At 30.6% G+C, this 115,343-nt stretch carries 112 protein-coding genes and 1 tRNA gene (1 of these 113 running past the window's edge); 75 read left to right on the top strand and 38 right to left on the bottom strand.

Going from position 1 to position 115,343, the window contains the following annotated elements; translation table 11 throughout:
• Positions 1 to 263: 263 nt before the first annotated feature.
• From ABDX67_RS00005 to ABDX67_RS00020, 4 genes are read right to left on the bottom strand one after another with little or no spacing between them, the layout of a single operon-like run.
• Positions 264 to 629, bottom strand: coding sequence for a Na(+)-translocating NADH-quinone reductase subunit F (locus tag ABDX67_RS00005; RefSeq protein ID WP_347172558.1), 366 nt, complete (start codon positions 627 to 629; stop codon positions 264 to 266).
• 2 nt (positions 630 to 631) lie between these two features.
• Complete coding sequence (locus ABDX67_RS00010) at positions 632 to 1,990, bottom strand: DEAD/DEAH box helicase (protein WP_347172560.1); 1,359 nt, start codon at positions 1,988 to 1,990, stop codon at positions 632 to 634.
• Between the two features lie 42 nt (positions 1,991 to 2,032).
• A complete protein-coding gene (locus ABDX67_RS00015) occupies positions 2,033 to 2,830 on the bottom strand; it encodes an alpha/beta hydrolase (protein ID WP_347172561.1) in 798 nt (265 codons plus the stop codon).
• Positions 2,827 to 3,696, bottom strand: a complete 870-nt coding sequence (locus ABDX67_RS00020; RefSeq protein ID WP_347172562.1) for an alpha/beta hydrolase — start codon at positions 3,694 to 3,696, stop codon at positions 2,827 to 2,829. Before ABDX67_RS00020 ends, ABDX67_RS00015 begins: the two co-directional genes overlap by 4 nt.
• Positions 3,697 to 3,785: 89 nt before the next feature.
• Here ABDX67_RS00020 and ABDX67_RS00025 point away from each other — a divergent pair, with 89 nt between their 5' ends.
• Both ABDX67_RS00025 and ABDX67_RS00030 read left to right on the top strand, forming a co-directional pair.
• A complete protein-coding gene (locus tag ABDX67_RS00025) occupies positions 3,786 to 4,193 on the top strand; it encodes a cupin domain-containing protein (RefSeq protein ID WP_347172564.1) in 408 nt (135 codons plus the stop codon).
• 100 nt (positions 4,194 to 4,293) lie between these two features.
• Positions 4,294 to 5,904, top strand: coding sequence for a T9SS type A sorting domain-containing protein (locus tag ABDX67_RS00030; protein WP_347172565.1), 1,611 nt, complete (start codon positions 4,294 to 4,296; stop codon positions 5,902 to 5,904).
• A gap of 289 nt (positions 5,905 to 6,193) precedes the next feature.
• On the opposite strand, the gene ABDX67_RS00035 is transcribed toward ABDX67_RS00030, so the two are convergent.
• From ABDX67_RS00035 to ABDX67_RS00065, 7 genes are all read right to left on the bottom strand, one after another.
• The gene (locus ABDX67_RS00035) at positions 6,194 to 7,501 is read right to left on the bottom strand and encodes a T9SS type A sorting domain-containing protein (protein WP_347172566.1); all 1,308 of its coding nucleotides are present in this window, start codon (positions 7,499 to 7,501) and stop codon (positions 6,194 to 6,196) included.
• Positions 7,502 to 7,630: 129 nt separating this feature from the next.
• A complete protein-coding gene (gene nqrF, locus ABDX67_RS00040) occupies positions 7,631 to 8,941 on the bottom strand; it encodes an NADH:ubiquinone reductase (Na(+)-transporting) subunit F (RefSeq protein WP_347172568.1) in 1,311 nt (436 codons plus the stop codon).
• Entirely contained in the window at positions 8,941 to 9,678 is a 738-nt protein-coding gene (nqrE, locus tag ABDX67_RS00045; RefSeq protein WP_347172570.1) for an NADH:ubiquinone reductase (Na(+)-transporting) subunit E, read from the bottom strand. Before nqrE ends, nqrF begins: the two co-directional genes overlap by 1 nt.
• A 77-nt stretch (positions 9,679 to 9,755) precedes the next feature.
• Positions 9,756 to 10,403 (bottom strand): NADH:ubiquinone reductase (Na(+)-transporting) subunit D, encoded by a 648-nt coding sequence (locus tag ABDX67_RS00050; RefSeq protein ID WP_347172571.1) that lies wholly within the window; start codon positions 10,401 to 10,403, stop codon positions 9,756 to 9,758.
• A 1-nt stretch (position 10,404) separates the two neighbouring features.
• Positions 10,405 to 11,151, bottom strand: a complete 747-nt coding sequence (locus ABDX67_RS00055) for a Na(+)-translocating NADH-quinone reductase subunit C (protein WP_347172573.1) — start codon at positions 11,149 to 11,151, stop codon at positions 10,405 to 10,407.
• Positions 11,152 to 11,153: 2 nt separating this feature from the next.
• Positions 11,154 to 12,362: an NADH:ubiquinone reductase (Na(+)-transporting) subunit B gene (locus ABDX67_RS00060; protein ID WP_347172575.1), complete on the bottom strand. Its 1,209-nt coding sequence runs from the start codon at positions 12,360 to 12,362 to the stop codon at positions 11,154 to 11,156.
• Between the two features lie 4 nt (positions 12,363 to 12,366).
• Positions 12,367 to 13,719, bottom strand: a complete 1,353-nt coding sequence (locus ABDX67_RS00065; RefSeq protein WP_347172576.1) for a Na(+)-translocating NADH-quinone reductase subunit A — start codon at positions 13,717 to 13,719, stop codon at positions 12,367 to 12,369.
• A 203-nt stretch (positions 13,720 to 13,922) separates the two neighbouring features.
• Here ABDX67_RS00065 and ABDX67_RS00070 point away from each other — a divergent pair, with 203 nt between their 5' ends.
• The 3 genes from ABDX67_RS00070 to ABDX67_RS00080 all read left to right on the top strand — a co-directional run bounded on the left by ABDX67_RS00070 (position 13,923) and on the right by ABDX67_RS00080 (position 16,738).
• Positions 13,923 to 15,155, top strand: a complete 1,233-nt coding sequence (locus ABDX67_RS00070) for a type IX secretion system plug protein (protein WP_347172578.1) — start codon at positions 13,923 to 13,925, stop codon at positions 15,153 to 15,155.
• Between the two features lie 69 nt (positions 15,156 to 15,224).
• Positions 15,225 to 15,611 (top strand): Co2+/Mg2+ efflux protein ApaG, encoded by a 387-nt coding sequence (gene apaG / locus ABDX67_RS00075; protein ID WP_347172579.1) that lies wholly within the window; start codon positions 15,225 to 15,227, stop codon positions 15,609 to 15,611.
• Positions 15,611 to 16,738, top strand: a complete 1,128-nt coding sequence (locus ABDX67_RS00080) for a DUF3667 domain-containing protein (RefSeq protein WP_347172581.1) — start codon at positions 15,611 to 15,613, stop codon at positions 16,736 to 16,738. The genes apaG and ABDX67_RS00080 overlap by 1 nt, the downstream gene beginning before the upstream one ends.
• On the opposite strand, the gene ABDX67_RS00085 is transcribed toward ABDX67_RS00080, so the two are convergent.
• Positions 16,735 to 17,412, bottom strand: coding sequence for an NRDE family protein (locus tag ABDX67_RS00085; protein ID WP_347172582.1), 678 nt, complete (start codon positions 17,410 to 17,412; stop codon positions 16,735 to 16,737). The genes ABDX67_RS00080 and ABDX67_RS00085 overlap by 4 nt on opposite strands.
• Before the next feature lie 112 nt (positions 17,413 to 17,524).
• Here ABDX67_RS00085 and pruA point away from each other — a divergent pair, with 112 nt between their 5' ends.
• From pruA to ABDX67_RS00135, 10 genes are all read left to right on the top strand, one after another.
• Positions 17,525 to 19,150: an L-glutamate gamma-semialdehyde dehydrogenase gene (pruA, locus tag ABDX67_RS00090; RefSeq protein WP_347172583.1), complete on the top strand. Its 1,626-nt coding sequence runs from the start codon at positions 17,525 to 17,527 to the stop codon at positions 19,148 to 19,150.
• A 150-nt stretch (positions 19,151 to 19,300) separates the two neighbouring features.
• Complete coding sequence (locus ABDX67_RS00095; protein ID WP_347172584.1) at positions 19,301 to 22,129, top strand: M16 family metallopeptidase; 2,829 nt, start codon at positions 19,301 to 19,303, stop codon at positions 22,127 to 22,129.
• Between the two features lie 5 nt (positions 22,130 to 22,134).
• Positions 22,135 to 25,356, top strand: a complete 3,222-nt coding sequence (locus ABDX67_RS00100) for a S41 family peptidase (protein ID WP_347172585.1) — start codon at positions 22,135 to 22,137, stop codon at positions 25,354 to 25,356.
• Positions 25,357 to 25,412: 56 nt separating this feature from the next.
• Complete coding sequence (locus ABDX67_RS00105; protein WP_347172587.1) at positions 25,413 to 26,534, top strand: serine hydrolase domain-containing protein; 1,122 nt, start codon at positions 25,413 to 25,415, stop codon at positions 26,532 to 26,534.
• 14 nt (positions 26,535 to 26,548) lie between these two features.
• Positions 26,549 to 28,111 carry an N-acyl-D-amino-acid deacylase family protein gene (locus ABDX67_RS00110; protein ID WP_347172589.1) on the top strand — a complete coding sequence of 521 codons (1,563 nt, stop codon included), beginning with the start codon at positions 26,549 to 26,551 and terminating at the stop codon, positions 28,109 to 28,111.
• Positions 28,112 to 28,218: 107 nt separating this feature from the next.
• Positions 28,219 to 28,527 carry a helix-turn-helix domain-containing protein gene (locus ABDX67_RS00115; RefSeq protein ID WP_347172590.1) on the top strand — a complete coding sequence of 103 codons (309 nt, stop codon included), beginning with the start codon at positions 28,219 to 28,221 and terminating at the stop codon, positions 28,525 to 28,527.
• 2 nt (positions 28,528 to 28,529) lie between these two features.
• Positions 28,530 to 29,339 (top strand): DNA cytosine methyltransferase, encoded by an 810-nt coding sequence (locus ABDX67_RS00120; RefSeq protein WP_347172592.1) that lies wholly within the window; start codon positions 28,530 to 28,532, stop codon positions 29,337 to 29,339.
• A gap of 11 nt (positions 29,340 to 29,350) precedes the next feature.
• Positions 29,351 to 29,506: a hypothetical protein gene (locus ABDX67_RS00125; protein ID WP_347172594.1), complete on the top strand. Its 156-nt coding sequence runs from the start codon at positions 29,351 to 29,353 to the stop codon at positions 29,504 to 29,506.
• The gene (locus tag ABDX67_RS00130; protein WP_347172596.1) at positions 29,499 to 30,278 is read left to right on the top strand and encodes an HNH endonuclease; all 780 of its coding nucleotides are present in this window, start codon (positions 29,499 to 29,501) and stop codon (positions 30,276 to 30,278) included. The genes ABDX67_RS00125 and ABDX67_RS00130 overlap by 8 nt, the downstream gene beginning before the upstream one ends.
• Before the next feature lie 76 nt (positions 30,279 to 30,354).
• Positions 30,355 to 31,257: a hypothetical protein gene (locus ABDX67_RS00135; protein ID WP_347172597.1), complete on the top strand. Its 903-nt coding sequence runs from the start codon at positions 30,355 to 30,357 to the stop codon at positions 31,255 to 31,257.
• A gap of 9 nt (positions 31,258 to 31,266) precedes the next feature.
• On the opposite strand, the gene rsmG is transcribed toward ABDX67_RS00135, so the two are convergent.
• Positions 31,267 to 31,896, bottom strand: coding sequence for a 16S rRNA (guanine(527)-N(7))-methyltransferase RsmG (gene rsmG, locus ABDX67_RS00140; RefSeq protein ID WP_347172599.1), 630 nt, complete (start codon positions 31,894 to 31,896; stop codon positions 31,267 to 31,269).
• Positions 31,897 to 32,018: 122 nt separating this feature from the next.
• Here rsmG and ABDX67_RS00145 point away from each other — a divergent pair, with 122 nt between their 5' ends.
• Both ABDX67_RS00145 and ABDX67_RS00150 read left to right on the top strand, forming a co-directional pair.
• A complete protein-coding gene (locus tag ABDX67_RS00145; protein ID WP_347172601.1) occupies positions 32,019 to 33,110 on the top strand; it encodes a fatty acid desaturase family protein in 1,092 nt (363 codons plus the stop codon).
• 21 nt (positions 33,111 to 33,131) lie between these two features.
• Complete coding sequence (locus ABDX67_RS00150) at positions 33,132 to 34,319, top strand: pyridoxal phosphate-dependent aminotransferase (RefSeq protein ID WP_347172602.1); 1,188 nt, start codon at positions 33,132 to 33,134, stop codon at positions 34,317 to 34,319.
• Between the two features lie 78 nt (positions 34,320 to 34,397).
• Here the strand turns inward: ABDX67_RS00150 and ABDX67_RS00155 are convergent, their stop codons facing one another.
• On the bottom strand, positions 34,398 to 34,613 hold the full coding sequence (locus ABDX67_RS00155) for a hypothetical protein (RefSeq protein WP_347172603.1): 216 nt from the start codon (positions 34,611 to 34,613) through the stop codon (positions 34,398 to 34,400).
• Positions 34,614 to 34,841: 228 nt separating this feature from the next.
• On the opposite strand from ABDX67_RS00155, the gene ABDX67_RS00160 reads away from it, so the two are divergent.
• The 4 genes from ABDX67_RS00160 (at position 34,842) to ABDX67_RS00175 (ending at position 41,797) form a co-directional block, all read left to right on the top strand.
• Positions 34,842 to 35,915 carry a 7TM diverse intracellular signaling domain-containing protein gene (locus ABDX67_RS00160; protein ID WP_347172605.1) on the top strand — a complete coding sequence of 358 codons (1,074 nt, stop codon included), beginning with the start codon at positions 34,842 to 34,844 and terminating at the stop codon, positions 35,913 to 35,915.
• 13 nt (positions 35,916 to 35,928) lie between these two features.
• Complete coding sequence (locus ABDX67_RS00165) at positions 35,929 to 36,783, top strand: hypothetical protein (protein ID WP_347172607.1); 855 nt, start codon at positions 35,929 to 35,931, stop codon at positions 36,781 to 36,783.
• Positions 36,784 to 37,235: 452 nt separating this feature from the next.
• Positions 37,236 to 41,633, top strand: a complete 4,398-nt coding sequence (locus ABDX67_RS00170; protein ID WP_347172608.1) for a LamG-like jellyroll fold domain-containing protein — start codon at positions 37,236 to 37,238, stop codon at positions 41,631 to 41,633.
• Positions 41,633 to 41,797, top strand: coding sequence for a hypothetical protein (locus tag ABDX67_RS00175; protein ID WP_347172609.1), 165 nt, complete (start codon positions 41,633 to 41,635; stop codon positions 41,795 to 41,797). The genes ABDX67_RS00170 and ABDX67_RS00175 overlap by 1 nt, the downstream gene beginning before the upstream one ends.
• A gap of 85 nt (positions 41,798 to 41,882) precedes the next feature.
• Here the strand turns inward: ABDX67_RS00175 and ABDX67_RS00180 are convergent, their stop codons facing one another.
• Positions 41,883 to 42,380, bottom strand: coding sequence for a retropepsin-like aspartic protease (locus tag ABDX67_RS00180; RefSeq protein ID WP_347172611.1), 498 nt, complete (start codon positions 42,378 to 42,380; stop codon positions 41,883 to 41,885).
• Positions 42,381 to 42,519: 139 nt separating this feature from the next.
• Here ABDX67_RS00180 and ABDX67_RS00185 point away from each other — a divergent pair, with 139 nt between their 5' ends.
• The 7 genes from ABDX67_RS00185 to ABDX67_RS00215 all read left to right on the top strand — a co-directional run bounded on the left by ABDX67_RS00185 (position 42,520) and on the right by ABDX67_RS00215 (position 50,154).
• Complete coding sequence (locus ABDX67_RS00185) at positions 42,520 to 43,284, top strand: TatD family hydrolase (protein WP_347172613.1); 765 nt, start codon at positions 42,520 to 42,522, stop codon at positions 43,282 to 43,284.
• Positions 43,285 to 43,315: 31 nt separating this feature from the next.
• Positions 43,316 to 44,365: a DNA cytosine methyltransferase gene (locus tag ABDX67_RS00190; protein ID WP_347172615.1), complete on the top strand. Its 1,050-nt coding sequence runs from the start codon at positions 43,316 to 43,318 to the stop codon at positions 44,363 to 44,365.
• Complete coding sequence (locus tag ABDX67_RS00195; protein WP_347172617.1) at positions 44,362 to 45,207, top strand: NgoPII family restriction endonuclease; 846 nt, start codon at positions 44,362 to 44,364, stop codon at positions 45,205 to 45,207. The genes ABDX67_RS00190 and ABDX67_RS00195 overlap by 4 nt, the downstream gene beginning before the upstream one ends.
• 1 nt (position 45,208) lies before the next feature.
• On the top strand, positions 45,209 to 45,727 hold the full coding sequence (locus ABDX67_RS00200; protein ID WP_347172619.1) for a methylated-DNA--[protein]-cysteine S-methyltransferase: 519 nt from the start codon (positions 45,209 to 45,211) through the stop codon (positions 45,725 to 45,727).
• Between the two features lie 31 nt (positions 45,728 to 45,758).
• Positions 45,759 to 49,136, top strand: a complete 3,378-nt coding sequence (locus tag ABDX67_RS00205) for a hypothetical protein (protein WP_347172620.1) — start codon at positions 45,759 to 45,761, stop codon at positions 49,134 to 49,136.
• A 110-nt stretch (positions 49,137 to 49,246) separates the two neighbouring features.
• Entirely contained in the window at positions 49,247 to 49,747 is a 501-nt protein-coding gene (locus tag ABDX67_RS00210; protein ID WP_347172621.1) for a hypothetical protein, read from the top strand.
• A gap of 107 nt (positions 49,748 to 49,854) precedes the next feature.
• Positions 49,855 to 50,154, top strand: coding sequence for a hypothetical protein (locus tag ABDX67_RS00215; protein WP_347172622.1), 300 nt, complete (start codon positions 49,855 to 49,857; stop codon positions 50,152 to 50,154).
• 99 nt (positions 50,155 to 50,253) lie between these two features.
• On the opposite strand, the gene ABDX67_RS00220 is transcribed toward ABDX67_RS00215, so the two are convergent.
• The gene (locus ABDX67_RS00220; RefSeq protein WP_347172623.1) at positions 50,254 to 51,795 is read right to left on the bottom strand and encodes a glycine--tRNA ligase; all 1,542 of its coding nucleotides are present in this window, start codon (positions 51,793 to 51,795) and stop codon (positions 50,254 to 50,256) included.
• Between the two features lie 45 nt (positions 51,796 to 51,840).
• Entirely contained in the window at positions 51,841 to 52,404 is a 564-nt protein-coding gene (locus ABDX67_RS00225) for a class I SAM-dependent methyltransferase (RefSeq protein ID WP_347172625.1), read from the bottom strand.
• A gap of 41 nt (positions 52,405 to 52,445) precedes the next feature.
• Between ABDX67_RS00225 and ABDX67_RS00230 the strand changes: the two genes are divergently transcribed.
• The 3 genes from ABDX67_RS00230 to ABDX67_RS00240 all read left to right on the top strand — a co-directional run bounded on the left by ABDX67_RS00230 (position 52,446) and on the right by ABDX67_RS00240 (position 55,667).
• Entirely contained in the window at positions 52,446 to 53,132 is a 687-nt protein-coding gene (locus tag ABDX67_RS00230; RefSeq protein ID WP_347172627.1) for a ComF family protein, read from the top strand.
• A gap of 103 nt (positions 53,133 to 53,235) precedes the next feature.
• Entirely contained in the window at positions 53,236 to 54,804 is a 1,569-nt protein-coding gene (locus tag ABDX67_RS00235) for an Ig-like domain-containing protein (protein ID WP_347172629.1), read from the top strand.
• 65 nt (positions 54,805 to 54,869) lie between these two features.
• The gene (locus ABDX67_RS00240) at positions 54,870 to 55,667 is read left to right on the top strand and encodes a THC0290_0291 family protein (protein ID WP_347172630.1); all 798 of its coding nucleotides are present in this window, start codon (positions 54,870 to 54,872) and stop codon (positions 55,665 to 55,667) included.
• A gap of 30 nt (positions 55,668 to 55,697) precedes the next feature.
• On the opposite strand, the gene ABDX67_RS00245 is transcribed toward ABDX67_RS00240, so the two are convergent.
• Both ABDX67_RS00245 and ABDX67_RS00250 read right to left on the bottom strand, forming a co-directional pair.
• Entirely contained in the window at positions 55,698 to 56,849 is a 1,152-nt protein-coding gene (locus ABDX67_RS00245) for a cystathionine gamma-synthase (protein WP_347172632.1), read from the bottom strand.
• A 20-nt stretch (positions 56,850 to 56,869) separates the two neighbouring features.
• A complete protein-coding gene (locus ABDX67_RS00250; RefSeq protein ID WP_347172634.1) occupies positions 56,870 to 57,325 on the bottom strand; it encodes a DinB family protein in 456 nt (151 codons plus the stop codon).
• 37 nt (positions 57,326 to 57,362) lie between these two features.
• Here ABDX67_RS00250 and ABDX67_RS00255 point away from each other — a divergent pair, with 37 nt between their 5' ends.
• Entirely contained in the window at positions 57,363 to 57,713 is a 351-nt protein-coding gene (locus tag ABDX67_RS00255) for an arsenate reductase family protein (RefSeq protein WP_347172636.1), read from the top strand.
• Positions 57,714 to 57,810: 97 nt separating this feature from the next.
• Here the strand turns inward: ABDX67_RS00255 and ABDX67_RS00260 are convergent, their stop codons facing one another.
• Genes ABDX67_RS00260 through ABDX67_RS00275 form a run of 4 tightly spaced genes read right to left on the bottom strand, consistent with a single transcriptional unit; the run spans position 57,811 to position 60,524 of the window.
• The gene (locus ABDX67_RS00260) at positions 57,811 to 58,812 is read right to left on the bottom strand and encodes a DUF3089 domain-containing protein (protein ID WP_347172637.1); all 1,002 of its coding nucleotides are present in this window, start codon (positions 58,810 to 58,812) and stop codon (positions 57,811 to 57,813) included.
• Positions 58,813 to 58,835: 23 nt separating this feature from the next.
• Positions 58,836 to 59,309, bottom strand: coding sequence for a hypothetical protein (locus ABDX67_RS00265; RefSeq protein WP_347172638.1), 474 nt, complete (start codon positions 59,307 to 59,309; stop codon positions 58,836 to 58,838).
• A gap of 32 nt (positions 59,310 to 59,341) precedes the next feature.
• Positions 59,342 to 59,734, bottom strand: coding sequence for a DUF6165 family protein (locus ABDX67_RS00270; protein WP_347172640.1), 393 nt, complete (start codon positions 59,732 to 59,734; stop codon positions 59,342 to 59,344).
• A 10-nt stretch (positions 59,735 to 59,744) separates the two neighbouring features.
• Positions 59,745 to 60,524: a hypothetical protein gene (locus tag ABDX67_RS00275; RefSeq protein ID WP_347172641.1), complete on the bottom strand. Its 780-nt coding sequence runs from the start codon at positions 60,522 to 60,524 to the stop codon at positions 59,745 to 59,747.
• Between the two features lie 102 nt (positions 60,525 to 60,626).
• On the opposite strand from ABDX67_RS00275, the gene ABDX67_RS00280 reads away from it, so the two are divergent.
• From ABDX67_RS00280 to ABDX67_RS00300, 5 genes are all read left to right on the top strand, one after another.
• Positions 60,627 to 61,274: a thymidine kinase gene (locus tag ABDX67_RS00280; protein ID WP_347172642.1), complete on the top strand. Its 648-nt coding sequence runs from the start codon at positions 60,627 to 60,629 to the stop codon at positions 61,272 to 61,274.
• A gap of 3 nt (positions 61,275 to 61,277) precedes the next feature.
• Positions 61,278 to 62,378, top strand: coding sequence for an alanine racemase (alr, locus tag ABDX67_RS00285; RefSeq protein ID WP_347172644.1), 1,101 nt, complete (start codon positions 61,278 to 61,280; stop codon positions 62,376 to 62,378).
• Between the two features lie 49 nt (positions 62,379 to 62,427).
• A complete protein-coding gene (gene mscL / locus ABDX67_RS00290; protein WP_347173711.1) occupies positions 62,428 to 62,835 on the top strand; it encodes a large conductance mechanosensitive channel protein MscL in 408 nt (135 codons plus the stop codon).
• A gap of 65 nt (positions 62,836 to 62,900) precedes the next feature.
• Positions 62,901 to 63,641 (top strand): ion transporter, encoded by a 741-nt coding sequence (locus ABDX67_RS00295; protein ID WP_347172645.1) that lies wholly within the window; start codon positions 62,901 to 62,903, stop codon positions 63,639 to 63,641.
• Positions 63,638 to 64,675: a hypothetical protein gene (locus tag ABDX67_RS00300; RefSeq protein ID WP_347172646.1), complete on the top strand. Its 1,038-nt coding sequence runs from the start codon at positions 63,638 to 63,640 to the stop codon at positions 64,673 to 64,675. The genes ABDX67_RS00295 and ABDX67_RS00300 overlap by 4 nt, the downstream gene beginning before the upstream one ends.
• 278 nt (positions 64,676 to 64,953) lie before the next feature.
• Here the strand turns inward: ABDX67_RS00300 and ABDX67_RS00305 are convergent, their stop codons facing one another.
• The 6 genes from ABDX67_RS00305 to ABDX67_RS00330 form a co-directional block, all read right to left on the bottom strand.
• Positions 64,954 to 65,511, bottom strand: coding sequence for an MOSC domain-containing protein (locus tag ABDX67_RS00305; RefSeq protein ID WP_347172647.1), 558 nt, complete (start codon positions 65,509 to 65,511; stop codon positions 64,954 to 64,956).
• 132 nt (positions 65,512 to 65,643) lie between these two features.
• Positions 65,644 to 67,140 (bottom strand): GH3 auxin-responsive promoter family protein, encoded by a 1,497-nt coding sequence (locus ABDX67_RS00310; RefSeq protein ID WP_347172648.1) that lies wholly within the window; start codon positions 67,138 to 67,140, stop codon positions 65,644 to 65,646.
• On the bottom strand, positions 67,141 to 68,010 hold the full coding sequence (locus tag ABDX67_RS00315; protein WP_347172649.1) for a M23 family metallopeptidase: 870 nt from the start codon (positions 68,008 to 68,010) through the stop codon (positions 67,141 to 67,143).
• 47 nt (positions 68,011 to 68,057) lie between these two features.
• Positions 68,058 to 68,639 (bottom strand): nicotinate (nicotinamide) nucleotide adenylyltransferase, encoded by a 582-nt coding sequence (nadD, locus tag ABDX67_RS00320; protein WP_347172651.1) that lies wholly within the window; start codon positions 68,637 to 68,639, stop codon positions 68,058 to 68,060.
• Positions 68,640 to 68,713: 74 nt separating this feature from the next.
• The gene (gene gmk / locus ABDX67_RS00325) at positions 68,714 to 69,298 is read right to left on the bottom strand and encodes a guanylate kinase (protein WP_347172652.1); all 585 of its coding nucleotides are present in this window, start codon (positions 69,296 to 69,298) and stop codon (positions 68,714 to 68,716) included.
• A 4-nt stretch (positions 69,299 to 69,302) separates the two neighbouring features.
• Positions 69,303 to 70,169, bottom strand: coding sequence for a YicC/YloC family endoribonuclease (locus tag ABDX67_RS00330; RefSeq protein ID WP_347172654.1), 867 nt, complete (start codon positions 70,167 to 70,169; stop codon positions 69,303 to 69,305).
• Positions 70,170 to 70,378: 209 nt separating this feature from the next.
• Here ABDX67_RS00330 and ABDX67_RS00335 point away from each other — a divergent pair, with 209 nt between their 5' ends.
• Both ABDX67_RS00335 and upp read left to right on the top strand, forming a co-directional pair.
• Positions 70,379 to 71,413, top strand: a complete 1,035-nt coding sequence (locus ABDX67_RS00335) for a glycosyltransferase family 9 protein (RefSeq protein WP_347172656.1) — start codon at positions 70,379 to 70,381, stop codon at positions 71,411 to 71,413.
• A gap of 10 nt (positions 71,414 to 71,423) precedes the next feature.
• Positions 71,424 to 72,077, top strand: a complete 654-nt coding sequence (gene upp / locus ABDX67_RS00340; RefSeq protein ID WP_347172657.1) for a uracil phosphoribosyltransferase — start codon at positions 71,424 to 71,426, stop codon at positions 72,075 to 72,077.
• Here upp and ABDX67_RS00345 read toward each other — a convergent pair.
• Entirely contained in the window at positions 72,067 to 72,837 is a 771-nt protein-coding gene (locus ABDX67_RS00345) for a hypothetical protein (RefSeq protein WP_347172659.1), read from the bottom strand. The genes upp and ABDX67_RS00345 overlap by 11 nt on opposite strands.
• Before the next feature lie 197 nt (positions 72,838 to 73,034).
• Here ABDX67_RS00345 and ABDX67_RS00350 point away from each other — a divergent pair, with 197 nt between their 5' ends.
• The 19 genes from ABDX67_RS00350 (at position 73,035) to ABDX67_RS00440 (ending at position 91,116) form a co-directional block, all read left to right on the top strand.
• Positions 73,035 to 73,244 carry a DUF6341 family protein gene (locus ABDX67_RS00350; protein ID WP_347172660.1) on the top strand — a complete coding sequence of 70 codons (210 nt, stop codon included), beginning with the start codon at positions 73,035 to 73,037 and terminating at the stop codon, positions 73,242 to 73,244.
• Between the two features lie 5 nt (positions 73,245 to 73,249).
• The gene (gene trmB / locus ABDX67_RS00355) at positions 73,250 to 73,921 is read left to right on the top strand and encodes a tRNA (guanosine(46)-N7)-methyltransferase TrmB (protein ID WP_347172662.1); all 672 of its coding nucleotides are present in this window, start codon (positions 73,250 to 73,252) and stop codon (positions 73,919 to 73,921) included.
• 9 nt (positions 73,922 to 73,930) lie between these two features.
• Positions 73,931 to 74,275 (top strand): MGMT family protein, encoded by a 345-nt coding sequence (locus ABDX67_RS00360; RefSeq protein ID WP_347172664.1) that lies wholly within the window; start codon positions 73,931 to 73,933, stop codon positions 74,273 to 74,275.
• 136 nt (positions 74,276 to 74,411) lie between these two features.
• Complete coding sequence (locus tag ABDX67_RS00365; protein ID WP_347172665.1) at positions 74,412 to 75,542, top strand: Mrp/NBP35 family ATP-binding protein; 1,131 nt, start codon at positions 74,412 to 74,414, stop codon at positions 75,540 to 75,542.
• 5 nt (positions 75,543 to 75,547) lie between these two features.
• Positions 75,548 to 75,784 carry a NifU family protein gene (locus tag ABDX67_RS00370; protein WP_347172667.1) on the top strand — a complete coding sequence of 79 codons (237 nt, stop codon included), beginning with the start codon at positions 75,548 to 75,550 and terminating at the stop codon, positions 75,782 to 75,784.
• 64 nt (positions 75,785 to 75,848) lie between these two features.
• Positions 75,849 to 76,904 (top strand): NAD(P)/FAD-dependent oxidoreductase, encoded by a 1,056-nt coding sequence (locus ABDX67_RS00375; protein WP_347172668.1) that lies wholly within the window; start codon positions 75,849 to 75,851, stop codon positions 76,902 to 76,904.
• Positions 76,904 to 77,236, top strand: a complete 333-nt coding sequence (locus ABDX67_RS00380; RefSeq protein WP_347172670.1) for a 2Fe-2S iron-sulfur cluster-binding family protein — start codon at positions 76,904 to 76,906, stop codon at positions 77,234 to 77,236. The genes ABDX67_RS00375 and ABDX67_RS00380 overlap by 1 nt, the downstream gene beginning before the upstream one ends.
• A gap of 172 nt (positions 77,237 to 77,408) precedes the next feature.
• A complete protein-coding gene (locus ABDX67_RS00385) occupies positions 77,409 to 78,566 on the top strand; it encodes a homogentisate 1,2-dioxygenase (RefSeq protein ID WP_347172671.1) in 1,158 nt (385 codons plus the stop codon).
• A 175-nt stretch (positions 78,567 to 78,741) separates the two neighbouring features.
• Positions 78,742 to 78,972 (top strand): four helix bundle protein, encoded by a 231-nt coding sequence (locus ABDX67_RS00390; protein WP_347173712.1) that lies wholly within the window; start codon positions 78,742 to 78,744, stop codon positions 78,970 to 78,972.
• Between the two features lie 47 nt (positions 78,973 to 79,019).
• Positions 79,020 to 80,183, top strand: a complete 1,164-nt coding sequence (hppD, locus tag ABDX67_RS00395) for a 4-hydroxyphenylpyruvate dioxygenase (protein WP_347172673.1) — start codon at positions 79,020 to 79,022, stop codon at positions 80,181 to 80,183.
• Between the two features lie 86 nt (positions 80,184 to 80,269).
• Positions 80,270 to 81,190 carry a tryptophan 2,3-dioxygenase family protein gene (locus ABDX67_RS00400; protein WP_347172674.1) on the top strand — a complete coding sequence of 307 codons (921 nt, stop codon included), beginning with the start codon at positions 80,270 to 80,272 and terminating at the stop codon, positions 81,188 to 81,190.
• A gap of 98 nt (positions 81,191 to 81,288) precedes the next feature.
• Complete coding sequence (locus ABDX67_RS00405) at positions 81,289 to 82,065, top strand: DUF3108 domain-containing protein (RefSeq protein WP_347172676.1); 777 nt, start codon at positions 81,289 to 81,291, stop codon at positions 82,063 to 82,065.
• A gap of 42 nt (positions 82,066 to 82,107) precedes the next feature.
• Complete coding sequence (locus ABDX67_RS00410) at positions 82,108 to 83,388, top strand: peptidoglycan DD-metalloendopeptidase family protein (protein WP_347172677.1); 1,281 nt, start codon at positions 82,108 to 82,110, stop codon at positions 83,386 to 83,388.
• An 11-nt stretch (positions 83,389 to 83,399) separates the two neighbouring features.
• Positions 83,400 to 84,971 carry a glucose-6-phosphate isomerase gene (gene pgi, locus ABDX67_RS00415; RefSeq protein ID WP_347172678.1) on the top strand — a complete coding sequence of 524 codons (1,572 nt, stop codon included), beginning with the start codon at positions 83,400 to 83,402 and terminating at the stop codon, positions 84,969 to 84,971.
• Between the two features lie 216 nt (positions 84,972 to 85,187).
• Positions 85,188 to 87,710, top strand: a complete 2,523-nt coding sequence (locus ABDX67_RS00420) for a TonB-dependent receptor (RefSeq protein ID WP_347172680.1) — start codon at positions 85,188 to 85,190, stop codon at positions 87,708 to 87,710.
• Between the two features lie 11 nt (positions 87,711 to 87,721).
• Entirely contained in the window at positions 87,722 to 88,825 is a 1,104-nt protein-coding gene (locus tag ABDX67_RS00425) for a hypothetical protein (RefSeq protein WP_347172682.1), read from the top strand.
• Positions 88,826 to 88,927: 102 nt separating this feature from the next.
• On the top strand, positions 88,928 to 89,356 hold the full coding sequence (locus tag ABDX67_RS00430) for a hypothetical protein (RefSeq protein ID WP_347173713.1): 429 nt from the start codon (positions 88,928 to 88,930) through the stop codon (positions 89,354 to 89,356).
• A gap of 43 nt (positions 89,357 to 89,399) precedes the next feature.
• Positions 89,400 to 90,128 (top strand): lysophospholipid acyltransferase family protein, encoded by a 729-nt coding sequence (locus ABDX67_RS00435; RefSeq protein WP_347172684.1) that lies wholly within the window; start codon positions 89,400 to 89,402, stop codon positions 90,126 to 90,128.
• 4 nt (positions 90,129 to 90,132) lie between these two features.
• Entirely contained in the window at positions 90,133 to 91,116 is a 984-nt protein-coding gene (locus tag ABDX67_RS00440; RefSeq protein WP_347172686.1) for an acyl-ACP desaturase, read from the top strand.
• A 27-nt stretch (positions 91,117 to 91,143) separates the two neighbouring features.
• Here the strand turns inward: ABDX67_RS00440 and ABDX67_RS00445 are convergent, their stop codons facing one another.
• Positions 91,144 to 91,920, bottom strand: coding sequence for an amidohydrolase (locus ABDX67_RS00445; protein WP_347172687.1), 777 nt, complete (start codon positions 91,918 to 91,920; stop codon positions 91,144 to 91,146).
• Between the two features lie 79 nt (positions 91,921 to 91,999).
• On the opposite strand from ABDX67_RS00445, the gene ABDX67_RS00450 reads away from it, so the two are divergent.
• Entirely contained in the window at positions 92,000 to 94,738 is a 2,739-nt protein-coding gene (locus ABDX67_RS00450) for a PD-(D/E)XK nuclease family protein (RefSeq protein WP_347172688.1), read from the top strand.
• A 2-nt stretch (positions 94,739 to 94,740) separates the two neighbouring features.
• Here ABDX67_RS00450 and ABDX67_RS00455 read toward each other — a convergent pair whose 3' ends face one another.
• A complete protein-coding gene (locus ABDX67_RS00455; protein WP_347172690.1) occupies positions 94,741 to 95,535 on the bottom strand; it encodes a universal stress protein in 795 nt (264 codons plus the stop codon).
• Positions 95,536 to 95,657: 122 nt separating this feature from the next.
• Between ABDX67_RS00455 and ABDX67_RS00460 the strand changes: the two genes are divergently transcribed.
• The 3 genes from ABDX67_RS00460 to ABDX67_RS00470 all read left to right on the top strand — a co-directional run bounded on the left by ABDX67_RS00460 (position 95,658) and on the right by ABDX67_RS00470 (position 98,329).
• Complete coding sequence (locus ABDX67_RS00460) at positions 95,658 to 96,992, top strand: MATE family efflux transporter (RefSeq protein WP_347172692.1); 1,335 nt, start codon at positions 95,658 to 95,660, stop codon at positions 96,990 to 96,992.
• A gap of 24 nt (positions 96,993 to 97,016) precedes the next feature.
• On the top strand, positions 97,017 to 97,784 hold the full coding sequence (locus ABDX67_RS00465) for an enoyl-CoA hydratase/isomerase family protein (protein WP_347172693.1): 768 nt from the start codon (positions 97,017 to 97,019) through the stop codon (positions 97,782 to 97,784).
• Positions 97,785 to 97,879: 95 nt separating this feature from the next.
• Positions 97,880 to 98,329 (top strand): 6-pyruvoyl trahydropterin synthase family protein, encoded by a 450-nt coding sequence (locus ABDX67_RS00470; RefSeq protein WP_347172695.1) that lies wholly within the window; start codon positions 97,880 to 97,882, stop codon positions 98,327 to 98,329.
• Between the two features lie 77 nt (positions 98,330 to 98,406).
• Here the strand turns inward: ABDX67_RS00470 and pth are convergent, their stop codons facing one another.
• The 3 genes from pth to ABDX67_RS00485 all read right to left on the bottom strand — a co-directional run bounded on the left by pth (position 98,407) and on the right by ABDX67_RS00485 (position 100,617).
• Positions 98,407 to 98,973, bottom strand: coding sequence for an aminoacyl-tRNA hydrolase (pth, locus tag ABDX67_RS00475; RefSeq protein ID WP_347172696.1), 567 nt, complete (start codon positions 98,971 to 98,973; stop codon positions 98,407 to 98,409).
• A 66-nt stretch (positions 98,974 to 99,039) separates the two neighbouring features.
• Positions 99,040 to 99,651 carry a 50S ribosomal protein L25/general stress protein Ctc gene (locus ABDX67_RS00480; protein ID WP_347172697.1) on the bottom strand — a complete coding sequence of 204 codons (612 nt, stop codon included), beginning with the start codon at positions 99,649 to 99,651 and terminating at the stop codon, positions 99,040 to 99,042.
• A gap of 24 nt (positions 99,652 to 99,675) precedes the next feature.
• Positions 99,676 to 100,617, bottom strand: coding sequence for a ribose-phosphate pyrophosphokinase (locus ABDX67_RS00485; protein WP_347172699.1), 942 nt, complete (start codon positions 100,615 to 100,617; stop codon positions 99,676 to 99,678).
• 122 nt (positions 100,618 to 100,739) lie between these two features.
• Between ABDX67_RS00485 and ABDX67_RS00490 the strand changes: the two genes are divergently transcribed.
• A tRNA-Leu gene (locus ABDX67_RS00490) sits at positions 100,740 to 100,821 on the top strand.
• Between the two features lie 130 nt (positions 100,822 to 100,951).
• Positions 100,952 to 102,406: a cardiolipin synthase gene (cls, locus tag ABDX67_RS00495; protein WP_347172701.1), complete on the top strand. Its 1,455-nt coding sequence runs from the start codon at positions 100,952 to 100,954 to the stop codon at positions 102,404 to 102,406.
• Between the two features lie 4 nt (positions 102,407 to 102,410).
• Here the strand turns inward: cls and galK are convergent, their stop codons facing one another.
• Together galK and ABDX67_RS00505 are read right to left on the bottom strand one after the other, a co-directional pair.
• Positions 102,411 to 103,559, bottom strand: a complete 1,149-nt coding sequence (galK, locus tag ABDX67_RS00500) for a galactokinase (protein WP_347172703.1) — start codon at positions 103,557 to 103,559, stop codon at positions 102,411 to 102,413.
• A gap of 50 nt (positions 103,560 to 103,609) precedes the next feature.
• Complete coding sequence (locus tag ABDX67_RS00505; RefSeq protein ID WP_347172705.1) at positions 103,610 to 104,968, bottom strand: Gfo/Idh/MocA family protein; 1,359 nt, start codon at positions 104,966 to 104,968, stop codon at positions 103,610 to 103,612.
• Between the two features lie 127 nt (positions 104,969 to 105,095).
• Here ABDX67_RS00505 and ABDX67_RS00510 point away from each other — a divergent pair, with 127 nt between their 5' ends.
• From ABDX67_RS00510 to ABDX67_RS00525, 4 genes are read left to right on the top strand one after another with little or no spacing between them, the layout of a single operon-like run.
• Positions 105,096 to 105,677, top strand: coding sequence for a HupE/UreJ family protein (locus ABDX67_RS00510; RefSeq protein WP_347172707.1), 582 nt, complete (start codon positions 105,096 to 105,098; stop codon positions 105,675 to 105,677).
• Positions 105,678 to 105,720: 43 nt separating this feature from the next.
• The gene (locus ABDX67_RS00515; RefSeq protein WP_347172708.1) at positions 105,721 to 106,146 is read left to right on the top strand and encodes a deoxycytidylate deaminase; all 426 of its coding nucleotides are present in this window, start codon (positions 105,721 to 105,723) and stop codon (positions 106,144 to 106,146) included.
• On the top strand, positions 106,136 to 107,737 hold the full coding sequence (locus ABDX67_RS00520; protein ID WP_347172710.1) for a S41 family peptidase: 1,602 nt from the start codon (positions 106,136 to 106,138) through the stop codon (positions 107,735 to 107,737). Before ABDX67_RS00515 ends, ABDX67_RS00520 begins: the two co-directional genes overlap by 11 nt.
• 18 nt (positions 107,738 to 107,755) lie before the next feature.
• The gene (locus ABDX67_RS00525; RefSeq protein ID WP_347172711.1) at positions 107,756 to 108,538 is read left to right on the top strand and encodes a UDP-2,3-diacylglucosamine diphosphatase; all 783 of its coding nucleotides are present in this window, start codon (positions 107,756 to 107,758) and stop codon (positions 108,536 to 108,538) included.
• Here ABDX67_RS00525 and ABDX67_RS00530 read toward each other — a convergent pair.
• Positions 108,510 to 108,734 (bottom strand): helix-turn-helix domain-containing protein, encoded by a 225-nt coding sequence (locus tag ABDX67_RS00530; RefSeq protein ID WP_347172713.1) that lies wholly within the window; start codon positions 108,732 to 108,734, stop codon positions 108,510 to 108,512. The two genes, ABDX67_RS00525 and ABDX67_RS00530, sit on opposite strands and share 29 nt — an antisense overlap.
• Positions 108,735 to 109,150: 416 nt before the next feature.
• Here ABDX67_RS00530 and ABDX67_RS00535 point away from each other — a divergent pair, with 416 nt between their 5' ends.
• The 7 genes from ABDX67_RS00535 to ABDX67_RS00565 all read left to right on the top strand — a co-directional run.
• A complete protein-coding gene (locus ABDX67_RS00535; RefSeq protein WP_347172715.1) occupies positions 109,151 to 109,936 on the top strand; it encodes a hypothetical protein in 786 nt (261 codons plus the stop codon).
• 215 nt (positions 109,937 to 110,151) lie between these two features.
• Positions 110,152 to 110,679, top strand: a complete 528-nt coding sequence (locus tag ABDX67_RS00540; RefSeq protein WP_347172717.1) for a TlpA family protein disulfide reductase — start codon at positions 110,152 to 110,154, stop codon at positions 110,677 to 110,679.
• A 436-nt stretch (positions 110,680 to 111,115) separates the two neighbouring features.
• The gene (locus ABDX67_RS00545; protein WP_430438060.1) at positions 111,116 to 112,105 is read left to right on the top strand and encodes an AAA family ATPase; all 990 of its coding nucleotides are present in this window, start codon (positions 111,116 to 111,118) and stop codon (positions 112,103 to 112,105) included.
• Positions 112,106 to 112,242: 137 nt separating this feature from the next.
• Positions 112,243 to 113,109: a DUF58 domain-containing protein gene (locus tag ABDX67_RS00550; protein WP_347172719.1), complete on the top strand. Its 867-nt coding sequence runs from the start codon at positions 112,243 to 112,245 to the stop codon at positions 113,107 to 113,109.
• Between the two features lie 77 nt (positions 113,110 to 113,186).
• Positions 113,187 to 114,122, top strand: coding sequence for a hypothetical protein (locus ABDX67_RS00555; RefSeq protein ID WP_347172721.1), 936 nt, complete (start codon positions 113,187 to 113,189; stop codon positions 114,120 to 114,122).
• Complete coding sequence (locus tag ABDX67_RS00560; protein ID WP_347172723.1) at positions 114,109 to 115,116, top strand: vWA domain-containing protein; 1,008 nt, start codon at positions 114,109 to 114,111, stop codon at positions 115,114 to 115,116. Before ABDX67_RS00555 ends, ABDX67_RS00560 begins: the two co-directional genes overlap by 14 nt.
• A 2-nt stretch (positions 115,117 to 115,118) precedes the next feature.
• Positions 115,119 to 115,343, top strand: partial view of a VWA domain-containing protein gene (locus ABDX67_RS00565; protein WP_347172724.1) — the start only. The gene runs 807 nt beyond the window's last position; the window shows 225 of its 1,032 coding nt (coding positions 1-225); the start codon lies at positions 115,119 to 115,121; its stop codon lies off the right edge, out of view.

The following is a 115,343-nucleotide window of genomic DNA, read 5'->3' on the forward strand; positions in this document are numbered from 1 at the left end:
ACGTGAAAGTTTCTATTTCAAGTTTTGAAATTAATGCAGAAAAGAGAATTCCTCAAAATATAACTCCCAATATTCAAGGAAATATATTAATTGATATTGGATATAAATATGAATACAACAACATTGGTTAACAACGTGTATAATTAATTGCAATATTTAAACAAAAATTGAAAACTTAGTTACGCTTTCAATCGGTTGATTTTCTATCGAAAATCCACACTCACGAAATCGCAACTAACCATACACAAACACGTTAGCGAAACCTACTCCAAAATCTTAATGAAATCTTCAAAAGCTACATAATACGGTTGATCTTTAAAAACAGGATTTTCTGTGCTTTCTGCATTGGCAATTCCTACACCAGCAAACCAAACTTTGGCATTTTGTTTTTTGGCGTGTTCTTTAAAAGTTTCCATCCAAAGCACATCATAATCTTCTGGAGTTTGAATATTATTGGTTGTTTTTACCAATACAAAAATGGTAGGTTCTCCTTTTTTAAACAATACAAATTGCGGATGTTTTTTTAATTCGCTATTCACTGCAACAAATTCATAACCCATTTCTTGGAGTTTTTTTCCAACGATGTTCATTCCTAAATTATGCAATTCTTGCGCTGTTAAAACTTGCATTCTTATTTCTTTTTATTGTGCTTGTTGTAATTTTTATCGCCACGAGTTTTTGGCTTTTTATATTTCTTAGCAATTTCTCTTCGGTAAGAACCACCTTGATTGGTTTTACTGTTCTTTTCGCTTTTTTCGTGAAAAGCTTCACCAGGAATATATTCTTTCTTTGTTCTGTTTTTAGAACGCTCCATATCTTCTCTTGGGCGTTCATCTTCTGTTAACATTTCAGAAATTGCTACTTCAACAGGAAAATCTACTTTAGGAATTTCATAATTCATTAATTCCTCAATAGCAGTTTTATCTTCTTGTTCTTTTGACGTAGAAAATAAAATGGTTTTACCTTCTTTTTCTGCTCTACCAGTTCTACCAATTCTATGCATATAATTTTCAGGAAAATTAGGCGTATCAAAATTGATAACGTGGCTAATTTCTTCTAAATCTAATCCACGCGCCATAACATCGGTTGCCACCATAATTCGGTTCATTCCTTCATCAAACTGACGAATAGAACGAATTCTATAATTTTGTGTTTTATTAGAATGAATTACACAAATTTCATCAGCAAAAGATTCGTCTAACGATTCAAATAATCTATCAGCGCCACGCTTATTTGCAACAAAAATCAATACTTTGGTAAAGGTTTCTTTGTCTTTTATTAGGTGATTTAATAAATTAACTTTCGTATAAAAGTTAGGAACATCATAACATTCTTGTGCAATATTATCTAACGGAGTTCCACTTACCGCGATAGAAACTTTTTCTGGCGATTTAAAAAAGTCTGTAATTAATTTGTCAACATCTTCCGTCATCGTTGCAGAAAACATAATGTTTTGCCTGCGTTCTGGCAAAATGTCAAAAATATTTAAGAGTTGAAAACGAAAACCTAAATCTAACATTACATCAACCTCATCAATCACTAATTTCTGGATAGATTTCATGTTTAATGCTTTGCTTAACGCTAAATCGTAAAGTCTTCCTGGAGTTGCAACAACAATATCTTGTCCTTGCATAATGGCTCTTTTTTGCACATTAATATTTGCGCCACCATAAACTCCCAACACACGTAGTGTAATATATTTTGCTAGTTTTTCTATTTCCTCAACAACTTGCAATACCAGTTCTCTAGTTGGAACTAATACTAAAACTCGTGGATGAGTTTGATTAGAATATTTTAAATCTCTTAAAATTGGCATCATGTACGCAAAAGTTTTTCCGGTTCCGGTTTGCGCAATTCCAACTACATCTTTTCCTGATCTTACTACAGAAAATGCTTGTTCTTGAACTGGAGTTGGATGTGTAAATCCTAAGTCTTCAACGGCATTTAAAAGCTGTGTAGATAAATTTAAATCTTGAAAAGTAGTTTGCATAAAAAAATTAATTATGCGGCAAAGATAAGCTTTCTTAAAATGTTAGTTCTCTAAAATTGTTTTTAAAGTAGCTGTATATTTTTCAAAACTTCTTACGTTGTGATGTGTTCCGTTTTTAAGCGGAATAAATTCTTTTTTAGTGGTTATAATTAGCTTAAATAAATCTTGGCTTCCTTCAATTGGAGTTGTTTTGTCTTCCGTTCCGTGAAAAATGGTAATCGGACTTTTAACTTTTGAAATGTATTCGTTTGATTTGAATTTAAAGTTCAATAAAAATTTCGGAATTACTTTGTATTTAAAGTTTGCCGCGTGATGTAAATTATAAAAAGGTGCTTCTAATATTACATATTTCGGTTTGTTTTCTGAAGCAACTTTTGTGGCAAATGTGGTTCCTAAAGAACGTCCGTACACAACAATTTTATCTTCAGAAAATTGCTTTTTTACATAATCATAACTAAGTAAAGCATCATTATACATTTGGGTTTCATTAAAATCTCCAGTACTTTTTCCATAACCGCGATAATCAATTACAAAAACATCATAATTAAACTGTGTGAAATACGAAGTAATTTCTCCCCAACGAATTAAATTTCCTTGATTTCCATGAAAATACAAGATAATTCCTTTTGGATTTTTCGCTTTAATATGCAGCGCATTTATGGTTTGTTTGTCTTTTGTTTTTAGGTTTACTTCTTCAAAATCGAAAGGAAATTGATACATATATTCTGTCTCAATTGCTTCTGGCAAAAAGATTATTTTCTCTTGAAATAAATGTAATAAACCCATAATTAGTATCGGTAAAGCGAGTAAAAATACGACTACTTTTCTTGCCTTTTTCATTTTTTTGATGTTCGTTTAGATCGTATAAAATCTATGCTTGTATTTTCTCTATCAACTTTAGAAACACGTTCTTCATTTAAAACTTCATCTAGCGCTCTATGATAACTTTCAAAGTTATGTAAGTTTTTATGTCCGCCATCAATAATTGGATACAAACGCGTTAAACTCGGTTTCATTTTAGACAGTTTTAAACTCGATTTAAATTTAATCACTTTATCATTTGTACCATGAATAATTTTAATCGGACAATCTACATGTTTAATCCATTTATAGGTTGGCATTTGATAACGCATTACCAAACCTAACGGAATAAAAGGTAGATAGCGCTTTACATTTTTAGACATGCTAAAATACGGACACGCCAAAACCAACATTTTAGGATTGTTCATCGATGCAACTTTGGTTGCCAAACCTGTTCCTAAAGAACGTCCATAAACAATAATTTTATCTTCGTTGATGATTTCTTTTAGTTTTGCGTACACCAACAAGGCATCATCTTTCATAGATTGTTGACTCATTTTTCCGGTACTTTTTCCAAAACCACGATAATCAATCATAATAACATCGTAGCCATGAATGGTAAAATCTACCGCAAATTTTCCCCAACCTTTTATGCTTTTAGAATTGCCTTTTAGATAGTACACAACGCCTTTTGAGTTTTCTGCTTGAAAATGCAATCCGTTAATAACAACGCCTTTTTTAATTTCGAGATTGTATTCTTTTACTTTTTGATTTTCGTACTGAAATATAAAATCTTCTGGCAACTTTTCTGGGTGAAATAAAAAACGTTCTTGAAAAAAATATAAGACGATACTAACAACCGCAATTACAGCAAGAATGATTAAAATGATGTTTGTATAATTCATCTACAAATATATTTGCACTAAACTACTGATTTTTAATTCAATAAAAAACAGTAAATTTAACAACTACTAATTATATCAACCAACCAAAAATGATTCAATTACTCAGTAACTTCAGTAAAAACCTATTTCATAAAGACACTATTTTTATTATTTTTTTATTCCTTTTTTTTATTTCCTGTAAACCAGAAACAAATCTTCCAGACCCTTATGAAGCAGGTTGGAAAGGCAAAAAAGTTTGTGAAATATTGCAAGACAATGCTAAATTAAGAGTACTAAAATGCACGTTTCCTCCTGGAGTTGGCCACGAGAAACATCATCACAAAACACATTTTGGTTACACTATTACTGGAAGTAAATTTAGAATTACAAATTCTGATGGAATAAAAGAAGTTGATGTACCAACTGGAAGTGATTTTTCAAATGAAGGAATTACCACGCATGAAGTTTTAAACATTGGCAATAAAACCGCTGTTTTTTTAATTATTGAACCTAAATAAGTTTAAATGACTATTTATACTTAATTTACTACCAATCATACATCTTTCATTAAAATTATATGACATTTATCTAATTTTAATATTATAAAATTATAAAGCCATGAAAAAACTACTACTCAACACATTTTTATTTTTATTAATTTACAATGTAAATTCTCAGAACTGGGGAGAAACAATTTTAAGACAACCTAACACTGGCGCTGGTTATGCTTTTGGTTATAGCGTTGCTATACATGGCAATTATGCCGTTATTGGTGCTCATGGAGACACGGAAAGAACCGGCTCTGCTCATATTTACAAAAGAAATGCTAACAATGAATGGGTTTATCATCAGAAACTTGAAGCGTATATTGGGAAACATGATGATGAATACTTTGGATATTCAGTTGCTATTTATGGCGATTATATTTTTGTGAGCGCACTTACAGATAGACTTGACGAAGTCAAATTTGAAAAAATAGCTGGCTCAGTTATGATTTATAAAAAAGATGAAAATGACCAATGGAATGGTGTTCAAAGAATACGATCTTCTGATATTGCTATTGGTGATTATTTTGGTTCATCTATTGCTGCTGATGGCGATTATATTGTTGTTGGTGCAAGAGATGAAGATCATGACACGGCTGGAGGCAATCAAATTTCAAGCGCTGGAGCTGCTTATGTTTTTAAAATTGATGCAAATGGAGTTTGGAACGAAACGCAAAAATTAATTCCTTCGCATAGAGCTTCTTCAAATAACATCGGGCATTCTTTAGATATTAGTGGAGATTATATAGTTCTTGGTAGTGAAAACAAAACTGATGCAGATGGTTTAAATCCTTTAGGAGGAAATGGTTCTGCATTTGTTTTTAAAAAAGGAGCAAATGATGTTTGGACAGAAGTACAAAAATTAAAACCATCTAACGGAAAATCCTCATCTCATTTTGGTTTTGATGCAGTTTCTATTTCTGGTAATTATATTGCTGTTGGCGCAAAAAACATTGATCTTTTTGAAAATAATACTTGGTATGGAGGCTTAGTATATGTGTTTAAAGTTGATGGAGATGGTGTGTGGAACGAAACTCAAATTGTGAAAGCAGAAAACACCAGTAATTTTGGATTAGGAATTTCTTTAGACAATAATTTAATGCTAATTTCTGATCCTTCTGGTAGAGTTCATAACGGACAATCAAATATTTTAAATGTTGGTAGATCTTTTTTATTCACAAAAAACAATCAAAATAATTGGGTAATGGCAGAAGTAATTGAAGCATCTCAAATAGAAACCACAAGTTATATTGGTGGTGGCGATTATAACGGAATTGACAGCCCGTTTGCAGTTAGTTTAAGCGGCGATTATTTTATTCTTGGAGCACCAAGAACAACAAGAGTTGTTGGAGGAAACACCTATGGAACTGCTGGAACTGCTTATATTTCTGGTAATATACAAGCACTTGGCTTATTAAATGTTTTAAGCGTTAAAAACAATTTATTAACTTCTGTAAAAGCCTATCCAAATCCAACATCAGAAAGATTACAGATTAATTTTGGCGAAAACTTTAATAAAATTGATGTAGAAATTACAAACGTTTTAGGAAAAACAATTAAAAAGCAAAGATTTACTTCGAGTAAATTAGTGAACATTGATTTAAAAAATATTTCTAAAGGGCTCTACCTGATAAAAGTTACTGCTGACGAAAAATCTGCAATAATTAAGGTACTAAAGAAATAAATTCTATTTCTTTAAAAGTAAAGTTGTATGCAATAAAAAGTTCTTGTTTAGAAAAGTAATCCAAGTAAGTTTTTTCTTGCAATTAAAACATTTTACATGTTTAATTATAGGAAATAAAGAATTAAATGTAAAATTGCTTTTCTTTTCGTTATAACAAAATAAACACCTGGCCATTAATAACTAATTTGAAAAACAATATTAAAACAATATTGCTTAAAATGAATTTTAATGTTCTAAACGTACCTATTTTTGATGTAGAAATTTAAAAAATTAAAATCTTAAGAAAAAATTATTGAATTACAAAAAGCTTGTTTTTAAAATCTGATGTATTATTTACGTTTGTAATTCTCAATAAATACAAACCAGTATTTAAAATAGAAACATCTAATTGGTGGTTTTTATTTACAGGTTTTATACCTTCAAATAATAATCTTCCTTCAATTGAAAACACATTAATTTTCACTTCTGTATTTGGTAAATTTATGTATAAATATTCTTTAGTAGGATTTGGATAAATATTAATTATTCCTTTGTTTATACTTTGAGTAGAAAGTGTCTTTAAAGTAATTGTTTGATTTTTTATAACAGTTTTATCACATCTATTTACAGTTAATGTAATTATATAACTTCCATCTGTAGAATAAGTATGTTTTGGGTTTTTATCTGTTGATGTTTTTCCATCTCCAAAATCCCATACATAACTATCGGCAAATTCTGTTGTATTTGAAAAAGTAACTTCTAAATTAGATGTAATTTGATAATTAAACTTTACATCTGCATCTAAAATTATATTTCTCCAAACAGATAAGTTGTCAAAGCCAACTTCTTTTACAACATCTTTAATTTTTGTTACTTCTAGATTAGGAATTCCTGGATTATAGGTTGATGAACTTGCGTCTTTTTCAAAAATAATAGTATAGAAAGTTAATGCTCCAGTAAAACTTCCTTTTAAGGAAGGGTGCGTGTTGTCTGGGTCAAACAATTCAATATCAGGAAAAGAGTTTCTTATATTTCTCCAAACAGGGCCAACGGGAGAAATTATTGCATTAAACTTGGTTTGCATCTCTTTAAATCGTTTTTGCAATTCATCATCCATTCCATTGTAATCACATAAATTAGGGTAAGTAGAACAGTAATTTTGATAACCCTGTTTATAACCCCAAGTGTGATATAATACAATTTTAGCACACGGATTATGTTCTAAAATAAAATCCTTCATTTGCTGTAAATATGGATATACATTTTCTTCTACAAAACTATCCCATAAAGCCGGCAAAGAACTTCTTTCTTGTAAGATTACATATTCCCATCCACCTTTTCTAATTTTATTCATGGTTTCGGGTTTATTTAAATGTTGCTTTAAACTAAAACTTGGTATAGTAGATTCTTCGTAATTTAACACATCACCTAAAGAAGCAGCAATATTACTTGTTAATGCTGGCAAATCATTATAAAAAGTTTGACTATTTCCAATAAACAAAACATTTTTTGTTTTTTGAGAATAACCAACATAGTTACAAATAACAAAAAAACTAATTAGAAAAAAACTAGCTCGTAAGCTTAAAGAATAATTTTTATAAATAATACTTTTTAACATTTTTAAAAAAATTAACGTTTCTAAAGATACTAATTAAGTAACAAAACAAAAAAACCGACACATTTCTGTATCGGTTTTTGTCATTCATGCTTAAGCAGGAATGATATTTTTATCAATGGCGATTACCGCTTATCCTCCAAAGTCATCAAATCGGATGTTTTCATCTGCAATTCCAAAATCTTCTCCCATTTTCTGAACAGCATTGTTCATTAATGGTGGTCCACAGAAATACAATTCTAAATCTTCTGGTGCTTCATGATGATTTAAATAGTTTTCGATTACACAGTTATGTATAAATCCTAAAAATCCATCACCTTCAACATCATTAATATCTTTCTTCACTTTCCAATTATCAGATTCTAACGGATCAGATAATGCGATAAAGAATTTAAAGTTTGGAAAATCTCTTTCTAAAGCTCTAAAATGTTCAATATAAAATAATTCTGCTTTAGAACGTCCTCCGTACCAATACGTAACTTTTCTTCCCGTTTTTAATGTTCTGAACAAGTGATATAAATGCGATCGCATTGGCGCCATTCCTGCTCCACCACCAACATATAACATTTCTGCTTCAGATTCGTTGATAAAGAATTCTCCGTAAGGTCCAGAAATTGTACACTTATCGCCTTTCTTTAAGTTAAAGATATACGAAGAAGCAATTCCAGGATTTACATCCATCCATCCGCCTTTTTCTCTATCAAAAGGAGGTGTTGCAATACGTACATTTAACATAATTTCACGTCCTTCTGCAGGATAAGAAGCCATCGAATAAGCTCTTTCTACAGTTTCAGTATTTTTCATCACCAATGGTCTTAAACCAAACTTATTCCATTCAGCTTCAAATTTATCTGCCACATCATGTTCTTCTGGATGCGCAGTAATATCCATATCGGCGTATTTTATTTCACATTCTGGAATTTCAATTTGAATATATCCACCAGCTTTGTAACCCATATCTTCTGGAATTTCTACTACAAATTCCTTAATAAAAGTTGCAACATTGTAATTTCTTACAACTACAGCTTCCCATTTCTTAATTCCAAAAATTTCTTCTGGAATAGAAATATCCATGTCTTGTTTTACTTTTACTTGACAAGATAAACGAGCTCCCGCCGCTAATTCTTTTCTAGTAAAATGCGGAGTTTCTGTTGGTAAAGCTTCGCCTCCACCAGCATTTACGTGGCATTCACATTGAATACACGTTCCACCACCACCACAAGCCGATGGTAAAAATATTTTTTCTGCTCCTAAAGTTGATAATAAAGTTCCTCCAGAACCAACTTCTATTGTTCTTTCTCCATTAATGGTAATTTTTACAGGACCAGACGGAGATAATTTTTGTTTTACAAATAATAACAATGCAACTAATAACAAAGTTATTACTAAGAATGCAGCTACTGTAGCTACGATAGTTCCTAATGTACTTGCCGCTAAAATCATTATTCTTTAATTTCTTTAGTGTTACTAGCTAATTCTTCTTTTTTCACTTCTTTAGCTTTTACTTCTTTAATTACCTTAACAGCTTTTTCTGTTTTTGGTGCTTCTTTAGTTTCTTCATCACCACCAGTTAACATTCCGCCAAAACTCATAAAACCAATTGCCATTAAACCCGTTACAATAAATGTAATTCCTAATCCTCTTAATGGAGCAGGAATACTTGAGTACCTAATTTTTTCGCGAATTGCAGCAATCGCTAAAATAGCTAAAAACCATCCGATACCAGATCCAATTCCGTATGTTGTTGCTAATCCTAATGTAGCAATTTCACGAGATTGCATAAATAAAGATCCTCCTAAAATTGCACAGTTTACAGCAATTAATGGTAAGAAAATCCCTAATGAATTGTATAATGATGGTGAAAATTTCTCAACAATAATTTCTACCAATTGTACCATAGTTGCAATGGTTGCAATAAATAAAATAAATGATAAGAAACTTAAATCGTATGCTGCATATTCTGGACCTAACCAAACTAATGCTCCTTCTTTTAATATATATTGATCTAACAACCAGTTTAAAGGAACCGTTACGGCTAATACAAAGATTACCGCAGCTCCTAAACCAACTGCTGTAGTTACTTTTTTAGATACAGCAAGGTAAGAACACATTCCTAAGAAAGTGGCAAATACCATGTTGTCTATAAAAATCGACTTGAAAAATAATTCTAAATGTTCCATATTTTTTTCAATTATCAGTTATCAGTAATCAGCAATCAATGTTTTTATTTATTGATAATTGTTTACTGTTAATTGTTTTAATTTTCTTCAATTAATGCTTCGTTTCTACTACGTTGAATCCAAATGATAATTCCAACAACAATTAACGCCATTGGTGCTAATAACATAAATCCATTATTTTCATATCCAATTGAATATAATCCTGTTTTTTCTATTGGATCTCCTAAAACTTTATATCCTAATAAAGTTCCTGATCCTAATAATTCTCTAAAGAATCCAACAACGATTAAAATAACTCCATAACCAACTGCATTTCCAATTCCGTCTAAGAAAGAACGCCAAGGACCATTTGCTAAAGCGAAAGCTTCAAAACGTCCCATAATAATACAGTTTGTAATAATTAATCCAATAAAAGCTCCCAACGTTTTACTTAATTCATAAGCAAAAGCTTTTAACACTTGATCTACTATAATTACCAATGTTGCTACAACAATTAATTGTGCAATAATTCTAATTTTTGACGGAATGATATTTCTCATTAAAGAAATAACAACGTTTCCTGCTCCCATTACAAACAATACAGAAATTGCCATTACAATAGATGCTTTTAACTCTGCAGTAATTGCCAAAGCAGAACAAATACCTAATACTTGAATTGTAATTGGATTGTTATCTGCAAACGGATCTGTGATTAATGCTGCGTCTTTTTTTGATAAAAGTCCCATATTAATTTGTTTTTAAAGTGTTAAAGAATGATACATATTTTTTCAACTCTGACTTAATCATTGCCGAAACTCCATCACCAGTAATTGTTGCGCCGGCAATTGCATCTACTTCGTTATCTGTTTTATCTTCGTTCTTTGGGTCGTTGTTTGATTTTGAAATGGTAATTCCTTTAAAATTTCCATCTTTTAACAAATGTTCTCCAATAAAATCATCCATAAAAAAACGTAGTTTAATGTTTGCACCTAAACCAGCAGTTTCTCCTTTGTGATCAAAATATGCGCCTTGAACAACCATGTTCTCGTCCATACCAACATATCCCCAAACAGCGTCCCAAAGACCTTTTCCTCTAATTGGAGCAATGTAAAATGTTTTACCATCTTTTTCTCCAACAAACAAAGGCAATCTTCTTGCTTTTCCTTCTTTTTCTGCTGTTTGTTCTTTTTTTACATCAATTAAATATGCATTAGTATCTTCAGTAATTTTACCTCCTTGAATTACTAATTGCTTAGTGATGTATTTAGAAAATTCTTCGCCAACTTTATCTTTAGCAACAAAGATTGCATTGGTTTCATCATTTTCATTTACGCCCATTGCGTATAAAATATTCTGTTGTTTTTCTATACGTTTATTTTCGTTAATAGTTGGCTTTAATGATGATGCCAAAAATGCTAATAACGCTCCTACTACTAATACCATTCCTGTGGCAAAAAGTAGTGTATATAAATTACTATCTGTTCTCTTACTCATAACTAGGCAGTTTTAACTTTAGCACGTTTTAATCTTCTTTTTACATTTCCTTGAACCACATAATGGTCAATTGTTGGAGCAAAAACGTTCATTAATAAAATCGCTAACATTACTCCTTCTGGATATGCTGGATTGAATACACGAATCATAATCGATAAAAACCCGATTAAGAAACCATAAATCCATTTTCCTTTGTTTGTTTGTGATGCTGTTACCGGATCTGTTGCCATGTAAACTGCACCAAATGCAAAACCTCCAATTAATAAATGATGCCAAAAAGGTGTATTCATTAAACTAAAAAACTTGCTACTTTCTCCTATAATTCCTGCTGCTGCAACTTGATTAAAAATTAATCCCATTACTAAAGCACCAATAGAAGCACTTAACATAATTCTCCAACTTCCAATCTTTGTAAAGATTAAGAACAACGCACCAATTGCAATTAGTAATGTTGATGTTTCTCCAACAGAACCTGGAACAAATCCAAAGAACATATCAGAAACACTGTAAGCAAATTCTTTTCCTTGCGCTAAACTTCCTAAAATAGTTTCACCAGAAATTGCATCTGCAGTTCCTGTTAATTCTCTTGCTTCTGCAACCCAAACTTTATCTCCAGACATCCAAGTTGGATATGCAAAGAATAAAAATGCTCTAATTGTTAAAGCTGGATTTAAGATGTTCATTCCTGTTCCACCAAAAACTTCTTTTCCGATAACAACACCAAAAATTACTGCAACTGCTAACATCCAAAGTGGAATATCTACAGGAACAATTAAAGGCACTAACATTCCTGTTACTAAATATCCTTCTTCTACTTCGTGTCCTTTAATTACTGCAAAAATAAATTCAACAATTAAACCAATAACGTAAGAAACAATTACCAAAGGTAAAATTTTAGCTGCTCCAATAAATAAATTATCTAAGTTCCAGAATTCTCCACTAAAGAAAGACATTCCAGAAGTAAAATTACCATTTACTGCAATATTGTGTTGAAATCCTGCATTAAACATTCCAAAAATTAAACATGGCACTAACGCCATAATTACAATATTCATGGTACGTTTTAAATCATCTGCCGCTTTAATATGAGTTCCTCCGTGAGTTGTCTCATTTGGCAAGTATAAAAAGGTATGGATTGCGTTAAACGCAGGTGCCATTTTTGTTCCTTTATATTTCTCTTTTAAATTATGTAAATTTTGTTTTAAGCCCATAACCTTATCCTAATTCTTCTCTCATTAAATCCAACCCTTCTCTGATTATTTTCTGATGAGGTTGTTTAGATACACAAATAAATTCTGTTAAAGCAAAATCTTCTGGCGCAACTTCGTAAGCACCTAAAGCTTCCATTTCGTCTAAATCTTTATACATACATGCTTTTAATAATTGCATCGGATAAATATCTAAAGGAAATACTTCTTCGTAAGAACCTGTAACAACAAATGCTCTGTGTTCTCCGTTTGTATTGGTATTTAAATCGTATTTTTTCTTTGGATTTAACCAAGAAAAAGTAAACGCTCTAGAAGTAGAAACTTTATCAAAAACTGGCTTGTTCCATCCAAATAATTCATAATCGTTTCCTTCTGGAATTGCTGTAATTTGATTGTCGTAATATCCTAAAGCGCCGTCTAAAGCAACTTGAGAACCAGACAATACATTACCACTAATTATTCTTGAATTTTCTACGTTTAAATTATCTGTTACAACGTTAGAAATTGTTGCTCCAGGATATGCCGTTACATACTTTGGTGAAGTAAATTGAGATCCTGTTAATGCAATTGTTCTTTTTGCATTGAATTTTCCTGTTAACAACAATTCTCCAATTACAACTAAATCTTGCGCAGTAACTGTCCAAATCACTTCTCCCTTATTAATAGGATTTACTTGTGCAATTTGTGTACTTACATTACCAACTGGATGTGGCCCAACTAAACCATGAATTTGTGCATCTTTAATTCCATTAAAAGGAGATAAATTAGCTCCTTTAGAAATTGAAACATGTACTTTTCCTTCGGTTAGTTTGCTTAAAGCGGTAACAGCTGTTTGCAATTCTGCTTCTTTACCTTTTAACGCATAATCTAAATCTGCAGCTAAAGGCGCACTGTTGTAACCTGAAATAAAAATTGCTTTTGGTGCTTGATTTGGATTTGCAACCACATCGTACGGACGTTGTTTTACAAATGGCCAACAACCTGAAGATAGTAAGTGAGTTTTCACTTCTTCTCCAGACATTTTAGCTGCCTCTTTTTTACCAAAATCTGCAAACTGCTGTGACGTATCTGCTAAGATTTTAATTTCTAATACTTTTCTTCTTTCTCCTCGAATAATATCTGTCACTTTACCACTAACTGGCGAAGAAAATAAAATACGTTCATCACTTTTTGAATGAAATAGTGAATCTCCAGCTTTTAATTCTGCTCCAATTTTAACGGTAAGTTTAGGTATTATTCCGTGAAAGTTTTCTGGCTTTATTGCATAAACACCACTAACATTAGTGTTTGCTGTGGTTTGTTCTGCTTCGCCAACAAGTTTGATGTCCAAACCTTTTTTTATACGGATGTCTTTTGACATAGTAAATATGACTTTTAATTATCTTAAAAAAACATGCAAATTTAAAAAATTTAAAACCCTTTATCTAATAATTACAGTTAATCTTAAAAAGTTTTATTTATTTGTAACCATTCTAAATAACGTTCCTTTATGTTTTTTTAAAATTTAGTACGTTTGTACAATGACAAAGGCTAAACAGCTTTGTTTTAATAATCTATTTAATCATGAAAAGAAGTTTAGCTACTTTATGTATTATTATTTTGTTTAGCGCAAATTCTGTTGCACAACAAACTACATCTAGCAATATAAAATCTATTGTTTTAAAACCTTTAGATGCCACAGATTTTTCTACAATTGTTCCTTTAGGAAAAACAGTGTTGCTTTCTTTTGATGATTTAGACGCAGATCAAAAAGAATATTCATATAAAATAGAACACATGGATTCTGATTGGAAACCAAGTAGAATTTCTACCAATGAATATATTATTGGATTTAATCAAAACAATATTTTAGAATACGAAAATTCTTTTAACACCTTGCAAGATTACACTAATTACCGAGTTCAATTTCCGAATGAAAACACAAAAATAACGAAAAGTGGAAATTACCTTGTTTCTGTTTTAGACGAAGTACAAAACATTGTTTTTACCAGAAGATTTACTTATTACGAAAGCAAAGCATTGGTTGGAGTTTCTGTTGTAAGAAGCAGAAATACATCAACCGAAAACCAACAACAAACTGTACAGTTTACAATTAATTATAATGCGAACGAAATTAGAAATCCATCGCAAGAAATTACAACAGTTGTTTTGCAAAATAACATTTGGGAAACTGCAATTTCTAATTTAAAACCACAATTTTTCAAAAACAATCAATTGGTTTATAAATACTACAATAAACCAAATTTTTATAGCGGAAATGAATATTTGAACTTTGACAATAAACAAATAAGAAATAGCACGATTCAAATTGCTCGTGTAGAAAAAAAAGACATTTATCACGCATATTTATATCCGCAAGAAGTCAGGAAATTAAAACCATACACGTATTTTCCAGATATAAACGGACAGTTTGTTGTTAGAACTACAGAAGGAAATAATCCGTTTACAGAAGCAGATTACGCAATGGTTCATTTTTATTTAGATGCTGATGAGATTTTAAACAAAGAAATTTATGTTTATGGTGCTTTTAACGATTTTAATACAACTTCAGAAAACAAAATGACTTTTAATTCTGACACTAAAAAATATGAAACCTCTATCTTAATAAAACAAGGTTTTTACAATTATACTTTTGCTATAAAAGACAAGAACAACAACATAAATACTCACGAAATAAACGGTTCTTTTTATCAAACAGAAAACAAATACACAGTGCTTGTTTATTATAAAGCTTTTGGAGAAAACTACCAACGTGTTATCGGAATTGGCAGTGCAGTTATACATCCGCAAGAATAAAATGTACTAATATTTCTCTATTTACTCAAAGTTCTTATATTTGAAAAGCTAACTTTTCTAAAAATAGTTATGGTACAGCAAATTACAAATGGCATAAAAATATCTGTTCAAACTAAATTTAATGGTGCAATAGAACGGAATCTAAACACTTTTAATGCGTTTAGTTATTTTATTACTATCAAAAATGAATCTAGTGATGTTGTACAATTATTAGAACGTTTTTGGGAAATTTCTGATGCATTAAATGATAAGGAATTTATTGTTGGCGAAGGCGTTGTTGGTCAAAAACCAATACTAAACCCAAACGAACAATATACGTATAGTTCTAATTGTTTTTTATTGGGCGATTCTGGCTCAATGAAAGGAACTTTTAAAATGATTAATAAAAAAACAAATACGCTTTTTCAAGTAATCATTCCAACTTTTCAACTGTCAACTTTACCGTTTCTTAACTAATGAAGTTTAAAATTAGAAAACAACGCATTAAACCAGTAAAAGTTTTAGATGCTGAATGTTTTAATTGCGGACATCCGTTTTCTGGTCATGAAAAATTTTGCCCAGAATGTGGACAAACAAATAAAGACAAGCGCATTACATTTGGCAATTTTTTACACGAAGTTTTTAACGGATTTATTTCTTGGGATTCGAAATTTTGGACAACTATTATTCCGCTTTTAACTAAGCCAGGCAAAGTTTCTAGAGATTATATTGATGGCAAAAGACAGCGTTATGCAAATCCGTTTCGGTTTTATTTATCTGTTTCTGTGCTCTTCTTTTTAATTTTGGGAGCCACAGAGAGTTATGAGGCATTTAATGAACTTAGAACAGGAAAAACAACAAAAAAGAAAAGTATAAACGAACAATTTAATGCTGCAACAAAAGAGTTAGATTCTGTTAAAATAAACTCAAGTATAAACGATGCATTAAAAAATATTGATTCAACTGATAGGGAAGAAATTTTAAAAGTAATTCCAAAATTAAACCCAGACTCTCTAAAAATAAAATCTAACAACTCAGGGAACTTTAATTTAAGCTTCTTTCCTGATGCAAACAAGTATTATTCTTTTCAAAAAAAATATCCAAATATAGAAACAGATAGTGCTTTAGATAGCTTAAACGCAGAGCATACTTTTTTTAATCGTTTTATGTATACCAGACTTAAAGCCGTCAACAAAATATTAGAAAGCAGTGAAAATCAAAAAGAATTCTCAAAACAATTAATCTCGTACATTTCAATTTCATTATTTATTTTACTGCCTTTATTCACATTGTTTTTAAAATTCTTTTATGTAAGAAGAAAATTTACCTATGTAGAACATTTAATATTTGTTTTCCATACACAAACCGTTTTCTTTTTATTACTAATTCTTTTTTATATTGTTGATTACGCAAAGCATCCAAAATACATTAAAGGAATATTTATACTGCTATTCTTAATTTATTTATACATAGCAATGAAACGTTTTTACCAACAAGGACACTTTAAAACGTTTATAAAATTTATATTGGTAAACTGGGTTTTCTTTTTTATTACTTCTATCGGGTTTATATTCGTAACCCTTATTGCATTTTCATTTTATTAAGTGATTTTTTCGTAATTCAACCTAATGCTGTCAGTACTTTTTTTCACTGATGTAATGCTTACCGTTTCTACATAACTGCGTTTCATTTTTGGTGAGTTTTCTGGTGTTCCGATTTCAGAATTATGATGAAATTTTAAGATTTCTTCTTGGGTAAATTTCTTTTGATTTTTCGACCAATCAGCAAACCATTTTTTTCTTAATTCCTTTTCTGCTTTTGTGTATAACGTTGATGAAGACCAGATTTTAGGTTCCTTTTTTAATTTAGAAAAATGTTGTTGTGTTCCGTCCCAAACCAATTCGTAAGCTTTTAAATTCGTGTTCCAGTCTAACAATACAATTGTAAAAGGTTCTATTCCAATAAAGTCGAAAGTAGTAATGTAGTTTTCAAAATCATCCGATTTTAAAATGGCTTTTACAATAATTCCTCTGCTCATTTTATAGAGCGCTTCACGTTCATGAATTTCAAATCCACCATTTAACAAACAAACCAATCTATTTTTATCACTTAAACCAATCCATGTTCCGCCAGCTAATTCATCTTTCGGATAGGTTAATTTTACACCATCTTCAACATATTCTTTTGGTGCAATTGTTTTTCTTGATGGTTGCTCATCTCTGTTAGAAGTTAATATAAAATCAGAATCGCCAATTGGCAAATACGTAACCGTACACATAAATAGTATTTGTTTTTGTTAATTTACAACAGACCATCGAGTTCTTAAAACTAAAAATAAGTTGTAACTTTGCACTTCAAAATTAGTCGATTAAAACTTAAAATCACACAAAATGGGTAAAGGATTTTTTAATGTACCAGTTGCTGTTAACGAACCTGTTAATAGTTTTGCTCCAGGATCTCCTGAAAGAGAAGCTGTATTAAAAGCATATAAAGAAATGTATAATAGTCAGGTTGATGTACCAATGTATATCAACGGAAAAGACGTAACTACGGGTAACACCAGAACAATGTCTCCTCCACATGATCATAAACATATTGTTGGAACGTATCATCTTGCTGAAAAAAAGCATGTTGAAGAAGCGATTGCAACTGCTTTAGAAGCTAGAAAATCTTGGTCACAAATGCCATGGGAACAACGTGCTGGTATCTTTTTAAAAGCTGCTGAATTAATCGCTGGTCCTTATAGAGCAAAAATAAACGCTGCAACTATGATGGCGCAATCTAAAACGGTACATCAAGCTGAAATTGATGCTGCATGTGAGTTGATTGATTTCTTACGTTTTAATGTACAGTTTATGACTGACATCTACATGGAACAACCAGAAAGCACAAGTGATGCATGGAACAGAGTAGAATACAGACCTTTAGAAGGATTTACCTACGCTGTAACTCCGTTTAACTTTACGGCAATTGCAGGAAACTTACCTTCTTGTATGGCTTTAATGGGGAACGTTGTTGTTTGGAAACCAAGTAATAATCAAGTGTATTCTGCAAAAATTATCATGGATGTTTTTAAAGAAGCAGGAGTTCCTGATGGTGTTATTAATGTTGTTTTTGGTAATGCAGGAATGATTACTGATACAGTAATGGCAAATCCTCATTTTTCAGGGTTGCATTATACTGGTTCTACACCAGTTTTTCAAAGCTTATGGAAACAAATTGCAAACAATATCGAAAACTACAGAACCTATCCAAGAATTGTTGGAGAAACAGGAGGAAAAGACTTTATTATTGCTCATAAATCTGCGGTTGCAAAACAAGTAGCTACTGCTATTTCTAGAGGAGCTTTTGAGTTTCAAGGACAAAAATGTTCTGCTGCTTCAAGAGGTTATGTTCCTTCAAATCTTTGGGAAGAGGTTAAGAAATATGTAATTGAAGATGTTAACTCTTTTAAAATGGGTTCACCAGAAGATTTAAACAACTTTATAACAGCAGTAATTAACGAAGGATCTTTTGATAAACTAGCTTCTTATATTGATGCTGCTAAAAAAGATGCTGATGCAGAAATTATTGTTGGTGGAGGTTATGATAAATCTAAAGGATATTTTATTGAACCAACTGTAATTGTTACTAGCAATCCAAAGTACAGTACTATGTGTACTGAATTATTCGGTCCTGTGATGACAATTTTTGTTTATGATGAAGACAAGTTTTCTGAAACCTTAAAATTAGTTGATGAAACTAGTGAATATGCATTAACTGGAGCTGTTTTATCTACTTGTCGTTATGCAATTGAAGAAGCAACAAAAGCTTTAGAGAATGCTGCTGGAAACTTCTACGTTAACGACAAACCAACTGGAGCAGTTGTTGGTCAGCAACCATTTGGTGGAGCAAGAGCTTCTGGAACAAATGACAAAGCTGGTTCTGCACAAAACTTAATGCGTTGGGTTTCTCCAAGAATGATTAAAGAAACATTTGTAACACCTGTAGATTACAGATATCCATTCTTAGGATAAAAGAACATAAATTTCTATTTAAAACCTCATCAATTATTGATGAGGTTTTTTTGTTGCCGTAAAATCCTACCATTTCTTTAACATTATTGAAAGTCAAGATTTTGTATATTTAGCGTCATCAAAAAAGAATAAACATAAACAACCAAAAAAATGATTAAAAAAATTCTATTTGTTGCTTTTGCAATAGTATTAGTTGCCTGTAACACAGACAAAAAAGAAACTTCCTTAAATGTGCCTTTCGAAAAATTTGAATTAGAAAACGGACTACAAGTTGTAATGCATATCGATAAGTCAGACCCTATAGTAGCAGTTGAATTAATGGTACATGTTGGTTCGGCTAGAGAGATTGAAGGAAGAACTGGTTTTGCACATTTATTTGAACACTTATTATTCTTAGAATCAGAAAATTTAGGAAAAGGCGGATTGGATAAAATGAGTGCAAGAATTGGTGGTTCTGGTGCAAATGGTTCAACATCTAGAGATCGAACAAATTATCTTCAAACCATTCCAAATGATGCATTAGAAAAAATGATTTGGGCTGAAGCAGACAAATTGGGTTGGTTTATCAATACAGTAACAGATCCTGTTTTGGCAAAAGAAAAGCAAGTTGTAAAAAACGAAAAAAGACAAGGTGTAGATAATCGTCCTTATGGTTTCAATCAACAAATTATTGACAGAAATTTATACCCAAAAGACCATCCTTACAATTGGCAAGTAATTGGTTCTTTAGATGATTTACAAAACGCAACCTTAGACGATGTAAAAACATTTTTTAGAAAATGGTACGTTCCTAATAACGCAACATTAGTGTTGTCTGGCGATTTTGATCCTGAACAAGCTAAAAAATGGGTAAAAAAATATTTTGATGAAATTCCGAGAGGAGACGAAATTACTCCTTTAGTAAAAAAACCAGGCGTAGTAAAAGAATCAAAGTTTTTATACTACGAAGATAACTTTGCAAGATTACCAATGTTAACTTTTGCTTGGCCAACGGTAGAATTGTATCATAAAGATTCGTATGCTTTAGATATTTTAACGCAGTATTTATCACAAGGAAAAAAAGCACCATTAAATCAAGTTTTAGTGGATGATTTAAAACTAACTTCATTTACTTCTATGTACAATAGAAGTTCTGAATTAGCAGGTCAAACTCAATTAGGAATTCGTGGATTTGCAAATGTAGATTTGAATGAAATCAATAACGGAATCAAAAAAGCTTTTGAAACGTTTGAAAATGAAGGTATTTCTAACAAAGATTTAAACAGAATTAAAGCAGGATTAGAGACTCGTTTTTACAATAGTTTATCGAGTGTTTTAGGAAAAGGAACCAACTTGGCTTCTTTTAATACCTATGCTGGCGATCCTGGCTATATCAATAAAGAAATCAATTCTACATTAGATGTTACTAAAGATGATGTGATGCGTGTTTACAATACATACATCAAAAATAAAAACTTTATTGCAACTAGTTTTGTACCAAAAGGAATGGCAAAATTAGCGCTTAAAGATTCTAAAGAAGCCATTATAAAAGAAGAAAAAATTATACAAGGCGCAGAAGAAAAGTTTGATCCAAAAATTGCTGCGAAATACACAAAAACACCTTCTTCTTTTGATAGATCAACAGAACCGCCTTACGGAAAATCTCCAGAATTATCAGTTCCAAAAGTTTGGAAAGATCAATTATCAAACGGAATAAAAGTATTCGGAATTGAAAATAGCGAAGTTCCTTTAGTCCGATTTAATTTAGTAATTGATGGTGGTCAGTTATTAGAAAAAATGAACAAATTAGGCGTAGCAAACCTAACTGCTAGTTTAATGAACAGAGGAACAAAAAACAAAACAGTTGCTCAACTTGAAGAAGCAATTCAAGAATTAGGAGCTTCAATTAGAGTTTCTGCTTCTAAAGAAAATATTACAATTAGTGGAACAACGTTGGCTAAAAACTACAACAAAACACTAACTTTAGTTGAAGAAATGTTATTAGAACCTCGTTGGGATGCAACAGAATTTGAGTTGATAAAAAAATCTGTAGTTGGTAATTTACGTCAGCAAAAAGCGAGTCCAACAACAATTGCAAGTAATGTGTATAGCGAATTGATTTACGGAAAAGATAATATTCGTTCTAAAAATACTTTAGGAACTATAGAATCTGTTGGCACTATTACATTAGATGATTTAAAATCATTTTACACAAATTATATTTCTCCGTCGGTTGCTAGAATGCATGTTGTTGGTGATATCAATCAAGAAAAAGTAATCGCATCTTTATCTAATTTAGATACAAAATGGCAATCAAAGAAAGTGGTAATTCCAGATTACAAAACACCAGAAGCACCAAATAAGCCAACTGTATATTTTTACGATGTTCCGAATGCAAAACAATCTGTAATTAATTTTGGAGCACCTGCTTTGGCTGCAACAGATAAAGACTTTTATCCGGCAACGGTGATGAATTACATTCTTGGTGGCGGTGGATTTGCTTCTCAATTAACACAAGAATTAAGAGAAGGTAAAGGATATACCTACGGAATTGGTTCTGGTTTTTCTGGAACAAAAGCTACTGGAGCATTTACAATTTCTAGTAGAGTAAGAACAAATGTTACCTTAGAATCTGCTCAATTAGTAAAGAAAATCATTACTGATTATCCTAAAAACTATTCTGAGAAAGATTTGATGACAACAAAAGGTTTTTTAATTAAAAGTAACGCACGTAGATTTGAAACTATGGGTGCAAAATTAAACATGCTTCAAGACATGAGTGCTTACGGATTTAACTCTGATTATATAAAAGACAGAGAAAAAATTGTGAACGAAATGACCATTGACAGAATACAAGAATTATCTAAAAAATATGTAAATCCAAACAAAATGATTTGGCTTTTTGTGGGTGATGCAGAAACACAATTAGACAGATTAAACGAATTAGGTTTTGGTGCTCCAATTTTATTAAACAAAACCAAAGAAAAAATTAAACAATAAAAGACATGAAATTACTTAACAAAAGTATTATTGCTTTTGCATTGTTGTTTTCAACAATTGTGTTAGCGCAAGAAACAAGATTACTTCGTCAACCAACAATGCATGCAAATCAAGTTGCATTTGCATATGGTGGAGATATTTGGACAACCAATTTATCAACCAACATTACTACAAGATTAACAAGTACTCCAGCGCAAGAAAGTGTTCCACATTTTTCTCCTGACGGAAAATGGATTGCGTTTACATCAAACAGATCTGGTTCTCAATCAGTATATATTGTTTCTGTAAATGGCGGAGAAGCAAAAAGATTAACTTGGCACACAAGTGCTGATGTTGTAAAAGGTTGGACAAATGATGGGAAAAATGTACTCTTTGCATCAACTAGAGATACGGCTCCTTCTTCTTTTGATCGCTTATATACCATTTCTATAAATGGCGGACCAGCAACTAAATTAATGGAACAATGGGCAACTTCAGGTTCCTATTCTCCTAACGGAAAACAATTGGTTATTGATAAGATGAGACGTTGGGATGTTGAGTGGAGAGATTATCGTGGTGGTCAAAACACGCCACTTATTATTGTTGATTTAAAAACCTTAAACGAAACTTTATTACCAAATAATAAAACAACAGACAGGCATCCAGTTTGGTTAAAAGATGTTGTTTATTTTCTTTCAGATAGAACGCATACTTCAAATGTTTGGTCGTACAATACCAAAACAAAAGCAGTAACTCAAATTACAAAATTTAAAGGAACTGCAGTAAAATCATTAAGCGGTTATAAAAACACATTGATTTTTGAACAAGATGGTTATTTACACACGTTAGACTTAAAAAATAATCGTTCTAAACAATTAAAAATTTCTGTAAAAGGAGATTTTCCTTGGACAGCAACAAAATGGGAAAACGTAAATGATCGCGTAGATTTTGCGAGCATTTCTCCGAACGGAAAAAGAGTTGTGATGGCTTCTCGCGGAGATATTTTTACCACACCAGTTGAATTTGGTGATTCTAGAAACATTACACAAACTTCTGGAATTGCAGACAGAGCACCAATTTGGTCTCCAAAAGGAGATAAAATTGCTTGGTTTTCTGATGCAAACGGAAAAAATTACGCATTACACATTACCAATCAAGACGGAACAGCAAAAACAGAAATTATTTCTATCGGAATTTCTAAAATGGCTTGGGAACCAACTTGGTCTCCAAATGGAAAATACATTGCTTTTGTAGATGATGATACACGTATTAGAGTTATCAACTTAGAAAAAAAATCTATCAAAACTATTGATAATGCTGGTACTAATTTAGAACGTGGAAGAATGGGAATTACGTGGTCTCCAGATTCAAATTGGCTTGCGTATTCAAAAGCCGGAGATAATGGTATGAAACAAATTAAAGTTTGGTCATTAGAAACTAATAATGTTACAGCAATAACAGATCCGTTTGCAGATTCGTTTTCTCCTGCTTGGGATTTAGATCACAAACATTTGTATTTTTTAGCAAGTACAGATGTTGCATTACGTTCAGGTTGGGCAAACACTAGCTCAATGACCGCTAGACCAAATTATGCAGCGTATGTTATCAATCTTGCAAAAAAAGACGATTCTCCTTTTAAATTAAAAAGTGATGAAGAAAAAGTAAAAGAAGAAAAATCAGAAGACAAAAAAGATGATAAAAAGAAAGACGCGAAGAAAAAACCTGCAGATAAAAAAGTTGTGATAGATTTTGATGGAATTGCTCGTAGAATTATGGCGCTTCCTTTACGTGGAAACTACAACAGTATTATTGCTGGGCAAAGTGGATTTGCTTTTATCAATGAAGGTGCAACTGTACATAAATTTGATTTAAAAAAGTTAAAAGCAAAAGAATTCGGAAAAGGATTAAGAATTTATGCAATTTCTGCGGATGGAAAACACATGGTTGTTAAAGCTGGAAGAAGCTGGAAAGTTACGAGCACTTCTGCTCCAAATGCAAAAGCAGCAAAAACATTAAAGCTAGATTTAAATATGAAGCTAAACAGAATTAGCGAATGGAAACAAATGTTTGAAGAAGCTTGGCGTTACGAACGTGATTATTTTTACGATCCAGGAATGCACGGAAGAGATTGGAACAAAGTTTATAAACGTTACGCTCCATTAATTCCGTTTGTAAAACACAGAGCAGATTTAAACTATATTTTAGACCAAGTTAACGGAGAATTGTCTGTTGGACATAGTTTTGTTGGCGGAGGAGATTTTCCAACTATTGATAGAGCAAAAGGCGGATTATTAGGTGCAGATTTTATGTCTAGACTAGGCAAATGGCAAATCAAAAGAATTTATACTTCAGAAAGTTGGAATCCAGGATTAAATGGACCTTTAGATCAACCTGGAATGAATATCAAAGCTGGACATTATTTAGTTGGAATTAACAATCAAGAAATTACTGACAAAGACAACATCTACAAATATTTAGATGGAACTTCTGGAAAACAAACTACGTTACACATCAACACAAAACCATCTTTTGAAGGTTCTTGGAAAGAAATTGTAGAACCAATTAGAAGCGAAAACTCTTTACGCCAAAGAACTTGGGTTGAAGACAACCGAAGAATGGTTGATAAATTATCTGGCGGAAGATTAGGATATATTTGGGTACCAAATACTGGCGGACCAGGATTTGTATCGTTCAACAGATATTATTTTGCGCAACAAGATAAAGAAGGTGCTGTAATTGACGAGCGTTTTAATGGCGGTGGATTGTTAGACGATTATATGGTAGATTTAATGACTCGTAAACCAAGAGCAGCACTCACAAATGAAGTTCCGAATGGAAAACCAATGCGTTTACCAGCCGGAATTATGGGACCAAAAGTATTATTGATTAATGAACTTGCAGGTTCTGGTGGAGATTTTTTCCCGTGGGTTTTTAGACAACAAAAAGCAGGATTGCTAATTGGAGCTACAACTTGGGGCGGATTGGTAAAATCATCTACACATTATCGATTAATTGATGGTGGTTCTTTAACGGCGCCAGACAATGCAGTTTTTGATCCTGCAACAAACACTTGGGTTGCAGAAAACAAAGGAGTTGCTCCAGATATTGCAGTTAGACAAGATGCAAAATCATTAGAAAAAGGAATAGATCCTCAGTTAGAAAGAGCGGTAAAAGAGTTGTTATCTCAACTAAAAGGAAAAAAGGAAATAACACCTCCAAAATTTCCTAGACCAACGAAAGGAAACTAAAAAGTCAGAATCCTCGAAACAAAATTGTTTCGGGGATTTTTTTATATCTTAGAATCATGAAAAACAAACTATTCCAACTTGTTATTTTATTACTTGTTGTTCAACTTACAAGCTGTAAATCTGAACCAAAAAAATCAACATTAAACACACAACAATTAAACGATTACTTTAAAAAAGAAATGCCCGAAAATGAACCTGGTGGAGCTATTTTAATCATGAAGAATGATAGTGTTATTTTTAGTCAAGGTTATGGTATTGCTGATTTAAATATGAAATCTAAAATAGATCAAAACACATTATTTAATGTGGGTTCTATTTCAAAAACATTTGTATCGAATGCTATTTTAATGTTGCAAGCAGAAAACAAACTTTCTGTTGAAGATAACATGGCAAAATACTTTCCTAATTTTAAAAATAAGGAAATAGCGAGCAAAGTAAAAATCAAACATTTACTAACACATACATCAGGTTTAAAAGACAACAGGCAAACAAAAACAGATTCCATTTTTTATTTAACTGCTAAAGATTTAGAAAATTGGTATCCAACAACACAAGCTGAAAACTTAAATTTTGAACCTGGAACACGATTTGAATATTCAAATCCGGCATTCAACGCATTGGCTTTAATTGTAGAAGATGTTTCTGGAATGAAATGGCAAAAATATATTGCTGATAATATTTTTAAACCTTCCGTAATGCAAACAAGTACAATTACAGATGGAGCGCATCCTCAATCTGGAGTTTCTCATGGCTATATTTATAGAAATGGTAATTGGATTGAAAGAGATTATGGAGAAGAACCAACATTTGCTGCTTCAGGAAATGGTGGCGTTTGGAGTTCTGTAAACGAATTGGCAAAATATCAATTGGCTTTAGAACAACATGTATTTATTTCAGATTCCCTTTTTAAAGATTCTAAATCAATAAAACCTTGGTCTAATTGGCAAGATGCTACGTCGCCTTATATCGGTTGGTCTTGGTTTATTGCAAAAACTTCTGATAATTTAAAAACTGTTGGTCATACAGGAAGTCAAGGTGGATTTTTATCCAATTATGTAACCATTCCTGAAAAAGGAATCACTTTTATTATTTTATGTAACACGCCAAGAAACGTAGATGGTTTTACAGAATTTATTACAGAGTGGCTGCAAAAAAATAACTGGCTAGAAAATAATTAAAAGCAATACAACACATGAGTTTATTTTATAAAAAATCGAGTTTCTTAATTAAAAGTACTTCTATTGCAGTTCTCTTATTTCTTGTTTTTTCTTGTAAAGAGAATTCAACAGGAATTGAATCTACAATTACATCTGTAGATGTTGCTGTTGTTAATGGTAAAATTATTGATGGAACTGGTGAAAAAGCATACGATGCTACTATTTATATTAATGGTGACAGCATTGTTTATATCGGTAACATAACAAATCCGGATTTGAAAATTGGCAAAACAATTGATGCAAAAGGCAAGTTTGTGAGCCCTGGTTTTATCGATTTACACGCACATGGAAATCCGTTAAGAACTCCAGATTTTGAAAACTTTTTAGCAATGGGTGTTACTAGTATTGTTTTAGGACAAGATGGTTCTAGCCCAAATGTGAAAGATTTAAAAGCGTATTTGAATTCTGTAAATCAACAAAATTTAGGTGTAAATATTATGGAGTTTGTTGGTCATGGAACTTTACGAAATCTTGCCGGAATTGGCGTTAAAAGTAAAATTTCAGCAACCGAATTAGAAACTCTAAAAAGCATTTTACAAGAACAATTAAAATTCAGTTTTGGTTTATCAACAGGATTAGAATATGCTCCAGGATTGTATGCAGAAGAAAGTGAATTGATTGAATTAGCAAAAATTGTTGGCGAGCAAGATAAAATTATCATGAGCCATATGCGAAATGAAGATGATGATGAACTGATTAAATCTATCAACGAATTAGCTAAGCAAGGAAAATATGCTCGCGTACATATTTCGCATTTAAAATCGGTATTTGGAAAAGGAGCAAAACGCGCAGAAAACATTTTAGACACGATTAAAAAGATTAGAAAATCTGGAATAGAACTTACAGCGGATGTGTATCCGTACATGGCAAGTTATACAGGGATTTCAATTGTTTTTCCAGATTGGTCTAAAACGGCAAAACAATTTGCCATTGCCAAACGAGATAGAAAAAAAGAGCTAGAAACCTTTATTAGAAATAGAGTAAATCTACGAAATGGACCAGAAGCAACATTATTAGGTTCAGCTCCATATACAGGAAAAACTTTAGCAGAAGCTGCTGCATCAAAAAATAAACCTTTCGAAAAATTTTTAGTAGAAGATTTGGGACCTCAAGGTTCTTCTGCTGCTTATTTTGTAATGAATAAAGAACTACAAGAAACACTGATAAAAGATGCATTAATTGGTGTTTGTTCTGATGGAAGCAAAACAGGATTTCATCCTCGTGGACATGGAACTTTCGCGAAAATTATTGAAAACTATGTAGTAAATGATAAGATATTAAGTATTGAAGAAGCTGTGCGAAAAATGACTTCTTATGCAGCAGAAATTTTACAATTAAAAGACAGAGGCGTTTTAAAAGTGGGTAAAAAAGCGGACATCATCATTTTTGACCCAAAGAATGTAAAAGCAACTGCAAATTATGTGAACCCACATCAACTAGCAAGAGGTTTTGACATGGTTTTGGTAAACGGAAAATTAGTTAGAGAAAACGAACAATTAAAAACACAGTTAAGCGGAAAAGTGTTGTTGCCAGAATAGTTTTTGGTTTAATTTTTATTCTATTTTTATACAAATGTTTAGAGTTTCTTGTATTCTTAAAATCAACTAGCTATATTTGACACTTATTGTCAAGTAATAATTTTCAAATGGAAACAATCGGACAAATTTTACGAAATAAAAGACAAGCTCTCGGTCTTCTCTTAAGACAAGTTTCTGCTTATGTCGATATCGACCAAGCTATTTTGAGCAAAATCGAAAGAAACGAGCGAAAACCGACAAAAGAAATGTTAGAAAAACTTGCGGAAATCCTAAAACTTGATAAAGACGAGCTTTTAGTGCAATTTATAAGCGACAAAATTGCTTATGAAATAGTAGACGAAGATTGTGCAAGTAAAGTGCTAAAAGTTGCAGAGAGAAAAATCAAATATTTAAAATCACACCCAATTCAAAACTAACTATGCGAACATTAACAACTGATAAAGAAAATACTAGTGTAGTTGAAGAACCTCAATTGGCAGTAAAATTTTATTCTAAAACAAAAACTGAAAAGAAAGAACAAAAAGGGAAATCGACCTTAAATATGCTTTCGTTATTTTCTGGTTGTGGAGGAATGGATTTAGGGTTTGAAGGGGATTTTTCCGTTTTAAAATCTTCGGTAAACGAGGTTTTAAATCCAAACTTTATTTCTCAAGAACTTGACAATAACTTTGTAAAACTATCGAAAACACGTTTTAAAACAGTTTTTGCAAACGATATTTTAAAGGACGCAAGAAATGCTTGGGTAAACTACTTTTCAAAAAGAGGACATAACGCAGAAGATTACCAAACAAACAGTATAGTCGATTTAGTAAAACTACACCAAAACGGAACAAAGGTTTTCCCAAAAAATATAGACATTGTAACTGGTGGATTTCCTTGTCAAGATTTTAGTGTTGCAGGAAAAAGAAACGGACTTAATTCACATAAAAACCACAAAGGAGAACTAAATACAGAAACTTGTGCAACAGAAGAAACTCGTGGTCAGCTTTATATGTGGATGAAACAAGTCATTGAAATTACACAACCGAAAATTTTTATTGCAGAAAATGTAAAAGGTTTAGTAAACCTTGCAAACGTAAAAGACATTATCCAAAATGATTTTTCTTCTGCTGGAGATAATGGGTATTTGGGCGTTACCCGCCAAAAAAAGGCGGGTCGGGCTATCCGTTACAAGTCCTCGATCGTACCTCTCTGTGGGCTTTCCACTTCTATCCCTAACGCAGCTTAACGACTAATATTATGGAATTAAAAAAAATTAAAGATGCTTTGGAAAGCAGTTTATCTCTTCTAAACGAAGAATTTGAAAGTTTAACTTTAGATGAATTAAAAGAAGAATACTTGTCAGTAATTCAAAAGATTGAAAACGCATTAAACTCATTAGATAAAAATGGGTAGAACACTTTGGACAAGAGAAGAGTTTATGCTAGTAATGAATTTATACACCAAAATTCGTTATGGACAATTCAATAATAGAAATTCAGATGTTATTAAACTGGCAAAATTAATAAATAAAACACCTGGAGCAGTTGCATATAAATTGGTACATCTTTCAAGTCAAGACCCTTATCATCAAAATCGAGGAATAAAAGGATTAGCAAACCCTGGAAAAAATGCTATCGAAATTTATAAGGAATTTCAAGAAAACTGGGATGAAATGCTTTACCAAAGTGAAGTGCTCCTAGCTAAATATAAGAATAAAACTATTGAGCAAGAATACTCGGAGTGGGAAGATGCGGATTTAGAAGTTCTAAAAAATAAAAAAGGCTTAGATAAAGAAAGGTTAGTTAAAACAAGAGTAAATCAATCTCTTTTCAGAAGAATTATAACAAATAACTATTCTAATTCCTGTGCGGTTTGCAATTTAAACATAGATAAACTTTTAGTTGCAAGTCACATTTTAAAATGGTCAGAGAATCAAAAAGAAAGACTAAACCCAGAAAATGGTTTATGTCTTTGCAATATTCACGATAAAGCATTCGAACTTGGTTATTTAGGTATCACGGGAGATTATATATTAAATATCTCTGAAGAATTAGCTTCAATTTCTGAAGACACATATTTTGCTATGTTCAAAAGACATCAAAATCAAAAAATAATAATGCCTGATAAGTTTTATCCAAACCCATCTTTTTTGGATAATCATTATCAATCTACTTTCCGTAAGTAAACCTCACGCTAAGAAATCACCTAAAAAGATTGAACAATTAAGAGGGAACAAACTTGAACCTTATGTTAGAGATGTAATGACTGATTTAGCTGTTGGCTCGCAATTTGAAAATTCAATTGAATTAATTGGAGGTCAAAAGTTTCCAGACATTGTTGCGAAAAAATTTTATGGAATAGAAGTTAAAACTACAACTCAAAACCATTGGAAAACAACAGGAAATAGTGTTTTAGAATCTACAAGAGTAGATGATGTCGAGCGAATTTTTATGCTTTTCGGTAAACTTGGAAAACCAATTGAATTTAGGTGTCGTGCTTACGAAGAATGTCTATCAGAGGTGGTTGTTACACATTCGCCAAGGTATTTAATCGATATGAACTTGGAAGAGGGAAAAACCATTTTTGACAAAATCAATACACCTTACGATAGATTACGTCAAAAGAAAAATCCGATTAAACCAATTACGGACTACTACAAAAGCAAGTTGAAACCTGGTCAAGATTTATGGTGGATTCAAGACACAGAACAAGCAAGTAATCTTGTTATAAATATTTGGAACAATTTAAGCTTAAAAGAAAAGCAAGAGATTAAAAACAGAGCAATGGTTTATTTTCCAGAGGTTTTTAGTAATCGTGGAGATAAATTTGCTCGACTTGCAATTTGGCTTGTAACACGAGAAGCTGTTGTTTGTCCGAATGTAAGAGATTTATTTACTGCTGGCGGAAAAGCAGATTATTTAATTAAAAACAAAACGTATAAAAACATTCCAAGAGTATTTATAAAATTGTTTGATAATATAGATTCTGTTTTGGAAATTTTGATTAATACTTCAGCAATTGAACTAACAGAATATTGGAATGAAAAAACGACCGATAAGAAAAAAATTATGGATTGGATTGAGTTGGTTGGAATAAACTCAAAGTCAGTTCAAGGAGCAAAACATTTAGATATAAAACAAATGTTGACGGAATTAATACTCTGAAGAGTTTATCTACCCTTTAAACTTCATTGCCAAATGCACTACTTTTTTAGTTTCAAAAAAGTCTTCTTCAAAATAGTTTGGTAAATCGTAAATAGTTGCAGATGTATATTTTGCTAGCTCTTCAGATAAATCGCCACCTTTTAAGTATAAGATTCCGTTTTTGAGTTCGTGGTTTTGTTTTTTAAGCGTTTTCCCTTTTGTCCAACCTACAAAAGTTTCCATTTGTGCTACAGCTCTACTTACAATAAAATCGTATTGTTCTTTAACTTCTTCTACTCTTCCATGTGTAGTTTTTACATTTTCTAAACCCAAACCTGCAACAACTTCATTGACTACTTTTATCTTTTTACCGATAGAATCTACTAAATGAAATTGTGTTTCTGGAAATAAAATTGCCAACGGAATTCCAGGAAATCCGCCACCAGTTCCAACATCCAACACTTTAGAACCTGGTTTAAAAGAAATTACTTTTGCTATTCCTAACGAATGTAAAACATGACGCAAATACAATTCGTCAATATCTTTACGAGAAACCACATTGATTTTTAAATTCCAATCTTTGTATAATTCTTGCAATTTTGTAAATTGCTCTAATTGAATTTCAGTTAAATCTGTAAAGTATTTTTGTATAATTTCCATAAAAAAGTAATAAAAGCACAAAAATAGTGATTGTTAACAAACAATTAGTAACAAAAACTGACGTTTATCATACAAACAAAAAACAAAAAGCATAAATTTGTTGCTTATATAGAAACACATACATGAAAACCATAAATTTTTCAAGATTAGATAAAGCAAAATTTTTTAGAACATTAAACAAGCGTGTCAATTCTTATTTTAAAGACAACAATATAAAACGTACAGGAAACTGGAAATTATATACAAAAGCAATTATTATGTTTTCGTTATTTTTAGTTCCATTTATTTTAATCTTAACCGTTTCTATGCCGCAATGGTTAATGGCTGTTTTAATGGTGGTTACTGGAATTGGAATGGCTGGTGTTGGGATGAATGTGATGCACGATAGTAATCACGAATCTTTTTCTAGCAAAAAATGGGTAAATAAATTAATGGGAAGTAGCATTTATATACTTGCCGGAAATGTATATAATTGGAAAGTACAACACAATGTGTTACATCATACATTTACCAATGTAAAAGATCATGATGAAGATATTGATGCTGGTAGAATAATTCGATTTTCTCAACATTCTAAATGGTTCCCTATTCACAAGTTTCAAAAATACTATTCCATTTTTTTATACGGATTGTTAACTATCAATTGGGCAATAACTACGGATATTAAACAAATGCGCAGTTATTTAAAACGTAAATTATCTTATGGTAAGTTTCCAAACCCAAGAGTAGAATGGACAAAATTAATTATCTCTAAAGTGGTATATTATGCACTTTGGATTGTATTACCATTATTGGTTTTAGATATTGCATGGTGGAAAGTTTTAATCGGATTTTTTGTAATGCATTATACAGCAGGAATGATTTTAAGTTTGGTATTTCAATTGGCGCATATTGTTCCAAAAACTACAATGCCAATTCCTGATAAAGACGGAAATTTAGAACATACTTGGGCAGTGCATCAATTGTATACAACATCTAATTTTGCACCTAGCAATTGGATTGTTAATTTTTATACTGGTGGATTAAATCATCAAGTAGAACATCATATTTTTCCGCATATTTCTCATGTACATTACAATAAATTGGCGAAAATTGTAAAAGACACAGCCAAAGAATTTAATTTACCGTACAACGAATATCTAACAACAAGAAGAGCTATTATTGAGCATTTTAAACACTTAGGAAGCTTAGGAAAACAACCAGAATTAGCATAAACTTACTATTATCAACTAAAAATGTCGCACCCTTTATCGGACAGAATCAACAGTTTGCCAATTTCTCAGACATTGGCAATGGCTGCAAAAGCTAGAGAATTAAAAACAGCTGGAAAAGATATTATCAGTTTAAGTTTGGGAGAACCAGATTTTAACACACCAGATTTTATTAAAGACGCTGCAATTGAAGCAATCAATCAGAACTACAACACCTATACTCCGGTTGATGGATATGTAGAATTAAAAGAAGCTATTTGTGTAAAATTTAAACGCGATAATGATTTAGAATACAATCCAAATCAAATTGTAGTTTCTACAGGCGCAAAACAATCTATTGCAAATGTTGCACAAGTATTGTTAAATCCTGGTGATGAAATTTTATTACCTGCACCTTATTGGGTAAGTTATTCTGCAATTGCAATTTTATGCGAAGCAACTTTTGTTGAAATTCCTTCTACAATTGACACTGATTTTAAAATTACGCCAGCGCAATTAGAAGCAGCGATTACGCCAAAAACAAAAATGATTTTCTTTAACTCGCCAAATAATCCTAGCGGAACAATTTATACCGAGCAAGAATACAGAGCTTTGGCAAAAGTATTGGAAAAACATCCGCAGATATTTATTTTATCGGATGAAATTTATGAACACATTAATTACGGAACAAAACCATTTAGTTTTGCTGCAATTGAAAGTATGTATAATAGAACAATTACCGTAAACGGATTGGCAAAAGCGTTTGCTATGACAGGCTGGAGAGTTGGTTATATTGGTGCACCAGAATGGATTGCAAAAGCGTGTACAAAAATGCAAGGACAAATTACATCTGGTACAAATTGTATTGCACAAAGAGCTGCAATTACAGCTGTATTAGCTCCGGTTTCTAAAATTCAGTTTATGGTAGATGAATTTAAAAACCGTAGAGATATGGTGCTGGAATTACTTGGAGAAATTGAAGGATTCAAATTAAATATTCCTGACGGAGCATTTTATGTTTTTCCAGATATTTCTGCATTTTTTGGAAAAACAATCAAAGGAAAAACAATTGCTAATGCCAATGATTTTTCTATGTTATTACTAGAAGAAGCAAACGTTGCAACAGTAACTGGCGAAGCTTTTGGCGCACCAAATTGTGTGCGTTTATCGTATGCTGCATCTGTAGAACAACTACAAGAAGCAATTAAAAGAATTAAAGAAGTTTTAAGTTAATTCTTAAGAATTATAAAGAATTAAAATCTCATTTTTTGCTGAATTCATTTCAGTTTCTAAATGAGATTTTTTTGTGTACTAAAAAAGAATAACTACCAAGACAATGGCAAAAAGTGATACTTGTAAAACAGTTCCGGCCTGACTTTGAAGTTTGTCGTGGCTGTTTAAAATTGAAGTCTTAATGCGAGACAAAGATTTTCTCTTCATTTCTCTAATATTTTGTCTGATTGCTTGTTTATAAGCAGATGTTAAAATTCCTCTTTCAACGACTCGTGGATGCGATGCTAATTTCATGATTTCAAGTTTTAATGTTATACTCTAAAGACGAGGATTTAAAATATTTGTTACAATTCAATTATTTTTTAAAGAGTCTTAAATTTAGAAAACAAACATGTAATTGAATGATTATCAGGTGTAAAAATCACTTTACATATCGTTTATAAAATAAGCAGATCATATTTTTAATCTCTAAAATTTTTATTATTTTTAGCTTTCAGAACCTCATGTCGATAAGGCTATTTTATGCATTTATTATTCTCTTACAGTTTAAACCTTATAACTTTTTCTTTTGATTATTTAAGTTTAAAAATTATATCATTTCAAGATATAGATACTTTAAACAGAATTAGTAACGTAACAGATTCTCGGAGTTTACTTTTAGGAATCTTCTTTGGTTTTATGTTAGTAATGGCTATTTATAATTTATTACTGTATTTCTCTTTAAAAGACAAAGCATATATGCTCTATGTTGGTACGGTTATTTTTAACATACTAACTACTTTAGCAACTAACAAAATTAGCGGGCAATACTTTTGGCCTAACCAACCCGAATTAGATGGAATTATATACATTTCGTTTGCAGGTTTAAGCATGTTTTGTTCTAGTAGATTTACTTCCGAATTTTTGCAGTTAAAAGAACACCATAAATTATTAGATAAATTTATGTGGGGTATTGCTTACCTAAGTTTATTACTAACTGTGCTAAGTCTTTTTCTAACAATTGAACAAATTACACCATTTGGAAGGTGGTTGGTATTACTTTCTTTTCCTTCTTATATTTTTGTAGCAATTGTTGCCTTTAGAAAAGGGTTTAGACCAGCTATGTTTTATCTAATCGCTTGGATTCCTTATGTTCTTGGTTTAATCATAAGAGTAATGCATGGTGCTGGTTGGCTACCAGGTAATGCGTTTGTAATGTCTTCTTTAGAACTTGGTGGAGCGCTTGAAATTGTCTTACTATCATTTGCGTTAGCAGATCGTATTAAAAATTTACAAGAAGAAAATAATCAAATAAGAACACAACTTCAAAACTATATTTCTCAAGTTGTTAGTTTAGAACAAAAAATTCAAAACTCAAACTCAAATAACGAAAACATACAGGATAAAAGAATTGAAGAAATTGTTAAAGAACATCATTTAACCGATAGAGAAGCAGATGTTTTATTACAAATTACAAACGGGCTAACCAACCAACAAATAGCTGATGAATTGTTTATTTCTGTTAACACTGTAAAATATCATACAAGAAATATTTACGAGAAATTAGACATCAAAAAACGTACAGAAATCACTTCCAAATTATTATTTGACAAGTAACCAAATACACCTAATGAAAAAATTAAAAGAATCAGATTTACAAATTGGTGATATCTTAATTTTTGAAGATTTTCATTTCAATCCTTTAACTTTTCTTGAAAAATGTAGAGATGGCAAAAAAGAAGCTTTCTATTATCTGTTACATTATTTAATTGCGTGGTTTGATCCAGGGAAAGAAGGTGAAAATTATCGGAATATTTATCATGCTGGTATATGGGGAAATGTAGACATACATCTTCATAACAAAGAAGCACATTCTTCATTTCAAGATTGTGTAGTACAAGCGGGAGGAAACGGAATCGGAATCGCTACATTAAATGACACTTTAGCGCACGAAGCTGTTATGAATGTGTATGTATGCAGATTAAAAAACAGGCCTGTTAATTTTCATCAAGAAATTAATCAATCTATCAGAAATTTTTATAAAACCAAAGGTCATTATTCTTTTGAAACTGCTTGGTTATTGGCTGCAATTTGCTCTTTGCGATATACAAAAGGCACATTACATAAATTGATTGCAGATTATTTTGGAAATGATCAAGCCAATTACATTGTTGAACAAATTTTATATCATATAAATGAATTTAACAACCTCAACCAAAAAGATATGGTTGCTTGTAGTCCTTTAGTAGCCATGATGTACAAAAATGCAGGGTATGAATTGGCAGTAAATGTATTTGAAGTCTTTAAAAATGATGAATTGACTCTGCCTAATTTCTCTTTAAACGAATTACACAAAAACTTTATTACAAATATGTCTTCTATTTCTGAAAATTGGCCTCCAATAAAAGAAACAGTTGTAACTCCAAGGCAATTATTAGAATCTCCTGATGTAGAATTAATAGGATACTTACCGCACACCAAATAAGCTTTTATGTAAAATTCACAAACTACCTTACTTAATATTTAAAAATATTGTTTTTTAAATAGTTTTTAAGCCTCTTTTCACAAAACCTAGTAAAAATAAGGGCCTAAAACTAAAAACTACCCAAAAGGATGGGATAAAAAACAGAATTCTTATTTAAAATTGCATCAAAATATCACAAGATGCATGCACACATACATAAAAAATCACTGTATTATTCTTTACAAGAAAACAAAGGAAAAATTAGACAAACTACCAAGTGGTTAATCTTTTTTTCTACGGTAATAAGTGTTGTTCTATTGACTCTTGCATTCTTATTTTTTGACGAAAAATACACATACATAATAGCACTAATTTCTGGGTATGTAATTTACTTAGGTTGTACCATTTTTAGTCTTTGGCATACTCATAAAAAAATTAAACAAAAAATAAAAAAGTTATAAAAATCCTACATTATGAAAAAAATAATACTCTTTGTTGTACTATTTTGCACGATAAGCTACTCTTTTTCACAAATCTCTGAAACAGAGCCTAATAATACTATTGACGCTTCTGGTGTGATTACCATAACTGAAGACGGTACATTTATTGGTTCTTTTAATCAATACGATATAGAATATTTTAAAATTAAAAGTCATGCTGTAGGAAACGTTACTTTTGATTGGATTTCAGCACCAGCAGGAAATGGACTTTATATTTATGAAGATGACGCTAATTATGGTTCTACTTATCTAACTAGAGCATTAAACCCAGGGCAAGTAACTGTAACATTAAATCCTAATAAGTATTATACTGTCCGACTTCATACTGGAACTGCAGCTGGCTCATGGAGCTTTTCTGTAAGTGGTTTAAAATTTGCACCTGTTATTTCAACTTCAACTGCAACAGCAATAACCAAAACTTCTACTATCATAGGTGGTAATATAACTTCTGATAATGGAAATGCAGTAACTGAACGAGGAATTATCTATTCAAATTCAGATAGTACTCCAGAAATAGGAGAGGCTGGAGTAACAAAAGAGGATGAAGGAGGTTTAGGTACAGGAGTATTTTCAGAAACTATTTCTGGATTAACAAAAAACACGCTCTATTACTACAGAGCCTATGCCATAAATGATAACGGCACAAGTTATGGAAACATAGAAAGTTTTATTACTTTAAACCCAATACCAATATTAACTACATCAGACGCAACATCTATTACCAAAACTACTGCAACTTTAGAAGGTAATATTACTTCAAACAATGGCAATGCAATTACAGAAAGAGGTATTATATATTCAACAACTGATACAACTCCAGAAATAGGAGAAACTGGCGTTATAAAAGAAACCATTGGCACAGGAACTGGTGTTTATTCAGAAAACATTACAGGTTTAACTGGAGAAACAACCTATTATTACAGAGCTTACGCTATTAATAGTGAAGGTACAGGTTATGGAGCCATTAAAAGTTTTACAACTCTAGGCGTTTCTGTTACTTCTATAGAAAGAGAAAATCCTTCTTTAGAAAATTTATATGAAAATACAGTAACTTATAAAGTTACGTTTAGCAAACCTGTTAAAGATGTAGATGTTTCAGACTTTACAACAAACTCTCTTGGAGCAACAATTAATACTATAAACCAAATATCAACTACAGTTTATGAAGTAACGCTAAATAATATTACTGCTATTGGAGATGTTTTTTTACAAATAAAAGGCATTGATGGTATTTCTGGTAGTAACAATATTAGTACACTAGCAGCCATAGCTACTCCAAATATTACTGTAAACCAAACTGCTACCAATGATTATTTGAATCAAGCTAAAATTGGGCAAACGTATACAGCTGGTATAAATGGTGTGCTAAAGAAAGTTACCTTTTATCCAAAGGATGGAAATCATACTTTTTCTGGCACAGCAGATTTAAAAATTTATTCAGGTAATGAAACCAATGGAGGTATAGAAATACATTCAGAATCTATAAACATCACAAACAGTACAGTTGCTACTGGTCAAGAATTTACATTGTCATCCACAGTAAATGTTTCGCAAGGCAGTATATATAGTGTAGTATTAACTAATTTTAGTGGCTCTGGAAGTCATGCTTTAAATTCAATTACTACTGATGTGTATGCAAATGGTCATGTAATTTTTACAGGAATGAACAATTCTTCTCATTTAAACTTTGATTTAAAAATTAAAATTGAAGAAGAAACAAACGCATTAGCTGGAGATATAACACTTTCTACTACTGCTCCAACTACGAATGAAAAATATAAAAAAACTGATTTACCTGCTATAGAAACTACCAATGCAACTAATGTAGCAAGTACTTCGGTAACATTAGCAGGTAACATTATTCATCAAGGAGAAAGTGCAGTTATAGAAAGAGGTGTTTTGTATTCTGCTACAGACACCAACCCAAAAATTGGGGACACAAATGTAACCAAAGATACTAATGGAGCAGGAACTGGAGTTTTTTCAGAAAACATTACTGGTTTAACTGCAACTACTGGTTATTTTTTTAGAGCTTATGCCACCAATAGCCAAGGAACTGCCTATGGAAATGTTAAAAGGTTTAACTTTAATCATTCTTTAAATTTTGATGGAATTAACGATAGGGTTGTAATCGAAGATAATACTGCTTTTAATTTTTCTTCAGGTTTTACTGCAGAAGCTTGGATAAACCCAGATGAATTAAGTACACAAACAATTATAAGTCAATATAGTGATAATCAAAAAGCTTTCGCTTGTATTTTATTAGCCTCTGGTAAAATAGAATTCTCAATAAGTCTTGGTGGAAGTTCAGAATATTATTTTGAATCTACAGATGCTATTTCAGCTGGACAGTGGTCTCATATAGCAGTCACATTCGATGGAGCGACTATGAAAACTTACATAAATGGTGTTGCTGCAGGTACAAAAACGGTTGGAGGAACTATGCATAATAGTACTGCAAATATAGAAATTGGAGCAAGAAATAATGCGTATTTTTTTAATGGAAACATAGACGAAGTTAGAATTTGGAATATCGCTTTATTAGAACATCATATAAATAGTAATAAAGATACTTCAATGCCTACTACCAATGTACTTATTGCCTCTTATAACATGAATCAAGGCATTGCATTTGGAGATAATACATCCATAACAACCTTAAAAAACAATGGTTCTAATATTCTAAATGGAACTCTAGAAAATTTTACAAAAACTGGTGAAACATCAAATTTTATTACAGGAGTTACAGGTGCATTTGGAAATGCAATCAGCAACAACACATTCTCAACTACTGGTAGTTGGTCTACAGCTAGCAATTGGAGTTTAGGAATTGTACCAACACAAATAGACAAAGCAATTATAGGTTCAGGGAAAACTGTAACCTTAGATGTTGATGATTTAAAAATTGATGATTTTGAATTAGAAAATGGAGCAGTACTTAATATCCCAAAAGACAAAGAAATCACCATACAAAACTCTTTTAATAGCAGTGGGACTTTAGAATTGTCATCCGATAAAACAAACAGTGGTGTTTTATTAGTAGAAGGCACAAGTACAGGAACTGTTACTTACAAACGTGGTGGTTTATTGGCTAATAAATGGAGTATTGTTACTCCGCCAGTTGCAGGGCAAAAGATAAAAGCATTTGCTGAAAATGTTGCCAATAACATTAGAAAAAGAACCGATGTTACGCCTAACAAGTACGCGATAAGTTATTATGATGATTCGCAACCTAGCGGACAAAAATGGGTGTATTATTTTGCAGATATGGATGAAAATTTAGAGTTTGAAGTTGGTAAAAGCTACGCCATTTCTAGAGCAACAGATGGTGAAATATCATTTACTGGAACTTTAACAACCGATACAACAACTAAAACTGTTACAACTAACCAATGGAATGCTATTGGAAATCCGTTTACAACATATTTCCCAGCAAATAAAAACGGTTCAAATAGTTTTTTAAATGACAATTTAACCGCTTTAGATGACACGTATCAAAGTATCTACGTGTGGGATAATGCACAAAATAAATATGTAGTTGTTTCTGAAGTTGATGACGCCAATCGTACTCTAACTCCGGGACAAGGTTTCTTTGTAAAACTTAAAAACGGGCAAACAAATATAACGTTTAACGAAGAAAAAAGAAGTATTAAACCGGTCGCAGGAAATAACCTTTTTGAGAAGACAAAAAACACAACACCAACTATAAATTTAAAATTAAGTGATGGAAATCACACTGTAAATACTGCTATCAAATACTTTGACAATACAACAACTGGTTTTGACAAAGGATATGATATTGGTAACTTTAATAGTGATGGTTTAGATGTTTTTACTCGTTTGGTTGATGGTAGTCATAATACAAACTTTACCATTCAATCGTTACCAAAAGATGATTATGAAAACATGGTTATCCCAATCGGAATTAATGCAAAAGCAAATAGCGAAATAACTTTTTCATTAACGAAAGAAAACATTCCAGATATGTATCATGTGTTTTTAGAAGACAACGTCTTAAAAACATTTCATCAATTAGATAAAGAAAATGCCACTTACAAAATATCAATCTCAGAAGACACAAATACTGCTGAACGTTTTTCTGTTCATATAACAACTCAAGTTTTATCTTTAGAAAAACTACACCAAAATAATCTTAACGTTTATTTATCCAACAAAAGAACGTTATCTATTACAGGATTAAACAACCAAAAAGCAACTATAAAAATAATTTCAATATTAGGAAAAGAGTTGCTAAACAAAACCATACATAATACTACTTTACAAATTCCGGATGCTTTAAAAGCAGGGATTTATATTGTAAAAATCGCATCTAATAAAGGAAATATTACTAAAAAAATAATTTTAGAATAATGGAAAATAAAAAACAACAATCAGAAAACATTACTCGCAAAGAAGCTATTCAAAAAATTGGTTACTACGGAAAATATGCCGCTTTAACTGCTATAGGAACTTATATATTATTAAATCCTAAAACCGCTCAAGCTAGAAGTCCTGAAGTTCCTGATGGGTTTTAATAAAAAAAACAAATAATGAGATTTCTTTTTGGGGAAAGGGAGTCTATTTAAAAGGCTTACAAATTTTTGTGAGCCTTTTTTTATTTTAAAACGGAAGTGCTGTTTTATCTTCTGTAAACACTGTTTTATTTTTAAAAATAGGATCTTTTTTTAAATATAAATCCAAGGTTTTATAATCAATAATTGCCTTGCCCATTTCTAAAATATCAGCACCAATAATTCCATGAACTTCTTTTGCGTGATGCTGCGTTAAAGCGGTATTTACATGAGTCATATCAAACAGTACTAAATGGCTTTCATTGGTTTTCCATTTTCCAATTTGCAAGGTATTATCGGTAGATTTTTGAGTTTCCATATCGGTTGCTCCTGCTCCAGCTGCTTTTGTTTCTGACTCTTCTGCATGCAACTTAAAATATTCTATTAAATCTACTCCAACACAAGAGTTTGATGCGCCAGTATCAAGAATAAACCGTCCTTTAACTCCGTTTATTTTGGCTTTTAATTCTAAGTGATTTGTCGCAATTCTTATCAACTTCACTTTTATATATTTCTTTTTTTGCAATACTTTTTTAAGACTTGGCATTTAACAGTACTTTTGTTTTTGCTAAAATACATTTTTACAAAAGAAACTCATCTTTTTTTGATATGAGTTGTCAGGTTGAGCGGAGTCGAGACCTATTTAATAAATAAAACCTCTCGAATCCGCTCGAGGAGACAAAATTATGATAACCGATACACACACACATTTATACTCAACGCAATTTGATGAAGACAGAAATGAAATGATGCAACGAGCAAAAGACGCTGGAGTTTCTCGTTTTTTTATTCCTGCAATTGATTCTTCTAACATAGAAAGCATGTTTAAATTAGAAGCTGAATATCCTAATGATGTTTTTTTGATGATGGGTTTGCATCCAACTTCTGTAAAAGAAAATTACAAAGAAGAATTAGCGCACGTAAAAAAATGGATTGATCAACGTAATTTTTATGCCATTGGAGAAATCGGAATAGATTTGTATTGGGATAAGAGCTATTTAGCACAACAACAAGAAGCTTTTAGAACACAAATTCAGTGGGCTAAAGAGAAAAAACTACCCATTGTAATTCATTGTAGAGATGCTTTTGATGAAATATTTGAAGTGTTAGAAATGGAAAAAAGTGATGATTTATTCGGAATTTTTCATTGTTTTACTGGAACTTTAGAACAAGCAAAAAAAGCCATTTCTTACAATATGAAATTAGGAATTGGCGGTGTTGCAACGTTTAAAAATGGGAAAATAGATCAGTTTCTACATCAAATTGACATCAAACATATTGTACTAGAAACAGACTCGCCTTATTTAGCACCAACGCCTTTTAGAGGAAAACGAAATGAAAGTAGTTACATAACACAAGTTGTAGAAAAATTAGTGGCTATTTATGAAATCTCTTTCGAAGAAATTGCCGAAATTACAACTGAAAATTCAAAAGACATTTTTGGAATATAATTAGTAAATTTAAACATTAAAAATTTCTTTTATGAAAATAGTATCTTTTTTCGCAGGAGCTGGTGGACTTGATTTAGGTTTCCAGAAAGCAGGTTTCAATGTTGTTTGGGCAAATGAATATGACAAAGAAATTTGGGAAACCTATGAAAAAAATCATCCAAATACGATTCTTGACAAAAGAAGTATCGTTAATATTCCTGCTGATGAAGTACCAGAATGTGATGGAATAATTGGTGGACCACCTTGTCAAAGTTGGAGTGAAGCTGGAGCTGCAAGAGGAATAAAGGACAAAAGAGGTCAATTATTTTATGATTTTATCAGAATATTAGAAGCAAAACAACCAAAATTCTTTTTAGCAGAAAATGTTAGTGGAATGCTAATTAATAAACATAGTGAAGCTTTAGAAGGAATAAAAGAACTTTTTAGAAACGCAGGAATTGGATACGAACTTTCTTTTCAAATGCTAAATGCATCAGATTATAATGTTCCTCAAGACAGAAAAAGAGTGTTCTTTATTGGAATTAGAAAAGACTTAAATTTTAAATATCAGTTCCCAACAGAAACTTTTCCTAAAATAACATTGGAAACTGCAATCTCTGATTTGAAAGAAGGTGTTTTACCCGCACTTGAATACAACAATACAAATGGAGATAATTGTGTTGTTCCAAATCATGAATATATGATTGGGAGTTTTTCATCGATATTTATGTCAAGAAATCGTGTAAGAAGTTGGGATGAGCAATCTTATACAATTCAAGCTGGCGGAAGACATGCACCAATTCATCCACAAGCGCCAAAAATGAAATTCATTGAGCAAAACATTCGTGTTTTCGTTCCTGGAAAAGAACATTTATATAGACGATTAAGCATTAGAGAATGTGCAAGAATTCAAACATTTCCAAATGACTTTATTTTTCATTATAAAAAAGTCGCAGCAGGTTATAAAATGATTGGAAATGCTGTTCCTGTTAATTTAGCAAAATTTTTAGCTAAAAGTATTATGCAACAGGTAAAGGCAAACGAAATTTCAATAAAGAAAGTTAAACAAGCTGAAAATGTAAAAGAAATAATTGCAGTATGACAAATATTTTAGAAGCGATAATTAATATCTCACAATTAGAAGAATTAACAGTTAAAGATATAGCTTTTGGCAATAATAGAGCCACAAGTGTTGGTGATGGTTTAGAATCATTTGTAAAAGATGCATTTACAAATACCTTTAATGAGCTTGATAAAAAAATAAAACTTGATAAATATAAAAACGCTTTTTCCTATCAAGGTAGCTCTCGAACTCCACCAGATTTAATGCTTAAAAATGGTGACGCTATTGAAGTTAAAAAAACAGAGTCTTTAACTTCTGAATTACAACTTAATAGTTCACATCCAAAATCCAAATTATTATCAACAAGTTCTCTTATCAATAAACATTGTAAAACTTGTGAGGTTTGGACTGAAAAGGACTTTATTTACACAATTGGTCACGTACCAAAAGGTTCTAAAATATTATCCTCACTTTGGTTTATTGATGGTTCAATTTATGCAGCAGACGAAGATGTTTATCTTTCTTTAAAAAAAACATTAACTAATAATATTGAAGCAGCTCCTAATATTGATTTTTCACCAACAAAAGAAATTGGTAGAGTAAATTCTGTTGATCCATTAAAAATAACAAACTTAAGAATTAGAGGAATGTGGTTATTACTACCACCTTATAAAGTTTTTGATTATGTTCATGGTTATGATTCAAATAAAAAATTTCAATGTATTACTATTCTTCCTATACTTAAATACAACTCTTTCCCTGAAAAAAGTAAAAATAAGTTAGAAGCTATAAAAACTATTTCTACAACAAATATTGAGGTTCAAGACCCAAATAATCCAGTAAATATGATCGATTGTAAATTGATTAAATTTACCCTATAGTTTGAACTTACAAACAACATATTATAAAACTCCCATCGGAACTGCAAAAATTGTTGGAGACAAAAACGGAATTCAATCTATTTCTGTTTTAGATGACAACTTCTCGACAGAGCTTGTCTTGAGCGAAGTCGAAAGGCTCGAAGTGACAAAGACAAAGATTCCTATTTGCTTAAAAGAATGTATTTCTCAATTAGAGGAATATTTTGCAGGAACAAGAACTGAATTCAATTTAAAGTTAAATCCAAAAGGAACTGAATTTCAACAAAAAGTTTGGAAAGAACTTTTAAATATTCCTTACAATTCTACAAGAACCTATTTAGAACAAACCAAAGCAATTGGCGATGTAAAAGCTATCAGAGCTGTTGCATCAGCAAATGGTAAAAACCCAATTTGGATTGTAATTCCGTGTCATAGAGTTATTGGATCTGACGGTTCTTTAACTGGTTATGCTGGCGGAATCTGGCGTAAAAAATGGTTATTAGCTCACGAAAATCCTGTAAAGCAACAGTCGTTGTTTTAAACTATTTTTACATTTAGAACGTTAATCTATTATGATTAAAAAAATCTTTTTTATCATTTTTGTTTGTATAGGTTTTTCAATCTATGCGCAAACTGGTTCTACAGATTTTAGAACTAAGAATTTTACGTTGGTAAAAGATACTGTTCAAATAGATTCTGTGAGTATTAATTCGCAATTATTTAAAGTGTTTTCTCAAAATAAAAAACTAATTTTTCCTTTAGAATATCAAGTAGATTTTATAAAAGCACAGCTAATAATTGATGCAAAAAAGTATCCTTTTATTACTGTAGAATATTTCCGATTTCCAGATTTTATCACCAAAACCTATCAAAAATATAATGACAACATAATTGTTCCAAATACCAACAATACACAACAATTATACAGTTTAACAACCAATAAAAATCAGCAAAGAAAAGAGCTTTTTAATAATCTAGAAACTTCTGGAAACATTACACGAGGTTTAACAATTGGCAACAATCAAAACTCGGTTGTGAACTCCTCTTTAGATTTAACGATTAAAGGAAATTTATCAAAAGACGTTACTATAAAAGCCAATATTTTTGATACTAATATTCCGTTACAAAACAACGGATATTCTCAAAACATCACCGATTTCGATCGTATTTTTATTGAGTTTGAACACAAAAATTGGCGTGTAAAAGCAGGAGATTTAGATTTAACAAATTCCGACAGTTACTTTATGCCTTTTTCTAAAAAAGTTGCAGGTTTAGAAGTGGAGGCAAAACTAAATGACAATCTAAATGTACTTGCTTCAGGAGCAGTTGTAAGAGGTAAGTTTACCAGTTTTAAATTTGTTGGTAAAGAAGGAAATCAAGGTCCGTATAAAATTATTGGCCCAAACAACGAAGCGTTTATTATAATCGTTGCCGGAAGCGATGCTTTGTATGCAAACGGCGTTTTGTTAAACAGAGGAGAAAACAAAGATTACACCATCGATTATAACAATTCAGAAATACGCTTTAACACTACTTTTCCGGTTACAAATGACATTCGTTTTCATTTAGATTATCAGTATTCTAACAGAAATTATACACGTTTTGTAACCTATGAAAAAGCAAAATATGTTGGAGAAAAATTTACTATAAACGGAATCTTTTATAACGAAAATGATGCAAAAAATCAGCCAATACAGCAAAACTTATCGGAAGCACAAAAGCAGATTTTAGCAAATGCTGGTAATGATGAATCTAAAATGTTTGCAAATAGCGCTTATGAAGATGTGTATTCTGAAAACAGAATTTTGTACAAAAAAGTAACAAACGGATTTACTGAAAACTTTGAATATTCAACAAATGCGACAGATCAATTATACAATGTTACTTTTACGTTTGTTGGCGCAAATAAAGGAGATTACACGTTAGATAAAACTATCGCAATTGGAAATATTTACAAATATGTTGGAATCAATTTAGGGAATTATCAACCAATTATAAGATTAGCTGCGCCATCAAAATCGCAAGTTGCAGTTGTAAACACAACCTTAAATCCGACTAAGAAAACAAGTTTCTTTGGCGAAATTGCTTTGAGTAATAATGATGCAAATTTATTTTCTACAATCGATGATTCTGAAAATAAAGGGTTGGCTGCAAAACTAAAATGGCAACAACTCTTTGTTGATAAAAAATGGAAATTTTCAACTGCTATTGATTACAGTTTTATTCATCAAAATTTTGCGACCGAACAACGTTTTGATGCTGTTGAATTTTTACGTGATTGGAATATTGTAAATCCGTTAGGAAATAGAAATCAAATTAGCACACAACTTATTTTAGACAACAAACAGAACTCTAAATACGTGTATGGATTTAACCTGATTAATTTTACTGAAAATTACAACGGAATTAAACACGATTTTAACAGCCAAACAAACATAAAAAACACAAAATTTAGTTCGTTTGTTAGTTTATTAAACAGTTCTTCAATCATAGAAAAAAATAAGTTTTTAAGAGCAAAAGGAAAAATAGAACATTCTTTTTCGAGTTCTTGGCTTGGTGGTTTTATAAATCTTGAAACCAATAAAACCGAATCAAAAAGCAATCAACAAGCAAGCAAATTAAGTCATCAATTTAAAGAATACGAGACCTTTATTGGTTTAGGAGATTCTGCAAAAGTGTACACCAAAATTGGTTTTAATTTTAGGCAAAATGATAGTATTAAAAACAACGTTTTTACAGAAGTAAATTCACGAAAAACATATTATATAAATAGTAGAGTTTTACAAAATAATATTAGTAATTTATCGATTTTTGCTAATTATAGAATTACAAATAATGCTTTTGCTGCTGATGAAAAAGCACTGAATTCTAAAATAGTTTACGGACAAAAACTCTTTAACAATTTTATCAATTTTAATACTGTTTACGAAACTTCTTCGGGCAATATACCGCAACAAGAATATGTATATATTAAAACTGAACCCGGACAAGGCTATTATACTTGGATTGATTATAACAACAACGGAATTAAAGAGTTTAACGAGTTTGAAATTGCTATTTATAAAGATCAAGCAGCATATTTGCGTGTTGCTTTGCCAAACATCACTTTTATAAATACACAACGTGCAAAATGGCAACAAGTTTTTACGATTAATCCATCTCAATGGGCAAATAAAAGCGGCGTTAAAAAAGTACTTTCTCACTTTTACAATCAAACCAATTTTTTGATTGATAACGAACAAAAAAGAACTGATAATTCTTTTAATTTGAATCCGTTTGATTTGGATGAATCAAAATTATTAGGATTGAATTTTAGTTTTAGAAACAGTTTGTATTTAAACAAAAATCTACAGAAATATAGTCTTATTTTTACCTACGGAACTTCTAAAAATAAACATTTATACAACATTGGTAATCAAGAAAACAACACCAAATTGCATCAATTAGAATTTACACATAAATTAGCTGCTTTTTGGCTTTTTGATTTAAAAACAAACACATCAAAAGACGAAGTTATTACAGAAAATTTTACCAATCAAAATTACAGAATCAACGCTTACGAAATCGCTCCAAAATTTACTTTTGAATATAATAAAAATCATCAATTCTCGTTCTTTTACAATTATAAGAACAAAGAAAATAACGTTGGTAGTTTAGAAACTTTACAGCAACAAAAATTAGGAAGTTCATACTATTACAAATCAACAAAAAATGTATTGATTAGAGCAGAAATCAATTTGTTCCATAATAATTTTATGGGAAATCAAAACAGTCCAGTTGCATATCAAATGTTAGAAGGTTTACAAGCTGGCAGAAATTACACATGGTCGTTAATTTATCAACAAAAAATAAATTCTTTTATTAATTTAAACTTTAATTATTTAGGAAGAAAAGGAGAAAATTCGACCACTTTGCACAACGGATCAATTCAGTTACGAGCCGATTTTTAAGCTTTAGAAGGTTCTAATTATTAAAAAATAACATTAGATTTGTAGTAGCATATAATTGTAACAACTTATTTGCGTTATATTACAAACAATACTAATATTAAAACCAAAAGATGAAAAAGCTTTTTATCGTTATTGCCATTTTATCGGCATCTTTTACACAAGCACAACAAGAAATTAAATTAGACATTTTTGATGCATTAGTTTTAAAAACTATCGAAGTTTCTTACGAGAAATACATAGATGAAACTTCATCATTTGGAGTTTCTGCCTTAATTAATTTTGAGAAAAATAGCGCAGATTTTAAATACAACGAACAAAGATCGTTAACTCCATATTTTCGTCATTATTTTACTTCTGATAGCAATTGGAATTTCTTCGGAGAAGGTTTTTTTAGCTTAAATTTTGGAGAAAAAGAAAACTTAATGATTGGTGGCCCAGCAACGTATGAAGATTATACCGATGGTGCTTTAGGTGTAGCTGTTGGATTAAAATATGTTTCTGAAGGCGGATTTACAGTTGATGTTTATGGTGGAGCTGGACGAAATTTATTTAGCGAAAACTCACCAATAGTTGTTCCTAGAACTGGCGTAAATATTGGTTGGAGATTTTAAAAAATCATATTTAAAAACAATGAAAGAGCCTAAAATTATAATTTTAGGCTCTTTTTTTTTTATCTTTAAAGAATATAACTTGTATAATAAACTAAACGTGCTTTTTAATGTTAGGAGTTGGATCTGCTGTTCAATCAATGAAAAATTCCTTGAAAAATAATTCAAGAAAAAAAGAGCGCATAAAATTTTTTAATAGGAACAGAAAAATTTTCAATAAGAAAAGAGTTAGTAAAAATATAATTATTGATAAAGAAGCATCTCCTGAATTAATTAAAAGTATTAAATTAAAAATCAAAACTGATAGAAAAAGAGAAAGAATAATTAATATTATTATAGCTTTTTTTTCATTTATTATAGCAATGTTAATTTTAAGATATTTTATTATTTCAATTAAAGAAATACTATAGAATTAAAAAACCACATCATTTACTGAAATAAATTCAGCATATAGATGTGGTTTTTTGTTTATTATTGAGATACTGAAACAAGTTCAGCATAATTAGTGTTTACATTTTTTGCAACCAAGTTTTTACGTCAACTTCTGCTTTAATAATCTCTTTTAAATCAGCAATTGCTACACGCTTTTGTTCCATCGTATCTCTATGTCTAATGGTTACACAATTATCTTCTAAGGTATCGTGATCTACCGTAATACAAAATGGCGTACCGTTTGCATCTTGTCTTCTATAACGTTTTCCAACAGCATCTTTTTCATCATAAAAAACATTGAAATCCCACTTTAAGTCGTTCATGATTTCTTTTGCTACTTCTGGTAAACCATCTTTTTTAACCAACGGTAAAACCGCTGCTTTAAAAGGCGCTAAAACTGCTGGTAATTTCAACACAGTTCTTGTGGTTCCGTTTTCTAATTCTTCTTCCTGTAACGCATTAGAAAACACTGCTAAAAACATTCTATCTAATCCAATAGAAGTTTCTACAACATAAGGTACATAGCTTTTATTTTCTTCGTGATCAAAATATTGTAATTTCTTTCCAGAAAATTCTTCGTGTGCTTTTAAATCGAAATCTGTTCTAGAATGAATTCCTTCTAATTCTTTAAATCCGAACGGAAATTTAAACTCAATATCTGCCGCTGCATCTGCATAATGCGCTAATTTATCATGATCGTGAAAACGGTAATTTTCTGCGCCCATTCCTAAAGATAAATGCCATTTCATTCTGGTTTCTTTCCAGTTTTCGTACCATTCTTTTTGAGTTCCTGGCTTTACAAAAAATTGCATTTCCATTTGTTCAAATTCCCGCATTCTAAAAATAAACTGTCTTGCAACAATTTCGTTTCTAAATGCTTTTCCGGTTTGTGCAATTCCAAACGGAATCTTCATTCGACCTGTTTTTTGCACATTTAAGAAGTTTACAAAAATTCCTTGAGCTGTTTCTGGACGTAAATAAACTTGTGTAGAGCTTTCTGCCGAAGCACCAATTTGAGTTCCAAACATTAAATTAAACTGCTTTACTTCTGTCCAATTTTTAGAACCAGAAGCTGGACAAGCAATTCCTAAATCGATAATCAATTGTCTAAAACCAACTAAATCACTTTCTTCTTGAACGCGAGTCAATTCAACCGTAATTTCATCCATTTGTTTCTGACGACGCAACACATTTGCATTGGTAGCTCTAAACTCAACTTCATCAAAAGCATCTCCAAAACGTTTTTTTGCTTTGGCAATGTCTTTATCAATTTTCTCGTTGATTTTTTCTCTAAAATCTTCTACTAGAACATCAGCTCTATAACGTTTTTTAGAATCTTTATTATCAATTAATGGATCGTTAAAAGCATCTACATGTCCTGAAGCTTTCCAAGTTGTTGGATGCATTAAAATTGCGGCATCAATACCCACAATATTTTCGTGCATTTGCACCATTGCTTTCCACCAATAATCTCTAATATTTTTCTTTAACTCAACTCCGTTTTGAGCGTAATCATACACAGCGCTTAATCCGTCATAAATTTCTGAGGATTGAAATACGTAACCGTATTCTTTAGCGTGCGATAATACTTTTTTAAATTGATCTTCTTGTTTTGCCATAATGAGTGCAAAGATACAGTAATCTAAAAAGTTAACAAGAAAAAATTAATGCTCTTTTTTGCATCGATATACAAATGCTGGCGGGAAATTTAACAGTTCAAAATCTAAAGATATTTTTTCTTTAAAAACAGTTTTTAGCTTTTTATAATAGGTTAAACTATATTGATATTGAATAAAAGTTCCGTCTTTATGCAAGGTGTTTAAAGCGTTTTCTAAAATAGCGCTAGAAATTGTATTCGGAATAATTGTAAGCGGTAAACTTGAAACAATATGACAGGCTTTTGAAAAACCTAATTTTTCCATTTCTGGTTGAATTTCTTCTGCAGATGCTTTTAAAACTGTTAACTGTGGATGGTTTATTTTTTTTAAATTTTCGTAAAAAACATCATTTACTTCAAAGCAAATTAAATGTGAATTTGGTTGTAAATTTTTTAATATTTGATTTGTAATAACGCCGTTTCCAGGACCTAACTCTACCAACACTTTACAAGAAGAAAAATCGATTTCTTTTAACATTTTTTGAGCTAAAAAACGAGAACTTGGAGTTACAGTTCCAGAAGTTTTTAAGTTCTTAACCGCTACTTTAAAAAAGTCAATTTTTTTTCCCACTAATTTGTTTTTTAGTATCTTAACTTTAAAAAGCTAAGAAAATGAAATGGTTACATGATATTTTACATTTATTTTTTCCGAAGATATGTATTACTTGCGAATCTAAGTTGTTACAATCCGAAAAAATAATCTGTACACTTTGTAGACATGATTTACCAATAATTTGTTACAAAGATTATAAAGATAATAAAATTACGAAAGCTTTTTACGGAAGAATTCCGATAGAAAAAGCAAACTCATTTTTATTTTACAGAAAAGACGGAAAAACAAAAGATTTAATTCATGCATTAAAGTACAAAGGCAATCAAGAAGTTGGTACTTTTATTGGCGATTGGCTTGGAAACATCATAAAAAACTCTAATGAATTTACAGATATTGATTGTATTATTCCTGTGCCGTTACATCCAAAAAAACAAAAAAAACGCGGATATAATCAGTTAACAACTTTTGGGTTAACTTTATCAAAACATATAGAAAAACCATATGTAGAAGATGTTTTAATTAGAACTTCAACATCAAAAACGCAAACTTTTAAACAGCGTTTCGAAAGATTTAGCAATAATGACACAAAGTTTAGTGTACCCAATTTATCAACCTTAAAAAACAAACACGTCTTATTAATTGACGACGTTATTACAACCGGCGCAACATTAGAATCTTGTTGTAAAGAATTATTAAATGCAGAAAACATTAAAATTAGTATTGTAACAATGGCATACACAGAATAATTTAACTAAAAAATGAATCATTTTACAGTAAAAAAATTGTTATTTTGCGGTAAAATTAAAGCAACTGAAATCTTTTTTAAAACATATTATTTTTGTTTTTGCTGTGGTACTTTTAACAAGTAATTGCGCAAAAAAAGGAAGACCAAATGGCGGACTAAAAGATAGTTTAGCTCCAGTTATGGTAACTGCAAATCCGCCTTATAAAAGCGTACAATTTAACAGTAAAAAAATTAAACTTTCGTTTGATGAATATATTACGTTAAAAAACATCAATCAGCAATTGGTAATTTCTCCGCCGTTAAAATATTTTCCAACTATTAGCCCACAAGGATCGCCAAGTAAAGAAATCACGATTAAATTAACAGATACTTTAAAAGAAAACACAACCTATATTTTTAATTTCGGAAATAGTATTGAAGATAATAATGAAGGCAATATTTTAAAGAGTTTTAACTACATTTTTTCTACTGGTAATTATGTAGATTCTTTAAAAACAAAAGGGCTTATTAAAGACGCATTTAATAATAAATTTGATAAAGATATTAGTGTTTTATTGTTTAAAGTTGATACTTCATTTACAGATTCTATTATCTACAAACAAAAACCAAACTACATTACAAACGCAATAGACTCTTTGTTTAAAATTACAAATATTAAAGAAGGAAAATATCTTTTGGTTGCGTTAAAAGATGTATCTAACAACTATACTTTTAACCCTAAAGAAGATAAAATTGGTTTTTATAATCGATTTATAGAATTACCTAAAGATAGTATTATTGATGAACCTTTATCGCTTTTTAAAGAAATTCCATCTTTCAAAATAATCTCTGCAAAAGAAACATCAAAAGGGAAAATTATTTTTGATTTTGAAGGCGAAAGAGAAAACATTAACATTGATGTTTTAACTAAAGTTTCGGCAAACTTTAGAAGTAAATCTAGATTAGACAATGTAAATGATAGTCTTTATTTTTGGCACTCAAAAATTGAAAAAGATTCACTAGTTTTTAAAGTTAAAAAAGATGATTATATTGATACGTTAACTGTTTTTCTAAGAAAAAAAGTATTGGATTCTTTAAAAATCAATTCTAATATTACAAGAACTTTAGATTTAAAAGATACGTTAACCTTAACAAGTAATAATCCTGTTATAAAAATAGACACAACTAAAATTATCTTTTTTGACAAGGATTCTCTAGCTGTTTCCTATCAACATGTTTTGAAAAAATCCACAAATAAAATACAGTTTTTATTTGATAAAAAATTCAACACAAATTACAAATTAATGCTTTTACCTAAGGCATTGACAGATATTTTTGAAACTCAAAACGATACTTTAAACTATAATTTTAGTACAAAAGAGCCTGAAGATTACGGAAGCATTTCTTTACTAATTAACAAGAATTCATCATCGCCAGTAATTGTTGAATTGTTGACTGAAAAAGACAAAAAGGTGATTCAACAAAATTACGTTACAAATAATAAAAATGTCAAATTTGAACTGCTTCCGCCAGGAAATTATATAGTACGAGCAATTCTAGATACAAACAAAAATAAAAAGTGGGATACTGGGAATTATTTGAATAAAGAACTTCCAGAAAAAGTATTATATTTGCCAATAACATTTAATGTGAAGTCTAATTGGAATTTTTCTGAAGTTTTCACAATAAATTAATAACATTTGAGTTATTGTTTATTCCCTCGATTTGATATATTTGTAAACTTATAAAACTATTTCTTTTGAGGAAACCCCTAAAAATAATATTTTTTCTCTCAATAGCTTTATCTGCAAATGCCCAACATCTCACACACGACGTTGGTTTCTTTGTTGGTACCGCTACTGTACAAACTGACTATGGCCAAAGAGGAGACTTTTTAAGCAGTTATGGTAATAGCTCTTTATCTATAAGCTTTATTCATTATCTACATTTCTTTAATACAAATACACGTTGGAATGCTGAAAATGATATTACCAACCATTTGATGGTAAAAACAGAATTCAACATCATGGCTAAAGAAGATTTTCAACACCATGGCATTTATGCCCAAGGAAATTCAATCTCAGCTATACAATTAAGAGCCATGAAAGGGTCAATTTCTATGCTAAATTTTGGTGTTCAAGCTGAATATTATTTTAAAGATTTAAGAGAATTTATGTTTCCTTATTCTGAAATGAAATGGAACCCATATGTAAGTCTTGGTTTTAAATATTCTACTTATAAAAACACATTAACTTCTGACTTAGGAGATTGGAGAACAGATATTACTGTTTTACCTACAAAGTATAGAGTTCCAGGTAATATAGCTGTTGGAAATGGAGGTACTTTTTCCTTTATATTAGGAGCAGGGACTCGTTACAAATTATCTGAAAAATTTGATTTAGCTGCCAACTTTAATTGGCAATATTTTTTCTCTGATGCTGTAGATGGCTTACAAGCAGATGTAATAGAAAACAAAAATAATGAATGGCTAATTCATGTTCAAGTTGGAATTATATATCACTTAAATTTTGCTGGAGGAATCTTTTGTAAAAGATAAAAGAATCGAATAAAATTTATCCGATTCTTTTTATGATTGACCTAAAGCCTGTTCTAAATCTTCTAACAAATCGTCAATATCTTCAATCCCTACACTTAAACGAATTAACGAATCTGTAATTCCGATTTTTAAACGTTCTTCTTCAGGAATACTTCCGTGTGTCATTGTTGTTGGATGATTTACCAAACTTTCTACTCCACCTAAAGACTCTGCTAACGTAAATATTTTTGTGTTTTCTAAAAATGTAAATGTAGCTTTCTGAGTTTCATCTTTTAACTTAAAAGAAACCATTCCGCCAAAATCTTTCATTTGTTTTTTTGCAATTTTATAACTCGGATGATTTTTTAAACCAGGAAAATATACTTCCTTAACCTTTGGATGCTTTACTAAATAAGCTGCAACTGCTCTTCCGTTTTCACAATGACGTTGCATTCTAATGTGTAAAGTTTTAATTCCTCGAAGTGCTAAAAAAGAATCCATTGGGCCAGCTATTGCACCAGCCGCAAACTGAATAAAATGTAATTCTTCTGCTAATTTTTCATCGTTAACCATTAAAGCACCCATTACCAAATCTGAATGTCCGCCTAAATATTTTGTTGCAGAATGCATTACAATATCTACACCTAAATTTAGTGGTTGTTGTAAATACGGAGTTGCAAAAGTATTATCAACTCCAATTAAAATATTGGAATTTACTGCCTTAACTGCTTTTGTAATTTCTTCTATATCTGCAATCTTCATTAACGGATTTGTAGGTGTTTCAATCCAAATTAGTTTTGTGTTTTCTGTAATTGCATTTGTAACATTCTCAACAGAATTCATATCAACATAAGAAAATTTCAATCCTTGTTTTTCAAACATTCTTGTAAATATTCTATACGTTCCACCGTACAAATCATCGCCTGCAATAACTTCATCGCCAGAATTGAAAGTTCTTAAAACACAATCAATTGCAGCTAATCCAGAAGAAAAAGCCAAACCGTGTGTTCCGTTTTCTAATGCCGCAAAACTATTTTCTAAGGCTGTTCTTGTTGGGTTTGCAGTTCTAGAATATGCATAACCTTTGTGTTTTCCAGGACTTGATTGCGCATACGTTGAAGTTTGATAAATTGGCGGCATTACTGCTCCTGTTGAAGGATCGTTTTGTTGACCGCCATGAATTGTTTTTGTGTTAAATTTCATCTGTAAAATATCTGAATTATTTACACTAATTTTTTTATTGATCTAATGACTCCTAAATGCATTCCTTCGTGAAAATTATTAAAAGCAATGGCAGTTTCTAAAGAATCTAACACAAAACCTGTACTTGTTTCATAAACTTCATAATCTTCAAAAATCCCTGCTTCGTAATCTTCTATCAAAGTTTCTGGCAAAGCAATTAACAACTCTTTAACCTCATCAAATTCTTCGTTATTAAATTCTCTTTCAGGAAAAGTTCCTTTTCTAAAACTTGCTATTAAATCATCCGGAACTAAACAATTAACACCAGATAATTTATAATGCAACAATTGCTGTGTAACAACCAAATGTGCTACATTCCAAGCAATATTATTTTTAAACCCTTTTGGAATTACATGTAATTGTTCAATCGTTAAATCGTCAATTAATTTTATTACAAGTTCTCTAGATTTGATTAATATTTCGAATTGTGTTTTCATTTTTTATCCTAATTTAGCATCAAATATAACGTATAAAATGAAAAAAGTCTACTTTTTACAAACTTGTGATACTTGCCGAAGAATTTTAAAGGAAGTAAACCTTGATGGATTTGAAAAACAAGAAATTAAAAGCAATCCTATTACAGTAAAACAACTTGAAGAAATGCACCAATTTTCTAAAAGTTACGAAGCCTTGTTTAACAAACGTGCTAAGCTATACAAAGCAATGGGTTTAAAAAACCAAACCATTTCTGAAGCTGATTACAGACAATATATTTTAGATGAATATACGTTTTTAAAACGCCCAGTTTTTATTGTTGATGATGAAATTTTTATTGGAAATAGTAAAAAAGAAGTTGAACGGTTGAAAGAATATTTAACCAATTAATTGTCAGGTTGAGCGGAGTCGAAACCCAATAAACATCTATAGTTCTCGACTCCGCTCGAACAGACATTTTTTCAGCTTTTTCAAATCACTAAAAGTTTTAATTATTCTCCAACCAGGTTTTAGTCCGTAACTCAACATTCTCTTTAATATCTTGCCAAAACAAGTTGATGTCGCCAACATGGTAATTTTTCATAAACGACATAAAAAATCGCATTGGAAACTTCGGATTTGTAGACCAAACCATTCCGTCTGTAATTTCAATTTTTAATGCTTTTGTGTATAATTTTCCGTTTGAATATAAAAATCCTTTGTGCTGATTTAAAGTTGTTGTTTTAGAAGCATCCCAAGTAATTGGATTTGTAGTAACAGCACCTTTATACACATTTTTATTGACTGGATATGTTCCTTTTTTACGTGTATTCCAAGAAACAAAACCACTAGTTTCAGTTGGTTTTGTCATTGGTTTAATGGTTTTAAATTCGTTTGGTTTAATTCCCATTCCAACCAAATACGCTGCAACTAATTGTTTTTGTAACGGTTTTGCATCAAAAAAATCCTTTAATAATTGTGTGGTATGATTTGTTCCTTGACTATGACTCACAATAATAATTGGCCTGCCGTTATTATATTTTTTTAAATAATATTCAAAGGCATTTTTTACATCAGCATAGGCAATTTCAAAAGCTTCTTTTCCACCTTTTTTATATAAATTGTACGATTTTATATGTGCTTGTCTGTAAATTGGAACGTAAATTCTTCCTGATGTTGCAAATGGAGATGCTTGATTTTTTACCGCAGTATGTATAATTTTATCATTCTGAATTTCATCATCAATTGCTGCGTTCCAAATCGCATTTTTTTTATCCATTAACAAAGTTGGATACACATAAAAAACATCTGCTTTTAAATCTTGAAGATTTGTTGTTGCATATTTCTTTAAACTTTCTGGATATTTTGTTGGTAAAACTGCCCAAGAAATTGCATCAGCATAATTTGGAGCATCTGGAATGTTTTGTTTTTCAAAACTAATGGTTTCATACGAACTTTTACATCCAACCAAAAAAACCACAAGCAATAATAGAACGCTTATGGTTTTCAAATATATTTTTAAACTAATTATCATTAAAACGACATCGCTATTCCAATACTATTTCCTTTCATATTCAAATTAAATGAAGGTTTAAATCTATACGAGGTTGATGAAAAGCCAGAATTGTATAAATCTACTGCTGTTTTAGATTTTTTATTGTAATTGTTATTTATTGGTATTGCAACTAATATCAAAGCTGCACCAACACCGGCAAGTTCCCATTTTGCATCTCCGCCACCAATTGCTGTTCCAATTGGAAAACCGATGAGAGCGCCACCTGCTCCACCCAAAATTGTTGCCCAAGTTTTACTTTTGTTTGCAGATTTCATTAATTGTGATGCCTCATGATTACTACTCATTAACTTAACTAATTGTTTACCAGATAAATAGTTGTCATCTTGCTTATATATATAACTTCCTAGAACTTTTTTTGATTCAATTTTTTGTGCATTAACGGTACTAAATCCTGTTGCTAAAATTAAACCAAGTAATATTATTTTTTTCATTTATTTTTCTTGTATAAAGGTTTTAACTCTTTTTATTTATAATCTTCATAAGATTTTTCTTCCACCAAATCAGAACCAGTATATGTGTTTATTTCTTTTTTAACATCAGATCTGTCATCATTTACATAATACACAGCACGTGCTAAATCTATAAAAGTCTGGCTAAAGTCTTTTGCACGTTCGCATTCTCTAATATCGTCTTCTATTTTCCACAATTTCTTGTTGACTTCTAACAAATCATTCTGTAATTTTTTAAGATGCGATTCATCTTTTGCATCTGCATAAATATTCTTGACATCTGGCGTTAACGTATTGTATTCATGCTGAATATTTGCTAACTTTTTTGTGTCTTTAATTTTAGAAAGTTTAATTTCTAAAATGGTGTATTTGTCTAAAATTTCTCCGTTTGATACTTCTATTTTCATCCTCTATATTTTATGCGAATTTACGTTCTATAATTGCAAAAAAGCGTTCTTCATATGTTTCTTGGTTAGACCAATCGTACTCTGGTTTTACCATTTTATTGATAAACTTTTTTGCTTCTTTTTCTGTTTTAATTGTGTTTAATTGAGAAACAACTCTGTTAAATTCTTCTTGACTTCCGTTAAAAAGATTTTTTACAAAAGCAATTCTGTCATTTAAACCAATATTTATATTTTTTTGTAATTGATCGTTTAATGATTTTTTAATTGTTGGTTTTTCAAATAAATCTGCCGCAACTTCAATTGAAATTGTGTCGTTTAATTCTTCTTCTAGAGTGATTGTTTTTTTATCTTTAATCTCTTCTTCAACATTTTCAGCAGAAAACAATGTTTGCTCTAATTCATCAAATGGTTGTTCTATAATTTCTTCAGCAACTTTTATGGTTGACTCTTTATTTTCTTCATTGTCTATTGTAAATTCTTCAACAATTTTTTCAACTTTTTTTGTAATTATTTCTACTTCTGTAAACTCATCTTCTTGTTTTTCTTCTACAACTTCTAATGTAGGTTCTTCAACTTTTTTAACTACGTTTTCTATCTTTTTAAGAATTTCTTCTTTTGTTTCTGTAGCATTTGGAGTTGTTTTTAAATATTCATCAACATAAGCCAATACGGTTAGTTTTTCATAAACTTCGTAGGCTTTTTCTTTCAACACCAAAACATCTTCTTTGTTTTTTAATTGCAAAATACTATGTGCAATGCTAGTTAAGTCGGCTGCTAATTTTTTGTGCATAAGTTGATAAATTAATTGATGCTTGGCATCTTTATTTTTATAAATTTGTAAGACTTGAAGTAAAATACAATTATAATCATATTTCAAGCATAAAATTACAAAATGTTTCTCGAAAATACGGTAAATCATACAGAACAATTTGGTTGGATTGAAGTAATTTGTGGCTCAATGTTTTCTGGTAAAACAGAAGAATTGATTCGCAGATTAAAGCGAGCGCAATTTGCAAAACAACGTGTAGAAATTTTTAAACCTGCGGTTGATACGCGTTACGACGATGAAGAAGTGGTTTCTCATAACGATAATCGTATTCGTTCTACGCCGGTTCCTTCATCAGCAAATATTAGATTGTTAGCAAATGATGTTGATGTGGTTGGCATTGATGAAGCGCAGTTTTTTGATGATGAAATTGTTGCGGTTTGTAACGATTTAGCAAACAGAGGAATTCGTGTAATTGTTGCTGGTTTAGATATGGATTTTAAAGGAAATCCGTTTGGACCAATGCCAGCTTTAATGGCAACTGCAGAATATGTAACTAAAGTACATGCAGTTTGTACACATACCGGAAATTTAGCGCATTATAGTTTTAGAAAAGCACAAAATGATAACTTAGTTTTATTGGGTGAAGTAAACGAATACGAACCTTTAAGTAGAGCTGCATATTACAAAGCGTTGCAAAAACAAAAAGCCGAAAAACTTGCTTCAGAAAAATTGGAATCTAATTTAAAAGATTCTGAAACAAGTTCAGAATAAAGTATGGAGAATCACGTAACTGTTCTAGAAATTGATGGAAATGCTGTACAGCACAACCTTCAATATTTTAAAGAAAAACTAGCATCTGATACCAAAATTTTAGTCGTTGTAAAAGCGTTTGGTTACGGAAGTGAAGCTAAGAAAATTGCGAAACTCTTAGAAAACAAGGTGGATTATTTTGCAGTTGCTTATACAGATGAGGGAATTGCTTTGCGAAAAGCAGGGATTGAAAAACCTATTTTGGTTTTGCATCCTCAAATTCCAAATTTAGAGTTGCTTATTCAACATCAACTAGAACCAAATTTATATAATTTTAAAATATTTAATGCTTTTTTAGAATTGGCAAATGCTAATGTTTTATTGAATTATCCTATTCATTTAAAATTTAATACAGGCTTAAATAGAATTGGTTTTTGTGACACAGATATTCCGTTAATTTTATCTAGAATTGCAGCAACAAGTCATGTAAAAATTGCTTCACTTTTTTCGCATTTAGCAGCAAGTGAAGATGCTAATGAAAAAGAATTTACAACCAATCAAATCAACAATTTTAAATTGATTGCAAAAGAGTTTCATCAACATTTAAATTACAAACCAATGGTACATTTGTTAAATACTTCTGGGATTATCAATTATCCGCAAGCGCAATTTGACATGGTTCGTTTGGGAATTGGATTGTATGGTTTTGCGAATGATGAAAACGAAACAAAACAACTTAAAAATGTGCTTTCATTAAAATCTATAATTTCTCAAATTCATACTATTAAACCTGGAGAATCTATTGGATATAACAGAGCTTATACCGCAAATGAAACCATGAAAACTGCCACAATTCCTGTTGGTCATGCAGACGGAATTTCAAGAAAACTAGGGAATAAAAAATATTCGGTTTTAATCAACAATCAAAAAGCACCAATTATTGGAAATGTGTGTATGGACATGATTATGGTTGATGTTTCTAACATCGATTGTAAAGAAGGAGATGAAGTAATTGTTTTTAATTCTCAAGAAATGCTACTAAAAATTGCCAATATTACAAATACAATTTCTTACGAAATCTTAACAGCAATCTCTCAGCGTGTAAAAAGATTGTTGAAATGTTAAAATTTTCTTAATTTAGCCGAGATTAACTATTAAAACAAATAATATGGGAATGCTTAAAGAATTTAAAGAATTTGCTGTAAAAGGTAATTTGGTAGATATTGCAGTTGGTTTTGTAATGGGTGCGGCTTTTAAACAAGTAGTAACTTCATTTACAGGCGGAATTGTTTCTCCGTTAATTGGCTTAGTATTTAAAGCTGATTTTAGAGATTTAAAATATGTAATTACTGAAGGAGTTGCTGATGCATCTGGAAAAGTAACTGGAGAAGTTGCTGTTTTGTACGGAGATTTTTTAACCAATTTAATTGATTTTATTATCGTAGCGTTTGTAATGTTTATGATTATAAAAGGAATTAACGCAACTAAGAAGAAAGAAGAAGCTGCAGCTCCTGCTCCACCAGCTGGACCAAGCCAAGAAGATTTATTAGCTGAAATTAGAGATTTATTAGCTAAGAAATAAGATTCTTATTTTTATAAAATTAAAACCGAAGTACTTTGTGCTTCGGTTTTTTTTATATTTATAGAATGAAAGAAGAACTTAGAAAAATAATTGAAGAAAACACTAATAAAAAAGGAAGAATCTTTGATTATATTATTCAAGTTCTAATCTTAATTTCATTAATATCATTCTCTATTGAAACTCTTCCAAACAATTCCGAATATGTAAAAAGGATTATTAAAATTGTAGAAACACTTTGTGTTATTATTTTTTCTATTGAATATTTGTTACGAATTTATGTTTCAAAAAAACCTTTAAAATATATTTTTAGCTTTTATGGAATTGTAGATCTTCTAGCAATAATTCCTTTTTACCTCAGACTATCTATAGATTTAAGATCATTAAGAGCGTTTAGAGTATTCAGAGTATTCAGAGTATTCAGAGCATTAAAGCTAGTTCGATATAATAAAGCTTTACTCCGATTTAGGTTAGCAGCAAAAATTGTAAAAGAAGAAGTTGTTTTATTTCTAATGGTAACTGGAATATTGATTTTTATTACAGCTGCTGGAATTTATTTCTTTGAAAACGAATCACAGCCCGAAACATTTTCATCAATTTTTCATAGTTTGTGGTGGTCAGTTGTAACACTAACAACTGTTGGTTATGGGGATGTTTATCCAATCACTATTGGAGGTAAGGTTTTTACCTTTTTTGTGTTAATTATTGGAATCGGAATTGTAACTGTTCCTGCTGGGCTAGTTGCAACAGCATTATCAAAAGCAAGAGAAATAGAAGAAAATGAGAAAAACAATAAACATACAACATGAACAAAATCATAAACTTTCCGAAAAACCTAATCATATTTGGAACACCAATTCTAATTATTGGATTGATGGTTTTACTTTCTAAAACAACAATCTTTACAAATAATTCAAATAGTTTAGCAATAGGAATTACTTTCGATTTATTAATTACTGTTCCGTTTGTTTATTTTTTATTAATCAGAAAAACAAGCATTCCAAAAACAACGATTTTTCCTTTTTTAATACTCGGAATTGTCGTTTGCTCATTTATTTTACCAACAGAAAATCAATATTATTTAGATCTTTTTAAAGTTTGGATACTTCCAATTGTAGAATTTTCAATTCTATCTTATGTAGTCTATAATGTTAGAAAAGGCATTAAAAAATTTAAGGCACGCAAAACCGAATCTTTTGATTTTTTTACTACTTTAAAAAACACGTGTTATGAAATACTTCCAAAAAGAGTTGTAATTCCTGTTGTTACCGAAATTGCTGTTTTTTATTATGGATTTATCTATTGGAGAAAAAGAAAATTGAAAGATAATGAGTTCTCTTATCACAAAGAAAGCGGAACAATTACTTTACTAATTGCCATTGTATGTATTGTTGCAATAGAAACATTTGTATTGCATAATTTACTCGAAAAATGGAGTACAATTGCTGCTTGGATTTTAACTTTTTTAAGCATTTATTCTGGTATTCAAATTTTTGGTTTCTTAAAATCAATCTATAAAAGACCCATTATAATTGAAAACAATCAGCTATATCTTAGATATGGAATTATGTGCGAAACGACTATCAACATTAATGATATTGAAGCCGTAGAATTTTCATCAAAAGATATTGAACCAAATAAAGAAACTAGAAGATTGTCTTTTTTAGGTGAATTAGAAAGTCACAATACTATTATCCGATTAAAAAGAGAAAACATATTGATTGGCTTGTATGAAATACAAAGAAAATACAAAAATATTGTGTTACATATTGACAATAAAACTGAATTTAAAAATCTACTATTAAACGCTATACAAGAAAATGAAAAAACTACTAACAAATAAAAATTTGACAATTATAAATTTTGTAATTGTGTTGTTTTTTGCTCTAATCTACTTGCTTAATTACTATGAAATAAACGTTGTTTTAATTGGCGTTTTTAGAGAATTGTTGACAATTCCGTTTCTAATTGCACAATTGGTGTTTTTAGTTCTAGGAATACAGTTTATACTAAAAAACAAAATACATTTCTTAACGCTATTCAGTATTTTATTATTAGCTAGTTGTTCTGTTGTGACAATTGGGAGTTTCTTTTAAAAAAACAAACAGAATAATTCTCTATTTACATTCCTTTATCAACTCTCTTAGCTTCATAAAGCTCATCAATAGTTGGGTTTTCTGGGCAAGATTTAATTTGTTCAAAAACATCGCCAGCTTTTACAAAACCAGTTTGTAATACTTTAAAATACACACCACAAAAAGTAGTATTCCAAAATTGTTTTACAATTTTCATATCGTTAAAACGAATTCCTAATTTATAACACGGAGTTCTTATGGTAGTTACTTCTAAGATCGTTTCGCCAACTTTAAAGGTATCGCCAACATGAGTTTTGGTTTCGTCTAAATCATCTACCGTTAAGTTTTCGCCAAACATTCCTAATTGCCAATCTAAATTTGGATGCAATTTTTTAAAATAATCGTAATGTTTTAAAGAATATCCATACACCGCTTGGTCAATTCCACCATGATGTTTTCTATCAGAAATTTCATCATTTAAAACATTTTCTGTTCCTAAAAAAATGGCTTCTTTTATTGGATACTTAAAAATTCCTGTAATTATGTTTTTTCCTTTCCAATCAATTGCTGTTTTCTCTCCGATGTTTGTTGAAATGATTTTCATGTGATTTATTTTTTTGTCAGGTTGAGCAATTTTCTGTCATATCGAGCAGGGTCGAGATAAAAGAAAATTGTATCGAGTAGTTATTTGTTATCGATACAAAATTCTTAAAAAAGAATTTCACTCGAAGAGACATTAGTCTATTATAAAATCTTGTAAAACATCAGCAATTTTACGATTATCAGACAACTGCGGAATCTTATTTTGTCCGCCAAATTTCCCAATCGATTTCATATATTCATGAAAACCACCTTTTTTTACTTTTCTAATCACCAGCGTTCTCAATACTTTACCAACAATTAAATCTTGATAATAAATGTTTTGTGCTTGCATAGAAGCATCTACTTTTGCTATAAAATCTTCTAATTTTTTTGGCTCGTTTTCAAATTCTATAAACCACTCGTGATACGGCAAACCGCTTTCTGGATTTACTTGCGGAGCAACTGTAAACTCACTAATATTTATTTCGGTTCCTTTGATAGAATCTTTCAACGCCTTTTCTACTTCTTTACCAATAACGTGTTCGCCAAAAGCAGAAATAAAATGTTTGATTCTTCCTGTAACTTTAATTCTGTAAGGTTTTGTTGATGTAAACTCAACAGTATCGCCAATATTATAACCCCAAAGTCCGGCGTTTGTATTTAAAATGATAACATAATTCACGCCCATTTCCACCTCTTTTAATGAAATTCTTGTCGGGTTTTCATCGTAAAATTCTGTTGCAGGAATAAATTCATAAAAGATTCCTGAATCTAATTGCAACAACATTCCTGGTTCTGTTTGCGAATCTTGATATGCGATAAATCCTTCTGAAGCTGGATACAATTCTACATAATCAATTTTTTTACCAATCAAACTTTCGAACTTGTTTTTATACGGTTCAAAATTTACACCGCCATACACAAAGAAGTTAAAATTTGGAAAAATCTCTGCAATTGGTTTCCCTGTTTTTTCGATGAGTTTTTCAAAATACATTTGTACCCAAGACGGAATTCCACTAATAACCGTCATGTTTTCATCAACCGTTTCTTCTACAATGGCGTTTACTTTTGTTTCCCAATCTTCAATGCAATTGGTTTCCCAACTTGGCAATCTGTTTTTTAATAAATATTGCGGAATATAATGCGCTACGATTCCACTTAATCTTCCTAATTGAATTCCGTTTTTAGTTTCTAACACCGGACTTCCTTGTAAGAAAATCATTTTTCCATTTACAAAACTTGCGTCGTTTTTTTCTGCGATATAAAACAGCAATGCATTTTTTGCAGCTTTGATATGTGTTGGCATTGATTCTTTGGTAATCGGAATGTATTTTGCACCAGAAGTTGTGCCAGAAGTTTTGGCAAAATAAATTGGTTTTCCTTTCCAAAGCACATCTTTTTCTCCAGCAACAATTCTATCAACATACGCTCTTAAACCTTCGTAATCTTGAACTTTTACTCGGTTTTTAAAATCCTCATAATTTTTTATTGAAGAGAAATCATGATCTTTCCCAAAAGCAGTATTTTTTGCTGATGAAATTAATTTTTTAAATACTTTTTCTTGAGTTTTATGTGGATTGTTTGCCCATTTATAAACTTGCTTTGTAGCTTGTTTGGCAAACGGAATAGCAAAAAAAGATTTGATGCTCATTTATTTAAAATCTATATAATTCAACGGATTTACTGGATATCCATTATACCATAATTCGAAATGTAAATGCGGTCCGGTTGTTAGTTCTCCGGTAGAACCAACTGTTGCAATTGCTTCTCCAGATTTTACAAAATCGCCTTGTTGTTTTAACAGAGTTCCGTTGTGTTTGTACACAGAAATAAATCCTGTTCCGTGTTCAATTATAAGAACATAACCTGTTTCTGCAGTCCATTCAGAAAAGATAACTCTACCATTTTCAACAGCTTTTACTGGTGTGCCAGTTGCTGCAACAATATCCATTGCAAAATGTTTATCAGTAATATTAAAATCTTGAGTAACATTTCCTTTTAAAGGCGCAAAAAACACCATATCAATTTTATTTTCTGCTTTATCAAACAACGGAAAACGATCTTTACTTTCTATCTTTTCTCTAAACAAAGAATCTGTTTTAGAAGCGTCTAATTTTTTTTCATCAATTGTAGAAATACTTGTCTTTTTTAAAGAATCAAAATCTATTTCCGAAATTGGTTCATCACCAGATAAAATTGGAAGTAAAACTTTGGTATAATTTTCTATTAATCGCAATCTATTTTTTAAAGAATCCGTTTCGTATAATAATTTTGAAGCGTCTCTTTTTAGTTGTGTAGAAGCGTAACCAGGAATGTATTCTCTTATTGGTGTATATGCAATTAACACAGTGGTTAAAGCAATTAAAACTATTGAAAAAAAACCGCTTAAAACAAAGATGTTTAAAATAGTTAGCTTAAAAGATAAGCGTTCTTCAAAAGTGTCTTCGTTTAAAACAACCAATCTAAATTTATTGGTTATTCGTTGTCTAAACTTGCCTTTCTTTTTGTTATTTTTTGCCACAGATTTATTTCTTTGAATTACAAATATACAACGAAAAAATAGGGAAACTATTTTCTGTAAAAATTCATCTCATCAATATACTTCCAAACAGCTTCGGTTAACATAGGTTGTATATTCTTTTTCTCTTTGATTCCATTTCTAATATGTGTTGATGAAATTTCGATTATTGGAGAATCAATTTTATGAATTTTTGGGTGATTATCAAATTGTGTTTCTACAGTTCCATCAGAAATTCTTGGATACACATAAATATGATGATGCTCTAAAATGATTTCATAATTTTTCCATTTATGAAAACTTTTTAAATTGTCTTCGCCCATAATTAAACTAAAATTATGTTGCGGATATGTATCTGAAATATGAGCTAAGGTATGTACTGTATAATTGGGTTGCGGTAAATTAAACTCTATGTTTGACGGTTTAATTTTATCGTAGTTTTTTGTTGCTAAATGCGCCAATTCTAATCGATGATGGTTGTCTAACAACGTCCTTTTTTTCTTAAATGGATTGTGTGGCGTAACCACCAACCAAATTTCGTCTAAATCAGAATTTTCTACCAAATGATTGGCAATAATTAAATGCCCAACATGAATTGGATTGAATGTTCCGAAGTATAAACCTATGTTCATTTTTAAAATGATTTGTCACCTTGAGCGGAAGCCGAAAGGTCTCGACTCCACTCGATCTGACATTAAATTTTATTTTATTCTTGTATTCCTAAATACTCACTCATTAAATCTTCTGCTTCTTTAAAAGCAACATCTAAGTCGTAGTTTTTAATAACTTTATCAAATTGTGGAGCTGTTGCCAATTCTATGGATGCTTTTGCAATTCGCATATTAATTTTATCGTCGCTTTCTGTTTTACGTTTTTTTAAGCGAATTTTCAACTCATCAATACTTGGTGGTTTTACAAAAACAGCTAAAGTTTTATTTGGAAATTTCTTTTTAATTCGCAATCCGCCAGCAACATCAATATCAAAAATTACGTGTTTCCCTTTTGCCCAAATTCGTTCTACTTCGCTTTTTAATGTTCCATAAAAATTATCTCTATATACTTCTTCCCATTCTAGAAAATCTTCATTTTTTATATGTTGTTTAAAGTCTTTTAAAGACATAAAATAATAATCTTTTTCATGTACTTCTTCTCCTCTTGGTTCTCTAGAAGTTGCCGAAATTGAAAACTCTAAATTGAATTTTTCTTGTGCTAATAAATGACGAACAATAGTTGTTTTACCAGAACCTGATGGTGCAGAAAAAACAAATAATTTACCTTCAAATTTGTTCATAAAACTACAATACGTTTAAGATTTGCTCTTTAATTTTTTCCAATTCGTTTTTCATTTGAATCACAGATTTTTGCATCGAAGCAAAATTTGCTTTAGATCCTGTGGTATTGATTTCTCTTCCAATTTCTTGAATGATAAATCCTAATTTTTTACCGTTAGAATCTTCGCTATCTAGCTCTTGTAAAAAGTACTCTAAATGATTTCCTAAACGAACTTTTTCTTCATTAATATCTAACTTTTCTAGATAATAAATCAATTCTTGTTCAAAACGATTTTCGTCGATTTCTACTTTTAAATCTGCAATCGATTTTTGTAATTTTTCTCTTACATTTTTAATGCGTTCTTCATCTAAAGCGTGTACTTCATCTAAATATTTTTTGATATTTAAAATTCGTAATTTAAAATCGTCTTCTAAAGAAGCAGCTTCGTCTATTCTATATTGAATCGTTTCTTTTAACGCTTCATCAATACTTGTATTGATTAATTCCCATTCATTTTCGTCCAACTCTTCGCGCTCTGTTTTTAAAGCATCTGGCATTCTTACTGCCATTTTTAATAGCTCAACATCATTTTCATCATTTGTAAAAAGCACGTTTTTTAATTGCTGAATATAATCTGAAACTACATTTTTATTGATGACAGTTGTGGTTTCATCCGAAGTCATTTCTACATAAATAGAAAAGTCTATTTTACCTCTTACCAAACCAGAAGCTAATTTTTTTCTAACTGCTAATTCTTTTTCTTTATAATACGACGGAACTCTAACGTTTAAATCTAAATTCTTACTGTTTAGCGTTTTAATTTCTATCGTAACTTTTTTTGTTGGCAATTGTAATACGGATTTCCCGTAACCTGTCATAGATTGAATCATTCAATGCTTTTTTAAAATATAGCAGCAAAGGTACATAATTATTTGAGGAATTTTTCTTGCTGAAAATGTAAATAAGTAGCGTAAATTCATACTTTCATTTTTGCCATAGATTTGCGTATTTTTAGTTTAATTTATGAATTCGCTGCTAAAACAAGAAAACTTATTTTGTTTTCATTATTTTTACAATTCAATATTTATAGCAAGAAAATTTGCAAACAAAAGCACATATTTTAGTTATCAGGTTATCTGCAATGGGCGATGTTGCTATGACAATTCCTGTAATTAGAGCTTTGGTTGCACAACATCCAAAAGTTAAAATTACATTTTTATCAAAAGCATTTCTAAAACCATTGTTTGATGATATTCCTAATGTAAACTTTTACGCTGCTGATGTAACAAATACACACAAAGGCGTTTTTGGTTTGCACAAACTTTCTAAAGAGTTAAAACAATTAAAAATTACTCATATTGCCGATTTACACAATGTTTTACGCTCAAAGATTTTGCGTAGCTTTTTTAAATTTTCTTCAAAAAACAGTGCTGTAATTGACAAAGGAAGAAGCGAAAAAAAAGCCTTAACAAGAACTACAAATAAAGTTTTTAAACAGTTAAAAACATCGCATGAACGCTATGCTGATGTTTTTAGAAAACTCGGTTTTTCGGTTGATATTTCAAGTCCAGCCAAACTTGAAAAACCGAAATTAAAGAGTTCTGTTCTTAATTTAATCGGAGAAAAAAAAACCAATTGGATTGGAATTGCACCTTTTGCGGCGTATGATTCTAAAATGTATCCGCTAGATTTAATGAAAAAAGTAATTGCTGAATTATCTAAAAATAACACCATTTTACTTTTTGGTGGCGGAGCAAAAGAAGTAGAAATATTATTAAAAATTGAAGAAAAAAATAAAAAAATTATTTCTGTTGCAGGTAAATTAAATTTAACAGAAGAATTAAATGCAATTGCACATTTAGATTGTATGTTGGCAATGGATTCTGGAAATGCACATTTTGCCGCAATGTTACAAATTCCGACGATTACACTTTGGGGAGCAACGCATCCGTTTGCGGGTTTTGCTCCTTTTAATCAACCAAAAGAAAATTGTGTATTGCCAAATTTAGAGAAACACCCGAACATTCCGTGTTCTATTTATGGAAATAAAATTTGCGACGGATACGAAGATGTTATGAGAACCATTTTACCGGAAAACGTTATTGAAAAAGTTGAAAAAATATTAAATTCCTAAAACAAAACTTATGATCATTCATCACTTAGAAGAAACCAACTCTATTTTAAATAAATTTATTGCAGAAATTAGAGATGTTACTATTCAAAAAGATTCGCTACGTTTTAGAAGAAATATAGAAAGAATTGGAGAAATTTTAGGCTATGAATTAAGTAAGAATTTAAAGTTTTCATCAAAAAACATTACAACTCCGTTAGGCATAAAAGAAAGTTTTTTACCAACTAAAGATATTGTTTTAGGTTCTATTTTACGAGCTGGTTTGCCTTTACATCAAGGATTGTTAAATTATTTTGATGATGCAGAAAATGCGTTTATTTCTGCGTATAGAAATCATCCAAATAACGATGCAGAATTTGAAATTGTTGTAGAATATTTCGCCGCTCCGTCAATAGATAATAAAACCTTGATTTTAGCAGATCCAATGTTAGCAACCGGTCAATCTTTAGTATCTGTTTTTGAAGCAATTAAGAAATATGGAAATCCGAAAGAATTGCATATCGTTTGCGTAATTGGTGCTACAGCAGGAATTGAATTTATCAAAAATCATTTTCCAGAAAACACGCATTTATGGATTGCTGCAATTGATAATGAATTAAACGAAAAAGGGTATATCGTTCCTGGTTTAGGCGACGCTGGCGATTTAGCTTTTGGCTCTAAACTATAAAGTGTATTGCAAAAGAAAGCAATAAAAACAACGCTAAAATAATATTTACTATTAACTTCTTTTTAATTGATTGCACCCAATTTGCAATGATAATTGTAGACGGAATTAAAAAAGCAATTAATTCTGTTCCGTTCTTTTTTTCTACGAAAGAAACAAATACTATTGCAACAATTAAATGAATTAACAACAACACCCAAATTATTTTAAATCTGTTGCTTACAGAAAGTATTTTTTTTGTTCTTAATAGTATTGCAACTCCTGTGAAAACTACAAACAAAATTAAAAATAACTCATAATAACCGGTCTGATAAAAACTAAAATCAATTGTAAAAACAACATCAAACAATTGATAAAATGATGTTAAATCATCCATCCAAAAAAGATATGTAAAATATAAAAAAAGCGGTGTAATTAATCCTAAAATAGGAATTACAACAGTTCTAACAGTAATTTTAGAAAAAAAGAAAATTGCTGCATAAAGTAAAATCAGGTAAAGAAGATAAGAAGGTGAAATTAAAAATAAGACACCTAGCCAAAATCCGCTATCAAACAATTTTTGATATACAAACTTTAGCGTTCTTAAACTATATACTTTTCTGAAAAATAAAAACAGCAGTAAATAAGTAATAACTGTAGCATATTCTAAAATAAGAGATTCTAAAAAACCTAAGCCAATTATAAAAAACAAAAAAGCAAACGAGTTATCTTTTGTTAATTTGTTTTTAGAAACCACAAAATTAAACAAGAAGAATAATCCCAAATACAAAGGAAAATTTAATAAAAAATTGAAAAAATTAGTTAGATTTAATTCAATATTTTTAATCAAAATGAAATCCAAAATATAGTAAATTAAAAAAAGTACTATAATTAAGATAAAATTTACTGGTTTTGATTTGCCGAAAAAATTGGCTAACATAATTAGTTTTTATATTTTTGCAGTGTAAAGATACTTAAGTTATGATAGCAAGCAATATTTTCAGATTAATTGGTGATTTTTTTACTTGGGCTTTTGCTCCTTTCGAAGCATTACGCTTAAGCGATTTAAGTTGGTGGGCTTCAAATGCAGTAAGCTGGTTATTTATAGCCATTTTATTTGTGTTATTTGGATATTGGATGAAAGAATCTGCTCGCTTTAAAAGAGAAGGAATCGAAGATTCTGCAGAATAACTACTTTGGGAAGCAAAAACAAACTAAAGCGTTTTCATGAAAATGAAACGTTTACTAATGTTGTTCAGCCAAAAAGAGAAGAAATCTTAAATGGTTTTTCTCTGAAAGGGAAATGGAATACATTTTTTAAAAACGATAACCCTATTGTTTTAGAGCTTGGTTGTGGCAAAGGAGAATATACAATTGCTTTAGCTCAAAAAGATTCAACTAAAAATTTTATTGGAATTGACATAAAAGGTGCACGTTTTTGGCGTGGCGCTAAAACTGCTTTAGAAGAAAACTTAACCAATGTTGCTTTTATTAGAACACAAATAGAATTGATAAATGAACTATTTGCAGAAAATGAAGTTGATGAAATTTGGATTACTTTTCCAGACCCTCAGATTAAATACAAACGCACAAAACACCGGTTAACTAACTCAGAATTCTTAAAGAAATACCATTATATTTTAAAAGAAAATGGTGTGGTAAATTTAAAAACCGATAGTGAATTTATGCACGGTTATACGTTAGGTTTATTACATGGCGAAGGGCATGAAATTTTACATTCAAATCATGATGTGTATAAAAACACCTATTCTCCAGAAGAAGTAATTGGCACACAAACTTTTTACGAAAAACAATATTTAGAAAAAGGAAAACCAATAACTTTTATTAAATTTAGAATTAATTACTAATAATTCTAAATGAGTTCGTCAGATAATTTTTTTGAAAAAGTTTACAAAATCGCTCGGTTAATTCCGTACGGAAGAGTTACAAGTTACGGCGCAATTGCAACGTATTTAGGCGCAGCAAGATCAGCGAGAATGGTAGGTTGGGCAATGAATAATTCTCACAATCAAAAAGAAGAAGTTCCTGCTCACAGAGTTGTAAATAGAAAAGGTTTATTAACAGGAAAGCATCATTTTGATGGCACCAACTTAATGCAGCAATTACTAGAAAATGAAGGAATTGTTGTTGTTGATAATCAAATTCAAGATTTTACAAAAGTGTTTTGGAATCCGAATGAGGAATTGACAACTATTTCCTAATTCTTTAAAAATTAGGAAATACTTACAAATAAATTTCTTTGATTCTTCCATCAATAAACACATTACAACTTCTTTATTATCTGAACTCTAAACACTATATTTGTAGTTTAGAATTAATCCTAATTAAAATTTCAAAATGAGCTTTAAAAAGCAAGATATATACAAGGCATTAGAAACAATAACTGCTCCTGGAGAAGGAAAAAGTTTAGTAGAAAATGAAAACATTACAAATGTTGTAACTTTTGGTAACGAAGTACTTATTGATGTTACAATCAGCAATCCTTCTTTACAAGCTAAAAAAAGAGTAGAAAGCGAAATTATAAACGCATTACGCTCAAAAGTTAGCGAAGATATTGTTGTAAAAGTAACCGTAAAAGCAGTAGTTCCTAAGAAAGAAAATCCGAATCAAATCAAAGGAAAAGAAATTCCGAATATTAAAAACATTATTGCAATTGCATCTGGAAAAGGTGGTGTTGGAAAATCAACAATTACTGCAAACACAGCAATCACATTAGCAAAAATGGGATTTAGTGTTGGTGTTTTAGATGCTGATGTGTACGGACCATCAATGCATTTAATGTTTAATGTAGAAAATGAAAAACCATTATCGGTAAACGTAAATGGTAGATCTAAAATGAAACCAGTTGAGAATTATGGTGTAAAATTATTGTCTTTAGGATTTTTTACAAATCCAGATCAAGCAGTAATATGGCGTGGACCAATGGCTTCAAAAGCATTAAACCAATTAATTTTTGATGCAGATTGGGGAGAATTAGATTTTTTATTGATTGATTTACCTCCAGGAACTGGAGATGTGCATTTATCAATTGTACAAGCATTGCCTATAAACGGAGCAATGATTGTAAGTACTCCGCAAAATATTGCTTTAGCTGATGCAAAAAAAGGAGTGGCAATGTTTCAACAAGAAAGCATTAATGTTCCTGTTTTAGGAATTATAGAAAACATGGCCTATTTTACTCCAGAAGAATTGCCAAATAATAAATATTATATTTTTGGAAATGGTGGAGCAAAAAATTTAGCTGAAGATGTTAAAACACAATTTTTAGGTGAAATTCCTTTGGTTCAAAGTATTAGAGAAGCTGGTGATGTTGGACATCCAGTTGCATTGCAAACAAATACACCTTTAGAAAAAGCTTTTTCTGACACAACAAAAGAAATGTTATCTCAGTTAGTAAAACGAAACGAAAATTTACCTCCAACAGAAATTGTAAGAATTACAACGATGAGTGGTTGTAGCACAAAATAAAAGTTATGACAGCACAAGAAACGCTTATAAATGTTGAAAAAGCTTTAGAAGAAATTCGCCCTTTTTTATTAAGTGATGGCGGAAACATAAAGCTTTTATCTATTGAAAACAAAGTGGTTACCGTACAATTAGAAGGCGCTTGTATTGGTTGTTCAGTCAATCAAATGACATTGAAAAATGGTGTTGAAGCAACCATCAAAAAATATGCTCCACAAATAATAGAAGTTGTGAATGTAAGCTAACTGATAAAAATCAGCTTTTAAAATTTTTACAAGCATTATTTTTACACGATTTTTTTTAAAATAAATGATTACAACAGATATATTAATTATTGGTGCTGGACCAACAGGTTTATTTACAGTTTTTGAAGCTGGATTATTAAAACTAAGATGTCATTTAATTGATGCATTGCCACAACCTGGCGGACAATGTTCTGAGATTTATCCAAAGAAACCAATTTATGATATTCCGGCTTATCCAGAAATTTTAGCTGGTGATTTAACAGATAAGTTACTAGAACAATGTAAACAGTTTGAACCTGGTTTTACACTAGGAGAGCGTGCTGAAACTATTGACAAACAAGAAGATGGCTCTTTTATTGTTACTACAAATAAAGGAACAAAGCACAAAGCTCCAATAGTAGCAATCGCTGGTGGTTTAGGAAGCTTTGAACCAAGAAAACCTCCAATTCCAAATATTGCAAACTTCGAAGATAAAGGTGTTGAATATATGGTTCGTGAACCAGAATTATACAGAGATAAAAATGTGGTAATTGCTGGTGGTGGAGATTCTGCTTTAGATTGGAGTATCTTTTTAACAGATGTTGCAAAATCTGTAACTTTAGTGCATAGAAGAAACGAATTTAGGGGCGCATTAGACTCTGTTGACAAAGTACAAGAATTAAAAGATGATGGAAAAATTAATTTAATTACTCCAGCAGAAATAACAGGAATTACAGGAGAAAACCATGTAACTGGAGTTGTTATTTCTAAAAAAGGCGAAGAAGATACTATTTTAGAAGTAGATCATTTTATTCCTCTTTTTGGATTAGCTCCAAAATTAGGTCCAATTGCAAATTGGGGATTAGAAATAGAAAAAAATGCGATTAAAGTAAATAACGCATTGGATTATCAAACAAATATTCCGGGAATTTATGCTATTGGAGATATTAACACTTATCCAGGGAAATTAAAGTTGATTTTGTGTGGTTTTCACGAAGCTACTTTAATGTGCCAAAGTGCATATCAACGTATTTTTCCAAATAAAAAATATGTGATGAAATATACAACTGTTGGCGGTGTTGATGGTTTTGATGGAACACGAAAAGAAGCTCCAAAAGCTGTTGTAAAGAAAATTGAATAATGGAACAAGACATTACTATAAAAATTACAGACAGAGATGGGGTACAACACGAGATTGAAGCTCCAACTGACATGGCAATGAATTTAATGGAAGTAGTTCGTTCTTACGAATTGGCTCCAGAAGGAACCATAGGTGTTTGTGGCGGAATGGCGATGTGTGCTTCTTGCCAGTGTTATGTAAAATCTGATCATGAATTACCAGAAATGGGAGTTGACGAAGACATGATGTTAGCAGAGGCTTTTCATGTTCAAGAAAACAGCCGCTTGGGTTGTCAAATTCAAATCACTCCAAAGATGGATGGACTAGAAGTAGAATTAGCTCCAGAATCTTAAAAATCTTTTATTAGTTTTTGTATATTTGGTGTGCACACTTAAAGCACATTAAAAATGTATTGGTTAGAACTCTTAATTCTTTTAAAGTTTTTGATAAAAAGAAATCCTGAATAAACAATAATAATTAATCGTGTAATTAAACTAATTTATTAATTATCAAAATCCAATTATTATGTCACGTTATCATTCATTAGGAAAAATTCCAAAAAAAAGACATACTACTTTTAAAAAGCCAAATGGCGATTTATACCAAGAAGAATTATTTGGCACCGCTGGTTTTGTTGGCATGTCATCATTATTATATCATATTCATCCACCAACTGTAGTTACAGAAATAACAAACAAAGGTTCTGTAATGCCCAAAATAGCTGTTGAAAAAAACATGAAAGCCATTAGTTTTAAAGGTTTTACTTTGGCTACAGAAAAAGATTTCTTAGACAGTAGAAAAACTTTATTTGTAAACAGAGATTTACATATTGGTTTGGCAGCACCAAAATCGTTCTCTAAAGATTATTTTTATAAAAATGGCGATGCAGACGAAATGCTTTTTATCCATGTTGGTTCTGGAACACTAAGAACAAACTATGGAAACATTCCTTTTAAATATGGTGATTATTTAATCATCCCAAAAGGAGTTATTTATCAAATTGATTTTGACACCGAAGACAATCGTATCTTATATATAGAATCTTTCGAGCCAATTTTTACTCCAAAAAGATATCGTAATAATTTTGGTCAATTATTAGAACATTCTCCTTTTTGTGAACGAGATATGCGTTTACCACAAGACTTAGAAACGCACGATGAAAAAGGTGAATTTTTAGTGAAAATTAAAAAGCAAGGAAATATGTGGGAATATGTGTACGGAAATCATCCATTTGACGTTGTTGGTTGGGACGGATTTCATTATCCATATGCCTTTTCAATCCATGATTTTGAACCGATAACAGGAAGAATTCATTTACCTCCTCCAATTCATCAAACTTGGGAATCTGCTGGCTTTGTTGTCTGTAGTTTTGTACCGCGTTTGTACGATTATCATCCAGAAAGTATTCCTGCTCCATATCACCATAGCAATATAGATTCTGAAGAAATATTGTATTATGTTGATGGTGATTTTATGAGTAGAAATAACATAGAAAAAGGACAAATTACTTTGCATCCAGGCGGCGTTCCTCACGGACCACATCCAGGAGCAATTGAAAGAAGTGTTGGGAAAAAAGAAACTGAAGAATTAGCAGTAATGATAGACCCTTTTAAACCAATGTCTATTACAGAAGAAGCTTTAAAATTACAAGTAGAAGATTATCACAAATCTTGGATTTTATAATTAAAAAAGAAAAGAGAGAATTAGAAAAGAGAGAAGAGTAAGAGGTAATGACAATTAAAAAAAGACATAATTACAAAAATTTAAAGATTTGGAGTTTAGGAATCGAAATTGTAGATGATGTTTTAAAATTACCTATGAATTTCCAAATGATGAAAAATTTGGATTAACTTCTCAAATAAATAGATGTTCCATTTCAACACCAAGAAATATTGCTGAAGGCTCATCTAGAACAGATAAATCTTTTTATCACTTTATTGATATCGCTTTAGGTTCTTCATTTGAACTCGAAACACAATTAATAATAGCATTTAAAAGAAAGTATATAACACAAGAACAATTAACAAAGATTGAAGAAAAAATTCAAGAATTTCAAAAAATGACAATGGGCTTTCAAAACAAGCTCTAAAAGTCTTTTTTCTTGTCTCTTTTTTCTATCTTCAATAAAACATACAGATGAGTAAAAAAGAAGTAAAATCAGTAGACTACGGTTTAGAAAAAATATTTCAAGGAGCACAAGATTTCCTTCCGTTATTAGGAACAGATTATGTTGAATTTTATGTTGGAAATGCAAAACAAGCAGCACATTTTTATAAAACTGCATTTGGATTTCAATCATTAGCCTATAAAGGACTAGAAACCGGATCAAAAGATTCTGTAAGTTATGTGCTAGTGCAAGATAAAATTCGCTTGGTTTTAACAACTCCATTAAATAGCAAATCAATTATTAACGATCATATTGTAAAACATGGTGACGGTGTAAAAGTAATTGCGCTTTGGGTTGATGATGCAAGATCTGCCTACGAAGAAACGACAAAACGTGGAGCAAAATCGTATTTAGAGCCAACAGTAGAAACAGATGAACACGGAGAAATTATAAAGGCAGGTATTTACACGTACGGCGAAACAGTGCACATGTTTGTAGAGCGAAAAAACTACAAAGGAACTTTTATGCCAGGGTTTAGAAAGTGGGAATCTGACTACAATCCAACACCAGTTGGATTAAAATACATTGATCACATGGTTGGAAATGTAGGTTGGAATCAAATGGATGTTTGGGTAAAATGGTACGAGGATGTGATGGGATTTGAAAACTTTTTATCATTTGATGACAAACAAATTCATACAGAATATTCTGCATTGATGAGTAAAGTAATGTCTAACGGAAATGGAAGAATAAAATTCCCAATTAACGAACCAGCAAAAGCGGCTAAAAAATCTCAAATTGAAGAATATTTAGATTTTTATGAAGGTGCTGGTGTACAACATATTGCAGTAGCAACAGACGACATCATTAAAACTGTTAGTCAGTTAAAAGCACGCGGAATTGAATTTTTACCGCCACCTCCACAATCATATTACGATATGATTCCAGAAAGATTAGGTGAACACAGAGAAATGATGAAAGAAGACATCGGTGAATTGCAAAAATTATCGATTATGATTGATGCCGATGAAGAAGGGTATTTATTGCAAATATTTACCAAACCTATAGAAGACAGACCAACCCTGTTTTTTGAAATTATTCAAAGAATGGGAGCTCGTGGATTTGGAGCTGGAAACTTCAAAGCATTGTTCGAATCTATTGAAAGAGAACAGGCAAACAGAGGAACCTTATAAAATAGAAATTAGAAGAGAGAGCATAGAAGAGAGAAAGTTCAATCTTTCATTTTTCTATATTCTCTTCTCTCTATTCTCAAAAGAACATGAAAAAAGACGATTTATTAAAAGCCATAGAACAGAAATACAAAAAACTTGGTGTTCCACTAGAAACCATGCTCGAAGGATTATTGCACAGCACGCCAATTACGTATTGGGATTATATTCAAACTGATGCTCTATTAGGATTGCAAATTCCGAGAACCACAGAAAAAGATGAAATGGTTTTTATCATGTATCATCAAGTAAACGAATTGTTGTTTAAAATGATTTTGTGGGAAATTGACCAAATATCCTTATCAGAAGAACAAATTACTGCAGAAAAATTTTCGAAACATTTAATGAGAATTAGCAGGTATTTTGACATGTTGTGTAGTTCGTTTAGTGTAATGGGAGAAGGAATGGATGTTGAGCAATATTTAAAGTTTAGAAATACATTGGCGCCAGCAAGCGGATTTCAAAGTGCACAATACAGAAAAATTGAGTTTGCTTCAACAGAACTAATCAACTTAATTGATGTGCGTTACAGAGACACCATTGATAGAAATTCATCTTTTAGAAATGCTTTTGAACATTTGTATTGGCAAGCTGCTGGCAAAAACCATCAAACCGGAGAAAAATCTATTTTGATAAAATTGTTTGAGAAAAAATATATGGGAGATTTTATCGATTTTATGGAAGATTACAACGAATGTAACCTCTCTAAAAAATTCAAACAACTTCCAGATGATGTTCAGCAAAACCCAGAATTGATAAAAGCAATGCGTCATTACGATTATACTGTAAATATTAAATGGGTTTTAGCTCATTACGATGCAGCAGGAAAATATTTGGGCGGTGGCGATAAAGATTTAGAAGCAACTGGCGGAAGCAATTGGAGAAAATACATGCATCCAAAATATCAGCGAAGAATCTTTTTCCCTTATTTATGGTCTGAGGAAGAGCTTAAAAATTGGGGAACTTTTTAAAAATTATGAACTATTTAACACAAGCTGCAAGAGAAATCAAGCAGCTTTTTTTGTTTTTGGAATAGATATTGTCATTCCTTTTTTATATGTTTGAGAATATGAAAAAAATTACTTTTCTTTTTATTACATTTTTTATTGTATTTAATTCTACTTCCCAAGAAAAACCAGCAGTTTTTAAAAAAGGAGAATGGCTACGATATAAAATGAGTTATAGCGGTTTTTTAAAAGCTGGTAATGCAACATTAACAGTAGATACAGATACAATTAAAGGTAAAGAAGTTTTTCATGTTACCGGAAAGGGTTGGACAACTGGAGTAATAAAATGGTTTTTTAATGTTGATGATACGTATCAATCTTATTTTGATAAAGAAACTATAAAACCTTATGTTTTTAAACGTAATATTAACGAAGGTGGTTATGTAATAAACAGAGAAATTAAATTTAATTATGAAACTAAAAAAGCTACCGTTTTAGATTTTAAATTACAAACCACAGAAACTTTTGACATTACTAACATACAAGACATGATGTCTTCTTTTTATTATTTAAGAAGTCAAGATGTTAGCAACTTAAAAGTTGGAGATGAAATTGCTTTAGATATGTTTATGGATTCTCAAATTTACCCTTTTAAATTACTCTATTTAGGTGAAGAATTATTAAAAACGAGATTTGGTAAAATTAAAAGTTTAAAGTTTAGACCAATGGTACAAGCTGGTAGAGTTTTTAAAGAAAACGAAAGCGTAACCATTTGGATTACGGCAGATGAAAACAAAATCCCAATAAAGCTAAGAGCTTCTTTAGCTGTCGGTTCTTTAAGAGCAGAATTAGACGCATATAAAGGTCTTGCAAATTCTTTTAAAATTATATACGATTAAATTGTATTTTTGCGTTTAAGTCTCGTATAAAATTTACTTCTTTTGAAAAAAATACTATTTCTTTTAATAACACTAATCGTCTTTAATTCTTGTAAAGAAGATAAAATAGAAAGTATTGAGGAAATCAAAACAATACTTGAGCCAAAAATAGTTTACGAATTTGGTTATAAGCTAAACGACTACAAAGTAATTAACGATACCATTAAAAAAGGTGAAAGTTTTGGAGTTATTTTAGACAGACATCATGTAGATTATCCAATCATAAATAAAATAGCTTCAAAAATTAAAGATACTTTTGATGTTAGACGCGTTAGAGCAGGAAAACCTTATACAATTTTAGCTTCAAAAGATTCAACAGAAAGAGCGCAAGTTTTTATCTACAAAAACAATAAGTCTGTAGCTACAATTGTAGAGTTTAACGATTCTATCATCCATAGTTACAAGTACAGAAAAGAAATAAAAACGATTGAAAAAGAAGTACATGGCACAATTTACTCAAGTTTTTCTCAGTCGATGGATAGCTTACATTTAAATCCTAATTTAACAAATAGAGTTGCAGATATTTATGCTTGGACATTAGATTTTTTTAAACTTCAAAGAGGTGATACATTTAAGCTTATTTATGAAGAAAAATTTATCGACGATTCTACTTTTGTGGGTTACGGTGAAGTAAAAGCAGCTTTATTTAATCATAATGGTAAAGATTTATATGCATATAGGTTTGTTCCAGACACAAAAAAAGGTATTGTAGAATATTATGATGAAGAAGGAAATATGTTGAGAAGACAGTTTTTAAAAGCACCAATAAAATTTCAGTACAGAATTTCATCTAGATATAACCTAAAAAGAAAGATAGCTTTATACGGAAGAGTAAAAGCACATAAAGGAACTGACTTTGCTGCAAATTATGGCACACCAATTATGGCAACTGCAAGCGGAACTGTAACTGAATCTGCTTATCGAAAAAGCGGAAACGGACATTACGTAAAAGTAAAACATAACAACACATATACAACTCAATATTTACACATGAGTCGTAGAAATGTAAAAAGAGGGCAATTTGTAAAACAAGGAGATATTATTGGTTTTGTTGGTTCTACAGGAAGCAGTAGCGGAAACCATGTGTGTTATCGCTTTTGGAAAAATGGCAGACAAGTAGATCCTTTTAAACAAAAACTACCAGCAGCAGCACCTCTAAAAGAGAGTCTAAAACCAACCTTTTTAGCACATATTTCTCCATTAAAAGAACAATTAGAAAGCATTAATAATTATAATTCTTTGGATTTAAAAATGGATTCTAATAACATTACTTTTAAAGACTAATAATTTATCAAATGGCATTAAAAAATACGAATCCAACTAAAACCAATGCTTGGCAGAAGTTAACTTCGCATTTTTCTGAGATAAAAGACATTCACCTAAAAGAATTCTTTAAAAATAACGCTAACAGAACTTCTGAACTTTCACTTTCTGTGGATGATTTTAACGTTGATTATTCTAAAAACAGAATAACAAAAGAAACTCTAGAGTTATTAATTGAATTGGCAAATGAAGTTGATTTAAAAGATGCCATAGAGAAATATTTTTCTGGAGCTATTATAAATACAACCGAAAAAAGAGCCGTTTTACATACAGCTTTAAGAGATAGTAAATCCAACGAGATTCTAGTAAAAAATGAAAACGTTAAACCAGAAGTTGATGCTGTTCTTAATCAAATAGCAACATTTTCAGAAAAAATAATTTCTGGTAACTGGAAAGGTTTTACAGGTAAATCAATTACAGATGTTGTTAATATTGGAATTGGAGGATCAGATTTAGGCCCAAATATGGTTGTTGAAGCTTTACAGTTTTACAAAAACCATCTGAATATGCATTTTGTTTCTAATGTAGATGGAGATCATATTTCTGAAATCATCAAAAAATTAAATCCAGAAACAACATTATTTGTAATTGTTTCTAAAACATTTACAACACAAGAAACCATTTCAAATGCAACAACCTTAAAAGAGTGGTTTTTAACATCGACTACAAATAATGATATTGCTAAACATTTTGTAGCAGTTTCATCAAACATTAAAAAGGCAACTGAATTTGGAATTGACCCCAAAAATATTTTCCCGATGTGGAATTGGGTTGGTGGTAGATTTTCTTTGTGGAGCGCAGTTGGCTTATCAATAAGTTTATCTGTAGGGTTTCAAAATTTTAAAACGCTACTTGCTGGAGCATCAGAAATGGATGAACATTTTAGAAACAATGATTTTGAGCAAAACATTCCAATAATCTCTTCTTTAATTAGCATTTGGTACAACAATTTCTTTGGATGCGAAACAGAAGCAATCTTACCATATTCTCATTACTTAAAAAAATTTCCAGAATACTTACAACAAACAAGTATGGAAAGTAATGGTAAAAGTGTAGACAGAAATGGAGAAAAAATAAAGTACCAAACTGGCACCATTGTTTGGGGAAATGTTGGCACAAATATGCAACACGCTTTTATGCAATTATTGCACCAAGGAACAAAATTAATTCCGGCAGAATTTATTGGTTTTAAAGAATCATTATCTGGTTTAACAGAGCATCACAAAAAATTAATGGCAAACTTTTATGCCCAAACAGAAGCATTAGCTTTTGGAAAAACAGCAGAAGAAGTTCATTTAGATTTAAAATTTAATAATCAAAGAAAAGAGTTATCAACATTACTTCCTTTTAAAATTTTTGAAGGCAACAATCCAAGCACTATTATTTTAGTTGATAAATTAACGCCAAACTCTTTAGGAAAACTCATTGCTTTATACGAGCATAAAGTTTTTGTACAAGGTGTTATTTGGAACATCTTTAGCTTTGATCAATTTGGAGTAGAATTAGGCAAAGAATTAGCCAGCAAACACCTAAATAAGACATAATCTTCTTATTGAATAAATAGTTTACTTAAATTTTAAGATTTAATCACTCTTTGTTAACAACCTGTTAATATTTAAAGTCTTGTTTTTTAAGGCATACGGCAATATTTTATTATTTTTGATTATCTTAAATTTTTGTTAATACTTAACATTAAATTAACATTACAACTGTAAAAAATGAGGATTTTTGCAGAACATTTAATAACTTAAAATTTCAAAATGAAAAATTTTAAAAATTTATTATTAGTAGCGTTGTTTTTTGCAACTGCTGCTGTTTTTGGTCAAACCAAAATAACTGGTAAAGTGGTTGATGAAACTAACCAACCCTTACCTAGTGCAAGTGTTATGGTAAAAGGAACAACAAACGGTACTTCTACCGATTTTGATGGAAACTTTACTTTAAATGCAGATTCAAATTCTGGAGTAATTGTAATTTCTTTTGTTGGTTATAACAGCAGAGAAGTATCTTTCTCTTCAGCTAAATCTAATTTAGGTAGAATCCAATTAACTGAAGACAGTTCTGTATTAGACGAGATTGTTGTTACTGCAACATCTTTCGCTATTGATAGAAAAACTCCAGTTGCGGTTTCTACAGTTAAAGCTGCAGATATTGAAAGAAAATTAGGAACTCAAGAATTTCCTGAGATCTTAAAATCTACTCCAGGAGTATATGCTACAAAAAGTGGTGGTGGTTTTGGAGATTCAAGAATTTCTTTAAGAGGGTTTAACTCAGAAAACGTAGCTGTATTGATTAACGGTGTACCTGTTAACGATATGGAAAACGGTAGAGTTTATTGGTCTAACTGGGCTGGACTTTCTGATGTAACTTCTGCGATGCAAGTTCAAAGAGGTTTAGGAGCTTCTAAAGTTGCTGTACCTTCTATTGGTGGAACAATTAACATTGTTTCTAAAACAACTGACATTAACAAAGGAGGAAGTATTTCTATGACTCATGGTAACGATGGTTACTTAAAAGTTGGTGGTACTGTTTCTACTGGATTAATGGATAATGGTTTGGCTGCTACAGTCTCTTTATCTAAAACTTCTGGTGAAGGATACGTTGACGGAACACAATTTGACGGATACAATTACTTTGTAAACTTTTCTAAGCAATTTAATGATAATCATAAATTAGCTTTTACAACTTTTGGATCTCCGCAAAGACACGGACAAAGACAAAACAGAAGCACAATTTCTACTTATAGAAATGCTCAAAGTGGAACTAAATTTAACCCAGATTGGGGATATAAAAACGGTCAAGTAACACATATTGAAGATAACTTTTACAACAAGTCTCAAACATCTTTAAACCATTACTGGACAATTAGTGATGACACAAGTTTATCTACTGCAATGTACGTATCATTTGGTACTGGTGGTGGTGGTGGAACTGCAGGAACAAACACAAATTTATTTAATGTGCGTTTAGGTGGTAGTGATCAACCAGTTAATTTAGATAATATTGTAAACATAAATAAAGGTAACGGAGCATTAGGTTCTGAAGCAATTTTAAGAGCTTCTAGAAACGACCATAACTGGTATGGTATATTATCTACATTTAAAACAAAATTATCTTCTAATTTAGATTTTGTAGCTGGTGTAGATTTAAGATCTTATACTGGAAAACACTTTAGAGAAGTTACTGACTTATTAGGTGGTCAATATTTCTTTGATAACAGTAATATAAATAACCCAAATGCCGCATTAAAAGTTGGAGATAAATACTCTTACTTTAATGATGGTGAAGTAGGATGGCAAGGATTCTTTACTCAACTTGAGTACGACAAAGACAAAATCTCTGCATTTGTTTCTGTTTCTGGATCTAATACGTCTTACAGAAGAGTTGATTATTTTCAATATACACCTGCAAACAACACAACAGCAAAGTATAACTTTTTTGGATATGGTGTAAAAGGTGGTGTAAACTACAGATTAAACGATACACATAACGTATTTGCAAACATTGGTTATTTTGAAAAAGCTGCTGGTTTTGATGCTGTATTCCAAGGATTTGATAATGATCATATTAACGCAGACGCTGAAAATCAAAAAATCTTTAGTGTTGAGTTAGGATACGGAATTAGAACTGAAAAATTAAGAGCCAACGTAAACGTTTATAGAACTGAGTGGAACGATAGAACTTTTACAAGAACTGTTCAAGGAATTGGAACAAGCCCAGATTTTATTGCAAACTTATTAGGAGTTAATGCATTACACCAAGGATTAGAAATTGATTATACATACAGATATTCTGATAATTTAACATTCACTGGAATGGCATCTTTAGGTAACTGGAAATGGAATAATGATTTAACGAATGTTCCTATTTTTGATGACAATCAAAACCAAGTAGATACTGTTAATTTACCAATTAAAGGATTGCGTGTTTCTGATGCTGCTCAAACAACTGCTGCATTAGGTTTAAACTACAAATTCTGGGACAAAACAAGTTTCACTTTTGATTACAACTATTTTGGAGACATGTATGCTCAAGTAAACGTTTTAAATTACATAGGAGCAACAACAACTCCTTCTGACACTTGGAAAGCACCAAACTACCACTTGTTTGATGCTAGTTTACGCCACGGTATTAAAATTGGAGATTTTGATACAACTTTTACAGCTCGTGTAAACAACTTATTCAATACAGAATATATTTCTGATGCTTTAGATGCTACTGACCCATTAGTATGGTATGGAGCTGGTAGAACTTTTAGCCTTAGTGCAAAAATTAAATTTTAAAAAACAGAATCATGAAAAAAATATTTTTATTACTAACAGTGTTCTCAATGGTGTTTACTTCTTGTAACCCATTAGAAGATCTATATGAAGAATTAGACGCTAAAGAAAATGTTATTTCTGGTGAAGCGACTTTTACATTAACAGATTCAGATTATGATGATTTAGGTTTAAATTTTGGAAACTTTAGTTCTTTAGACGATGCAAAAACTAAATTACCTTCTTTCTTATCAAAAAAATATCCTGTTTGGGGTAAGTCTTCTTTAGCTGCTGTAACTTTTAAGTTATACAACCCAAAAAGAACTGAAAAAAGTTTAAAAATATATGAAGTTACTCCTGCAGATTATGCAGCTAACGGTCATACTTATGGAAACTTTGACAGTTTTTCTGATATTTCAGATTTTTTAGATGTAAAATATCCTGCCGCTCCAGACAGAATGTTAGTTAATCTAACTTATAAATATTATGCTGGAACTACAAAAACCTTAGAAAATGGGTTTATAATAGTAAATGGAAAATGGGAAATGGCAACTGGAATTACCGATGCTGAATATACTGCAATGGGAGAAGCTAGAGCTCAGTTTGATAGCGAAACTGAAGCATTACAAAAAATTCCAACATATGCAGCTACTAGATTTCAATATGAAAACAAAAAAGCTGGAGATATTGAAGGTATTATGTACAAATTATATGTAACAGATACACAAGATGTTGATGAGGATGGTAGAACAGATGACAGAACTGTTTATAGTTTTGTAACTTATGTAATTTTTGACGGTACTAACTGGTCTAATTATAATAATATTATTAACGAAACTATTAAGTTTGGTCACGATGGCACAAAATGGGTTCCAGATAATACTATTAAATATACTTTAACAAATGCAGATTACAACTTAGTTGGTAATGGGCGTTACGGTAACTTTGATGTTAGAGCAGGTAAAGATGAAGAATTAGAAAGTGTACGTATTAGTAAAATAAATACTATTTTATTAAACAACTTCCCTAATGATGCTGAAGGTCAAAAATACCTTGTTTCTTATAAAATTTATAATGGTGCAAATGGTATTTGGCAATTAGCCGTTATCAAAACTAACGGTGCTTATGTTAAGCAATAAGTTTAAATAGTTTTTACAATTTTAAAAACCACCTCAATCGAGGTGGTTTTTTTTTGAATATAATTAGTACATTTACACAAACTAAAAAACGAAGAAATCATGATGAAAGAAATTCACTCGTATTGGGCATATTTAGCGGTTTTAATATTGCTATTTGCTGTTGTAAATGCATTTATGGGATTATCAAAAAAGAGAAGCTTTACCGATAAAGATGTTCGCATTGGATTGTTTACATTAATTATATCTCATATTCAATTATTAATTGGATTAGGTTGGTATTTTATGAGTCCTGTTTATAAAGCACTCAAGGTGGATAGCTCTGCAGTAATGGGAAACTCAGCTTCTAGATTATTAGCTGTAGAACATCCTTTAATGATGCTAATTGCTATTGTTTTAATCACAATTGGTTGGTCTAAACATAAAAAGAAAACAGAAGATGCAGCAAAATTTAAAACTTTTGCAATCTATTACGGAATTGCATTAGTGTTAATTTTAGCAAGAATTCCTTGGAATCAATGGTTTCAATTTTAAAAATATAATATCTTAATTTACATCTAGTAAAAGAAACGATTTAATGAAAGTATTAAGCTACATATTATCGCCAATTTTTATTTTTACTTTTGTCTTATTACTAGTTATTTTTCATCCTTTACAATGGATTGGATTAAAACTTTTTGGGCATAAAGGGCATCAACCAGTAGTAGATGTTTTAAATTTGTTTCTTGTTAAATCGTTACTTTTAATTGGCGTTACCGTTCGTTTAAAAAACGAACATGAACTACCAAAAGATTGTACGCTAGTCTTTGTTGCAAATCATCAAAGTATTTCTGACATACCTCCAATTGGCTGGTATTTTAGGAAATATAAACCAAAGTTTGTTGCAAAAAAAGAATTAGGAAAAGGAGTGCCAAGTGTCTCTTTTAATTTACGTCATGGTGGCGCAGCTTTAATCAACAGGAAAGATGCAAAACAGGCATTAAGTGAATTAGCAAAATTCTCAAAAAAAATTCATGAAAATAAATGGGGCGCAATTATTTTTCCTGAAGGAACAAGAAGTAGAACAGGAGAGCCAAAACCATTCTCTTCAAACGGTTTAAAAATGATTACTAAATACAATCAAGATGGTTATATTGTTCCTATAACAATAAACAATTCTTGGAAATTATTTAAATATGGAAAATACCCTTTAGGTTTGGGAAGTCCTATAACGCTAACAACACACAAACCTATAAAAATTGATTCTATGCCTTTTGAAGAGCTAGTAAAAGAAACAGAATCGCAAATAATTTCACACATAAAATAACAATATGTCAATACACAATATCAGAAGAGAAGTAATGCTTACTCTAGAAAAAAGCATTGATGCTTTTGTAGATAAATTTTTAATAACACCAGAAAAAATTTGGCAACCAACAGATTTTTTACCGAACTCTCAGAAAGATACTTTTATTGATGAAGTTAAAGAAATTCAAGAAATCTCTAAAGAATTAGATGATGATTTTTGGGTGGTTTTAGTTGGCGATACCATAACAGAGGAAGCTTTACCAACATACGAGTCATGGTTATTAGATTTAGAAGGTGTTTCTCAACAACCAGACAATGGTTGGGCAAAATGGGTTAGAGCTTGGACTGCAGAAGAAAATAGACACGGAGATGTGTTGAATAAATACTTGTATTTATCAGGAAGAGTTAATATGCGCGAAGTAGAAATTACCACGCAACATTTAATTGCTGATGGATTTGATATTGGTACAGCAACCGATCCGTATAAAAACTTTGTCTATACAAGTTTTCAGGAATTAGCTACGTATATTTCGCACAATAATGTTGCAAAAATTGCACGTAAAAAAGGACATAAAGCATTGGCTAAAATGTCTAAAATTATTGCAGGTGATGAAATGCGTCATCATATTGCGTATGCAGAGTTTGTTAAGGAAATATTCAAAATAGATCCAAGTGAAATGATGTTGGCTTTTCAGCACATGATGAAACATAAAATTGTGATGCCAGCAATGCATTTAAGAGAATCTTTTGAAGCAAAAGGAAGTTTATTTGATCAATTCTCTAATGTTGCTCAAAGAGTTGGTGTGTACACAGGTTTTGATTATGTAGATATTTTAAAGAAACTAAATACAACTTGGGAAATTGATAAAATAACAAACTTAACTCCAGAAGCAGAAAAAGCAAGAGATTGGTTACTGAAGTTACCAGACAGAATGTATCGAATTACAGAAAGAATTGTTGTCCCAGACACAAAATACAACTTTAAATGGATGAATCCAGTAGTATAAAAAAAGAGCCTTTTAAAGGCTCTTTTTTTAGTTGATAGTAAACTGATCTTTATCCTCTAAGAAAGGTAATTTTGCTCTTAAATCTATCAACTCATTTTTACTTAAAGTTGCGTAGATAATTTTCTCTTTATTTTCTACAACTTCCGTAATTTCATTTCCTAAGAAGTCTATTGCAATAGAACTGCCATTGTATTCATATTTGTTTGCATCTACTCCAACTCTATTTACACCAACACAATAACTCATGTTTTCTATTGCCCGTGCTTTTAAAAGTGTTTTCCAAGCGTTAATTCTTGGTTTTGGCCAACTTGCTACATAAATTAATAAATCATAATTTTCTGTATTTCTAGACCAAACCGGAAAACGTAAATCATAACAAATTAAGGGACAAATTTTCCAATCTTTATAGGTTACAATCAATTTAGAGTATCCTGAAGTATATGCTTTATGCTCTCCTGCCAATGTAAACGTATGACGTTTATCATAATGTTCAATGTTACCATTTGGATGTACAAATAACATTCTATTATAATATTTATCGTTTTCTTTTATAATGATACTTCCAACAATTGCTGCATCAAAAAATTTAGCTTTTTGTTTCATCCAACCAACTGTTTCACCGTTCATTTTTTCTGCCAAAGGTTTTGGCTTCATTGAAAAACCAGTTGTAAACATTTCTGGTAAAAAAATTACATCAACATTCTGAATATCTTCTAATAAAATATCTAGTTTAGCCTTGTTTTCTTTAGCATTTTCCCAAACTAAATCTATTTGAATAATGGCTATTTGTAAATCGGTTTGCATAAAAATAATTTTCTAACAATATAATAAAATAAATAGGTTCTTTTTGTACATTGTTTGTTCTAAAAATTGACTTTCATAAATGCAGACTTTTATCACAGAAACCTTACAAACAATTTTAACGAAACAACAATCGTTTGAAAACACTGTTTTTGTGTTGCCATCGCAAAGAGCTGGTGTATTTGTAAAACAAGCTTTAAAAGAAACTATTGATGTTGGTTTTTTGCCAACAATCTTTAATATAGAACAATTTATTGAAGAAATTTCTGGGTTGCATAAAATAGATTCAATTCAGTTGTTATTTCATTTTTATGCAGTTTATAAAAAGGTAGAAACAGAGCCAGAAGATTTTGAGAACTTTATTTCCTGGGCTTTTACAGTTGTACAAGATTTTAACGAAGTAGATAAGCATTTAATTAATCCTAAAGAGATTTTTCCTTATCTAAGAGATATTCAGCGGCTAAAAAATTGGTCGGTTAAAAAACCTCTTGAAGAAACTAAAATGATAAAAAATCATTTTTCTTTCTTAGAAAAATTAGAAGTTTATTATACTGAATTTTATAAGTTCTTACTTGAAAAACAAATTGGTTACCAGGGTTTAATTTACAGAGAAGCTACTAAAAACATTGAAATTTATATTGAAAAAAATAAACTTAAAAAATTTGTTTTTATGGGGTTTAATGCGCTAAACAAATCCGAAGAATATTTATTTCAAGAACTTTTATCTGCTGGAAATACAGATGTATATTGGGATATTGACAGTGCTTTTTTAAAAAATAATCATCAAGCAGGAACATTCATCAGAAAATATAAATCTGAATGGAAATACTATATAAAAAACCCGATTGCTACAGTTTCATCTAATTTTGAATTAGAAAAAAATATTGAAGTTATTGGCGCTTCAAAAAATACCACTCAAATTAAATATGCTGGAGAACTTATCAATAAACTCCCAAACCACAACAAAACTGCTTATGTTTTGGCTGACGAGAGTTTGTTGCCAATTACGTTAAATTCGTTGCCAAAAAAGGTTGAAGCTGTAAATATTACGATGGGTTATCCGTTAAAGGATGTTCCAACTACTTCGTTATTTTTTGCTGTTTTCCAGTTGTTTTTAACGCAAGAAAAACTGAACAGAACGCAAGCAGAACAATTTTACTACAAAGATGTTTTACAGTTTTTTAAGCATGCTTCAATTCAGCCTTTATTAATTGAAAACGGAACGAATGTATTAGACAAAATTTCTCTAAAAATAGCAGAAGACAATGATGCTTTTATCGATAAAAGTCAGATAGAATCATTTTTATCATCTTTAGAAAAATCGACAAAAGAAGTTGTGATTGAAATTTTTAATCCGATCAAAAATAGTCAAGGTTTCATCAGTCGAATTTTAAATTTAATTGTTGTTCTAAAAGAAAAAGCAGCGCCTTTAGAAAAAGAATATTTATTTCGATTTTACACTATTTTTTCACAATTACAAACCTTCCAAAACGAATATAATTTTCTAAAAACATTTAAAACGATTCATCAATTATTCAATCAATTATTAAACACAGAATCTATCTCTTTTAAAGGCGAACCGCTACAAGGATTGCAGTTAATGGGAATGTTAGAAACGCGTGTTTTAGATTTTGAAAATGTAATTATAACGTCTGTAAACGAAAATATATTACCAAAAAATAGCGCTCAAAATACTTTTATTCCATTTGATGTAAAAATCGAATTTGGATTGCCAACTTACAGAGAAAAAGATGCTATTTTTTCCTATCATTTTTTTAGATTATTGCAACGTGCAAAAAACATTTACTTATTATACAATTCTGAAAGCGACACTTTTGGCGGTGGAGAAAAAAGTAGGTTTATTACACAATTATTGCATCTAAAAGACGGAATTAAAGAACATCAAATAAGTCCGAAAGTAACAACAGAAAAAACCGAACTCAAAGAAATAGAAAAAACTCCAGAAATAATTTCTTTACTAAAAGAAGTTGCAAAAGGTGGATTTTCTCCATCAACATTGGCAAATTATTTATACAATCCGTATCAGTTTTATACACAGAAAATATTAAAACTAAAAGAATATAACGAAGTCGAAGAAACAGTTGCTTCTAACACAATGGGAACAATTATTCACGATACGCTAGACGCTTTGTATCAACCGTATATCAACAAATATGTATTACCAGAAAATTTTAAAAATATGTTTGCTAAAGTAGATGATTTGGTTTCGTTTTACTTTAAAAAACATTTTCATAATTCTGATATTTTTACCGGAAAAAACAGATTAATTTTTGAAGTTTCTAAAGATTATGTAAATCGATTTTTAGAAAATGAAAAACAATTGGTTTCAGAAAAAAATCAATTAAAAATTATTGCAACAGAAGAAAATTTAGAAACTACCATAGAAATAGAAGGTTTTAACTTTCCAATTATAATTAAAGGACAAGTTGATAGAATTGATGAATTAAATGGTATTACAAGAATTATTGATTACAAAACGGGTAAAGTAGAAGCTAAAAACCTAAAAATATCAGATGTTTCTGATATTGCTGATGAAAAATACAACAAGGCAATTCAGGTTTTATTATACGGTTATATGTATGCTAAAAGTAAAACAACTCAAACAAAAATTGAAAGTGGAATTATTTCTTTTAAAAATCTTAATAGCGGATTTCTTAAAGTAGATTTCGGCAAAAAAGATTATGAAATTACGGAAGATAGAATTGAGGAATTTATGAATTCAATTAAAGATATCATCAAAGAAATTTTTGATATATCAATTCCGTTTACAGAAAAAATTCACGAAAAACACAATAATTAAAGCTATTGCTTTCCTCCTAAAACCAATAACGGAACATTACAATAAAACTCTTCTTTTAGAATTGTATTCTTTTCCCAAAGCTTGTTAAAAAATCCTCTTTTACGTCTAAAAACACACAACATATCTGGTTGATTAGATTGAAAATGTTCTAAAACTCCTTGAAAAGTAGTTGCATTTTCTGTAATTGTTAACGAAGATTTTAAGCTCTCTAATTCTGTGTCTAAAACTAAATCCTCATCTGTATAAGTTGGTGTTTTAACCAACAACATATTAATTACAGGATTAAATTTATTCTTTATAAACTTTAAAGGATCTAATGCCTTCTTTTTATTTACGATTCCGGTTTTAAAGGCTGTTAAAACAGAATTAAACGGTTTAAAAATATACGATTCTGGCACAATTAAAACAGGAATATTAGATTTTTTTACAACGCTACCAGAAGTGCTTCCTAAGAAAACTTCTTCTTTTATAGAGTTACTTTTTGGGCCCATTACTATTAAATCGATTCCTATTTCTTCTTCTACAGTTTCTATTGAATCCAACACATTTCCTTTCGCAGTAATTAATTGAATGTCTTTTCCTTTTCTGTTTGCAGAATTAATTATAGATCTTAAGTATAAATTAGATTCACGCTCTAAAATTCCGTCAATATTAATAATCGTTCCTGCTTTTGGCTGCACATTATATGCTCTAAGCACAAAGATTTTTGCATCAATTTCGTTAGCAAAATCAATTGCATATTGTAATGTATTTATTGAGTTTTCTGAAGAACCAATCGGAACAAGTATATTTTTCATGTGATGTTTTTTTTTAGAATTTGAGAAAATTACACAAAATATTTGAACTGCAAAAATACACTTTTTAAAACTATCTTTTTTATCATTTATAAGAACAATAATAGTAGTATTTTTGAAACGTTTTGAAAACAGATATAAGCTTTAAAAAAATAAACAAACTGGCTTTTCCTGCTTTGGTAGCCGGAATTGCAGAACCACTACTTTCTATTACCGATACTGCAATTATTGGTAATATAGAAGATAATGCCATAGAATCTTTGGCAGCAGTTGGAATAGTAGGCGCGTTTATTTCTATGTTAGTTTGGGTTTTTGGTCAAATTAGAAGCGCTATTTCTTCCATCATTTCTCAATATTTAGGCGCAAATAAATTAGATGAAATTAAATCCTTACCAGCACAAGCAATTACAATTGTTGTTGTTCTTAGTTTATTGGTGATAGCCATTTCATATCCGTTCTCAGAAGTTATTTTTAAGTTTTATAATGCTTCTGGTGTTATCTTAGAATATTGTGTAGAATATTTTAATATCAGGATTTTAGGTTTTCCTTTTACACTTTTTACATTTGCAGTTTTTGGTGTTTTTAGAGGTTTACAAAACACGTATTATCCGATGTTAATTGCCATAACTGGCGCAGTTTTAAACATTATTTTAGATTATCTTTTAGTATATGGCTTTGCTGATATTATTCCGGCAATGTATATTGAAGGCGCAGCGTATGCGAGTGTAATTGCCCAAGTTACAATGGCAATTTTATCTGCAATTTTATTGTTAAAAAAAACAACAATTCCATTAAAAATCATCTTACCAATACATCCAGAAATCAAGCGATTATTAGGCATGATTTTAAATCTATTTGTAAGAACATTAGCTTTAAACTTGGCGTTGTATTTCGGAACAGCTTATGCAACTTCTTACGGCAAAGAATATATCGCAGCTTATATTATCGGTTTAAATTTATGGTTATTGGGCGCTTTTATGATAGATGGTTATTCTAGCGTTGGTAATATTTTATCTGGTAAACTATTAGGTCAAAAAGACTATAAAACGCTGATTGCATTAAATAGAAAGCTATTAAAATATGCCTTTGTTTTAGGTAGTTTTTTTATTGTTTTAGGTGTTATTTTCTACAAACCAATCGGAACAATATTTACCAAAGAAACCACAGTTTTAGAACAATTTTATTTAGTTTTTTGGGTTATTTTAGCAATGCAACCTTTGTGCGCGATGACATTTATTTTTGATGGGATTTTTAAAGGTTTGGGAGAAATGAAATACTTAAGAAATGTATTAATTTTTGCAACATTAGTTGGTTTTATTCCCACATTATTTCTTTTCGATTCTTTAGACTTTAAATTGTATGCAATTTGGATTGCTTTTACCGTTTGGATGTTTTTTAGAGGCATCTTTTTATTTTTTAAATTTAACAGAAAGTTTTCTCCACTAGCACAAAAGCAGTAAATTTGAATACTAATACTCAATATTATGACAACGAAATCTACTGAAGGAAGTTTATACACCAATATTGTAAACAGAATTGCTACAATAGAATTTGGTCATCCTGCAAGTAATTCGTTTCCAAGTACTTTATTAGATCGATTAACAAAAGAGTTACATCGTGTTTCTTCATTGGATAATGTAAGTGTTATCATCTTAAAATCTGAAGGAGAAAAAGCATTTTGCGCTGGTGCATCTTTTGATGAATTAGTTGCTATTGATAATTTTGAAGATGGGAAAAAATTCTTTTCTGGATTTGCAAATGTTATCAACGCAATGAGAACTTGTTCTAAATTGATTATTGGAAGCATTCAAGGAAAAGCAGTTGGTGGTGGCGTTGGATTAATTGCTGCTTGCGATTATGTATTGGCAACCGAAGCAGCTTCTATAAAATTATCAGAATTAACCATCGGAATTGGACCTTTTGTGATTGCTCCTGCAATTGAAAGGAAAATTGGTGTTGCTGGTTTAGCAGAATTAACGTTGGCGGCAACCGAATGGAAAAACGCATATTGGGCAAAAGAAAAAGGATTGTTTGCTAAAGTTTTTGAAACCAAAAACGAACTGACAAAAGAAACTGAAATTTTAGCAGAAAAATTAGCTTCTTGTAATCCTGATGCAATATCAGAGATGAAAAAAATTCTTTGGGAAGGAACCCAAAACTGGAATAACTTATTACTTGAAAGAGCAGAAATTACAGGAAAATTAGTGCTTTCTGAATTCACAAAAAAAGCGTTATCAAAATTTAAAAAGTAAAATTATGGGCGGAGATTATTTATTTTTAGGATTGGCAATTGTATTAGCAATCATGTACTTTTACAATAAGTTTAAAGCTAAAAAAAGATAAAAGCATGAGCACAATAAGAATTACAAAACAATTTAATTTTGAAACCGGTCATGCATTATATGGTTATGATGGAAAATGTAAAAACGTTCACGGACATTCTTACAAACTTTCTGTAACCGTAATTGGCAAACCAATTACAGATAATTCTAAAGTTAAATACGGAATGGTTATCGACTTTTCTGATTTAAAAAAGATTGTAAAAGAAGAAATTGTAGATGTCTTTGATCATGCAACAGTTTTTAATCAAAATACACCACATATTGAGTTGGCAAAAGAATTAAAACAACGCGATCATCATGTTATTTTGGTAGATTATCAACCAACAAGCGAAATGATGGTTATTGATTTTGCTTCAAAAATCAAAAAAAGATTGCCAGAAAATATCGACTTATTCTCGTTGCGATTGCAAGAAACAGAAACTTCTTTTGCAGAGTGGTTTGCTAGTGATAACTAGTCAATGTGATAATTAAACAATAAAATTTAATATAACAATTATTTAAATACTTCGCCTTAAGACTTTAGACAAAAACATCACTTTCCATTAAAAGTATTCATAGTATTTGCCATTCCTGCAGTTCCAAAAGATGTAATTACATTACAAGAAACAGGTAATCTTTCTATCAATTCACTTTCTTCTTCTTTACTCCATTTGCTCAGAACAAAATCTACCTGTCTTCCTTTAGAGTAATTTGATCCAACACCAAATCGAAATCTCGGATATGTAGTTGTGTTTAATTTTTCTTGAATGTCTTTCAACCCGTTATGTCCTCCTGCAGAACCTTTTCCTTTTAATCTGATGGTTCCAAAATCAATATTTAAATCGTCTGTAACAATTAATGTATTTTCTATGGATACCTTTTCTTTCTCCATCCAATATTTTACTGCTTTTCCGCTTAAATTCATAAACGTACTTGGTTTTAGCAATATAAAAATTCTTCCTTTAAAACGAAAGTTAGCTACATCTCCTAGTTTATCCGTTTCAAAAGTTACTTTATTGTCTTTTGCTAAAGCGTCTACTATTTTGAAACCAATATTATGACGCGTATTGTCGTATTGTTCTCCAATATTTCCTAAACCAACGATTAAAAATTTCTTCATAGTATACAAAAATAAAAAAAGCGTTACAATAAGTAACGCTTTTTTAATATTTAGAATATTTTATATTTATTCTGATGCTGCTGGAGCTTCTGTTGCTGCTTCTTCAACTTCTTCTTCTTCCTCTTCAGCTGTTGCATTACGAGACATTCTTACTTGTGCAACTACTGTGTTTGCTGGATGTAAAAACGTACAGTTTTTGTTATCAATATCGGTAACAAATAATTTACTTCCGATTTTTAATTTAGAAATATCTGCATTAAAAAAATCTGGCAAATCACCTGGTAATGCTTTTACTCTTAATTTACGCTTTGGAAAACGTAAAGATCCTCCATTTAAAACACCTGGAGCTTTTCCTACTAAATGTACAGGAATATCCATAGTAACTTCTTTATCATCAAATAATTGATAAAAATCTATATGTAAGATTTTATCTGTAACAGGATGAAACTGAATGTCTTGTAAAATAGCAGCTATTTTTTTGCCACCTAATTCAATCGTTGCTGTATAAACGTTTGGAGTATACACAAGATTTTTAAATGCAATTTCTTCTGCTGAAAAATGCAATGGTTTGTCTCCTCCGTATATAACGCAAGGAACCTGACCAGCATTACGTAAGGCTTTCGTTGCTACTTTACCTACGCTTTCTCTTTGAGATCCTTTGATTGTAATTGATTTCATTACTTTTATTTAATTATTATTTGTTTACATTAAAAATTGTCCGCTAATGCTAGTATTGTCTTGAACTTTGTGCATAACATCTGCGAATAAAGGGGCGCAAGATACAACTTTTATTTTAGAACTTGCTCTTTTTAAAGGAATTGTATCAGACACTATTAATTCAATTAAACTAGAACTTTCTATACGTTCAATTGCAGTTCCAGAAAGCAACGGATGTGTACAAATTGCTCTTACACTTTTTGCTCCTCTTTCCATCATTAAATCTGCTGCTTTTGCTAGTGTTCCTCCAGTATCTATCATGTCATCAACCAAAATAACATTCTTACCTGTTACTTCACCAATCAATTCCATATGAGAAATTACATTGGCTTTTTTACGTTGTTTATAACAAATTACAACATCAGAATCTAAGTATTTAGAATACGCATACGCTCTTTTTGATCCGCCCATATCTGGAGACGCAATAGTTAAATCATCTAATTCTAATGATTTTACGTAAGGTAAAAAGATGGTTGAAGCAAATAAATGATCTACAGGTTTTTCAAAAAACCCTTGAATTTGATCTGCATGTAAATCCATCGTCATAATTCTTGTTGCTCCTGCTGCTTGAATTAAATTGGCTACTAATTTTGCGCCAATAGCAACTCTTGGTTTGTCTTTTCTGTCCTGTCTTGCCCAACCAAAATAAGGCATTACTGCGGTTACATGTCTTGCTGATGCTCTTTTTGCAGCATCAATCATTAATAACATTTCCATTAAATTATCTGCTGATGGAAATGTAGAGCCAATAATAAAAACGCGCCTACCTCGAATAGATTCTTCAAAAGCTGGCTGAAATTCGCCATCACTAAAATGAGTTACTGTTACTTTACCTAATTCTGTGCCGTATTCTTTGGCAATTTTTTCTGCTAATTCTATACTTTGAGAACAGGCAAAAATCTTTGGACTTAATTGACTTGAAGGCATTTAGTTGTGTTTTGTTATGAGTTAGTGTGTTGTGTGATGCAAAAATAAAAATATTTACTGAGTTGAGTTGATTTTTTTGCTTTAATACTGATTTTATTTTTTAGATTTGCAGTCTAATTATTGCTCGAGTGGCGGAATTGGTAGACGCGCTGGATTCAAAATCCAGTTTTTTCGGAAGTGTGGGTTCGATTCCCACCTCGAGTACAAGAAAACCTCAACTTTTAAAGTTGAGGTTTTTTATTTTAATCTTAAATAAAACTTTCTTTAAGCTTTAAACAATCAATGTTTTTAAAAAAATGTATTAATTTAACAGCACAATAAAATACAACATTACATGAATTGGATTCTTATCGGAGAAACCGCTTATATACTTTTAGTAATTTTTGTCATCTTTAGAGTGTTGTACGATACACGAAGCAGCACAAAAGCATTGGCATATATCTTGTTTATTGTACTTGTGCCAATTATTGGAATGATTTTCTATTTTTCAGTCGGAATAAATTACAGAAAACGAAAGCTGTATTCTAAAAAAATTGTGGAAGATGATTCGCTTCGTAAACACATCATAAATAAAATGAATGCTTATTCTGATGCAATAAGTAATTCAGGATTAATTCTGCAAAAAAGTAAAACTTTAACTGAGTTTATTCGCAATGCGGGCAATAGTCCATTAACGGCAAACAACCAAGTAAAACTCTTAATAAATGGCGATGATAAATTTCCAGAATTATTAAAAGAACTCGAAAAAGCAACGTCTCATATTCATATTGAATATTATATTTATGAAGACGATATTACAGGAAATCAAGTTGCAGACATTCTAATAAAGAAAGCAAAATCTGGTGTAGAAGTCCGTTTTTTATACGACGATTTTGGAAGCCATAGTTTAGGGGAATCATTCGTTAAAAAATTACAAGATGCTGGCGTACAAACTGCGCCTTTCTACAAAATAAGATGGTATGCTTTTGCCAACAGATTAAATTACAGAAATCATAGAAAGATTATTATTATTGATGGAATAGTTGGTTTTGTTGGTGGTATAAATATGAGTGACAAATACCGAAACGATTTTAAGAAAGAAAATCATTTGTTTTGGCGAGACACGCATTTAATGATTAAAGGGCAAGCTACAGCTTATTTACAATATTTATTTATGGGCGATTGGAATTTTTGTAGCGCAACACCTTTTGAATATTCCGAGACCTATTTTATTGACAGTACAAATCAAGAAGACATTAAAAATGAAGTTGTTCAAATTGCAGCTTCTGGTCCAGATAGCAATCAACCAGTTATATTTTATTCCCTTTTAGAGGCAATTAATTCTGCCCAAAAAAGCATTTATATAACTAGTCCATATTTTATACCAGACGAAAGTTTGATGGACGCTTTAATTATTGCCATTCAAGGCGGATTAGATGTTAAGATTATTATTCCTGGTATTTCAGATTCTAAAATGGTAAATGCTGCAGCAAGTGCATATTATACAGAATTGCTTCAATTTGGAGCAAAAATTTACAAGTATAATAAAGGATTTGTTCACGCAAAAACGATGGTTATAGATGATGATATTGCAATTGTAGGTTCTGCAAATATGGATTACAGAAGTTTTGATCTAAATTTTGAAGTAAATGCAATAGTGTATAGCAAAAAAATAGCAGCACAACTTATTGAAGCTTTTGAAAACGATTTAAAAGCATCTGATCAAATTGATGCAAAAACATGGATAAATAGACCAAAATATGTTCATTTATGGGAAAAGTTAGTCCGTTTATTATCTCCCTTTTTGTAGTTCTTTAAATTTCATAAACTCCTTTAGAAAGTTGAACACTGTAGAAAGAACATTGATTAGAAAATTGATTGTTATATGTAAATTCAATCTCTTTTTTAAAGGAATATATTTCACTTTTTTTAACGATGTTAATTGTACATCCACCAAAACCTCCACCCATCATTCTTGCGCCAATAACAGCAGGATTTTCTTTTGCTTTTTCTACCAAAAAATCCAATTCAATACAACTTACTTTGTATTGATTTTGTAAACCATTATGAGATTCAAATAACAATTGCCCAAATGCTTTTAGCTGATTTCCTTTCAATGCTTTTGATGCATCTAACACTCTTTTATTTTCTTGAATTACATACAATCCTTTTTCAAAATCTTCTTTAGAAATTTGACTTTTTAGCTGATTCAACTCTTCTTCTTTAACTTCTCTTAATGAAGAAATACCAAGGATTGATGCGATTTTTTCGCAAACAGTTCTTCTATCATTATAAGCACTTTCTGCCAAACTGTGTTTTACGTTTGTGTTTATTAGAAGGATTTCATAGTCTTTAAAATCAATTTCAAAAACAGTAGCTTCTAAACTTTTACAATCTAATAATAACGCTGAATTTTCTTGACCAAACATACTTGCATATTGATCCATAATTCCGCATTTAACATTGGCGAAATTATGTTCTGCTTTTTGCGAAATAAAAATCATTTCTTGTTTTGAAATCCCTAAATTAAAAAGGGAATTCAACCCAAAAACAATGCTGTTTTCTAATGCTGCAGAAGAAGACAATCCTGCTCCGGCAGGAATATTTCCTCCAAAAACAATATTAAAATTACTTCCAATTTTATGTTTCTTAAGAATTTCAGCAATAACTCCCAATACATAATTTTTCCAACCACCATTTTTTAACGGAGAAATATTTTCTAGAGAAAACTCAAATGATTCATGAACATCAACTGCAAAAACAGCGCACATTTTGTTATTGCTTTTCTGAATTGCAGAAACAATTCCTTTATCAATTGCCGCAGGAAAAACAAAACCTTTATTATAATCGGTATGTTCTCCAATCAAATTTATTCTACCTGGAGCAAAAGTTAAAACAGGATTTGAAGTGTGTTTTTCTTGAAATTTTGTTAAAACAAATTGTATCAATTCTTTGTTGGTCATATAAAAACTAACTTAAAAAAACCTCAACTAGAAAGTTGAGGCTTTTAGTATTAATAAGTGTCTTTTATCCAATTATAAGGCTTGCGTTTTACCCACATTCCACGTGTAAAATCTGGAAAATCTTGTGGCGCTCCGTTGTTTTCTATTGACGCTTCAGAAAGCGGTGTAATTGCGCTCCAAGCAGCTGCATCATAAGCATCTAAAGGTGGCGCAATATTACGTTTTGCCGATTCTACAAAAGCATTAATTACAAAGAAATCCATTCCGCCATGACCAGCGCCTTGTGCGTGTTCTCCAAATTTTTTCCAAAGTGGATGATCGTATTTTTCTAACCATTCTTTAGATTCGTCCCAACGATGAGGTTTCGATTTTCCTTCAATATACATTCTATCACCATCTTTTTCCCAAAGTCCTTCTGTTCCTTGAACTCTAAATCCTAAAGAATACGGTCTTGGCGAATTACAATCGTGAGTTACAATAATAGTTTCGCCATTTGTTGTTTCTATGGTTGATGTAATAATATCACCTTGCTTCCATTTTAATTTTGCATTTGGATGTTCTTTTCCTCCATTATCAACAATATATTTGTTTAATCCTCTTGCTTTTGTTGCGTGAGATGTTAGCGACATAAATCTGTTTCCTCTGTTTACATCACACATTATTGCCATTGGTCCAACTCCGTGCGTTGGATACACATCTGCATTTCTTAATAAAGAATGTTGTGTTCTCCAAGCAGATTCTGAAATTCCTTTTTCTCCAAACTCCACTCCTTTTCCGTAAGCAGACTTTCCGTCATTAAATTTAACAAAACGCAAATCGTGTTGATATCCACATCTAAAATGTAATAATTCTCCAAATAGATTTTGTTTTACCATGTTTAAAACAGCCAAAACATCTCTACGGTAATTTACATTTTCAAGAATCATCATATGCGTTCCTGTTTCTTCGTGAGTATTTACCAAATCCCAACATTCTTCCATTGTATTTGCCGCAGAAACTTCTAAACCAGCGTAAACCCCAGCCAACATTGCGTCTTTTGCCATGCGAGTATGCCACAACCAAGGCGTAGAAATAATTACAGCATCAACATCATCTAAGGCTAATAAATTTTTATAATCTAGATCGTTTTTACCAAAAATTTTAGGCTTCTTTTCTCCCGCTTTATCAATTCTATCTAAAGCTATTTTAATTCTTCTAGAATCGGTATCACAAATTGCAGTAACCAAAACATCGTCTCTTAATAACACATTATTTAAGTGGTTGGTTCCTCGTAAACCAACACCAATTAATCCTACTTTTAATTTTTCATCTTTATAAGGATTATTTGATGCAAATGATAAACTTGGAGACATTGCTATTCCTGTGCCAATAATCGCTGATTTTTTTATAAAATCTCTTCTAGAACTCATATTATTTTGATTAGTTAATAATTGTGTGATATATTTTCAAACTCTTCCAAATTTATAAATATTATTTAGGTTTAAGAATACTGAGCATAACTTTTTTAATATATTTGATTTTCTAAAAACATTTTTAATGGACGAATTTCTTTTATATGTAAAAATGGGACTAAATCATGTGCTAGATTTTTCTGCATACGATCATATTCTTTTTTTAATTGCCCTGGCTGTTATTTTTGAATTTCATCAACTTAAAAAAGTACTGTGGTTGATTACATTATTTACAATTGGGCACAGTTTAACATTGGCTTTATCTGCGTATGGAGTTTTAAAAGTTGATGTTGCCATTGTAGAGTTTTTAATCCCGTTAACTATTTTTATTACTGGAATTGCAAATATTTACAACTTAGGAAAATTAGCAAATAGCAAAGGTACTATCAACTTAGTTTTTGCGTTATTTTTTGGATTAATTCACGGTTTAGGATTCTCTAATTACTTTAGAATGATGATTGGTAGAGAGGAAGATAAATTAATGCCGTTGATAGAATTTGCATTAGGAATTGAATTATCGCAAGTAATTATTGTTTTAGGAATTTTAATTGTTGGTTCTTTAATGCAATCTATTCTTAAGGTTACAAAAAGAGATTGGATTATGGTTACCTCGTCTATTGTAATTGGTTTTGTAATACCAATGATGATAGAACGCGTTTTTTGGTAAAAAATTAACGCTTCAACTTTATAAAAGAAACTACATTAGCTGCATGAATAAAAAGCAACATAAATACGATACTGCTTATTTGAAGATGGCTCAAGAATGGGCAAAATTATCGCATTGCGAACGCAAACAAGTTGGCGCTTTAATTGTAAAAGACCGTATGATTATTTCTGACGGATTTAACGGAACTCCAACCGGTTTCGAAAATTTTTGTGAGGACGAAGATAATTACACCAAATGGTATGTATTACACGCAGAAGCAAATGCTATTTTAAAAGTAGCTTCTTCTACACAATCTTGTAACGGCGCAACGTTATACATAACGATGTCGCCCTGCAAAGAGTGTAGCAAACTTATACATCAAGCTGGTATAAAAAGGGTTGTGTACGCAAACTCTTACAAAGACGAAACAGGTTTACAATTCTTAAAAAAAGCTGGCGTAGAACTAATGCAGTTAACAAATGAAAGATAAAAATTATTTACCACTTTACTTTGCTTTTGCAGTTGTAATAGGCGTTTTAATAGGTACTTTCTTTAACGGAAATAATTCCTATAACAACTTCTTTGCAAAAAAATCTTCGAACGAAGTAAAAATAAAACGCTTAATAGATTACATCCAAAGAGATTATGTAGATAGCGTAGATACTGATAATTTATTAGATGGTGCTATTACACAAGTCTTAGGTAAATTAGATCCACATTCTGTTTACATTCCAAAAGAAAACTTGCAAGAAATTACAGAAAATATGCAAGGTAATTTTGTAGGAATTGGTGTTCAGTTTAGAATGATAAAAGATTCTATTACGGTAATTCAACCCATAAAAGGTGGACCAAGTATTAAAGCAGGAATTAAAGCAGGAGACAGAATTTTAATGGCAAATACTGATACTTTATTTGGCAAAAAATACAATACAAATGCCATTCCTAAATTTTTAAAAGGAAAAACAAATACAGCTATTGATTTACAAGTTTATAGAAAATCGAATGATTCTTTGTTTACAATTTCTATAAAAAGAGGAAAAGTTGCCATTAAAAGTGTCGATGTTTCTTATATGATAAATGAGTCTATTGGTTATATTAAATTAGAGCGTTTTGCAAGAACATCATACGAAGAATTTAAAACTGCCTTAACAACACTTCAAAAAAGAGGAATGACAGATTTAGTGTTAGACCTCAGAGGAAATGGTGGCGGATATGTAGATATTGCAACTAGTATTGTTGATGAATTTTTAGAAGATGGAAAACTAATTGTTTTTACAAAAGATAATAAAGGTAATGTAGATGAATCGTATGCAACAAATCGTGGCACTTTTCAAAATGGCGGATTGTATATTTTGATCGACCAAAATTCTGCTTCGGCTTCAGAAATTGTTGCGGGTGCTCTACAAGATAATGATCGCGGAACAACAATCGGAAGACGTTCTTTTGGCAAAGGGTTAGTACAAGAAGAATTAGATTTAGGTGATGGTTCTGCTGTCCGTTTAACAATTGCACGTTATTATACGCCAACTGGTAGATCCATTCAAAAACCATACGAAAAAGGTAAAAAAAGAAACTATTCTAGAGATTTAAATAATAGAATTGAAAACGGAGAATTACTTAATAAAGATAGTATAAAAGTGGTTGATTCTTTAAAGTTTACAACGCCAAAAGGAAAGATTGTTTATGGCGGTGGTGGAATTATTCCCGACGTTTTTGTTGCTGTTGATACAACATCCTATTTAAACACTTTCTATTTTAATACCATTCAGAACTTTGCTTTTGATTTGGTGGATGTTAACAGAAAAGAATTGTCAAAAAACAGTTTAGATAGTTTTATCAAAAATTATGACATCAACAAACCGTATAACGAGTATTTAGAAAGCATCAACACCACTCTAAAAGATTCTAGAAGACGTTATGCAAAGCGATTTAAACCTTCAAAAAAAATTGAACAAACCATAAAAGAATATTTAAAAGCAACAATTGCAAGTCAAATTTATGGCGACGATGGTTTTTATAGAGTGATACAATCTGATGATAAAATGCTGCAAAAAGTGTTAGAGTTGGAAAGTAACAATTAATGCCGTTTCTTTGTGACAATGAATCTTGAAATTCCAAAAAACAAAAAAGTATACTTTGCTTCCGATCAGCATTTAGGAGCGCCAACTTCAGAAGCAAGTTTTCCAAGAGAACAAAAATTTGTTGCTTGGTTAAACGAAATAAAAGAAGATGCAGCTGCAATTTTTTTATTGGGCGATTTATTTGATTTTTGGTTTGAATATAAAACTGTTGTTCCGAAAGGATTTGTAAGAGTTTTAGGAAAATTAGCAGAAATAAAAGACAGCGGAATTCCGATTTATTTTTTTGTAGGAAATCATGATTTATGGATGAAAGATTACTTTGAAAAAGAATTGAACATCCCTGTATATCACAAACCTCAAGAATTTACATTTAACAACACTACTTTATTTATTGGTCATGGCGATGGTTTAGGTCCTGGAGACAAAGGCTACAAACGCATGAAAAAAGTATTTACTTTTCCTTTATTTCAATGGCTATTTAAATGGCTGCATCCAGACTTAGGAATGCGATTAGGACAATATATGTCGGTTAAAAACAAATTGATTTCTGGCGAAGAAGATGCTGTATTTTTAGGCGAAGAAAATGAATGGTTAGCACAATATTGCAAACGCAAACTAGAAACCAAACACTACGATTATTTTGTATTTGGGCACAGACATTTACCTTTAGATATTCAGTTAACAGAAAACTGCAAATACATTAATTTAGGCGATTGGATTGGTCATTTTACGTATGGCGTTTTTGAAGAAAACAAACTTTCTCTAAAGAAATTTAATCTTCAAGAAAGCAACAAGGATTAACATTTAAAACCTCTGCTATTTCTAACAAACGTTTAATATCTAGCTTTGTTTTGCCCGTTTCAATTTTAAAATACCCGTTAAAAGACAAATGTAATTTAAGAGCTAAATCCTTTTGAGAAATTCCTAACTCTTGTCTTTTTTGTACTATCCGTTCTAAAACTTTAGTAGTTTCTGTTTCTATTTTTTCCTTTCCCATATTCTTATATATATATATATATATATATTGCTTTTTTTCTTTCTACCAAAATTACTGAAAAAATGTGAATAAAATTTTTCCAATTTGGAATACCCATTTTCCGTGAGAAGAATTCTACCCCATAAATGGGTATTCCAAAAAGGGAATTAAAAGATTAGGTTATAAAAAAAACAATTACAAACTTTACAATGTAAAAAATTGCAAAAACCTTACTTAAGATTGCTATGGAAAAGAAAAAAACCTCTGCTTATAAAACTTTAAGAACAAAAATATCTTACATAAATGTTTCACCTTAAAACGCAACTATTATGACATAGCTACACAATACAAACAGAGGGAAGTGTTACAAAAGTAATACACTTCGTAGAATTTAAAAAATATATAATAATAAATCAATAGCCTAAAAAAGGTGAAAATTGATTTCTAATACACATTTAAAAATGAAAAAATTTTATAAATTAAGCATACTGTGCTTTTTAACAATTGGAATTATGTTTTTCTCTTGTACTAAAGAAAACACAACAAATATCTTAGAGGAAACCTCTATTGCACCAGAAATGATGGCATTTTATCAGTCAGATGATTATAAAAATTCATTATATGTGAGTTATGAGATAAATCATGATTTATCTCGAATTACTACGTATGAAGATAAAAAGAATAACCTAAAAGTGCCAATTTTAAATATTGTTTTTGAAAAAAATGGAAAAAAAATAGGAGTATTGCATGCTGTATTAATGACAGATTTTACTACAAACAAGGTTTTGCCTAATAATAATAATTATGCCATGATTTTGAAAGATTTATCTAAGTATGATTTTGAAAAAAATGAAGGAGTAATTTCCATGAGAGATGTTAATTATGATAATGAAATATTTTACAATTACAATATTAAGGATAAGAAAATTATTGAAGTAGAAAAAAGAAAAATCCCTAGGGAAACTTTAGCTAAATACGGGTATATTTCAAAAGAAAAATTATTAGCTAAATTTCCAGAAGAGTGCTCTGGTGGAGATGACGGAAATGTGAGCTGGGGAGAATGTTATACCTGTCTGAGAACAGTTTGTACAAGTGATTCTCAAAGCGGCGGATGTTTAGAAGCATTGTTACTTACTAATTTTTCAGGAGCAATAGCAGGTTTGGGACCAATTGGAGATGCTAGTTTTGCTGTTTCATGTGTCATTATTGCTTCTATTTATTAGCTATGGAATTATTTTATAAAATATTAAGTATTCTATTTGTTCTTTTTATTATTATTGCTACTGTTTATATTAGATTTGTGTTTTTAAATAAAATCAGAAAAGATAAAATAAAAGACAAATCCCTATATATATGGGTTCCCTTTGGGTATTTATATTATTTTTTTAAAAAGCTTATCAATAAGTAAATAATACTGACTCTTTAAATCTTATTACTCATGAATACTAATAGAAAATTTACTTGGGTTTTATTTTTATCTGTTACGGTAATTTTTGTTTTTTTCGGAACCTTGGTTGTAAACAACATTCTGAAATTTGATAAAATTTGGAAACAGAGTAAAAATAATAAAATTGTTATTACAGCAAAAAATCAAAAAGTACTTAATTTGAAAACGAATAACAATGAGTATATTAATTTGTCTGAAAAGAATAAATTTATTCATTATTGGGCAACCTGGTGCAAACCTTGTGTTAGAGAATTAAAACAGTTTGATAGTTTACTGCTAAATAAGCGAAATTATAGTTTTTATTTTATCTCTGATGAGGAAAAAGATGTTGTACAGAAATTTCTTAAAAAAAATAATTTCACTAACGTACCTTTTTATTTGGTTAATCCAAAAGATAATGTTTTTGAAGTAGATATCTATCCGACAACATTTTACAAAAAAAATAAAGATTCTTTATTTACTCGAATTGTTGGAGTTCAAGATTGGACTCCCTTTTTCGAAGAGAAAAAAAAGGAATAGAGTGTTTTAAATATTTTCGTAAAACTCCCAAACAAAATTTTGGGAGTTTTTTACACTTCTATTCCATACATTTACTGTACATGATTAATGTTTATATTTTTTAAAATTCCTTCATTTTATTTCTATAATTGTATTATTTCAGAATAAAAACAAGGAGGTAAAAGTATTATTTACACCTAATAATTCAAGAATTGTTTATTTAGTGCTTCAGGGGTTTCTCTCTCAAGATATAAACTATCGATTAAAACAACAGAAGCTTGAGTGTTGATTTTAAAGACAACAAACTTGCTCTAAAGCAACTATAAATAACTCTCTTTTCACATTCTTTTAACCAAACCTTTAGCATTCTTTTAACAAGAAAAAAATCGCTATTATTGTAGCTTTGTTTCCAATAAATTTTTATCAAACTTAAATTACTAAAATGATAGAGCAACAAATGAATGTAGATGTAAGAGCAATCAATGAAAAGATTGAAAGAGAAAGTGCCTTTATAGACATTTTAACCTTAGAAATGAACAAGGTTATTGTCGGTCAGAAAGACATGGTAGAAAGGTTGTTAATTGGTTTGTTAGGAAACGGACATATTCTTCTTGAAGGTGTTCCGGGTTTGGCAAAAACATTAGCAATTAACACATTATCTAAAGCGGTTCAAGCTTCTTTTAGTAGAGTTCAGTTTACGCCAGATTTATTACCTGCGGATGTTGTTGGAACCATGATTTACAACATGAAAGAAAATGATTTCATGATTAAAAAAGGACCAATTTTTGCAAATTTTGTATTGGCGGATGAGATTAACAGAGCGCCAGCAAAAGTGCAATCTGCTTTATTAGAAGCCATGCAAGAACGTCAAATTACAATTGGTGATGAAACCTTTAAGTTAGACGAACCTTTTTTAGTAATGGCAACACAAAATCCGGTAGAACAAGAAGGTACGTATCCTTTACCAGAAGCACAAGTTGACCGTTTTATGTTGAAAGTAGTAATTGATTATCCAAAAATTTCTGATGAGCAAACCATTATGCGTCAGAATTTAAACAACGATTTTATTACTGTAAATCCTGTAATTTCTGTAGAACAAATTTTAAAAGCTCGTGAAGTTGTTAATGAGGTTTACATGGATGAAAAAATTGAAAAATACATTCTAGATATCATTTTTGCAACACGTTATCCAGATAAATATAACTTACCTAACTTAAATGCTTTGATTAGTTTTGGAGCTTCTCCTCGTGGAAGCATCAACTTAGCAAAAGCTGCAAAATGTTACGCTTTTATCAAACGAAGAGGTTATGTAATTCCTGAAGATGTTAGAGCAGTTGTACACGATGTTTTGCGTCACAGAATCGGAATTACTTACGAAGCTGAAGCAGAAAATATCACTTCAGAAGATATAATAAACAGCATTATTAACGAAGTTGAAGTTCCGTAAATGAGTTTGCAGTAAAAATCAGTAACAGTTGGCAGTTGCTTACTCTTACTGAAATTTGCTAATGAAAACTGTTTACTGAAAACCGTAACTGAATACTGTTTACTGAATACTGCTACTGAATACTGTTTACTGAAACAATGGATACAAAAGAAATACTTAAAAAAGTACGAAAAATAGAGATTAAGACACGTCGGTTGTCTGATCATATTTTTGGTGGCGAATATCATTCGACTTTCAAAGGTCGTGGTATGACGTTTTCTGAAGTACGTCAATATCAATATGGCGATGACATTAGAGCTATTGACTGGAATGTTACTGCGCGTTACAACGAACCTTATGTAAAAGTTTTTGAAGAAGAACGAGAATTAACCATGGTTTTAATGGTAGATATTTCTGGTTCTGAATTCTTTGGAACAAATCAACAATTTAAAAGAGACACCGCAACAGAAATTGCAGCAACATTGGCTTTTTCTGCAATTCTAAACAATGACAAAGTTGGACTGATTTTATTTTCTGATCAAGTAGAATTATACATTCCGCCAAAAAAAGGAAAAAGTCATGTGTTAAGAATCATCAGAGAATTAATTGAGTTTAAACCAAAAAGTAAAAAAACAAACATCAATGAAGCGTTGAAATTTTTATCAAATGTGATGAAAAAGAAAGCTATTGTTTTTTTATTATCAGATTTTATGGATGATGATTACGAACAAACATTAAAAATTGCAGGAAGAAAACACGATGTTACAGGAATCAAAATTTTTGACAAACACGATGCCGAAATTCCGAATTTAGGAATTGTACCCATGCAAGATGCAGAAACTGAAAAAATACAATTGGTAAATACAAGTTCTAAAAATATTAGAAGAAATTACAAAGCAAACGCATTGCGTTTACACGATTATTATACAAAAACATTTAGCAAATCTGGAGCTGGAACAATTACAACTCGTGTGGATGAAGATTATGTGAAAAAATTATTAGGCTATTTTAAACACAAAGGATAAACAATAAAAAAATGTCTCCTCGAACAGAGTCGAGAGGTTAATTAGGTCTTGGCTCCGCTCGACCAGACAAAACGAAAATGAAACAAAAATTATTTTACATATTATTATTATTTTCAATTGCAACATTTGCACAAAGTATTCCTGTTGTAAAAGCAGAAATTGACACGACCAGTATTAGAATTGGCGAGCAATTTGAATTTAAAATAACGGTTAACGACACCGCTAATGTGATCATTCCTAAGCTAGAAAACCTAACTGGTTTAGAAATTATAGAAGATAAAAAAATTGATACGTTAAAAAATCAATTGATTAAAAAATACATTTTAACAAGTTTTGATAGCGGTGCTTATTACATTCCGCAACAACAAATATTTATCCGTCAGAAATTATTTTTAACAGATTCTTTGTTGATAAATGTTGCAACAGTTGCCATAGATACCACAAAACAAAAAATGTTTCCAATAAAATCAATTCAAAAAGAACCGTATCAGTTTGATGATTTTAAACCGTATTTATGGTATGTTTTAATTGCATTCGTTGTTCTTGGATTGATTTTATATTTCGTTCTAAGAAAGAAAAAAGAAGTTGTTGAAGAAGAAGTAATTCCTGCTTTACCACCTTATGAAGAAGCGATTCAGAAATTACAAGAATTGGATGAGAAATTATTGTGGCAAAACAATAAGGTTAAAGAATATTATAGTGAGTTAACAGAAATTGTAAGAGGGTTTATAGAACGTGAACTAAAAGTGCCAGCGTTAGAATCTACAACAGATGAATTGATAGAAACTTTAACTGATTTTAATGATTCAAAATCAATTTCAACCACAAAAGAAAACATCAAAAAATTAAGAGATTTGTTACGAGAAGCGGATTTGGTGAAATTTGCAAAATCGAAACCAATGTCTGAGCAAATTGAAGCAAATAGAAAAGAAGCTGAAGAAGTTGTGAATGAATTAAAACCAGAAGCAATAAAAACTCCTGAAACTAAAACCGAAGATGATGAACTGGAGTAATTTTGAGTTTCATAGTCCAGAGTTTTTCTGGTTGTTTGCGCTAATTCCGTTAGTAATTCTTTGGCGTGTTTTGGTTCGTAAAAAAAGTTCGGCAACATTAACAATACCAAGTGTAAAAGGTTTTAAAGCAGAACAATCAATCATTGGTAAATTAAAACCAATGTTATTTATATTAAGAATAAGTGCATTGTGTCTTTTAATTTTAGCTTTGGCAAGACCAAGAAATGTTGCTGTAAGTAAAAAAACAAAAACAAACAGAGGAATTGATATTGTAATGGCAATTGATGTTTCTGCAAGTATGTTGGCAAGAGATTTAAAACCTAACAGATTAGAAGCTTTAAAAGTAGTTGCTACCGATTTTGTAAATCAAAGACCAAATGATAGAATCGGAATTGTTTTATACGCTGGAGAAAGTTTTACGCAAACGCCAATTACAAGTGATAAAGGAATTGTAAAAAGAACCATTTCTGAAATTAAATGGGGACAATTAGAAGGCGGAACAGCAATTGGAATGGGATTAGGTTCTGCTGTAAACAGATTAAAAGAAAGCAAAGCAAAAAGTAAAGTCATAATTTTATTGACAGACGGTGTAAATAATTCTGGATTTATCGATCCGAAAACAGCAACAGAATTAGCAAAAGAACTGTCTATAAAAGTATATACCATTGGAATTGGAACAAACGGAATGGCAGATTTCCCTGCTTTTAAAGACCCAAGAACTGGTCAATTGCAATTTAGAAAACAGCAAGTAGAAATTGATGAAGAACTGCTAAAACACATTGCAAACGAAACAGAAGGAAAATATTTTAGAGCAACAGACAACACAGAGTTAAAAGCAATTTACGACGAGATTAACAAGTTAGAAAAAACAAAAATAGAAGAGTTTAAATACTATAATTATCAAGAATTATACAGAAATTTAGTGCTTCTAGCATTAGGATTATTAGTTTTAGAATTTTTATTAAAAAACACACTATTTAAAAGTTTCATTTAAAGATGTATCAAATAGAAGAACCAATATATTTTTATTATCTAGCAATTATTCCGGCAATAATTGTAGTATTTCTATTGGCTTTTTGGTGGAAAAAAAGAACTCAGAAAAAATTTACAGATCGTGTTTTATTAGAAAAATTAGCTCCAAATACATCTACTTTTAAATCCGTTTTAAAGTTGGTTTTTTTAGTAATTGGTTTTGGTTTTCTAATTATTTCTTTGGTAAAC

This window comes from Polaribacter uvawellassae (genome assembly GCF_039748955.1).
In the GTDB taxonomy this organism is placed as follows: domain Bacteria; phylum Bacteroidota; class Bacteroidia; order Flavobacteriales; family Flavobacteriaceae; genus Polaribacter; species Polaribacter uvawellassae.

Bases quoted from the DNA above. Each gene is read 5' to 3' on its own strand.
- ABDX67_RS00005 (WP_347172558.1), bottom strand. From the start codon at position 629: ATGCAAGTTTTAACAGCGCAAGAATTGCATAATTTAGGAATGAACATC.
- ABDX67_RS00010 (WP_347172560.1), bottom strand. From the start codon at position 1,990: ATGCAAACTACTTTTCAAGATTTAAATTTATCTACACAGCTTTTAAAT.
- ABDX67_RS00015 (WP_347172561.1), bottom strand. From the start codon at position 2,830: ATGAAAAAGGCAAGAAAAGTAGTCGTATTTTTACTCGCTTTACCGATA.
- ABDX67_RS00020 (WP_347172562.1), bottom strand. From the start codon at position 3,696: ATGAATTATACAAACATCATTTTAATCATTCTTGCTGTAATTGCGGTT.
- ABDX67_RS00025 (WP_347172564.1), top strand. From the start codon at position 3,786: ATGATTCAATTACTCAGTAACTTCAGTAAAAACCTATTTCATAAAGAC.
- ABDX67_RS00030 (WP_347172565.1), top strand. From the start codon at position 4,294: ATGAAAAAACTACTACTCAACACATTTTTATTTTTATTAATTTACAAT.
- ABDX67_RS00035 (WP_347172566.1), bottom strand. From the start codon at position 7,501: ATGTTAAAAAGTATTATTTATAAAAATTATTCTTTAAGCTTACGAGCT.
- nqrF (WP_347172568.1), bottom strand. From the start codon at position 8,941: ATGATTTTAGCGGCAAGTACATTAGGAACTATCGTAGCTACAGTAGCT.
- nqrE (WP_347172570.1), bottom strand. From the start codon at position 9,678: ATGGAACATTTAGAATTATTTTTCAAGTCGATTTTTATAGACAACATG.
- ABDX67_RS00050 (WP_347172571.1), bottom strand. From the start codon at position 10,403: ATGGGACTTTTATCAAAAAAAGACGCAGCATTAATCACAGATCCGTTT.
- ABDX67_RS00055 (WP_347172573.1), bottom strand. From the start codon at position 11,151: ATGAGTAAGAGAACAGATAGTAATTTATATACACTACTTTTTGCCACA.
- ABDX67_RS00060 (WP_347172575.1), bottom strand. From the start codon at position 12,362: ATGGGCTTAAAACAAAATTTACATAATTTAAAAGAGAAATATAAAGGA.
- ABDX67_RS00065 (WP_347172576.1), bottom strand. From the start codon at position 13,719: ATGTCAAAAGACATCCGTATAAAAAAAGGTTTGGACATCAAACTTGTT.
- ABDX67_RS00070 (WP_347172578.1), top strand. From the start codon at position 13,923: ATGAAAAGAAGTTTAGCTACTTTATGTATTATTATTTTGTTTAGCGCA.
- apaG (WP_347172579.1), top strand. From the start codon at position 15,225: ATGGTACAGCAAATTACAAATGGCATAAAAATATCTGTTCAAACTAAA.
- ABDX67_RS00080 (WP_347172581.1), top strand. From the start codon at position 15,611: ATGAAGTTTAAAATTAGAAAACAACGCATTAAACCAGTAAAAGTTTTA.
- ABDX67_RS00085 (WP_347172582.1), bottom strand. From the start codon at position 17,412: ATGTGTACGGTTACGTATTTGCCAATTGGCGATTCTGATTTTATATTA.
- pruA (WP_347172583.1), top strand. From the start codon at position 17,525: ATGGGTAAAGGATTTTTTAATGTACCAGTTGCTGTTAACGAACCTGTT.
- ABDX67_RS00095 (WP_347172584.1), top strand. From the start codon at position 19,301: ATGATTAAAAAAATTCTATTTGTTGCTTTTGCAATAGTATTAGTTGCC.
- ABDX67_RS00100 (WP_347172585.1), top strand. From the start codon at position 22,135: ATGAAATTACTTAACAAAAGTATTATTGCTTTTGCATTGTTGTTTTCA.
- ABDX67_RS00105 (WP_347172587.1), top strand. From the start codon at position 25,413: ATGAAAAACAAACTATTCCAACTTGTTATTTTATTACTTGTTGTTCAA.
- ABDX67_RS00110 (WP_347172589.1), top strand. From the start codon at position 26,549: ATGAGTTTATTTTATAAAAAATCGAGTTTCTTAATTAAAAGTACTTCT.
- ABDX67_RS00115 (WP_347172590.1), top strand. From the start codon at position 28,219: ATGGAAACAATCGGACAAATTTTACGAAATAAAAGACAAGCTCTCGGT.
- ABDX67_RS00120 (WP_347172592.1), top strand. From the start codon at position 28,530: ATGCGAACATTAACAACTGATAAAGAAAATACTAGTGTAGTTGAAGAA.
- ABDX67_RS00125 (WP_347172594.1), top strand. From the start codon at position 29,351: ATGGAATTAAAAAAAATTAAAGATGCTTTGGAAAGCAGTTTATCTCTT.
- ABDX67_RS00130 (WP_347172596.1), top strand. From the start codon at position 29,499: ATGGGTAGAACACTTTGGACAAGAGAAGAGTTTATGCTAGTAATGAAT.
- ABDX67_RS00135 (WP_347172597.1), top strand. From the start codon at position 30,355: ATGACTGATTTAGCTGTTGGCTCGCAATTTGAAAATTCAATTGAATTA.
- rsmG (WP_347172599.1), bottom strand. From the start codon at position 31,896: ATGGAAATTATACAAAAATACTTTACAGATTTAACTGAAATTCAATTA.
- ABDX67_RS00145 (WP_347172601.1), top strand. From the start codon at position 32,019: ATGAAAACCATAAATTTTTCAAGATTAGATAAAGCAAAATTTTTTAGA.
- ABDX67_RS00150 (WP_347172602.1), top strand. From the start codon at position 33,132: ATGTCGCACCCTTTATCGGACAGAATCAACAGTTTGCCAATTTCTCAG.
- ABDX67_RS00155 (WP_347172603.1), bottom strand. From the start codon at position 34,613: ATGAAATTAGCATCGCATCCACGAGTCGTTGAAAGAGGAATTTTAACA.
- ABDX67_RS00160 (WP_347172605.1), top strand. From the start codon at position 34,842: ATGCATTTATTATTCTCTTACAGTTTAAACCTTATAACTTTTTCTTTT.
- ABDX67_RS00165 (WP_347172607.1), top strand. From the start codon at position 35,929: ATGAAAAAATTAAAAGAATCAGATTTACAAATTGGTGATATCTTAATT.
- ABDX67_RS00170 (WP_347172608.1), top strand. From the start codon at position 37,236: ATGAAAAAAATAATACTCTTTGTTGTACTATTTTGCACGATAAGCTAC.
- ABDX67_RS00175 (WP_347172609.1), top strand. From the start codon at position 41,633: ATGGAAAATAAAAAACAACAATCAGAAAACATTACTCGCAAAGAAGCT.
- ABDX67_RS00180 (WP_347172611.1), bottom strand. From the start codon at position 42,380: ATGCCAAGTCTTAAAAAAGTATTGCAAAAAAAGAAATATATAAAAGTG.
- ABDX67_RS00185 (WP_347172613.1), top strand. From the start codon at position 42,520: ATGATAACCGATACACACACACATTTATACTCAACGCAATTTGATGAA.
- ABDX67_RS00190 (WP_347172615.1), top strand. From the start codon at position 43,316: ATGAAAATAGTATCTTTTTTCGCAGGAGCTGGTGGACTTGATTTAGGT.
- ABDX67_RS00195 (WP_347172617.1), top strand. From the start codon at position 44,362: ATGACAAATATTTTAGAAGCGATAATTAATATCTCACAATTAGAAGAA.
- ABDX67_RS00205 (WP_347172620.1), top strand. From the start codon at position 45,759: ATGATTAAAAAAATCTTTTTTATCATTTTTGTTTGTATAGGTTTTTCA.
- ABDX67_RS00210 (WP_347172621.1), top strand. From the start codon at position 49,247: ATGAAAAAGCTTTTTATCGTTATTGCCATTTTATCGGCATCTTTTACA.
- ABDX67_RS00215 (WP_347172622.1), top strand. From the start codon at position 49,855: ATGTTAGGAGTTGGATCTGCTGTTCAATCAATGAAAAATTCCTTGAAA.
- ABDX67_RS00220 (WP_347172623.1), bottom strand. From the start codon at position 51,795: ATGGCAAAACAAGAAGATCAATTTAAAAAAGTATTATCGCACGCTAAA.
- ABDX67_RS00230 (WP_347172627.1), top strand. From the start codon at position 52,446: ATGAAATGGTTACATGATATTTTACATTTATTTTTTCCGAAGATATGT.
- ABDX67_RS00245 (WP_347172632.1), bottom strand. From the start codon at position 56,849: ATGAAATTTAACACAAAAACAATTCATGGCGGTCAACAAAACGATCCT.
- ABDX67_RS00250 (WP_347172634.1), bottom strand. From the start codon at position 57,325: ATGAAAACACAATTCGAAATATTAATCAAATCTAGAGAACTTGTAATA.
- ABDX67_RS00255 (WP_347172636.1), top strand. From the start codon at position 57,363: ATGAAAAAAGTCTACTTTTTACAAACTTGTGATACTTGCCGAAGAATT.
- ABDX67_RS00265 (WP_347172638.1), bottom strand. From the start codon at position 59,309: ATGAAAAAAATAATATTACTTGGTTTAATTTTAGCAACAGGATTTAGT.
- ABDX67_RS00270 (WP_347172640.1), bottom strand. From the start codon at position 59,734: ATGAAAATAGAAGTATCAAACGGAGAAATTTTAGACAAATACACCATT.
- ABDX67_RS00275 (WP_347172641.1), bottom strand. From the start codon at position 60,524: ATGCACAAAAAATTAGCAGCCGACTTAACTAGCATTGCACATAGTATT.
- ABDX67_RS00280 (WP_347172642.1), top strand. From the start codon at position 60,627: ATGTTTCTCGAAAATACGGTAAATCATACAGAACAATTTGGTTGGATT.
- alr (WP_347172644.1), top strand. From the start codon at position 61,278: ATGGAGAATCACGTAACTGTTCTAGAAATTGATGGAAATGCTGTACAG.
- mscL (WP_347173711.1), top strand. From the start codon at position 62,428: ATGCTTAAAGAATTTAAAGAATTTGCTGTAAAAGGTAATTTGGTAGAT.
- ABDX67_RS00295 (WP_347172645.1), top strand. From the start codon at position 62,901: ATGAAAGAAGAACTTAGAAAAATAATTGAAGAAAACACTAATAAAAAA.
- ABDX67_RS00300 (WP_347172646.1), top strand. From the start codon at position 63,638: ATGAACAAAATCATAAACTTTCCGAAAAACCTAATCATATTTGGAACA.
- ABDX67_RS00305 (WP_347172647.1), bottom strand. From the start codon at position 65,511: ATGAAAATCATTTCAACAAACATCGGAGAGAAAACAGCAATTGATTGG.
- ABDX67_RS00310 (WP_347172648.1), bottom strand. From the start codon at position 67,140: ATGAGCATCAAATCTTTTTTTGCTATTCCGTTTGCCAAACAAGCTACA.
- nadD (WP_347172651.1), bottom strand. From the start codon at position 68,639: ATGAACATAGGTTTATACTTCGGAACATTCAATCCAATTCATGTTGGG.
- gmk (WP_347172652.1), bottom strand. From the start codon at position 69,298: ATGAACAAATTTGAAGGTAAATTATTTGTTTTTTCTGCACCATCAGGT.
- ABDX67_RS00330 (WP_347172654.1), bottom strand. From the start codon at position 70,169: ATGATTCAATCTATGACAGGTTACGGGAAATCCGTATTACAATTGCCA.
- upp (WP_347172657.1), top strand. From the start codon at position 71,424: ATGATCATTCATCACTTAGAAGAAACCAACTCTATTTTAAATAAATTT.
- ABDX67_RS00350 (WP_347172660.1), top strand. From the start codon at position 73,035: ATGATAGCAAGCAATATTTTCAGATTAATTGGTGATTTTTTTACTTGG.
- ABDX67_RS00360 (WP_347172664.1), top strand. From the start codon at position 73,931: ATGAGTTCGTCAGATAATTTTTTTGAAAAAGTTTACAAAATCGCTCGG.
- ABDX67_RS00365 (WP_347172665.1), top strand. From the start codon at position 74,412: ATGAGCTTTAAAAAGCAAGATATATACAAGGCATTAGAAACAATAACT.
- ABDX67_RS00370 (WP_347172667.1), top strand. From the start codon at position 75,548: ATGACAGCACAAGAAACGCTTATAAATGTTGAAAAAGCTTTAGAAGAA.
- ABDX67_RS00375 (WP_347172668.1), top strand. From the start codon at position 75,849: ATGATTACAACAGATATATTAATTATTGGTGCTGGACCAACAGGTTTA.
- ABDX67_RS00380 (WP_347172670.1), top strand. From the start codon at position 76,904: ATGGAACAAGACATTACTATAAAAATTACAGACAGAGATGGGGTACAA.
- ABDX67_RS00385 (WP_347172671.1), top strand. From the start codon at position 77,409: ATGTCACGTTATCATTCATTAGGAAAAATTCCAAAAAAAAGACATACT.
- hppD (WP_347172673.1), top strand. From the start codon at position 79,020: ATGAGTAAAAAAGAAGTAAAATCAGTAGACTACGGTTTAGAAAAAATA.
- ABDX67_RS00400 (WP_347172674.1), top strand. From the start codon at position 80,270: ATGAAAAAAGACGATTTATTAAAAGCCATAGAACAGAAATACAAAAAA.
- ABDX67_RS00405 (WP_347172676.1), top strand. From the start codon at position 81,289: ATGAAAAAAATTACTTTTCTTTTTATTACATTTTTTATTGTATTTAAT.
- pgi (WP_347172678.1), top strand. From the start codon at position 83,400: ATGGCATTAAAAAATACGAATCCAACTAAAACCAATGCTTGGCAGAAG.
- ABDX67_RS00420 (WP_347172680.1), top strand. From the start codon at position 85,188: ATGAAAAATTTTAAAAATTTATTATTAGTAGCGTTGTTTTTTGCAACT.
- ABDX67_RS00425 (WP_347172682.1), top strand. From the start codon at position 87,722: ATGAAAAAAATATTTTTATTACTAACAGTGTTCTCAATGGTGTTTACT.
- ABDX67_RS00430 (WP_347173713.1), top strand. From the start codon at position 88,928: ATGAAAGAAATTCACTCGTATTGGGCATATTTAGCGGTTTTAATATTG.
- ABDX67_RS00435 (WP_347172684.1), top strand. From the start codon at position 89,400: ATGAAAGTATTAAGCTACATATTATCGCCAATTTTTATTTTTACTTTT.
- ABDX67_RS00440 (WP_347172686.1), top strand. From the start codon at position 90,133: ATGTCAATACACAATATCAGAAGAGAAGTAATGCTTACTCTAGAAAAA.
- ABDX67_RS00445 (WP_347172687.1), bottom strand. From the start codon at position 91,920: ATGCAAACCGATTTACAAATAGCCATTATTCAAATAGATTTAGTTTGG.
- ABDX67_RS00450 (WP_347172688.1), top strand. From the start codon at position 92,000: ATGCAGACTTTTATCACAGAAACCTTACAAACAATTTTAACGAAACAA.
- ABDX67_RS00455 (WP_347172690.1), bottom strand. From the start codon at position 95,535: ATGAAAAATATACTTGTTCCGATTGGTTCTTCAGAAAACTCAATAAAT.
- ABDX67_RS00465 (WP_347172693.1), top strand. From the start codon at position 97,017: ATGACAACGAAATCTACTGAAGGAAGTTTATACACCAATATTGTAAAC.
- ABDX67_RS00470 (WP_347172695.1), top strand. From the start codon at position 97,880: ATGAGCACAATAAGAATTACAAAACAATTTAATTTTGAAACCGGTCAT.
- pth (WP_347172696.1), bottom strand. From the start codon at position 98,973: ATGAAGAAATTTTTAATCGTTGGTTTAGGAAATATTGGAGAACAATAC.
- ABDX67_RS00480 (WP_347172697.1), bottom strand. From the start codon at position 99,651: ATGAAATCAATTACAATCAAAGGATCTCAAAGAGAAAGCGTAGGTAAA.
- ABDX67_RS00485 (WP_347172699.1), bottom strand. From the start codon at position 100,617: ATGCCTTCAAGTCAATTAAGTCCAAAGATTTTTGCCTGTTCTCAAAGT.
- cls (WP_347172701.1), top strand. From the start codon at position 100,952: ATGAATTGGATTCTTATCGGAGAAACCGCTTATATACTTTTAGTAATT.
- galK (WP_347172703.1), bottom strand. From the start codon at position 103,559: ATGACCAACAAAGAATTGATACAATTTGTTTTAACAAAATTTCAAGAA.
- ABDX67_RS00505 (WP_347172705.1), bottom strand. From the start codon at position 104,968: ATGAGTTCTAGAAGAGATTTTATAAAAAAATCAGCGATTATTGGCACA.
- ABDX67_RS00510 (WP_347172707.1), top strand. From the start codon at position 105,096: ATGGACGAATTTCTTTTATATGTAAAAATGGGACTAAATCATGTGCTA.
- ABDX67_RS00515 (WP_347172708.1), top strand. From the start codon at position 105,721: ATGAATAAAAAGCAACATAAATACGATACTGCTTATTTGAAGATGGCT.
- ABDX67_RS00520 (WP_347172710.1), top strand. From the start codon at position 106,136: ATGAAAGATAAAAATTATTTACCACTTTACTTTGCTTTTGCAGTTGTA.
- ABDX67_RS00525 (WP_347172711.1), top strand. From the start codon at position 107,756: ATGAATCTTGAAATTCCAAAAAACAAAAAAGTATACTTTGCTTCCGAT.
- ABDX67_RS00530 (WP_347172713.1), bottom strand. From the start codon at position 108,734: ATGGGAAAGGAAAAAATAGAAACAGAAACTACTAAAGTTTTAGAACGG.
- ABDX67_RS00540 (WP_347172717.1), top strand. From the start codon at position 110,152: ATGAATACTAATAGAAAATTTACTTGGGTTTTATTTTTATCTGTTACG.
- ABDX67_RS00545 (WP_430438060.1), top strand. From the start codon at position 111,116: ATGAATGTAGATGTAAGAGCAATCAATGAAAAGATTGAAAGAGAAAGT.
- ABDX67_RS00550 (WP_347172719.1), top strand. From the start codon at position 112,243: ATGGATACAAAAGAAATACTTAAAAAAGTACGAAAAATAGAGATTAAG.
- ABDX67_RS00555 (WP_347172721.1), top strand. From the start codon at position 113,187: ATGAAACAAAAATTATTTTACATATTATTATTATTTTCAATTGCAACA.
- ABDX67_RS00560 (WP_347172723.1), top strand. From the start codon at position 114,109: ATGAACTGGAGTAATTTTGAGTTTCATAGTCCAGAGTTTTTCTGGTTG.